At 69.1% G+C, this 113,402-nt stretch carries 102 protein-coding genes (2 of these 102 running past the window's edge); 48 read left to right on the top strand and 54 right to left on the bottom strand.

Annotated elements, in window-relative coordinates; genetic code table 11:
- Window positions 1–1,231, top strand: the 3' portion of a protein-coding gene (locus NXI30_17575; GenBank protein ID MCR9096037.1) for a hypothetical protein. It extends 143 nt beyond the left edge of the window; the window shows 1,231 of its 1,374 coding nt (coding positions 144–1,374); its start codon lies beyond the left edge, outside the window; it ends in the stop codon at window positions 1,229–1,231.
- A gap of 7 nt (window positions 1,232–1,238) precedes the next feature.
- On the opposite strand, the gene NXI30_17570 is transcribed toward NXI30_17575, so the two are convergent.
- Entirely contained in the window at window positions 1,239–2,096 is an 858-nt protein-coding gene (locus tag NXI30_17570) for an SDR family NAD(P)-dependent oxidoreductase (protein MCR9096036.1), read from the bottom strand.
- A 121-nt stretch (window positions 2,097–2,217) separates the two neighbouring features.
- Here NXI30_17570 and NXI30_17565 point away from each other — a divergent pair, with 121 nt between their 5' ends.
- On the top strand, window positions 2,218–3,006 hold the full coding sequence (locus NXI30_17565; protein MCR9096035.1) for an SDR family oxidoreductase: 789 nt from the start codon (window positions 2,218–2,220) through the stop codon (window positions 3,004–3,006).
- A 17-nt stretch (window positions 3,007–3,023) separates the two neighbouring features.
- Here the strand turns inward: NXI30_17565 and NXI30_17560 are convergent, their stop codons facing one another.
- A complete protein-coding gene (locus NXI30_17560; GenBank protein ID MCR9096034.1) occupies window positions 3,024–4,397 on the bottom strand; it encodes a phosphotransferase in 1,374 nt (457 codons plus the stop codon).
- A 305-nt stretch (window positions 4,398–4,702) separates the two neighbouring features.
- Here NXI30_17560 and NXI30_17555 point away from each other — a divergent pair, with 305 nt between their 5' ends.
- On the top strand, window positions 4,703–5,203 hold the full coding sequence (locus NXI30_17555) for a hypothetical protein (GenBank protein ID MCR9096033.1): 501 nt from the start codon (window positions 4,703–4,705) through the stop codon (window positions 5,201–5,203).
- Between the two features lie 88 nt (window positions 5,204–5,291).
- Here the strand turns inward: NXI30_17555 and NXI30_17550 are convergent, their stop codons facing one another.
- From NXI30_17550 to NXI30_17540, 3 genes are all read right to left on the bottom strand, one after another.
- Window positions 5,292–7,061 (bottom strand): FMN-binding glutamate synthase family protein, encoded by a 1,770-nt coding sequence (locus NXI30_17550; GenBank protein ID MCR9096032.1) that lies wholly within the window; start codon window positions 7,059–7,061, stop codon window positions 5,292–5,294.
- Window positions 7,062–7,369: 308 nt separating this feature from the next.
- Window positions 7,370–8,230, bottom strand: a complete 861-nt coding sequence (locus NXI30_17545; GenBank protein ID MCR9096031.1) for an LLM class F420-dependent oxidoreductase — start codon at window positions 8,228–8,230, stop codon at window positions 7,370–7,372.
- A 28-nt stretch (window positions 8,231–8,258) separates the two neighbouring features.
- On the bottom strand, window positions 8,259–9,290 hold the full coding sequence (locus NXI30_17540) for an LLM class F420-dependent oxidoreductase (protein ID MCR9096030.1): 1,032 nt from the start codon (window positions 9,288–9,290) through the stop codon (window positions 8,259–8,261).
- 171 nt (window positions 9,291–9,461) lie between these two features.
- On the opposite strand from NXI30_17540, the gene NXI30_17535 reads away from it, so the two are divergent.
- Both NXI30_17535 and NXI30_17530 read left to right on the top strand, forming a co-directional pair.
- Window positions 9,462–10,232 carry a hypothetical protein gene (locus NXI30_17535; GenBank protein ID MCR9096029.1) on the top strand — a complete coding sequence of 257 codons (771 nt, stop codon included), beginning with the start codon at window positions 9,462–9,464 and terminating at the stop codon, window positions 10,230–10,232.
- Between the two features lie 48 nt (window positions 10,233–10,280).
- Window positions 10,281–10,847 carry a nuclear transport factor 2 family protein gene (locus tag NXI30_17530; GenBank protein ID MCR9096028.1) on the top strand — a complete coding sequence of 189 codons (567 nt, stop codon included), beginning with the start codon at window positions 10,281–10,283 and terminating at the stop codon, window positions 10,845–10,847.
- A gap of 7 nt (window positions 10,848–10,854) precedes the next feature.
- Here NXI30_17530 and NXI30_17525 read toward each other — a convergent pair whose 3' ends face one another.
- Entirely contained in the window at window positions 10,855–11,490 is a 636-nt protein-coding gene (locus tag NXI30_17525; GenBank protein MCR9096027.1) for a hypothetical protein, read from the bottom strand.
- Between the two features lie 140 nt (window positions 11,491–11,630).
- On the opposite strand from NXI30_17525, the gene NXI30_17520 reads away from it, so the two are divergent.
- The 10 genes from NXI30_17520 (at window position 11,631) to NXI30_17475 (ending at window position 18,238) form a co-directional block, all read left to right on the top strand.
- Window positions 11,631–12,737: an exo-alpha-sialidase gene (locus NXI30_17520; GenBank protein MCR9096026.1), complete on the top strand. Its 1,107-nt coding sequence runs from the start codon at window positions 11,631–11,633 to the stop codon at window positions 12,735–12,737.
- A gap of 113 nt (window positions 12,738–12,850) precedes the next feature.
- Window positions 12,851–13,804, top strand: coding sequence for an SDR family NAD(P)-dependent oxidoreductase (locus NXI30_17515; GenBank protein ID MCR9096025.1), 954 nt, complete (start codon window positions 12,851–12,853; stop codon window positions 13,802–13,804).
- Window positions 13,805–13,848: 44 nt separating this feature from the next.
- Window positions 13,849–14,118, top strand: a complete 270-nt coding sequence (locus NXI30_17510; protein ID MCR9096024.1) for a hypothetical protein — start codon at window positions 13,849–13,851, stop codon at window positions 14,116–14,118.
- A 27-nt stretch (window positions 14,119–14,145) separates the two neighbouring features.
- Window positions 14,146–14,241, top strand: coding sequence for a VOC family protein (locus NXI30_17505; protein ID MCR9096023.1), 96 nt, complete (start codon window positions 14,146–14,148; stop codon window positions 14,239–14,241).
- A 404-nt stretch (window positions 14,242–14,645) separates the two neighbouring features.
- Window positions 14,646–14,864 (top strand): Rdx family protein, encoded by a 219-nt coding sequence (locus NXI30_17500; protein ID MCR9096022.1) that lies wholly within the window; start codon window positions 14,646–14,648, stop codon window positions 14,862–14,864.
- Window positions 14,865–14,987: 123 nt separating this feature from the next.
- Window positions 14,988–15,668, top strand: coding sequence for a DUF4336 domain-containing protein (locus tag NXI30_17495; GenBank protein ID MCR9096021.1), 681 nt, complete (start codon window positions 14,988–14,990; stop codon window positions 15,666–15,668).
- 99 nt (window positions 15,669–15,767) lie between these two features.
- Window positions 15,768–16,145: a GFA family protein gene (locus tag NXI30_17490; protein ID MCR9096020.1), complete on the top strand. Its 378-nt coding sequence runs from the start codon at window positions 15,768–15,770 to the stop codon at window positions 16,143–16,145.
- 4 nt (window positions 16,146–16,149) lie between these two features.
- Window positions 16,150–16,815, top strand: coding sequence for a methyltransferase domain-containing protein (locus NXI30_17485; protein ID MCR9096019.1), 666 nt, complete (start codon window positions 16,150–16,152; stop codon window positions 16,813–16,815).
- A 47-nt stretch (window positions 16,816–16,862) separates the two neighbouring features.
- Window positions 16,863–17,480: a glutathione S-transferase family protein gene (locus tag NXI30_17480; protein MCR9096018.1), complete on the top strand. Its 618-nt coding sequence runs from the start codon at window positions 16,863–16,865 to the stop codon at window positions 17,478–17,480.
- Window positions 17,481–17,524: 44 nt separating this feature from the next.
- Entirely contained in the window at window positions 17,525–18,238 is a 714-nt protein-coding gene (locus tag NXI30_17475; GenBank protein MCR9096017.1) for a DUF4349 domain-containing protein, read from the top strand.
- Here NXI30_17475 and NXI30_17470 read toward each other — a convergent pair.
- A complete protein-coding gene (locus NXI30_17470; GenBank protein MCR9096016.1) occupies window positions 18,235–18,759 on the bottom strand; it encodes a YkgJ family cysteine cluster protein in 525 nt (174 codons plus the stop codon). The two genes, NXI30_17475 and NXI30_17470, sit on opposite strands and share 4 nt — an antisense overlap.
- Window positions 18,756–20,546 (bottom strand): alpha/beta hydrolase, encoded by a 1,791-nt coding sequence (locus NXI30_17465; GenBank protein MCR9096015.1) that lies wholly within the window; start codon window positions 20,544–20,546, stop codon window positions 18,756–18,758. The genes NXI30_17470 and NXI30_17465 overlap by 4 nt, the downstream gene beginning before the upstream one ends.
- A gap of 152 nt (window positions 20,547–20,698) precedes the next feature.
- On the opposite strand from NXI30_17465, the gene NXI30_17460 reads away from it, so the two are divergent.
- Complete coding sequence (locus NXI30_17460; protein ID MCR9096014.1) at window positions 20,699–21,268, top strand: MarR family winged helix-turn-helix transcriptional regulator; 570 nt, start codon at window positions 20,699–20,701, stop codon at window positions 21,266–21,268.
- Window positions 21,269–21,394: 126 nt separating this feature from the next.
- Here the strand turns inward: NXI30_17460 and gpmI are convergent, their stop codons facing one another.
- Entirely contained in the window at window positions 21,395–23,074 is a 1,680-nt protein-coding gene (gene gpmI, locus NXI30_17455) for a 2,3-bisphosphoglycerate-independent phosphoglycerate mutase (protein MCR9096013.1), read from the bottom strand.
- 83 nt (window positions 23,075–23,157) lie between these two features.
- Between gpmI and NXI30_17450 the strand changes: the two genes are divergently transcribed.
- Window positions 23,158–24,981 carry a M48 family metalloprotease gene (locus NXI30_17450; GenBank protein MCR9096012.1) on the top strand — a complete coding sequence of 608 codons (1,824 nt, stop codon included), beginning with the start codon at window positions 23,158–23,160 and terminating at the stop codon, window positions 24,979–24,981.
- Between the two features lie 38 nt (window positions 24,982–25,019).
- Here NXI30_17450 and NXI30_17445 read toward each other — a convergent pair whose 3' ends face one another.
- Both NXI30_17445 and NXI30_17440 read right to left on the bottom strand, forming a co-directional pair.
- Window positions 25,020–26,588, bottom strand: coding sequence for a cyclic nucleotide-binding domain-containing protein (locus NXI30_17445; GenBank protein MCR9096011.1), 1,569 nt, complete (start codon window positions 26,586–26,588; stop codon window positions 25,020–25,022).
- A gap of 421 nt (window positions 26,589–27,009) precedes the next feature.
- Window positions 27,010–27,594 (bottom strand): histidine phosphatase family protein, encoded by a 585-nt coding sequence (locus NXI30_17440; GenBank protein ID MCR9096010.1) that lies wholly within the window; start codon window positions 27,592–27,594, stop codon window positions 27,010–27,012.
- Window positions 27,595–27,686: 92 nt separating this feature from the next.
- Between NXI30_17440 and NXI30_17435 the strand changes: the two genes are divergently transcribed.
- The gene (locus tag NXI30_17435; protein ID MCR9096009.1) at window positions 27,687–28,163 is read left to right on the top strand and encodes a DUF2914 domain-containing protein; all 477 of its coding nucleotides are present in this window, start codon (window positions 27,687–27,689) and stop codon (window positions 28,161–28,163) included.
- 24 nt (window positions 28,164–28,187) lie between these two features.
- Here the strand turns inward: NXI30_17435 and NXI30_17430 are convergent, their stop codons facing one another.
- Window positions 28,188–28,868, bottom strand: a complete 681-nt coding sequence (locus NXI30_17430; GenBank protein MCR9096008.1) for a TetR/AcrR family transcriptional regulator — start codon at window positions 28,866–28,868, stop codon at window positions 28,188–28,190.
- A 177-nt stretch (window positions 28,869–29,045) separates the two neighbouring features.
- Here NXI30_17430 and NXI30_17425 point away from each other — a divergent pair, with 177 nt between their 5' ends.
- Window positions 29,046–29,915, top strand: a complete 870-nt coding sequence (locus tag NXI30_17425) for a thioesterase family protein (protein MCR9096007.1) — start codon at window positions 29,046–29,048, stop codon at window positions 29,913–29,915.
- 33 nt (window positions 29,916–29,948) lie between these two features.
- Here NXI30_17425 and valS read toward each other — a convergent pair whose 3' ends face one another.
- Window positions 29,949–32,672: a valine--tRNA ligase gene (gene valS, locus NXI30_17420; protein ID MCR9096006.1), complete on the bottom strand. Its 2,724-nt coding sequence runs from the start codon at window positions 32,670–32,672 to the stop codon at window positions 29,949–29,951.
- Window positions 32,673–32,911: 239 nt separating this feature from the next.
- On the opposite strand from valS, the gene NXI30_17415 reads away from it, so the two are divergent.
- The 4 genes from NXI30_17415 (at window position 32,912) to NXI30_17400 (ending at window position 36,975) form a co-directional block, all read left to right on the top strand.
- Window positions 32,912–34,078, top strand: coding sequence for a GGDEF domain-containing protein (locus NXI30_17415; protein ID MCR9096005.1), 1,167 nt, complete (start codon window positions 32,912–32,914; stop codon window positions 34,076–34,078).
- Between the two features lie 176 nt (window positions 34,079–34,254).
- A complete protein-coding gene (gene rpsN, locus NXI30_17410; GenBank protein MCR9096004.1) occupies window positions 34,255–34,560 on the top strand; it encodes a 30S ribosomal protein S14 in 306 nt (101 codons plus the stop codon).
- Between the two features lie 13 nt (window positions 34,561–34,573).
- Window positions 34,574–34,822 carry a type B 50S ribosomal protein L31 gene (locus tag NXI30_17405; GenBank protein MCR9096003.1) on the top strand — a complete coding sequence of 83 codons (249 nt, stop codon included), beginning with the start codon at window positions 34,574–34,576 and terminating at the stop codon, window positions 34,820–34,822.
- A 125-nt stretch (window positions 34,823–34,947) separates the two neighbouring features.
- Complete coding sequence (locus tag NXI30_17400) at window positions 34,948–36,975, top strand: DUF3604 domain-containing protein (GenBank protein ID MCR9096002.1); 2,028 nt, start codon at window positions 34,948–34,950, stop codon at window positions 36,973–36,975.
- A gap of 10 nt (window positions 36,976–36,985) precedes the next feature.
- Here the strand turns inward: NXI30_17400 and rpmB are convergent, their stop codons facing one another.
- From rpmB to NXI30_17375, 5 genes are all read right to left on the bottom strand, one after another.
- Window positions 36,986–37,273 carry a 50S ribosomal protein L28 gene (rpmB, locus tag NXI30_17395; protein ID MCR9096001.1) on the bottom strand — a complete coding sequence of 96 codons (288 nt, stop codon included), beginning with the start codon at window positions 37,271–37,273 and terminating at the stop codon, window positions 36,986–36,988.
- 232 nt (window positions 37,274–37,505) lie between these two features.
- A complete protein-coding gene (locus NXI30_17390; GenBank protein ID MCR9096000.1) occupies window positions 37,506–38,333 on the bottom strand; it encodes a PspA/IM30 family protein in 828 nt (275 codons plus the stop codon).
- 69 nt (window positions 38,334–38,402) lie between these two features.
- The gene (locus NXI30_17385) at window positions 38,403–39,809 is read right to left on the bottom strand and encodes a sigma-54 dependent transcriptional regulator (GenBank protein ID MCR9095999.1); all 1,407 of its coding nucleotides are present in this window, start codon (window positions 39,807–39,809) and stop codon (window positions 38,403–38,405) included.
- The gene (locus NXI30_17380; GenBank protein ID MCR9095998.1) at window positions 39,809–41,038 is read right to left on the bottom strand and encodes a HAMP domain-containing histidine kinase; all 1,230 of its coding nucleotides are present in this window, start codon (window positions 41,036–41,038) and stop codon (window positions 39,809–39,811) included. Before NXI30_17380 ends, NXI30_17385 begins: the two co-directional genes overlap by 1 nt.
- Window positions 41,035–42,309 carry a HAMP domain-containing histidine kinase gene (locus NXI30_17375; GenBank protein ID MCR9095997.1) on the bottom strand — a complete coding sequence of 425 codons (1,275 nt, stop codon included), beginning with the start codon at window positions 42,307–42,309 and terminating at the stop codon, window positions 41,035–41,037. The genes NXI30_17380 and NXI30_17375 overlap by 4 nt, the downstream gene beginning before the upstream one ends.
- 368 nt (window positions 42,310–42,677) lie before the next feature.
- Between NXI30_17375 and NXI30_17370 the strand changes: the two genes are divergently transcribed.
- Window positions 42,678–42,968 carry an antibiotic biosynthesis monooxygenase gene (locus NXI30_17370; GenBank protein MCR9095996.1) on the top strand — a complete coding sequence of 97 codons (291 nt, stop codon included), beginning with the start codon at window positions 42,678–42,680 and terminating at the stop codon, window positions 42,966–42,968.
- Window positions 42,969–42,978: 10 nt separating this feature from the next.
- Window positions 42,979–44,034, top strand: a complete 1,056-nt coding sequence (locus tag NXI30_17365; GenBank protein ID MCR9095995.1) for a DUF2889 domain-containing protein — start codon at window positions 42,979–42,981, stop codon at window positions 44,032–44,034.
- A 15-nt stretch (window positions 44,035–44,049) separates the two neighbouring features.
- On the opposite strand, the gene NXI30_17360 is transcribed toward NXI30_17365, so the two are convergent.
- The 5 genes from NXI30_17360 to NXI30_17340 all read right to left on the bottom strand — a co-directional run bounded on the left by NXI30_17360 (window position 44,050) and on the right by NXI30_17340 (window position 50,529).
- Window positions 44,050–44,688: a class I SAM-dependent methyltransferase gene (locus NXI30_17360; GenBank protein ID MCR9095994.1), complete on the bottom strand. Its 639-nt coding sequence runs from the start codon at window positions 44,686–44,688 to the stop codon at window positions 44,050–44,052.
- 40 nt (window positions 44,689–44,728) lie between these two features.
- Window positions 44,729–45,043: a hypothetical protein gene (locus NXI30_17355; GenBank protein ID MCR9095993.1), complete on the bottom strand. Its 315-nt coding sequence runs from the start codon at window positions 45,041–45,043 to the stop codon at window positions 44,729–44,731.
- 43 nt (window positions 45,044–45,086) lie between these two features.
- Window positions 45,087–47,552: an efflux RND transporter permease subunit gene (locus NXI30_17350; protein ID MCR9095992.1), complete on the bottom strand. Its 2,466-nt coding sequence runs from the start codon at window positions 47,550–47,552 to the stop codon at window positions 45,087–45,089.
- 181 nt (window positions 47,553–47,733) lie between these two features.
- Window positions 47,734–48,816, bottom strand: a complete 1,083-nt coding sequence (locus NXI30_17345; GenBank protein ID MCR9095991.1) for a PilT/PilU family type 4a pilus ATPase — start codon at window positions 48,814–48,816, stop codon at window positions 47,734–47,736.
- 51 nt (window positions 48,817–48,867) lie between these two features.
- Complete coding sequence (locus NXI30_17340; protein ID MCR9095990.1) at window positions 48,868–50,529, bottom strand: PilT/PilU family type 4a pilus ATPase; 1,662 nt, start codon at window positions 50,527–50,529, stop codon at window positions 48,868–48,870.
- 236 nt (window positions 50,530–50,765) lie between these two features.
- On the opposite strand from NXI30_17340, the gene yhbY reads away from it, so the two are divergent.
- The 4 genes from yhbY to NXI30_17320 all read left to right on the top strand — a co-directional run bounded on the left by yhbY (window position 50,766) and on the right by NXI30_17320 (window position 54,648).
- The gene (yhbY, locus tag NXI30_17335; protein MCR9095989.1) at window positions 50,766–51,089 is read left to right on the top strand and encodes a ribosome assembly RNA-binding protein YhbY; all 324 of its coding nucleotides are present in this window, start codon (window positions 50,766–50,768) and stop codon (window positions 51,087–51,089) included.
- Between the two features lie 61 nt (window positions 51,090–51,150).
- Window positions 51,151–51,543, top strand: coding sequence for a hypothetical protein (locus NXI30_17330; GenBank protein MCR9095988.1), 393 nt, complete (start codon window positions 51,151–51,153; stop codon window positions 51,541–51,543).
- 131 nt (window positions 51,544–51,674) lie between these two features.
- Complete coding sequence (locus tag NXI30_17325) at window positions 51,675–53,729, top strand: TonB-dependent receptor (protein MCR9095987.1); 2,055 nt, start codon at window positions 51,675–51,677, stop codon at window positions 53,727–53,729.
- Between the two features lie 64 nt (window positions 53,730–53,793).
- The gene (locus NXI30_17320; protein MCR9095986.1) at window positions 53,794–54,648 is read left to right on the top strand and encodes an alpha/beta hydrolase; all 855 of its coding nucleotides are present in this window, start codon (window positions 53,794–53,796) and stop codon (window positions 54,646–54,648) included.
- Between the two features lie 45 nt (window positions 54,649–54,693).
- Here NXI30_17320 and NXI30_17315 read toward each other — a convergent pair whose 3' ends face one another.
- Window positions 54,694–55,395: a hypothetical protein gene (locus NXI30_17315; GenBank protein ID MCR9095985.1), complete on the bottom strand. Its 702-nt coding sequence runs from the start codon at window positions 55,393–55,395 to the stop codon at window positions 54,694–54,696.
- Window positions 55,396–55,514: 119 nt separating this feature from the next.
- Between NXI30_17315 and hspQ the strand changes: the two genes are divergently transcribed.
- Entirely contained in the window at window positions 55,515–55,838 is a 324-nt protein-coding gene (gene hspQ / locus NXI30_17310; protein MCR9095984.1) for a heat shock protein HspQ, read from the top strand.
- A 112-nt stretch (window positions 55,839–55,950) separates the two neighbouring features.
- Window positions 55,951–57,330 carry a Si-specific NAD(P)(+) transhydrogenase gene (sthA, locus tag NXI30_17305; GenBank protein ID MCR9095983.1) on the top strand — a complete coding sequence of 460 codons (1,380 nt, stop codon included), beginning with the start codon at window positions 55,951–55,953 and terminating at the stop codon, window positions 57,328–57,330.
- A gap of 10 nt (window positions 57,331–57,340) precedes the next feature.
- On the opposite strand, the gene NXI30_17300 is transcribed toward sthA, so the two are convergent.
- The 6 genes from NXI30_17300 to gatC form a co-directional block, all read right to left on the bottom strand.
- Window positions 57,341–58,276, bottom strand: a complete 936-nt coding sequence (locus NXI30_17300; GenBank protein ID MCR9095982.1) for a branched-chain amino acid transaminase — start codon at window positions 58,274–58,276, stop codon at window positions 57,341–57,343.
- A 112-nt stretch (window positions 58,277–58,388) separates the two neighbouring features.
- A complete protein-coding gene (locus NXI30_17295) occupies window positions 58,389–60,302 on the bottom strand; it encodes a response regulator (GenBank protein ID MCR9095981.1) in 1,914 nt (637 codons plus the stop codon).
- Between the two features lie 199 nt (window positions 60,303–60,501).
- On the bottom strand, window positions 60,502–63,633 hold the full coding sequence (locus NXI30_17290; GenBank protein MCR9095980.1) for a DUF748 domain-containing protein: 3,132 nt from the start codon (window positions 63,631–63,633) through the stop codon (window positions 60,502–60,504).
- A gap of 123 nt (window positions 63,634–63,756) precedes the next feature.
- The gene (gene gatB / locus NXI30_17285) at window positions 63,757–65,277 is read right to left on the bottom strand and encodes an Asp-tRNA(Asn)/Glu-tRNA(Gln) amidotransferase subunit GatB (GenBank protein ID MCR9095979.1); all 1,521 of its coding nucleotides are present in this window, start codon (window positions 65,275–65,277) and stop codon (window positions 63,757–63,759) included.
- 4 nt (window positions 65,278–65,281) lie between these two features.
- Complete coding sequence (gene gatA / locus NXI30_17280; GenBank protein ID MCR9095978.1) at window positions 65,282–66,775, bottom strand: Asp-tRNA(Asn)/Glu-tRNA(Gln) amidotransferase subunit GatA; 1,494 nt, start codon at window positions 66,773–66,775, stop codon at window positions 65,282–65,284.
- A gap of 4 nt (window positions 66,776–66,779) precedes the next feature.
- On the bottom strand, window positions 66,780–67,079 hold the full coding sequence (gene gatC / locus NXI30_17275; GenBank protein ID MCR9095977.1) for an Asp-tRNA(Asn)/Glu-tRNA(Gln) amidotransferase subunit GatC: 300 nt from the start codon (window positions 67,077–67,079) through the stop codon (window positions 66,780–66,782).
- Between the two features lie 86 nt (window positions 67,080–67,165).
- On the opposite strand from gatC, the gene NXI30_17270 reads away from it, so the two are divergent.
- Window positions 67,166–68,755 carry a DEAD/DEAH box helicase gene (locus NXI30_17270; protein MCR9095976.1) on the top strand — a complete coding sequence of 530 codons (1,590 nt, stop codon included), beginning with the start codon at window positions 67,166–67,168 and terminating at the stop codon, window positions 68,753–68,755.
- Window positions 68,756–68,804: 49 nt separating this feature from the next.
- On the top strand, window positions 68,805–70,136 hold the full coding sequence (locus NXI30_17265) for a glutathione S-transferase C-terminal domain-containing protein (protein MCR9095975.1): 1,332 nt from the start codon (window positions 68,805–68,807) through the stop codon (window positions 70,134–70,136).
- A gap of 52 nt (window positions 70,137–70,188) precedes the next feature.
- Here the strand turns inward: NXI30_17265 and NXI30_17260 are convergent, their stop codons facing one another.
- Window positions 70,189–71,085 carry a hypothetical protein gene (locus tag NXI30_17260; protein ID MCR9095974.1) on the bottom strand — a complete coding sequence of 299 codons (897 nt, stop codon included), beginning with the start codon at window positions 71,083–71,085 and terminating at the stop codon, window positions 70,189–70,191.
- Between the two features lie 92 nt (window positions 71,086–71,177).
- Window positions 71,178–72,062: an ATP-dependent sacrificial sulfur transferase LarE gene (larE, locus tag NXI30_17255; GenBank protein ID MCR9095973.1), complete on the bottom strand. Its 885-nt coding sequence runs from the start codon at window positions 72,060–72,062 to the stop codon at window positions 71,178–71,180.
- A gap of 172 nt (window positions 72,063–72,234) precedes the next feature.
- Between larE and NXI30_17250 the strand changes: the two genes are divergently transcribed.
- Genes NXI30_17250 through NXI30_17240 form a run of 3 tightly spaced genes read left to right on the top strand, consistent with a single transcriptional unit; the run spans window position 72,235 to window position 74,454 of the window.
- Complete coding sequence (locus tag NXI30_17250) at window positions 72,235–73,362, top strand: D-alanine--D-alanine ligase (protein MCR9095972.1); 1,128 nt, start codon at window positions 72,235–72,237, stop codon at window positions 73,360–73,362.
- A 2-nt stretch (window positions 73,363–73,364) separates the two neighbouring features.
- Window positions 73,365–73,796, top strand: a complete 432-nt coding sequence (locus NXI30_17245; protein MCR9095971.1) for a VOC family protein — start codon at window positions 73,365–73,367, stop codon at window positions 73,794–73,796.
- Entirely contained in the window at window positions 73,789–74,454 is a 666-nt protein-coding gene (locus NXI30_17240) for a class II aldolase/adducin family protein (GenBank protein MCR9095970.1), read from the top strand. Before NXI30_17245 ends, NXI30_17240 begins: the two co-directional genes overlap by 8 nt.
- 25 nt (window positions 74,455–74,479) lie before the next feature.
- Here the strand turns inward: NXI30_17240 and NXI30_17235 are convergent, their stop codons facing one another.
- The 3 genes from NXI30_17235 to NXI30_17225 are packed head-to-tail and all read right to left on the bottom strand — an operon-like array spanning window position 74,480 to window position 78,560.
- Window positions 74,480–75,406: a TIGR01777 family oxidoreductase gene (locus NXI30_17235; protein MCR9095969.1), complete on the bottom strand. Its 927-nt coding sequence runs from the start codon at window positions 75,404–75,406 to the stop codon at window positions 74,480–74,482.
- A 21-nt stretch (window positions 75,407–75,427) separates the two neighbouring features.
- On the bottom strand, window positions 75,428–76,201 hold the full coding sequence (locus NXI30_17230) for a crotonase/enoyl-CoA hydratase family protein (protein ID MCR9095968.1): 774 nt from the start codon (window positions 76,199–76,201) through the stop codon (window positions 75,428–75,430).
- Between the two features lie 31 nt (window positions 76,202–76,232).
- Window positions 76,233–78,560, bottom strand: a complete 2,328-nt coding sequence (locus NXI30_17225; GenBank protein MCR9095967.1) for a UvrD-helicase domain-containing protein — start codon at window positions 78,558–78,560, stop codon at window positions 76,233–76,235.
- Between the two features lie 225 nt (window positions 78,561–78,785).
- Here NXI30_17225 and NXI30_17220 point away from each other — a divergent pair, with 225 nt between their 5' ends.
- Entirely contained in the window at window positions 78,786–80,027 is a 1,242-nt protein-coding gene (locus tag NXI30_17220) for a VCBS repeat-containing protein (protein ID MCR9095966.1), read from the top strand.
- Here NXI30_17220 and nagZ read toward each other — a convergent pair whose 3' ends face one another.
- The 5 genes from nagZ to glmU form a co-directional block, all read right to left on the bottom strand.
- The gene (gene nagZ, locus NXI30_17215; protein ID MCR9095965.1) at window positions 80,028–81,104 is read right to left on the bottom strand and encodes a beta-N-acetylhexosaminidase; all 1,077 of its coding nucleotides are present in this window, start codon (window positions 81,102–81,104) and stop codon (window positions 80,028–80,030) included.
- Window positions 81,105–81,107: 3 nt separating this feature from the next.
- Window positions 81,108–82,481, bottom strand: a complete 1,374-nt coding sequence (locus tag NXI30_17210; GenBank protein MCR9095964.1) for an FAD-binding protein — start codon at window positions 82,479–82,481, stop codon at window positions 81,108–81,110.
- Window positions 82,478–82,819, bottom strand: coding sequence for a c-type cytochrome (locus NXI30_17205; protein MCR9095963.1), 342 nt, complete (start codon window positions 82,817–82,819; stop codon window positions 82,478–82,480). Before NXI30_17205 ends, NXI30_17210 begins: the two co-directional genes overlap by 4 nt.
- A 39-nt stretch (window positions 82,820–82,858) precedes the next feature.
- A complete protein-coding gene (gene glmS / locus NXI30_17200) occupies window positions 82,859–84,694 on the bottom strand; it encodes a glutamine--fructose-6-phosphate transaminase (isomerizing) (protein MCR9095962.1) in 1,836 nt (611 codons plus the stop codon).
- Between the two features lie 224 nt (window positions 84,695–84,918).
- Window positions 84,919–86,427: a bifunctional UDP-N-acetylglucosamine diphosphorylase/glucosamine-1-phosphate N-acetyltransferase GlmU gene (glmU, locus tag NXI30_17195; protein ID MCR9095961.1), complete on the bottom strand. Its 1,509-nt coding sequence runs from the start codon at window positions 86,425–86,427 to the stop codon at window positions 84,919–84,921.
- 441 nt (window positions 86,428–86,868) lie between these two features.
- Here glmU and hflX point away from each other — a divergent pair, with 441 nt between their 5' ends.
- From hflX to NXI30_17180, 3 genes are all read left to right on the top strand, one after another.
- Window positions 86,869–88,608, top strand: a complete 1,740-nt coding sequence (hflX, locus tag NXI30_17190) for a GTPase HflX (protein MCR9095960.1) — start codon at window positions 86,869–86,871, stop codon at window positions 88,606–88,608.
- Between the two features lie 57 nt (window positions 88,609–88,665).
- Window positions 88,666–89,676: a ketoacyl-ACP synthase III gene (locus NXI30_17185; GenBank protein MCR9095959.1), complete on the top strand. Its 1,011-nt coding sequence runs from the start codon at window positions 88,666–88,668 to the stop codon at window positions 89,674–89,676.
- A 370-nt stretch (window positions 89,677–90,046) separates the two neighbouring features.
- Window positions 90,047–90,469 carry a phasin family protein gene (locus NXI30_17180; GenBank protein MCR9095958.1) on the top strand — a complete coding sequence of 141 codons (423 nt, stop codon included), beginning with the start codon at window positions 90,047–90,049 and terminating at the stop codon, window positions 90,467–90,469.
- Between the two features lie 233 nt (window positions 90,470–90,702).
- Here the strand turns inward: NXI30_17180 and NXI30_17175 are convergent, their stop codons facing one another.
- Window positions 90,703–91,743 (bottom strand): PstS family phosphate ABC transporter substrate-binding protein, encoded by a 1,041-nt coding sequence (locus NXI30_17175; protein ID MCR9095957.1) that lies wholly within the window; start codon window positions 91,741–91,743, stop codon window positions 90,703–90,705.
- Between the two features lie 342 nt (window positions 91,744–92,085).
- Here NXI30_17175 and phoU point away from each other — a divergent pair, with 342 nt between their 5' ends.
- Window positions 92,086–92,766 carry a phosphate signaling complex protein PhoU gene (gene phoU / locus NXI30_17170; protein ID MCR9095956.1) on the top strand — a complete coding sequence of 227 codons (681 nt, stop codon included), beginning with the start codon at window positions 92,086–92,088 and terminating at the stop codon, window positions 92,764–92,766.
- 49 nt (window positions 92,767–92,815) lie between these two features.
- On the opposite strand, the gene NXI30_17165 is transcribed toward phoU, so the two are convergent.
- The gene (locus NXI30_17165) at window positions 92,816–93,253 is read right to left on the bottom strand and encodes a hypothetical protein (protein ID MCR9095955.1); all 438 of its coding nucleotides are present in this window, start codon (window positions 93,251–93,253) and stop codon (window positions 92,816–92,818) included.
- A 73-nt stretch (window positions 93,254–93,326) separates the two neighbouring features.
- On the bottom strand, window positions 93,327–94,169 hold the full coding sequence (locus NXI30_17160) for an N-acetylmuramic acid 6-phosphate etherase (GenBank protein MCR9095954.1): 843 nt from the start codon (window positions 94,167–94,169) through the stop codon (window positions 93,327–93,329).
- Between the two features lie 97 nt (window positions 94,170–94,266).
- Here NXI30_17160 and NXI30_17155 point away from each other — a divergent pair, with 97 nt between their 5' ends.
- The gene (locus NXI30_17155) at window positions 94,267–96,684 is read left to right on the top strand and encodes a Smr/MutS family protein (GenBank protein ID MCR9095953.1); all 2,418 of its coding nucleotides are present in this window, start codon (window positions 94,267–94,269) and stop codon (window positions 96,682–96,684) included.
- A gap of 32 nt (window positions 96,685–96,716) precedes the next feature.
- Entirely contained in the window at window positions 96,717–97,064 is a 348-nt protein-coding gene (locus tag NXI30_17150; GenBank protein ID MCR9095952.1) for a hypothetical protein, read from the top strand.
- A gap of 16 nt (window positions 97,065–97,080) precedes the next feature.
- Here the strand turns inward: NXI30_17150 and NXI30_17145 are convergent, their stop codons facing one another.
- Together NXI30_17145 and NXI30_17140 are read right to left on the bottom strand one after the other, a co-directional pair.
- A complete protein-coding gene (locus NXI30_17145; GenBank protein MCR9095951.1) occupies window positions 97,081–98,496 on the bottom strand; it encodes an FAD-dependent oxidoreductase in 1,416 nt (471 codons plus the stop codon).
- Window positions 98,493–99,197: a haloacid dehalogenase-like hydrolase gene (locus tag NXI30_17140; GenBank protein ID MCR9095950.1), complete on the bottom strand. Its 705-nt coding sequence runs from the start codon at window positions 99,195–99,197 to the stop codon at window positions 98,493–98,495. The genes NXI30_17145 and NXI30_17140 overlap by 4 nt, the downstream gene beginning before the upstream one ends.
- 246 nt (window positions 99,198–99,443) lie before the next feature.
- Here NXI30_17140 and NXI30_17135 point away from each other — a divergent pair, with 246 nt between their 5' ends.
- Window positions 99,444–100,421 carry a homocysteine S-methyltransferase family protein gene (locus NXI30_17135; GenBank protein MCR9095949.1) on the top strand — a complete coding sequence of 326 codons (978 nt, stop codon included), beginning with the start codon at window positions 99,444–99,446 and terminating at the stop codon, window positions 100,419–100,421.
- A 321-nt stretch (window positions 100,422–100,742) separates the two neighbouring features.
- Here the strand turns inward: NXI30_17135 and NXI30_17130 are convergent, their stop codons facing one another.
- The 5 genes from NXI30_17130 to NXI30_17110 form a co-directional block, all read right to left on the bottom strand.
- The gene (locus NXI30_17130) at window positions 100,743–101,267 is read right to left on the bottom strand and encodes a GNAT family N-acetyltransferase (GenBank protein MCR9095948.1); all 525 of its coding nucleotides are present in this window, start codon (window positions 101,265–101,267) and stop codon (window positions 100,743–100,745) included.
- Entirely contained in the window at window positions 101,264–102,670 is a 1,407-nt protein-coding gene (locus NXI30_17125) for a Mur ligase family protein (protein MCR9095947.1), read from the bottom strand. Before NXI30_17125 ends, NXI30_17130 begins: the two co-directional genes overlap by 4 nt.
- 119 nt (window positions 102,671–102,789) lie before the next feature.
- Window positions 102,790–103,116 (bottom strand): hypothetical protein, encoded by a 327-nt coding sequence (locus NXI30_17120; protein ID MCR9095946.1) that lies wholly within the window; start codon window positions 103,114–103,116, stop codon window positions 102,790–102,792.
- Between the two features lie 29 nt (window positions 103,117–103,145).
- Window positions 103,146–104,099: an NRDE family protein gene (locus NXI30_17115; protein MCR9095945.1), complete on the bottom strand. Its 954-nt coding sequence runs from the start codon at window positions 104,097–104,099 to the stop codon at window positions 103,146–103,148.
- A gap of 404 nt (window positions 104,100–104,503) precedes the next feature.
- Window positions 104,504–105,430 carry a hypothetical protein gene (locus NXI30_17110; protein ID MCR9095944.1) on the bottom strand — a complete coding sequence of 309 codons (927 nt, stop codon included), beginning with the start codon at window positions 105,428–105,430 and terminating at the stop codon, window positions 104,504–104,506.
- A gap of 608 nt (window positions 105,431–106,038) precedes the next feature.
- On the opposite strand from NXI30_17110, the gene NXI30_17105 reads away from it, so the two are divergent.
- A complete protein-coding gene (locus NXI30_17105) occupies window positions 106,039–107,547 on the top strand; it encodes a YifB family Mg chelatase-like AAA ATPase (protein MCR9095943.1) in 1,509 nt (502 codons plus the stop codon).
- Window positions 107,548–107,774: 227 nt separating this feature from the next.
- Window positions 107,775–108,017, top strand: a complete 243-nt coding sequence (locus tag NXI30_17100) for a hypothetical protein (GenBank protein MCR9095942.1) — start codon at window positions 107,775–107,777, stop codon at window positions 108,015–108,017.
- Between the two features lie 214 nt (window positions 108,018–108,231).
- Here the strand turns inward: NXI30_17100 and NXI30_17095 are convergent, their stop codons facing one another.
- Window positions 108,232–108,666 (bottom strand): transcriptional repressor, encoded by a 435-nt coding sequence (locus tag NXI30_17095; protein MCR9095941.1) that lies wholly within the window; start codon window positions 108,664–108,666, stop codon window positions 108,232–108,234.
- Window positions 108,667–108,940: 274 nt separating this feature from the next.
- Complete coding sequence (locus NXI30_17090; protein ID MCR9095940.1) at window positions 108,941–109,300, bottom strand: tetratricopeptide repeat protein; 360 nt, start codon at window positions 109,298–109,300, stop codon at window positions 108,941–108,943.
- A gap of 212 nt (window positions 109,301–109,512) precedes the next feature.
- On the opposite strand from NXI30_17090, the gene NXI30_17085 reads away from it, so the two are divergent.
- The gene (locus NXI30_17085) at window positions 109,513–110,520 is read left to right on the top strand and encodes an NAD-dependent epimerase (protein ID MCR9095939.1); all 1,008 of its coding nucleotides are present in this window, start codon (window positions 109,513–109,515) and stop codon (window positions 110,518–110,520) included.
- On the opposite strand, the gene mtnA is transcribed toward NXI30_17085, so the two are convergent.
- Together mtnA and NXI30_17075 are read right to left on the bottom strand one after the other, a co-directional pair.
- Window positions 110,508–111,653: an S-methyl-5-thioribose-1-phosphate isomerase gene (gene mtnA, locus NXI30_17080; protein MCR9095938.1), complete on the bottom strand. Its 1,146-nt coding sequence runs from the start codon at window positions 111,651–111,653 to the stop codon at window positions 110,508–110,510. The two genes, NXI30_17085 and mtnA, sit on opposite strands and share 13 nt — an antisense overlap.
- A 22-nt stretch (window positions 111,654–111,675) precedes the next feature.
- Window positions 111,676–112,224 (bottom strand): adenine phosphoribosyltransferase, encoded by a 549-nt coding sequence (locus NXI30_17075; protein ID MCR9095937.1) that lies wholly within the window; start codon window positions 112,222–112,224, stop codon window positions 111,676–111,678.
- Window positions 112,225–112,529: 305 nt separating this feature from the next.
- Here NXI30_17075 and NXI30_17070 point away from each other — a divergent pair, with 305 nt between their 5' ends.
- Window positions 112,530–113,402: the 5' portion of a mannose-1-phosphate guanylyltransferase/mannose-6-phosphate isomerase gene (locus tag NXI30_17070; GenBank protein MCR9095936.1), read on the top strand. The gene runs 546 nt beyond the window's last position; the window shows 873 of its 1,419 coding nt (coding positions 1–873); its start codon is at window positions 112,530–112,532; its stop codon lies off the right edge, out of view.

The following is a 113,402-nucleotide window of genomic DNA, read 5'->3' as shown; positions in this document are numbered from 1 at the left end:
CGCGACGCGGCTGATGACGCGATCGGCAAGCGCGAGCGAGGCGATCCGAGCCGACCTCCGCGCCCTCGCCCGGAGCGAGAGCATCGTCGGTTGCGGAACGAGCCTGCAGTCGGCCGAAGCGCTCCGGACCGTCGCCAGGATCCGCGACGCACACGGGCTCTCCGGCCCGGGCATCCAGCAGACCGAGCTCCTGCTGATGCGCTCCGCCTGGAAGAAGAGTCTCGTCGACGCGGGCATCGCGACACCGACCGTCGCGATCCTCGATTCGCCGCAGGAGCTCGACCGCTTCCTCGGCGTCCACCCCTCCGCGCTCCTCAAGCCCGCCACCGGAAGCCGCGGGCCCGCCGGCGTCGCCCGTGTGCGCATCGGCGATCCCCGCAACCGCGAGCTCTTCGACGAAGCCCGGCTCGTCTCCGACTCCGACCTGGTCCGCGCGGAAGCCTTCGTTGCCGGCGAAGCACATTCGGTCGACGGCTTCGTCCACGCGGGTCGCTTCCGGCTCCTCCACCTGGGTCGCGCGTTCTCCGTTCGGAACCTGCGCGGCACGCTCCCGACCGGAACCGCCTGGGGCTCGCCCGGTCGGGGTCGACGGGCGGACGAGGATCCGCGCTGGGCCGTCAGCGAGGCGCTGGGCCAGCGCGTCGCCGAATCGCTCGGTCTCGACGCGAGCTTCCTCCATCTCGAAGTGCTCGATGACGGGGAAGTCGACCACGTGATCGACGTCCGACCCCACCCGGGCCGCGCGATCGAGCGCGCCCTCGCCTTCACGGGGATCGACACGGGCGGGATCACGCTCGACCTCACCCTCGACGAAACCCCTACGCTCGAGCTCGAGCCCGGCGCGGTCACTCGGGGCTTCGCTCAGCGCTTCTTCTATGCCGCCACCCAGGGACGGCTCGAACCGCCGAGCCCGACGACGTACGCGGACGGGACGCGAGGCGACGGCGAGCGCGGAGCGGGCTGGCGCGCGGTGCCCCTCGCCGGGGACGGGACGCGCCTCGAGTGGGACCGGAAGATCGGCGACCGGGTCGAGCGACCGCGTTCCGCCGAGGATCGGATCGCCCGCGCCATCGTCGAGGCCGACGACCGGAACGCGGCCTGGATGCGGGCCAACGAGCTCGATCCGGAGGCCGTCTTCCGCGTGGTCGAGGAGCGACCGGAGCCGGTGACGACGACTCCGCCGCCTCTCTGGCCGATGATGCCGGATCCGGGGCCGACTCCCGACGGCTGAGAGAGGCTCAGGAAAGCTTCGTGATCTCCTCGAGACCTTCGACGCTCGCGTAGGGGTTGGTCGGGTTGCGGTCCGCCGCGATGTCCTCGTAGCGGACCTTCAGTCCCTGCTTCGTGATGTCGTGGGTGAAGATCCAGAACTTGTCCTGCTTCATCGCCTCGACGATGTCCCCCGCGACCTGCGCCGGCGTGATCCCCATCTCGGTGATCGCTTCGCGGAGCGGCGCCATCGTCGCCGTCTGTGCCGCGGTCATCTCGGCGCCGTCGTCCCGGTTGCGCTCGGAGTGGAAGATCCCGGTGTTCACGAGATTCGGACAGAGACAGTGGACGGAGACGCCGGTCCCCTCGAGCTCGCGATAGAGGGACTCCGAGAGTCCGACGACCGCGTGCTTGGTCGCCGTGTACATGCCGAGCACGGCGCTCGAGACGTGACCCGCTTCGCTCGCCGTGTTGATGATGTGCCCCTCGCCGGCTTCCTTCATGATCGGACCGAAGGTCGTCACGCCGTAGGCCACGCCGAGGACGTTCACGTCGACGATCCACTTCCAGTCCTCGGGTGTCGTCTCGAGCATCGGTCCACCCGGCGCGACCCCCGCGTTGTTGAAGACCACGTGGACCGCGCCGTAGTGTTCGAGGGTCCGGTCCGCCAGATCCTGCACCGACTGCGGATCGCGCACGTCGCAGATCACGCCGAGGACGTCGCCACCGGCCTCTGAGAGACGGGCGACCTCGCGATCGAGGCTTCCCTTCTCGACATCGGCCATCACGACCTTCATCCCCTCTTCGACGAAGCGCTCGGTCACACCGAGCCCGATCCCGCTCGCCGCGCCGGTCACGACCGCGACCTTGCCCTGGAAATCCTGCATCGTTCTCTCCTTCGTCTCCGGCGCTCGCCTGCGCGGGGTCGACCAGTCTAGCCAGGGAACCCGGATCGCGGGCCCGGCGATCGGGCCCGGCGCACCCCGTTCGAGGGGCTAGACTGGCCGCATGTCCATCCTCGACCGCTTTCGAATCGACGACAAAGTTGCCCTCGTGACCGGCGCCGGTCGCGGCATCGGCCGCGCCACCGCCCTCGCCCTCGCCGAGAACGGCGCCGACGTGGCCCTCGCCGCCCGGAGCGAAGACCAGCTCGAAGCGGTCGCCGAGGAAGTCCGCAAGCTCGGCCGGAAGGCGCTGGTCGTCCCGACCAACGCCGCGAAGACCGAGAACCTCGAAGCCTTCGCCCTGAGAGCGGTGGACGAGTTCGGTCGGATCGACATCGTGATCAACAACGTGGGCGGTTCGATGCCGAAGGACTTCATGTCGACTTCGGAGAAGGATTTCGAAGGCGCGTTCCACTTCAACGTGACGACCGCGTTCGCGCTGACGAAGGCGGCGGTCCCGCACATGCAGGAGCGCGGCGGATCGATCGTGAACATCTCGTCGTCGATCGGCCAGATGACCGGCAAGGGCTTCACCGCCTACGGCACGGCGAAGGGCGCGATGACCCACTTCACGAAGCTCCTCGCCGAGGATCTCGCGCCGAAGATCCGGGTGAACGCGATCGCCGTAGGCTCGACGGCGACCTCGGCGCTCGAGACCGTGCTGACCAACGACGCGGTCCACAACGCGATGGTCGAAGCGACGCCCCTCAAGCGACTCGGCGAGCCCGAGGACATGGCGCTCGGCGCGCTCTACCTGGCGTCCCCGGCGAGCGCCTTCGTGACCGGCTCCGTCCTGTCGATCCACGGCGGCATCACGAGCGCGAACCTCGACCTCGGGATGGCAGGGCTCTAGCGGCTCGGAAGAGATCGCTACCGAAGCGGCGGCAACTTCGCGTCCTGCTGCTCCCGGAGCACCGGGTGCAGAAGTGACTCCTCCCGCGCGAGCCGGCGATGGAAGAACCGCATGAACTCGGCGTCCCGCTCGGGCCCGGACTCGAGGACGAGCGCCTCGAGGTCGGCGTCCGCCTCCTGCCAGGTCGACGGTCGACGGCCGAGCAGCTCGGCCGCGTCGTCGAGGTCGTCGGACTCGAGGGCCGCGCCGTAGCGATCCGAGCGGTCGAGATAGACCGCACTGCGTTGCATCCGGTCCCGCTCGTAGGCGGCCTCCCCGTCGTCGCCGGCCGCCTCCGGATCGAGGAGGTCGATCAGCTGCCCGATCGCGGCGCTCCTCCGTGACGGCCGCTCGTCGGGGAGGGACGGCGGGTCGAGCTCGGTCCCGGTCATGTCCGCCATCACTTCGAGCCCGCAGCGCCCGTAGCAGACGTACCACCCGAGATACTGGACGTAGTTGGCGCTCGGAACCGGATTCGTGACCTGGTGGGCGACCGACAACGGATTGAGGAGGGCGAAGCGGACCGTGTGGAAGTCGACGACGCGCAGGTCGACTTCGCGTCCGCTGAGCTCGCCGTAGCGGCGCATCACGTCGCCGAGCGGCGTCACGAAGGGCTCCGTCAGGTCGCGGGTCCGGAAGCCGGCGAGGTCCGCGGCGTAGTCGCCGATGTAGCCCAGCTCGAAGTCGAGCAGCCCCGTGAGCCCCGCGTCGTCGAACATGAACTGACCCGAGTCGCAAACGAGGAACGACAGCGCGTCGCGATCCCTCGGCACGTTTCGTTTGCACCAGGCGAGCTGGAACTCGATCATCGGATCCGGGGCCGTCTTCCCCGCGCGATAGCTCCGCTCGAAGCCCAGCGTCTCCCCCATGCAGCTCGTCTCGCCGTCCGCCGGCCGGCGATATCCGATCGCCTCGAACTCCTCGATCGGAATCGCGTGGATCTTCGCGAGGGCGCCGAGGTATTCATCGAGGACCTTCGCGCGATGGACCTCGTCGTTGGCGCGGTCGAGACTGATGCGACCCGGGATCTTCTCGAGCAGCAAGCCCGGCGGGTCCTCGCAGACGCCGTAGGAATGCGGCACGGGAACTCCGTGGCGCTCGAACACGTCGATGACGGCGCCTTCCCGGACGAGGGGCTTCGTGCTCGTATGGAACTCGCCGCGCGCGCCGCGCCAATAGAGGGGAAGGATCTCGCCGTCCTTCTCGAGCTCGAAGAAGCAGGCGGGGCGCCATCGCGGCTGGGATTCCCACGCGACGACCCGGCCTCCGAGTCGTTTCTCGGCCCAGGCGAAAGCGCGCTCCCAAGCCTCCGGCAGGGCCCTGCGTCGTTCTTCGTCGAGTTCCACTCTCATCGTGCGCCTCCGCCTGGAAAGGAAGGTCGGTCGTACGAAGACGTCCAGCTTCGTCGCCGACACAGGCAGGCGTTCGGCAGCGAAGCGCAATCGATGCGCAGCTCCGCGTCGCCCACACGCAGCAAGCGTAGTCGGCCGAAGCACTCGGGGCGATCGGACACGGAAGACGAGTGGAGGGCTCAAGGCAACAGGTCGGAATTCCGACGCGATGAGGAACGGTCGGCCAGCCAGCCCTGCATTCCGCAGCGTCCGTCGATCGCAAAGCCCCCTCCGGACTCGCACCGGAGCTCGCACGGAGACACTCCATGGGTACCGCCGTCTGGATCGAGAAAGCGCATTTCCGCATGAGCGCCGCCGGTGAGCGCGCCGGCATCGCGGCCGTCAAGGCCGCCTTCCCCAACGAGCAGGCCTTCCTCTCGCGGGGCATCAACGAACGCCCCGCGGCCTACCGCGACTTCTCCGCGGCCACGACCTTCGCCGGCATGGTCCGTGCCCTGACCGGCCTCGGCGAGCACCTCGTCGTCCAGGAGATGCCGGAAGGCGGCGTCTCCGGCTGCGGCCGCGAGGGCATGATGGACGAGCTGCCCGCTCGCGCGATCGCCCGCTTCTTCGACCCGCTCGCGCCCTACGTCGAGCCGGGCAGCTACCTCGAGTTCGAGTCCGACCACGGCGGGATGTGGACCCGCTTCGAGTTCAACGACGGCAAGCTGCGCGTCGTCGAGCGCGAGCTGGGCGCCGACGAGATGGGCGACTGGGGCGTGATCGAGCACGACCGGACGGAGCTGCTGCTCGACCCGCTGCTCTAGCGGGCACTCCCGGAGAACGAAGACGCCGGCGGTCGCTAAAGCGACTCGCCGGCGTCTTCGTTTCCGGTCTCCGACGTCGAGGCCTGGCCTAGTGGGCAGACGCGCCGTTGCCCGCCGCCGCGTGGTCCTCGACGTGGGCAAAGGTCTCCGCTGAGCTCGCCTCCCAGGCCCGCGCGAAGCTGGCCGGAAGGTCGTCCTGGAGGAGTGCGCCCGGCTCCAGGAACTCCATGATCTCGCCGTAGTGGTGGGACTCGGTCTCCGAGATGCGCCGCATGATGTGCCAGGGGCGAAGCTCGTCGGGATCGGAGATCCCCGCCGCACCCATCAGATGGACCGCGGCTTCGATCGTCTCCTCGTGGTAACGCGCGACGCGCTTGTACTTCTCCTTGACGACGAGCCCCTTGGTCAGGGACTTCTTCGTCGTCGCGATTCCGACCGGGCACTCGTTGCTGTTGCACTTGCGCGCCTGGATGCAGCCCATCGACATCATCATGGCGCGTGCCGAATAACAGAGGTCGGCGCCGAGAGCGAGGAGCCGGACGATCCCGAAGCCGCTGGCGACCTTGCCGGTGGCGATGATCTTCACCTGGTCCCGCAGCCCGATCCCGACGAGCGCGTTGTGCACGAAGGTGAGTCCTTCGACCAGGGGACAGCCGAGGCGGTTCGAGAACTCGAAGGGCGCGGCGCCCGTACCGCCTTCACCGCCGTCGACGGTGATGAAATCGGGCACCATCCCGGTCTCGAGCATCGCGCGACAGACGGCCAGGAACTCCCGCCGCTTCCCCACACAGATCTTGAACCCGACGGGCTTGCCGCCGGAGAGCTCCCGCAAACGGGTCACGAAGGCCAGCATCTCCTTCGGCGTGGAGAACGCCGAATGACCGGGCGGGGAGATCACGTCCTTGTCCATGCCTACGCCGCGGATCTCGGCGACCTCCGGCGTGATCTTCGCCGCCGGAAGGATGCCGCCGTGGCCGGGCTTGGCGCCCTGGGAGACCTTGATCTCGATCATCTTGACTTCGTCGCGCTGGGCGTTCACAACGAATTTGTCCGAGTCGAAGCCTCCGTCCTCGTTCCTACAACCAAAATAGCCGGTCCCGATCTGCCAGATCAGATCGCCGCCCTGGAGATGGTGGGGGCTGATGGAGCCCTCGCCCGTATTGTGCGCGAAGCCGCCTTCGAGGGCGCCCCGGTTCAGCGATTGGATCGCGTTGGCGGAGAGCGAGCCGAAGCTCATGGCCGAGATGTTGAAGATCGAGGCGGAGTAGGGCTTGTCGCAGCGGCCCTGCCCGATCACGACCCGCGGTTCGATCTCCTTCGGGTGGACCGGCACCATCGAGTGGTTGATCCACTCGTAGCCGGGCTCGTAGACGTCGAGCTGCGTACCGAAGGGCAGCGTGTCGAGGGCGCCCTTCGAACGCTGATAGATGATCGAGCGTTCTTCGCGGTTGAAGGGTTTCCCCTCGTGGTCGTTCTCGACGAAGTACTGCTGGATCTCGGGTCGGATGCCCTCGAACAGGTATCGAGCGTGACCGATCACGGGGAAGTTGCGTCGGATCGCCCGCTTCGTCTGGACCATGTCCACCACGCCCAGCGTCACGATCGGTGCGACCAGGGCGAAGCCGTACCAGGCGGAGGGCCAGAAGTAGCCCAGGCTGGCGATGCCACCGATCGAGATCGCGGCGGTCGACACGAAGATCGTCCGCGCCGACACGTCGCCGGAGGAGATGCCCCAGAGCGAGAGGACCGAGAGCGGCCCGACGATCAGAAAGGCGAAGAAGGCCGGCGGCCACTGCAGGCCCAGCAAGGCGAGCGCGGCCAACACGCTCACGTTCAACGTAATCAGGATTGCGCCCATACCGAGAAATGACCTCCGGGTTCGACGACTCATCGGCTGATCTGCCGACCAACCGATAGCGAACCCTTGAAGATCCAGCGTTCCCCGGACCCCGGGCTGGATCCTTACCCCGTTTCAGGCACGAAACGGCCGGTCAGCAGATCGACACGGAGCCTTCAGCGCAAGCCGCGCCCCCAGAAGGGGCACAGCGAGAGGCGCACAGCGCCGACGCGGCGAAGCCGCGCGAAACCGAGCCTTCAGCGCAAGCCGCGCCCCCAGAAGGGGCGCGGCGAGAGGCGCACAGCGCCGACGCGGCGAAGCCGCGCGCCTCAGAAGACCTTCGCCTGGTCCTCGAGGAACGAAACGATGCCGTCGACCGCGTCGCCGCCGCTGGCGCTCATGTCGCCGAAGCCGCGCATCACGACCAGCCGGTCGACGCCGAGATCCTCGTACCGCTTCGCCGTGTCGGCATCGACGGGCCCCGGCGGCGTGATGCTGATCTCGAGACGCCCGAGGCCCTCGCGGCGCTCCGTCGACTTCGCCGCGTCCTCGAGTCTCTTGAGCGCCGCCGCGGTGGCGTCGAGATCCTGGAAGAAGCCGTACCAGCCGTCGCCCTGGGCGACCGCGCGCCGGAGCGCCGGCGGGGACATGCCACCGACGTGGATCGGCGGGTGCGGATCCTGGACGGGGCGCGGATTCGACTGGATGCCCGAGAACTGCGTGAACTGCCCGTCGAAGGAGGGCTTCTCCGAGGTCCAGAGCTCCCGGATCACCTCGATGTGTTCGGTCATGCGCGCGCCGCGCTCCTCGTAGGGAATCCCGAGGGTCTCGAACTCGCGCGGGACGTAGCCGACGCCCACGCCGAACAGGAGTCGCCCCTTCGAGAGCACGTCGATCCCGGCGAGCTCTTTCGCGAGCACGACGGGATTGCGCTGGGGCAGGAGGATGATGCCCGAGCCGAGCTTGATCCGTTCGGTCTTCGCGGCAGCGAAGGCGAGACTCGCGACCGTGTCGACGAAGTTCGTCTCCGGCGGGACCGGTGACGGCGGCTCGTGGGGATCGACGAGGACCACGTGCTCGCCGGTCCAGATCGATTCGTATCCGAGCTGCTCGGCGGTCACGACCACGCGCTCGATCGCGTCGGGCTCGTGGAGCGCCCCGTGATTGAATCCGAAATACCCAAAGTCCATCGTGTTTCTCCGTTCGTGCTCGGCCGTACTAGGCGCCCATCAGGACGTCGGCGATCTCCTTGAGGTGCTCGGGATCCCGCGCGTGCAGGAGCATCGTCCTCACGCGGCTCTCCTTCCACGCCTGGAGGCGATCCCGGATCCGCTCGACGGGCCCGATCAGCATGACCTCGTCGATGAACCCGTTGGGCACGGCGGCGATCGCCTCGGCACGACGGCCCTCGAGGAAGTTGTTCTGGATCGCCTCCGCTTCGTCCGGGTAGCCCATGCGCGCCATGAGCTCCTTGTGGAAGTTGCGATCCTTCGCGCCCATGCCGCCGACGTAGAAGCCGATTCCGGGACGAGCGGCGTCGTAGGCCGCCTCGAGGTCGTCGGTCACGTTGACCGAGACGCCCTGCACGACGTCGAAGTCGTCGGGCGCGCCCTCGAGCGAGTCGGCGTAGACCTCCTCGCGATAGGGCGAGTACCAGAGCGGCATCCACCCGTCGCAGACCTCCGCCGCCAGCGCGACGTTCTTCGGCCCCTCGGCGCCCAGGTAGATCGGCATGTCCGCGCGGAGCGGATGCGTGATCGGCTTGAGCGGCTTCCCCAGTCCCCAGGAGCCCTCTCCCGTGTAGGGGAGCGGGTAGTGCGGGCCGGAGTTGGACACCGGCGCCTCGCGCCGCATCACCTGCCGGATGATGTCGATGTACTCGCGGGTCCGCGAGATCGGCTTGGAGAAGGGCTGCCCGTACCATCCTTCGACGACCTGCGGACCGGACACGCCGAGCCCGAGGATCATGCGCCCCTTCGACAGATGATCGAGGGTGAGCGCGTGCATCGCCGTCGACGCGGGCGTGCGGGCCGAAATCTGGCAGATGCCCGTCGCGAGATGGAGCTTCGTCGTGTGCGCGGCGAGCCAGACGAGGGGCGAGAACGCATCCGAGCCCCAGGCCTCCGCGCTCCAGGCAGAATGGAAGCCGAGCTCCTCGGCGGCCTGTCCGATCTCCACGAAGTTGGGATGGGGCTGGGCTTGCCAGTATCCGAACTGCACGCCGTATCGAAGAGAGTTGCTCGCGCTCACGTGGAGACTCCTGTCCAGGGTTGCCGCGTCCGGCGAGGGGAACTCATCCGAGGCCGACGCGAAACGTCGAGCATAGCCTCGCGAGATCGCCGCAGGGAACCGGCATTCCGCCGGCAGGAGGACGGCCACTCGGCCTCAACCCGAGGCCGTCCTCGTTCGATAAGGGATGGAATGGCGATCTTCACGGGCATCTCGGGACTCCTCTCCGTTCTCGTCGGCTGGGGCGTGACCGCGCGACTCTTCGCGCTCGCGCGACGCACGCGGGCCGTGCCGGAACGACTCCTGGCCGTCACCTTCGGCGGGCTCTTCTGCGTGGGCTACCCGCTCACCGGAGCGAGCCGCGTGCCGGCGATGGTCATGACGACCGAAGGCGCGCTGCTCTTCGCGATGGGCTCGATCGGGATCGTCGTCGGAATCGCCGCCCTCGCCCGCTTTCCCTACGTCGTCTTCCGCGCGGGCAAGCGCTGGGCCGCCGCGCTCTCCGTCGCCATCGGCTTGATGGGCGCGATCGGCGGGATCGGCGCCGCGCTCGTCGTGGCGTTCGCGCCGACACGGGAAGCGATGATCGCAGAGATCCAGCCGTGGACGCTCGCCCTGATGGCTTCCGTCGGCGCTTCCTTCTTCTGGAACGGGCTCGAGTCGGTCGGCTACTACGGCAAGATGAAGAAGCGTGCGGCGCTCGGCCTGGCGAACCCCGAGACGACCCATCGATTCCTGCTCTGGGCGATGGCCAGCTTCGCCAGCGTCGCGCTCATCGCCGCGATCATGACGATCCGGGTGACCGGCCTCCCGATCCTCGCCCCCCTCGGCGCGAGCCTGATCTCCTGCTCGAGCCTCCTGAACACCGGGTGCTGGTGGCTCGCCTTCTTCATGCCGGACGCGTACCGGCGTCGTGTCCTCGGGATCGAGCCCGAAGCGAACGCCGCTGAAGGCGAGGCGTAGACGCGTCCTCGCACGATCGCGGGGCGCCGAGGCTGCTAGCCTCGCGGCATGGACCCGCGACTCGAAGCGCTTCTCGACAAGCAGGCGATCGAAGAAGTCGTCCTCCGCTACTGCCGGGGGATCGATCGCCGCGACTTCGAGCTCGTCCGCGGCTGCTACCACGACGACGCGCGCGACCACCACGGCAGCTTCGACGGGACCGTCGACGAGTTCATCACGTGGGTCGACGGACTGACGGCGAAGTACCGCTGGACGATGCACCTGGTCGGCAACGTCCTCGTCGATCTCGGAGAGGGCGACGTGGCGGCCTGTGAGACCTACGGCGTGTCGCTCCATCGAAGCGACGACCCACGCCCCTTCATGAGCGTCGCGACCGGCTTTCGCTACGTCGACCGCTTCGAGCGCAGGGCGGACACCTGGCGGATCGCCGACAGGACGGCCATCGGCGAGTGGACGATCCCGATTCCGCAGAACGCGTGGTGGGAGATCCCGGAGGACCACCTCTCGGGTCGACGCGACGGCAGCGACGTGATCCAACGGCTGCTCGCGACGATCGCCGCGCCGCGCCAGGGAAACATCCGCGCGAACGGCCCGGATTCAGTCGGAGGCGAGTGAGCCGGATTCAGGCCGAGGCGCCGCCGCTCCGCTGGAGCTGCTCGCGCTGGACCGCGAGGGAGATGCGCTGCAGGACCTGGAGGAACTCGCCGGTATGGGGGTCCTCTTCGATCGCGCGCATCCCGTAGCGGATCCGGCCGCCGCCGAAGTCCCGCACGCTCTGGATCGAGGCGATCCCGTGACATTGTTCCTCGCCGTGGGCGATCGAGACCTCCACGGTCTGACCCAGCTCGTACTCGTTCGTGGCGAGAACGGCGAAGCCCGTCGAGGAGAGATCCTGAACCGACAGGTTCTCCTCGTCTCCGACGTTCGCTTCGAGATTCGCGCTGATCGTGCTCACGCGATAGTGCTGGCGGTTCTCGGCGGAGATCGGGTCCCCGACCGCCTCGAGCGCGAACGTGATCGACTCGTCCGACCCCTCCTCGGGAAGCGAGACCTCGGTCACGCGCGCGATCTGCTGCATGAACTCGCGCTTCCCGTTGAAGTACATGAGGACCTCCTGGTCCACTTCGAAGGCGAAGGGCTCTGCGACGAACTGGATCGAGAACTCGTCGGCGGAGGCGTCGACGACGACGGATCGGCGCAAGCGCCGCGTGTCGCAGGTCGGCTCCTGGAAGAGAACGTCGTTGCCGGTCTTGATCATGCTGGGCTCCTGGAGAGAACGAAGACGGGTCGTTCGCCGGGGTCGAAACGAAGGTTCGGGGCGTTGGATCAATTTGCCTATCGTCCGCGTATGGCCTGCACACAAGTCGCGCCGCGCGACGCGTCGACGATTTTTCGAGAATGGTGCTTTCACCGGACGGGGCGATCGGGAAGAAGCCCGACGAGCGCCGCGCGAGCCCTTCGCCCGGCGTTTCAGAACGAACGATGAAGGCGACGCCGCGCGACGACGACGACGCGATCGCCCCCGAGCACGTCTTCGGGGACGTGCGCCCCTTCGCGCAATGCCACGCGTCGACCCTGGTACGCCAGGCCTCCGGCCGCTTCCTGGTCGCCTGGTTCGCCGGTACGCGCGAGGGAACCGAAGACGTCGCCATCTGGGGCGCCGAGCGCGCGCCCGATGGCGGCTGGAGCGCGCCCCGCGTCCTCGCGAAGGTGGGCGACGTCGCGCACTGGAATCCGGTGCTCTTCGCGCTCGACGAAGAAGGGCGCGATCTCGTCCTCCACTTCAAGGTCGGCCCACGCATCCGGGAATGGGAGACGTGGTCCCAGCGATCCCGGGATGGCGGAGCGACGTGGTCCGAGCCCGCTCCCCTCGTGCCCGGAGACCGCGGCGGTCGAGGCGCAGTGCGCTGCAAGCCGATCCGACTCGCGTCGGGGGCGTGGCTCGCGGGGGCGAGCCGCGAGCGCTGGCGACGATGGGACGCGTTCTTCGATCGGAGCCCGGACGGCATCCGCGACTGGAAGGCGACGCCCGACGTTGCGATCAACCACCTTCGTTTCGGCGGCAAGGGGCTGATCCAGCCGACGCTCTGGCGATCCGAAGGCGAGCGCGTGCACGCGCTCTTCCGGAGCACCGACGGTTTCGTCCACCGCGCGGACTCGACGGACGAGGGGCGGACCTGGACCCGGCCGCGTGCCCTCGCGATCCCGAACAACAACAGCGGCATCGACGCGGCCCGCCTCCCGGACGGTCGGGTCGTCCTCGCCTGCAATCCGGTCGAAGGGAACTGGGCGGCGCGCACGCCTCTCTCGCTGCTCGTGTCGAGCGATGGCGGCGAGACCTGGCCCGCGCGGATCGACGTCGAGACCGCCCCCGGCGAGTATTCCTACCCGGCTCTGATCGCAACTCCCGAAGGCGTCGCCCTCACCTGGACCTGGAACCGGCGACGGATCGCCTTCGCGTCGTTCGCTTCGAGCGAGCTCCCGGGGGACGAACCCACGTCCTGAGCGCCCCGAGCCTCGATCGAACGAAGTCCCTATTCTCGGCACTCTCCGCGGGTCCGACCTCCCGCCTCTCCGAAACCCCTTTCGTCTCCACGACGACCCCGAGGAGCCCCTCCATGGCCAACGCCTTCAACGCCGACACCACCGCCGAAGAAGCCTCCGCTGGCATCGACCTCTCCGGCCAGACCGTCGTGCTGACGGGCGGCTCCGCAGGCCTCGGCGTCGAAGCCGCGCGTGTCCTCGCCCTCCGCGGCGCGCGCATCGTCTCCGTCGTCCGGGACGAAGCCAAGGGCAAGGCCGCCGCCGAGAGCATCCGCGAGCGCGTCCCCGGCGCCGACATCGAGCTCGCGCTTCTCGACCTCTTCGACCTCGACTCCGTGCGTCGCGGCGCCGACGACATCGCCGCGCGGTTCCCGAAGATCGATCGCCTGATCAACAACGCGGGCGTGATGATGTGCCCGCTCGGGCGGACGAAGGAAGGCCTCGACACGCAGCTCGGTACGAACCATCTGGGGCACTTCGTACTGACCGCGCATCTCATCGAGAACGTGATCGCAGGCAGCCCCGCCCGGATCGTGAACCTCTCGAGCGGCGGCCACCGGATGTCCCCGCTCCGCTTCGACGACCCCTTCTTCGAGCGCGACGCGTACGACAAGTTCAAAGCCTACGGCCAGGCCAAGACGGCCAACGTGCTCTTCAGCGTCGGGCTCGACAAGCGCTACAAGGATCGCGGCGTCCGAAGCTACGCCGTCCATCCCGGCGCGATCCACACCGAGCTCGCGCGCCACATGGACCGCGACGACGTGAAGTCGCTCATGGAGATGCGTCCCCAGAGCGAGCCCATGAAGTTCAAGACGATCGAAGCCGGTGCCGCCACGACGGTCTGGGCCGCCACGAGTCCGGAACTCGCCGACCAGGGCGGGGTCTACTGCGAGGACTGCGGCGTCGCGCCGACCATCGACACCCCCGGCGAGTCCCTGGGCGTCTGTGGCTACGCGCTGGACGAGGAAGCCGCGGATCGACTGTGGCAGCTCAGCGAGGAGTGGTCGGGCGAGAAGTTCCCGGTCTGAGCCCGACGGCTCCCTCGCGCGGGCGAGCCGATCGGGAGGAATTCATGAAACGCCTGCTCGCGACCGCACTCGGCACTTTGCTGCTCCTCTCGTCCGGTGCGGGCGGTTGCGCCTTCGCCGAGCACCGCCGCTACCGCGAGGCCGACGCGGACTACCGGGAATGCCTCGAGGAGAATCCGAGGAGCCCGGAGACGTGCGAGCCGCTCCGCGCGGCCCGGGACAGGGAATACGAGCGCTACGAGCGGACCGCCGAGCGCGCCTGGGGCTGTGAACGAACACCCGAGGGCTGCGACCCGCCGCCCCCGCCGCGCTGATCCGGACGGCCACGAGGAGAAATCGGCATGCACTTCCGGCTCGACTCGCTGCGCATCTTCACACGAGACTGGGAGCGCGCCCTCGCCTTCTACTCGGAGACGCTCGGGATGCCGGTCCAGTAAGCGAACGCCGAGGCGGCCTGGGGCGAGCTCGATACCGGCGCCGCGTGTCTCGCGATCGAAGGCCTGGCCCCCGACGATCCGGAGGCCGACGGACTGATCGGTCGTTTCATCGGCGTTTCGCTCCGGGTCGACGACATCGAGACGACCTTCGAGACCCTCGTCTCCCGCGGCGTCGTCTTCCGCGAGCCCCCGACGAAGCAGCCCTGGGGCGGCACCCTCGCGCACTTCGAAGATCTCGACGGCAACGTGCTGACGCTGGTCGCCGACTAGACATTACCTTCGCCTGCGGGCGCTCGGCGAGTAGACCTTCGCCTGCGGACGCTCGGCGAGCGGCCAGACCCGATCTCGAAGGTCGATCCGACGATGGAGTACCCTCGAAGCCGGAATCGACGGAGGCCTCGAACGTGAAGATCTCGATCACCTACTGCGGACGTTGAAACTATCTCCCCCGGGCCTCCAGTCTGGCGGCCGAGATCGAGCGGGAGACCGGCGTCGTGGCGGAGCTGATCCGCGGCGACGGCGGAATCTTCGACGTGAGCGTCGATGGCGAGTTGGTGTTCTCGAAGCACACTGCGGGTCGCTATCCCGAGACCAGCGAGATCCTCGCGGCGCTGAGGTCGTGAACGCGCGCTCGGACCACGCCCCCTGCCTCGGATCGCGGCACCCCGCGTGAACGGCACGGGGCTGGGATACGCTCGAAGCGTTCGATCGCCGGCCCGTCGCGATGGAACGAGCCAGGAGGTCCCATGCGCCAGCTCGATGCGGACTTGTGGGTGACCGAGACGCCGCTCCGTTTCCTCGGACTCGAGGTCGGGTCACGGATGACGGTCGTACGGCTGCCGAACGGGGACCTGCTCCTCCATTCCCCCATTCGCTACGACGAGACGCTTCGCCGGGAGCTCGACGCGCTCGGTCGCGTCGCGATTCTCGTCGCGCCGAACAAGCTCCACCACCTCTTCCTGGACGACTGGATCGAGGCCTTCCCGGAGGCCACGCTCTTCGTCGCGCCCGGTCTCGAAGCGAAGCGAAAGGACTTGAAGCCGACCGGCGTCCTCGGCGATGCGCCGGAGCCCTCGTGGTCCGACGTGCTGGACCAGGTCGCCCTCGAGGGCTTCTCCTTCGCGAACGAGGTCGTGTTCTTCCATCGGCCGAGCCAGACGCTCCTCCTGACCGACATCGCGTTCAACGTCGGCCCCGAAGGCGCACCGCTCACGCGCCTCTTCTTCAAGATGAACGGCGTCTACGACCGGCTCTCGCCGACGCTCCTCGAGAAGATCCTGATCCGCGATCGTGGCGCCTTCCGCAAGGGGCTCGAGCGGATCCTCGCCTGGCCCTTCGAGCGCGTGATCGTCTGCCACGGCGCGGTCAAGGAGTCCGGAGGACGCGAGGAACTCACCCGGGGCTACGACTGGCTCCTCGGACGTTAGGCCGTCGAGCGGACCCGACGTTGAATCACGATTCACGCTAGGCGGGATCCGAAAATGGGGTAGTGTGGTCCGGCGTCCAGCCATTCGGGAGGAGCCGCCGTGACCGAGTCTCCGGGGCGCTGCCACTGTGGCGCCGTTCGCTTCCGGGTCGAACATCACGCGACGCACCTCGTCCGGTGCAACTGCTCGATGTGCCAGGCGAAGGGGGCGCTCCTGCTCGCCGTCGGCGAGGTCGACCATGTCGAGATCCTCGCGGGTGGGGCCGACCTCTCCTCGTACCGCTTCCACTCGAAGACCGCCGAGCATCTCTTCTGCCGCCACTGCGGCATCCACCCCTTCCATCGACCGCGAATCGACCCGAGCCGTTGGAGTGTCAACGCGCGGTGCCTCGAGGGCGGACTGCCAGACCTTCCGATCGAAGACTTCGACGGGAGGAACTGGGAAGCTGCTGCACGCGAAGAAGGTTGGGAGGGTTGACGACGTGGACACCGACCTCGAATCGATCCTCGACGAAGGCGACCTCGGCGCTCCCTACGACCGTGTCGCCGCGACCTACGACCGGGCCGTTTCCTCCCCGCGCTATCTGCGCCTCGCCTGGGGTGTGACCCGCGAAGACAACACCCGATTCATCGACGACGCCGTCGCCTCCGCGCCGACGGGATGGATCGTCGACGTGGCCGCGGGCACCTGTGTCGATGCCGCCGCCCGCCACGCGCAGGGTGCGCGCCCGACCATCGTGCTGGACCGGTCGCTCGCGATGTTGCGCCGCGCCCGGGAGCGGGTGCTCGCCTTCCGCGACGAGATCCCGTCCGGGCTCGTCTTCCTCCAGGCCGACGCCAACGCCCTCCCCTTCGTCGACGGCGGGGTCTCGACCGTGCTCTGCCAGGGCGCCTATCACGTCTTCCCGGAGACCACGTCGCTCACACGGGAGTGGGCACGGGTGCTGGCCCCGGGCGGCGACGTCTTCGTCTCCAGCCTGGTCCTCGGGCGGTGGTTCGGGGATCGGTATCTCCGGCTCCTATGCCGATCCGGAGAGATCGCTCCGCCCCGAACCGCCACCGAGTTCCGCGAACGGATCGAGCGGGAGCTGGGTCGCGACTTCGAACTCGAAGCCGTCGGCAACTTCGCTTACGCTCGCAGCCGCTGACGCGCGCCGACACCCTGGAGCCCGAGAGGCCCGCCGGGAGAGAACCGATGATCAAGCTCTACACCGCCCAGACCCCCAACGGTCGCAAGGTCTCCATCGCCCTCGAGGAGCTCGGCCTCGACTACGAGGTCGAGTGGGTGAACCTGCAGGAAGAACAGCAGTTCCGGGACGAGTTCCTCGCCATCAATCCGAACCACAAGATTCCCGCAATCGTCGACGATGGTCAGGCGATCTGGGAGAGCGGCGCGATCCTGCTCCACCTCGGCGAGAACTACGATCCGGAGGGCCGGATCCTCCCCAAGGACGAGGTCGAGCGGATGGAGGCGATCCAGTACGCCTTCTTCCAGACGGGCGGCGTGGGCCCGAACCTCGGTCGCCTGGGCGCGGCCCTGCGCAAGGAAGGCGAGAAGAACCAGGAGATGATCGAGATCTTCGGGGGCGAAATGGATCGCCTCTGCGGCGTGATCGATCGCATCCTCGCCGACGGGGAGCGCGAGTACCTGGCCGGCCAGTACACGATCGGCGACATCATGCACTTCCCCTGGCTGCGGATCGCCCAGGGACTCGGCGTGGACTGGATCGCGAACCGGAAGCGACTCGTCGACTGGCTCGACAGGATCGCGGCGCGGCCCGCGGTCGAGCGTGGGATGGCCGTTCCCGAATAGCACCGGGTCGGAACCGGCTTCACCGACGTGGTGTCTTCCGGCGCATGCGAACGCACACGCTATTCGTCCTGGGACTCCTCGCGCTGATCGGTGCGCCCGGGTGTGCGGGATCCAAAGGACTCGCCTCGCCGCCCGCTTCCGCGATGGCCTTCGACGGCGGAGATGCGACCACTCCGGGGAATCGGCGGGCCTCTGCGGAGCCCACCCTGCTGGTCAAGAGCGCTTCGCTGCACCTCGAAGTCGAGTCGGTCGAAGGAACGCGCAACCGGGCCGTCTCGATCGTCGAGAACCTCGGGGGGCGCGTGGACCGCACGTCCGCCTCCGGTGAGGAGCGCGTCGCGATCGGCCTGCGCGTGCCCGTCGACCAGCTCGAGAACGCGCTCGCGTCGCTGGCTGCCCTCGGCGAGGTCGTCTCGCGGAATGTCTCGGTCGACGACGTGAGCGATCAAGTGATCGACCTCGACGCACGGATCGCGAATCTACGTGCTCTCCGCGATCGAATGCGCCGCCTCCTCGACAGGGCGACCGAAATCAAGGACATCCTCGCGATCGAACGGGAGCTGACCCGCGTACAGTCCGAACTCGACTCGCTCACGGGACGAGTCGATCGGCTGCGTGATCATGCGGCGCTCTCTCGAATCTCGCTCACGCTGGAGCTGAAAGAGCCGAAGCGGATTCTCGGACCCGTCGGTTTCGTCGGCTACTGGACCTGGAAAGGGATCGAGAAGCTCTTCGTGATCCGACACGGCCCCGACTAATCGAGGGAACCTTCGTCGGCCTCGAAGAGCGAGCGAAGCGCTACGCGGCCCGCATCCGGTCCGCCGAAGGCTTCGTCGATCGCCTCGAGGCGAAGCTCGAAGGGACCGACGAGCCAGCAGGCTTCCTCGGCGAGCTCGACGAGCGGGGGCCCGCCGTCGAGATTGAGCGGGCAGATGTCCCGCCGCTCGTCGATCTCGCCCTCTTCCGTCTCGAAGAGGACGCGAAGGGGAAGCCCCTGTGAGCGGCACACGGACGGACGGTCGACGTAGATCCGGCACGCCCCCGCTTCGTCGAGGAACGCGCAGCCGCCCTCGGGTCCCGGCGCCCCGTCGCGCAGGAGCTCGGGATGGGCAGCGCGGATCCGTTCCGCCTCGACTGCCCGGACCGTGAGCCCGTCGAGACAGCACGCCGCGCAGCCGCGCCCGCACTGGAGCCGCTCCGCGTGGAGCCGTTCGAGCCGTTCCGCCTCGTGGTCGAGGTCCGCGTGGAGCGCGCGCAGTGCGTCGAGCGGATCGGTCACGGGCGATCCCGGTCGCGCTCGGGACGGTGCCAGGGCGCCACGCCGCGCCGCTCTCGCTCGGCGACGATCATCTCGTAGAGCGCCTTCGCCTCCTCCGGCGTGAAGTCGACGACGTTCGCGCCGATCTCGTCGGCGACGGTCTCCTGTTCGAAGACGAAGCGTCGCCAGACGACCTCCGGATAGCGCTCGAGGGGAAGCGCGTGACCGCCCATCGGCTTCGCGTCCCGGGCGCGAATGTGGAGCGCTCGCCCGCCCACGTCGCGGACGCGATGGCACGTCACACATTGTCGCGCTTCGAGGATCACCTTCCGCCCGGCGATCGGCAGATCGGCGAGCGCGTCCCTCGGATCGCCGTCGACGAGCGCGAACGACGACGTGGTCAGCGCATAGCGCCCGAAGAGCGGGAGCGACTCGGAGCGACTCGGCTCCTCCCCCGGAAAGAAGAGGAAGGCACCGAGCGGCCGCGCCATGTCGACCCGCTCGGGATGGACGTCGACCCACGTGTAGCGACGAACCGTGTGGTAGAGATCCGTGGCCCGGAAGAGATTCCGCTCCCCATCGAGCCCCACGACGACCCGCGCCGAGAGCGCGCGTATCCGGGACATGGGAAAGAAGGCCTTCTCGCCGCGGACATTGGTCAGGACCAGGAAATCGCCCGGCCCGGTCTCTTCCGGCCCCATCGCTTCGAGCAGCTTCACGAGATCGATCGAACGGTAGGTGCCGAATCGCAGGCGGAAGGGCGCACCGGGCGGTGCGGGGAACGGGCGGTTCAACACCTCCGTGAATCGATCGTCGGCGTCGTGGGTCTCGATCAGGTCCGCGAAGCGCGTGTGGAAGTCTTCGGTCGTGAATGGCGGAGGCGGATCGTTCCAGGTCTCGACGATCTGCCAGCGTTCCGGCAGGGCGCCGCTCTTCGAATCGTGGTCGAGGAATTCGAGGAGCTGCGTGGCTCCGCTGCGCGAGACGAGATCCAGGATCGTGGCGGTGTCCCGACCGTCGATCAGGAAGCGTTGTACGGGCCCGCGCCCGACACGCTTCGACTGCTCCATGAACGCCTGCGCTTCCGCGGTCCGTCCGGGTAGGTCGCGGCCGGCGGTGAGGAGCAGGATCGGAGGGCGATCCCGATCGAGCCAGGAGGCGGGCTGGGCTTCCGCCCGGTCACGGAGCGAAGGGAACGCCGCGGCGATCGCGGCTTCTTCCTCGGCGAGACGCTCGGGACGCGGTCCGAGATCGAGGACCCCGGAGAAGGAGACGACGCCGGCGATCGCGTCCGGCGAGACACCCTCGGCCTCGAGATGCCGCGGATCGAGCGCGACCAGCAACGCCGTCTGGGCACCGGACGTATGCCCCACGAGGAAGACCCGCTCCGGGTCGAGGCCCTCTTCGCGCACCCGCGTGAGCAGATGCGCGACGGCTTTCGCGACGTCCCGCGCGGGCCCCGGATGGCGAGCGCGCGACCCGCTTCGATGGCGCACGACGAAGACCGCGTGTCCGCCGCGAATCACGCCCTTGACGAAGCCCGAGAGCAGGAGCCGGTCGGGGATGCGCTCACTCCAACGATGGCTCTGGACGAAGACGACGACGGCGCCGCCGGGCCGGGTCGGCGGGTAGTAGTCGTAGGTCCGGTCGCGATCCGCCGGCGCGTCCGGGTCCTCCGGGGCGTAGTGGACGCCGAGATCCGGCTGCGGCGCGGCGGTCGAGATCGTGGGCGTGGTGAAGCCGCTAGAGAAGAAAAAACCTAACGCTGCGATCGCGATCACATCGACGCGAATCCGACGAACCGTCACGAGTGACTCTCCACGCGTTTCGACGGGCAGATCCGTAGAGATTCCCCGATCCGAAAGGAAACCGTAGAAGTTTCGTGACATTGCTTCGATGGCCGTACTTTAGGATTGATCTTGGACGAAACCGGTTCGACCCTTCGAACGTATCAAAGGGCATGACGACACAAATCCACACCCCTCTGAACGAGAGCATCGCAACCATGAACCCAAACGGACAGCAGCCGCCGGGAGGCGGCATGAACCTGGCCGCCCGCCCCACGCCGGTGGCCGCGGCTGGCCCTTCGGCGCAGGACCGCCTCGACGCTGTGGCACCGCCGGATCGGGCCATGCTCGATGCGATGGTTCACATGAGCCTTCGACTGAGGCTCCGCGGCATCAACCTCGAGGTCACCACCGGCCTCTTCGGCCGTGAGCTCGACCTGCTCGCCCTGCTCACCTCGAGCGGCCCGACGAGCGTGAAGAGTCTGGTCGCCGATCTCGGACTGCCGAGAAGCACGATGACCGCGATCGTCGATCGACTCCAGGATCGCGGGCTCGTCAATCGGCATCCGAACCCGCAGGACCGCCGCTCGGTCGTCCTCGAAGCGACGCCCGCCGCCTTCGAAGCGCTCCAGCGCTACCAGGCCGGCCTGCTCAACGTCGTCGAGCACACGAAGAAGGCGCTCACCACCGAAGAGCAGGCGGAGTTCACCCGGCTTCTCACGAAGATGAGCGACTCGTTCTAGTCTGTTGCCTGCGGGCGCTCGGCAACGGGGTCGTCCGCGCCAACTTCTCAGCTCGACTCGTGGCGTGCGCATCCGCCTACGCGGAGCGCGCGCGAGCCGACGCCGCGGTCGCGGCTCCCTGACTCGTCAGTCGCTGGCGAGGAGGGAGGGGTCGTAGTCTTCCGGGGCTTCGAGGCCCATGAGGTCGAGGACGGTGGCGGCGAGGTTGGCGAGCCCGGGCTTCGCGGTCGTCATCCTGCGCGCGTCGAGCGTGACGGTCTTGCCCGGCGTATGGACGTGGAGCGGAACCGGGTTCAGGGTGTGGCTGGTCTTGACCTTCGCGTTGCCGTCGGCATCCGTGGCGGGCTCGCCGGTCTTCTTGTCGAGCTCGAACATGCAGTCGGCGTTGCCATGATCCGCAGTCACGACCAGCGCGCCACCGAGAGACTCGATCACCGGGAGAAGTCGCGCGATCTGCAGGTCCACCGCTTCGACCGCCTGGATCGCGGCCGCGTGGTGTCCCGTATGACCGACCATGTCGCCGTTCGCGTAGTTGACGCGGGCGTGTCGGTAGCGTCCGGTCCGGAGCTCTTCGATCAGACGGTCCGTGATCTCCGCGGCCTTCATCCACGGTCGTTCCTCGAAAGGAAGGACGTCGGAGGGGATCTCGACGTAGGTCTCGACGGCCTCGTCGAAGGCCCCGCTCCGGTTGCCGTTCCAGAAGTAGGTGACGTGGCCGAACTTCTGCGTTTCGCTGATCGCGAGCTGCGGGAGTCCGGCGCGGGCGATGTACTCGCCCATGGTCCGGTCGATCGCCGGCGGCGCGACCAGATAGCGACTCGGGAGATCGAGATCACCGTCGTACTGCATCATGCCGGCGTAGAGCACGTCCGGTCGCGGGCCGCGGTCGAAGCCGGGGAAGTCGTCGTCCTCGAAGGCCTGGCTGATCTCGATCGCCCGATCGCCGCGGAAGTTGAAGAAGACGACCGCAGCCCCGTCCTCGATCCGACCGACCGGGGCGCCGTCGCCTTCGACGATCACGAACTGCGGGAGCATCTGGTCGCCGATGCCTGCGGACTCCTCGCGGAAGGTCTCGACCGCGGCGCGACAGGTCGCGAACCCCCGTCCTTCTCCTCGGACGTGGGTCTTCCAGCCCCGCTCGACCATCGCCCAATCCGCTTCGTAGCGGTCCATCGTCGTCGTCATGCGGCCACCGCCGCTCGCGATCCGATAGTCGCGCCGCGGCTTGCCGGAGATCGTCTCGAGCAGCTCCTCGAGCGCGTCGACGTAGTCGAGGGCCGACGTCTCGGGCACGTCTCGTCCGTCGAGCAGCACGTGGAGCCGCACGCGCTCGATCTGCTCCTGATCACATCGGCGCAGGAGTGCGAACAGGTGATCGATGTGGCTGTGAACGTTGCCGTCGGAGAGCAGGCCCAGGAAATGAAGGGTCGAGCCGCGCTCGCGGACGTGGTCGGTCATCTCCTGCCAGACCCCGGCCTGATCGCCCTCGAAGAGGCTGCCGTTCTTGATCGCGTTGGCGACCAGCTTGGCGCCCTGATCGAAGACGCGACCGGCCCCGATCGCGTTGTGCCCGACCTCGCTGTTGCCCATGTCGCCGTCGGTCGGCATCCCGACGGCCTTGCCGTGGGCGACCAGCTCACCGGTCGGCGTATTCGACGCGAGCCAGTCCAGGGTCGGGGTCCGCGCGAGCCAGACGGCGTCCGACTCGTCCCGCCGTCCGTGGCCGACCCCATCCATCACGCAGACGACGACCGGCCCGTCCACACCCGCGAACCGGCGGCTCTTCTCGAGCGCCCACTCCCCCATCACATCTCTCCGTCCTGGCTACACGAACCGAAGGTCACCCGGCGGCGGGCGGGCTCTCGCCTCTCGGCCGCGGAACGAGCCGGATGATAGACTCGACCCTCGTTCCGCCCAACGATCCGAGTCCGACCTTGACCCGTCTCGCCCCTCTCCTCCTCGCGATCGCGCTGCTCGCCACCGCCTGTGCGGGAGAACGCGTGCGGCCGGATCCGGCGGACCCGCCGGTGGGCGTGGTCGTCGGGCCCTGGATGCCGAACGAACCGGAGGTCGCTTCGGAGGAGCCGGACGAACCCGTCGAGGACCCCCCGGTCGAAGAGCCCCCGACCGCGGCCGCCGCCGAGACCTCGGAGACGACGCCCCCCGGCGTGGAAGACGAGCCGAGCGAGGGACCGCCTCCGGACGGGGAAGACGAGCCGAGTGAGGGACCGCCTCCGGACGGGGAACCGGAAGAAGAACCAGACGAAGAAGAAGACGAAGACAGAGAAGAACCACCGCAACGAAAGGTCGTCCTCGACACCGAGTACGACGACGCGCGCGTCGGCGACGATCAGACCTCGGTCATCGAGGCGGAGATGGGAATCGTCGACGACGAAGAGCTCCACGCCTACGTGACGAGCATCGCCCTCCGGCTCCTGCGCCACGCCCCGAGTCGCCCCTTCGACTACGAGTTCAAGATCGTCGATCAGAGCGCGCCGAACGCGTTCGCGCTTCCCGGCGGAAAGATCTACGTCTCGCGCGGGCTGCTGGCGCTGGTCACGAGCGAGGACGAGCTCGCCGGCGTGCTGGGCCACGAGATCACCCACGCGGCCGAGCGCCACGCCGCGGCGCGTCTCGAGTACGCCAAGCGCCAGAACCCCTTCACCATGGTCTTCCTGCGCGCGGCGCGGATCGCCGCCTACGGGCGCGATCAGGAGCGCGATGCCGATCGTGGAGGGCAGATCCTCGCGGCCCGGGCGGGCTACGACCCGGCGGCGATCGCCGAGTTCCTGCGCAAACTCGATGCATCGGAGCGCTACGAAGTCGGTTGGTCGCGCCTGCCCTCGTACTACGCGACCCATCCGACCAGCCCCGAGCGCGCGGCGATCGCCCTGGATCGCGCGGGCAACATGGAGTGGACCGCGATCGAGAGCGTCGCGCGCGATGGGTCTGCCGGGTACTACGCGATGGTCGACGGGCTCGTGCTCGGCGACGACCCGGCGGGCGGCCTCTTCGACGAAGAGAACAAGTTCGTCCATCCGGAGCTGCGCTTCTCGCTCCGCTTCCCACCGGGCTGGGACACGCTCAACTCGACGCGCCAGGTCGTCGCCGTCTCGCCGCGACGGGATGCCCAGGCCGAGCTCACGGTCGTGGGCTCCACGGAAGAGCCCCTCGATGCGGTCGTCGACGCGTTCCTCGAGGCGGAGTTCGAGGGCGTCACCGTCCGTGTCCGCGAGCGGCGCGCGCTCAAGATCGGCGACCTCGACGCCATACGGATCGAGGGACGAGCGATCACGCCCGGCGGGCCGCTCTTTGCTCTGATGACCTTCATCGCCTACGAGGACCTGGTGTACCGCCTGCAAGTGCTGTCCTTCGACGCGAGCCGCTATCGCGGGCGTGCGCGGGCCTTCGCTCACAGCTTCCGCGCGCTCGACGAAGAGAGCGCCCGCTCGCTTCGCGTGACACGCCTGCGAATCGCCCGCTCGCTCGAGAACGAGACCCTGGCCGAGCTCTCCGAGCGCACGCGAAACGAGCTCGAAGTCGTCTTCACCGGCGTCCTCAACGGCATCTACGCCTCGACTCCCCTTCCGCGCCGTACGCCGATCAAGATCGGCATCGCCGAGCCCTACCTCCCGCGCGCGTCGCAGGAAGGGGAAACGAGCGAGACCGAGGTCCTGCTCGAGGACGGCAATGCGACCGAAGCGAAGCCGTAGGCGGTGGCCTTCCTGCCCCTCGCCGAATCGACGCGCCGCTAGAGCACGGGGACGTCGCGGTACTGCGTACCGGACTCCTCGGCAGCGGCGAGCGCGATCCGCCGGAGCACCCGCGAGAGGCGCGGGTTCGCGTCGAGGATCCTCCGAAAGCGCCCCTCGCCGAGGACGACGAGCCAGCACTTCCCGCGTGCGATGACGTCGCCGGCCGGGAGCCGCCCTTCGATCAGCGACAGGCCTCCGAAGACGTCGCTCAAGCCGAGGGTCGCGAGCTCCTTGTCGGGCTCGCCCGTACCCGGGCTCGCCGGCCCCACCACGGAGAGCTCTCCCGAGAGCACGACGTAGAGACCGTCCGGTGCCCGTCCCCGCTCGATCACCTTCGCTCCGTCGGCGACCTCGAGGAATCGGAACTGCTTCGCGACCGCGGCACGCTCTGCATGAGCGAACGCCGAGAAGAAGAGGTTCGTGCGGATCTGGCGATCGATCATGCGAGCACGCAGGAAGCGGAGGATGCTCTTCGCCACGCCCGGCGCATCGGCGATCAGCTGACGTACCAGGCGCCGGTCGATGGCCAGGAGCTTCGTGTCGACGAGGGCCTCGATCGTGGCGTTGCGCGGCTGCTTGGTCATCAACCCGATCTCGCCGAAGAAGGAACCCCGCTCGAGGACCGCGAGCTTCCGCCGTCGGTCCCCCTCGGCGATCGGCACGACCGCGCCCTCGACGATCACGTAGAGGCTGTTCGCCGGGTCGCCCTGGCGGAAGAGGATCTGCCCCGGCTCGAGAGACACGGCGCGGACGCGCCGGATCAGGGTGTGGAGACTCGCCGGGTCGAGGTCGCCGAAGAGCGGGATGTTCGCGAGCTCGTTGCGAAGGTTCGCTCCGCGCTCGCCGCGGGTCTCGGCCGTGCCGGCCAGCTCGTCGTCATTCGGGAGACAGATCGCCTGGGCGGCAACGACATCGCGGTTGCTGGGCAGACAGATCGCCTGCGCGGCCGCCACGTCGCGGAGGTCGTCGCTCGACGACCAGCGGTCGAGGTGGAGGTCCGGCGCGCTCTCGTCGACCGCGTCCACGAGATCGATCGGAATCTCGTTCACACCCGGGCCGGAATCGCGCGGCAACGATCGCGCGCCGGGCACGACGTCGGTCAGCACCAGGGAATCGAGGGGCTCGTCGGCGTCCTCCCCCCAGCTCGCGGGGACGCTCGTCGGACCGAGAGCCGGCCTGGCGGCAGGCACGGCCATCACCGGCTCGGCCCTCGGCAGGGCGGGCCCAGCCGGACCGGACTCGAGCGGCGGGCCTTCGAGGTAGAGCAGGTCGAGCGTCTCGAGGGTGCGGGAATCTTCGGGCGCGAGCTCGAGGATGGACTGGCAGCTCGCGATCGCGTCGAGGATGACCCCCTGATCGATCTGGAGCTCGAGTGCGCGCCGGAGCGCCTCGAGCTCTCCTCGAGGGTCCGCCTTCGCGCGGAGCAGGCGGGCACGCTTCTGCGGCCAGCAGGCCTTCGTCGGCTCCTCCCGTTCGAGGAGCACGAGCGCGTCGAGGGCGCCCTCGAGTCGCTTCTCACGCAGGTGCTCGGCGAATCGCGCTTTCAGTTGCTCGACGGAGGCCATGAACGGTCCTCGCCACGGCCGCTTCACGCGAGGCGTTCGCGCGACGCACCGGGGCAGAGGACTCCATCGGCGAGAATCGCGAGGTGACCGGTGATGCAAGTCACACGGCGTGCCTCTCCCGAAGAGCACGCGGTCGCCGAGGCGCGCTCACCCCTCCGAATCCGTCTCGGTCGGAGGGGGAGCGCGCACGATCTGTCTGCTCTCGACCCCTTCCCAGGTCCGCTCGGGCCAGCTCGTGCTAGATCAACTTCGGCGCCACGTCTTCAGTAGCGGGTCAGTCGGGAGCGCAGATCGCGATCAACGTGAGCTTCCTTCTAACACGGCGGTACCCCAAAGGTGTCGGGGAAATGCGCGTCCGTTGCCGTTTTTTTGCCGGCGCGCGCGTCGGCGACGCCGGACGGATTCGCGCGGGATTCGCCGCTCACATCATCAAGTACGCGGTTTCGTTGAGGCTCTTCACGCTGCGCACACCCGACGACGCGACCAGGAAGCGATGGCCACTCGCGAAGGCCGGCGCCAGGAACCCGGAATCGCCGAGCCCGAGCACGCGAACGGCGAACGCGTTGACGACCGAACCGTGACAGAAGACCGCGACGCGTCCACCGCGGTGCCGTGCGGCCCACTCGTCGAGAGAGGCGTTCACGCGTCCGGCAATCGAACCGAGACGCGACGCATCCCGGTACGCGTCCATCCGCGCGCGATACGACCCGGGATCGCGCTCGCGCGCGACCTCGATCGGGACGTACGCCTCGCCGGCGGGCTCGGCATCACGCAGCCGATCGTCGATCACGACCTCGAGCCCGAGCCGCGTGGCGGTCGCCTCCGCGGTCTCCCGAGCGCGCCGAGCCGGACTCGAGACGATCCGATCGAGGGCGTCGCGCGCGAGCCACTCCGCGACCTGCGCGGCCTGATTCCGGCCACGCTCGCCGAGCGGCGGATCCCCGGGTCCGACCTCGCCCACCTCGGGTATCGCCGGCTCCGCGTGGCGAACCAGAATCAGCTCCATCGCGCCACGCTAGCAGCCGCCCGAACCCGCTACCTTGGGGCTGGGTTTCAAGGCGCGACGACGGCGCGCGAATGGCGGTAAGGGAGATCGCGGTGGGACCGAAAGAAAACGAGTACGCGGCGCAGAGGCGAGTTGCATTCGTGATCTGTCTGTCGCTCGCGACGATGCTCGCCCCCGCCGCCGCCCTCCCCCAGGAGGAGATCCCCGTCGCAGAGGACGTCGACGTGATCGTGGAGCCCTCCGTCCCGAGCGCGCTCGGCCAGTTCACGACGGCGGTCGAGAACCGCGAGCCGGTCGATCAGGTCTCCTTCGTGGAGAACGACGTACGGACGATCATCTTCTTCTCGGACCTTCGGCAGCTGGACGGTCGGACCGTGACCCATCGCTGGCTCCACGGCGACGTCGTCCGCGCGGAGGTCGCCTTCGAGGTCCGCGGCCCGCGCTGGCGCGTGTGGTCGAGCAAGGATCTGCTCGAGGACTGGCTCGGGGACTGGACCGTCGAGATCGTCCTGGACGACGGTGAAGTGATCGCGGCCGAGACCTTTACCTACACCGACGCGGGCCGCTGACACGATCCGGCGCCGGGCGGCGCCTCAGCCCCCGGCACGACTCGCGGCGAGCGCCCCGGGTCGCACTCGCTCGTTCCGCTTCCGAGCCCCGTCGAGGACCAGGTCGACGCGCGCCTGGAGCGGCGCCGAAATCAGCCGCGCGCGGGCCCGCGGATCGGACTCGTCGGTCTCGATCGCTGCTTGAAGCCCTTCGACGAGGCCGCCTTCGATCGCATCCGCGAGGAGCTCGGCGAGCGCCTCGGGCGTCTGATCTGCGCGAACGTGTTCGCGTTGCTGCTCGAGGGCGAAGGCATCGCGCAAGGGGGCCACGGGGGCGGGGCGAAGGCGCGGCGCTTCCTGCCAGGCGGACCAGCGAATGCCCGGCGCGTCCGAGCTCTGCCTGGCGAGGTTCCGACAAAGGCTCCGCACGCTCGCCCGAAGTCCGCGCTCGCCCTCCCGTACCGCGGACGCTGCGCCCGTCGCCTCCGCCTCGATCTCCCCGCGCAGCCATGCCGCCGCGAGATCGGCCCGGCTCGGGAAGTGGTTGAAGAGGGTTGCGGGCGCAACCTCGCTCGCCTGCGCGATCTCGGCGAGCTTCGTCTCGCGGACGCCCTTGGCGCGGAACAATGCGACCGCGTTCGCAAGGAGCTTCGCGCGGGTGCGTTCACGCTTGGTGGAGCGGGGCGAACCGGGGATCGGATCGGTGATCTCGACGGGACCAGGCATATAAATCAATTTACTCCAATTTCAATAAAACTCCACTAACCGCAGACGGAATGAATCAGACTTTCTCTGATAATGGCGACCCACCTCGGGCGAGGGCGAGGTCTGCTAGGGTGCGCGCCGCGCGTACCCGTTCCTCCCGTGCCCGCTCACGAGGCTGCGGGATGGGCGAGGAGAGTCATGCCCACACCGATCGATGACCTGTGCGAGCGATTGAAGCTCGATCCCCTCGATCGCGACCTCTTCCTCGGCGATCCCGGCCAGGGACAGGGGCGGCTCTTCGGCGGGCTGGTCGCGGCGCAGTCGGTCATGGCGGCGATCGCGACGCTCGGGGAGCAAGATCGCGGCTCGCAGGCCGGGGGCAGTCTCCTCCACTCGATCCACGCCTATTTCCTGCGTCCCGGCAGCTATGAGCGTCCCATCCGCTTCGTGGTCGACCGGATCCGCGACGGCAGGACGTTCACGACCCGTCGGGTCGTCGCCCACCAGAACGGCGAAGCGATCTTCAACATGTCGGCGAGCTTCGCGCGGCCCGAGGACGGCATGCGCTACCAGCGGCCGGCGCCCGAGATCGACGGGCCCGACGGCCTGGCCGAGTGGACCGACGTCCGCAACAAAGCGCTCGGCCTGCCCCCGCCGAAGAGCTACGACAACCCGATCGAGGTCCGGGTCCTCGATGCGAACGAATTCCTGGAGCCGAAGCCGCGGGATCCGGTTCGGGCGGTCTGGATGCGACCGCGTGGCGTGATCCCGGACGACCCGGATCTCCACACGGCGATCCTCATCTACGCGACGGACCGGACGCTCATGGGCACGGCCATGAAGGGCGCCGGGGGCATCCCCATGAAGACCCACATCGGCGCGAGCCTCGACCACGCGGTCTGGCTCCACCATCCGTTCCGCTGGAACGACTGGATCACGTTCTCGTCGGTGTCCCCGATCGCCGAGGCGGCCCGCGCGCTCATCTTCGGCGGCATGTACGACACCGCTGGCGTCCAGGTAGCGTCGATCGCTCAGGAAGCCCTCGTCCGCGAGCGGCGGAAGAAATAGAGGCTTCCTCTGTCGCGCGGACGCGCGCGACGCCTACTTCTTCTTTTCGGGTTTCGGCGCGAAGGTGATCGCCTCGACGGCGAAGGTTCCGGCCTCGAGCGACTCGTCGGCGACGAAGCGGTGTTCGGCCACCCGCGCGGCATCGAGCACGTCGCTCGCGACCCCCTCCAGGGTCGAGAGCGTCGCCGGCGCCGCCGCGAGGGTCATCGACTCGACCTCGCGGCCCATGGACACCTCGGCGTCCGCCTTCGCCTTGTTGATCGCCGCCATTGCCGCGACCGCCGTATCGAAGCTCTTCTCGTCGGCGGGCGCTTCGATCCCGGCGAAGTCCGCCGCGCCCGGCCACGACGTGCCGTGGATGCTGCGCGCGATCGAATCGCCTTCCTCTGCGAAGTCGTCGGCGAAGGACCAGCTCCAGACCTCTTCCGTGATGTAGGGAAGCGTCGGCGCGAAGAGGCGCAGGAGCGTCGAAAGGCCGAGCCTGAGCGAGGCGATGGCGGATCCGCTCGCCTCCGCCTCGTCCCCTGTCGCCCCGTTCGCGAAGCCCCGCGCGCGCACCTTGGTGAGCTCGGCGTAGGTGTCGGTGAAGTGCGTCCAGAAGAAGCTCTCGATCTCCTGGAGCGCGTGGGCGTACTGGTAGGCCTCGAAGTTCGCCGTCGCGGATTCGACCAGCGCCTTCAGCTTGCCCACGAACGCGCGATCGAGCTCCGACGTGATCGGACGAACCTCGCCCTCGTAGGCGAGCACGAGCTTCGCCACGTTGAAGATCTTCGTGTAGAGCTTCTTCCCGACGTTGAACTGACTCTCGTCGAAGGCCGTATCCGCCCCGAGCCGAGCCGACGCCGCCCAGTAGCGCGCGGCGTCCGCGCCGTACTTCTCGACCAACGGAAGCGGCGTCGTCACGTTGCCCTTGCTCTTCGACATCTTCTTGCGGTCGGGATCGAGGATCCAGCCGGAGATGAGCGCGTGATGCCAGGGCACGTCGTCTTCGTGGAGCATCGCCTTCGCGATCGTGTAGAACGCCCACGTTCGAATGATGTCGTGGGCCTGCGGGCGCATGTCCGCGGGGAAGAGCTTCGCGTGGCGCTCGTCGTCCTCGCCCCAATGACTGCTGATCTGCGGCGTCATCGAACTGGTGAACCACGTATCGAAGATGTCCGGGTCGCCGACGAATCCGTTCGGCTCGCCCCGCTGCCCCGCGTCGAAGCCCGGCGGCACGTCGGTCGTCGGATCGACCGGCATGACGTCGGAGTCGGCGACGATCGGGTGGTCGTAGTCGGGCTCGCCGTCGGCGTCGAGCGGATACCAGACCGGGATCGGCACGCCGAAATAGCGCTGACGCGAGAGGCACCAGTCGAGCGAAAGGTTCTCGGTCCAGTCCTTGTAGCGGGCGAACATGTGCGGCGGATGCCACTGGACCTCGTCACCCTTCGCGATGAGCGCGTCCTTCTTGTCCATCAACCGACAGAACCACTGGCGCGTCGGAAGCAGCTCGAGGGGCCGATCGCCCTTCTCGAAGAACTTCACCGCGTGCGAGATCTGCTCGGGCTCTTCCTGGAGCGGGGCCCCATTGCCCGTGGCCGAATGCGCCGGATCACGCAGCATCTCGACGATCGCGGCCTGGGCCTGCTTGATGTTCTTCCCTTCGAGCTCGGCGTAGTTCGCATTCGCGGTCGCCACGTCGAGGCTCTCGAAGGGCGCCTCGCCGAAGTCGACCTTCCGAAGGCGGCCCTGGAGTCCCACGATCTGCCGGAGCGGCAACCCCTCTTCGCGCCACCACTCGACGTCGGTCTGGTCGCCGAACGTGCAGATCATCAGGATGCCGGTCCCCTTCTCGGGGTCCGCCTTGTCGCTCGGGAAGATCGGGACCGGCGCACGGAAGATCGGCGTGATCGCGCGCTTGCCGAAATAGGGCTTGAAGCGTTCGTCATCGGGATGCGCCGTCACGGCCACGCACGCCGCGAGCAGCTCCGGTCGCGTGGTCGCGATCACGAAGCTCGCGTCTTCCCCCTCGCCGACACCCTCGATCCCGAACTCGATCTTGTGGAACGCGCCGGGGACGTCCTTGTCCTCGACCTCCGCCTGAGCCACGGCGCACTGGAAGTCGACGTCCCACATCGTGGGCGCGTCGGAGGTGTAGACCTCGCCCTTGTCCCAGAGATCGCGGAACGAACGCTGGGCCGTGCGGCGACAGTGCTCGTCGATCGTCTGGTATTCCTGGCGCCAGTCGACGGACAGACCCAGGCGGTGCCACGTCTCGCTGAAGGCGCGCTCGTCCTCGCGGATCAGGTCGTAGCAGGCCTCGATGAAGTTCGGACGCGACACGAGCCGGGCCGGCTTCTTGCGCGTCTTCGCCGACGCCTGCTCGAAGGTCATCCCTTCTTCGTAGGGCGTGTTCGGGTCGCAGCGGATGTGGAAGTAGTTCTGGACGCGTCGCTCGGTCGGCAGACCGTTGTCGTCCCAGCCCATGGGATAGAAGATGTTCATCCCCGCCATGCGCTTGTAGCGAACGACGACGTCGGTCTGGCTGTACGAGAACACGTGGCCGATGTGGAGCGAGCCCGAAGCGGTCGGCGGGGGCGTGTCGACCACGAAGGTCTCTTCGCGGGGACGCTCGGGGTCGTAGTGGTAGACCCCGCTCTCCTGCCAGGCGGCGTCCCACTTGTCCTCGACGACCTCCGCCTCGAAGTGCTTGGGCAGGCGCTTCGGGTCGATCGATCGCACCGGGCGCGGACCCGGCGACGTGGACTCACTCATGGGACTCTCTCATCTCTCTCGGGCGGGCCGCTCGTACGGCCGGGTTCCCCGGCCACGGGCCGGATCGAAGCGCGCGAGGATAGTGCAGAGCCCCCCCGAATCGCTCGTCGCGGACCGGTTTCGGGCCGGACCTACGGATCGGGTCAACGCCCGAGAAGGACCTCGGGGAAGCGCCCGGATTCGCGCGTCGGGTGACGCGCGCACTCGGGCCAACGCCGTGTTCGGCCGACATACCCGCCATGGTCTTCGGAAAGCGCAAGAAGAACGCAGGCAAGGACGCCGAGGCGAAGGGCGAGCAGCCCGTCGCCGAGTCTGCAGCCGCCGACGCGGTCGCGGCGATCCCCGCCGATCGGGCCCTCGACATGATGGCGGACCTGCTCCGGATCCTCGGCGAGCACGCGTTCGACGTCGGACCGCGCTCGGCGGAAGAGATCGAGGAGACCTTCGAGACCTGGGCGCGCCACCTCCTGATCGGCGTCCCTCCGCCGGTCCGGGACCGCGGCGACGGCGAGTCCCGCGAGGTCGGTGAGGGAAAGCGCGACCTCCCGGGTCTGCGCCGCGCGGTCAAGGAGCACCGCCTCTCCGAGGAAGAGTACGTGACCCGCTCCCTCGGCGACTTCCGGGACGCGGCCTGGTCCTTCATCTCGGGCCTGCGCCGCTCGCTCACCGTCGAGCAGAGCGCCGACCGGCGCATCGGACACCGCATGCGCCGGCTCGAGGGCGCCGTGCGCTCCGGAGAGCCCGACAAGATCAAGAACGAGGCCCAGGAGACCGTCTCGCTCCTCACGGAATTCCTGTCCGAGCGCGGTCGTCGCCACCAGGAGCAGATCCAGCAGATGGCCGCGCGGCTCGACACGCTGCGCGATGAGCTCGACAACGTCCGTAAACGGGCGGCGATCGATCCGGTCACCAAGATCTACAACCGTTCGGCCTTCGACGAGCAGATCGAGCGCGAGATCGACCTCGCGACGCTCTTCGGAACCCGTGGCTGCCTGATCATGGTCGACCTCGACCACTTCAAGTGGGTCAACGACACCCACGGCCATCCCTGCGGCGATGCCGTACTGCGAGAGGTCGCCGACGCGCTCACGCGCTGCTTCATGCGCAAGGACGACTTCGTCGCACGCTACGGCGGTGAGGAGTTCGCCATCGTGCTCCGGGACATCGACCTGCCCACCGCCCGCGACGTCGCCGAACGCGGCATGACGACGGTCCGGAATCTCGAGATCTTCCACGGCGAGATCGAGGAGCCGATCCGGGTCACCGCCTCGATGGGCATCGCGCGGCTTCGGCAGGGCGAGACCTCGTCCTCCTGGGTCGAGCGCGCGGATCGCGCCCTCTACCAGGCGAAGGACGGTGGGCGGGACCGGATCGAGGTCGATCCGATCGATCTCGACGAGGCCTGACTCCGCACGGTGCCATTCCCCCTCTCTTCGGGGTGGGTCTTCGTTGATCCCCTCGGGGCTCCGTCACGATTCGCTTGCGAATCCACGAGGATCGGGCTCCCGAACCTTGCCACGGGGGGCGCACCCCCGTACTCTCCCGCGCTCCAAAGATCCCTCCCAGGAGCCAAGACCACCACATGGCCAAGAAGTCCCAGGTCAACCGAGACAACAAGCGTCACGCGCTGATCGCGAAGCATGCCGCGAAGCGCGCCGAGCTGCGCAAGATCTTGAAGGACCCCAACGCGTCCATCGACGACAAGCTCGAGGCCCAGGCGGGCTTCGCGAAGCTGCCGCGCAACTCCTGCCCGACCCGCAAGAACAACCGCTGCGCCGTGTCCGGCCGCTCGAAGGCCTACTACAACAAGTTCGGCATCTCCCGCATCGCCCTTCGCGAGCTCGCCCTCCGCGGCCAGCTCCCCGGCGTGCGCAAGAGCAGCTGGTAGAAGCGAGCGAACGATGAAGCCCGAAATCCATCCCGACTATCACAAGGTGATCTTCGTCGACTCCGCCACGGGGAACGAGTGGACCAGTCGCTCGACCGTCACGTCGAAGGAGACCCGCGAGGTCGACGGTGAAGAGGTGCCGGTGGTGCGCCTCGAGATCTCGTCCGTGTCCCACCCGTTCTGGACGGGCAAGATGCGCGAGCTCGACTCCGACGGAAAGATCGACCGCTTCCGCAAGCGCTACGGCGGCGGCAAGAAGTAGTCGGCTCGCTCAGATCGTCGCCGACGCCGACGAACCGATTCGAATCGAGGGTCCATTCCGCAGGAATGGGCCCTCGTTTTCGTTCGGGACCCGCGCCATGCTCCCTTGATCGGACGGAGGTGATCATGCGCGCGCGACTCGCCCTGCTCTTTCTCATCGCCCTCACGATCTCGTGCGCCAGCCTGATGATGATGCGGCCCACCGCCGACGATTGGTCGCCTCCCGTCGGCCCCGCCGACGGGGACACCGCGCCGCGCGCCGCCTGCGCCCATCGGGATCCCCTCCGTCAGGCCTTCTTCGGCGACCTCCACGTCCATACGAAGTTCTCGATGGACGCGCGCTCGCGCGGGATGCTCGCGTCCCCCGACGACGCGTACCGCTTCGCGCGGGGCGAAGCGATCGGCTTCGGCCCCTTCGACGAGGACGGCCGCGGGGAGCGAAGCGGCCGTCTCGCCCGCCCCCTCGACTTCGCGGCCGTCACCGACCACGCGGAGTGGATCGGCGAGGTGAACCTGTGCACGACCCCCGGCTCGTATGCCTACGACTCGGAATCCTGTCGCGGCTTCCGCGGCGAGATCGAGCTCAAGCCGCCGATCCCCGGCCTGAAGCTCGGGGGCAAGATGACCGGCGTCGTCGGCCTCCTGGGACGCCGCGGCGAGATCTGCGGGAAGGGGGATGCCGAGTGTCGCGGTTCGCTCGAGACCGCCTGGGGCGAGACCCGACGCGCGACCGAGCGTTGGAACGACACGAGCGAGGCCTGCGCCTTCACCGCGTTCCACGGCTGGGAACACAGCTACTCGGTCAACATGTCGAAGGTCCACCGGAACGTGATCTTCCGAAACGCGAGCGTGCCGGAGCTCCCGATCTCCTCGCTCGAAGCGCCCGACGCGATCGACCTCTGGGATCGGCTCGACGCGCTCTGCACGAACGCGGGCACCGGCTGCGAGGTCATCACGATCCCGCACAACGCCAACGTGTCGAATGGCCGCCTGTTCGAGACGACCTGGAAGCGCAAGGCCAGGGAGGAACAGGTGCGCCAGATGCAGGTCCGGGCGCGAATCGAGCGGCTCGTCGAGATGATGCAGATCAAGGGCGAGTCCGAGTGCGCGAACGGAATGTACGGCGTGGTCGGCGGCGAGGACGAGCTCTGCGACTTCGAGAAGGTCCGGCAGTTCGCACCGGAGCCGCCGGACGACTGCAAGGAAGGCGCGGGATGGGGCGCGCTTCGCGGAGGCGGCTGCCAGTCCCGCGTGGACTTCGCGCGCTACGCGCTGATCGAAGGCATGCGCGAACGCGAGCGAATCGGCGTGAACCCCTTCCAGTTCGGCATGATCGGCTCGACCGACGGCCACAACGCCAATCCCGGAGACACCGAGGAATACGACTGGCAGGGCTGCTGCGCGAACACGGACGCGACCGTCGAGGGGCGCATGACACAGACGCCCTGGTTCGCCGGCGCCGGCAACATCGCGCGCAATCCGGGTGGCCTCATGGGCGTCTGGGCCGACGAGAACGCCCGCGACTCGCTCTTCGATGCCATGGTGCGGCGCGAGACCTTCGCGACGAGCGGTCCGCGGATCGAGCCGCGCTTCTTCGCCGGCTGGGACCTGCCTGCGGACCTCTGCGGACGGAGCGACCTCGTCGACACGGGCTACGCGCAGGGCGTGCCGATGGGCGCGGTGCTCCCGGAAGCCGCGCAGTCCGGGGTTGCACCGACCTTCGTGGCGCACGTCGCGCGCGATGCCGGAGTCGCGGGACATCCGGGCGGACAGCTGGACCGACTCCAGATCGTGAAGGTCTGGGTCGGCGAGGACGGCCACTTCCACCAGGCCGTCCACGACGTAGCGGGGCGGCTCGCGGATTCGGCCGGGACCAGCCGCGAGGCACCCGACGTGGACCTCACTACCTGCGAGCCGAGGGGCCAGGGCTTCGATGCGCTCTGCGCGGTCTGGACGGATCCGGACTTCGACGCCACGCGAGACGCCGCCTACTACGTGCGCGCGGTCGAGAACCCGAGCTGTCGCTGGAGCTGGCAGACCTGTCTGTCGCTTCCCGAAGCGGAGCGACCGGCCGCGTGCAGTGACCCGGAGATCCCGCGCATCATTCAGGAGCGCGCCTGGACGTCGCCGATCTGGTACGAGCCGGCGACCTGATCGGACGCGACTAGCGCCCGCTCAGCTTCCGCCGGATCTTGTTCTTCAGGCGGACCGCGCCGGGCTGCAGCTTCAGGTCGTCGGTCCCGAGGAGGTAGGCGTCGAGGCCGCCCTTCTTCTGGACCGAGCGAAGCGTGCGGGTCGCGATGTTCAGCGAAACGCGCTGACCGAGGGCCTCGGACTGGAGCCGCACCTTCTGGATGTTCGGCTCGAAGCGTCGATTGGTCGCCCGCTTGGAGTGGGAGACGTTGTGTCCGTACTGGACCTTCTTGCCCGTCAATGCACAAACGCGCGCCATGATGATCTTGCTCCGGAGTTCGAGGGGGGCGATCCGCGACGGAGGATTCGCGCGGATCGGGCTCGAATGAAACTGGGACCCTCGCCCGGGCCGCAGGCCGGACACATCGGTCGCCGCGCAAGCCCTCGAAGGAGCGCAGTTTTTAGCGAGAGGCCGCCGCGGGGTCAACCGCGACGGCCTCCTGTAGCGCTCGATCCCCGAGGGGCTCGAGCTCGGCGCCTGCGAGCGCGACTCAGCTCGCCGCGGGGACCGGCGTCGCCGGTGCCTCGCTCTTCGACACGACCGAGGCCGGGATCGAAGGCGGCGGGAGCAGCTCCTTCTTGAGGCTCTCGAGCTCGGACCGGGCCGACTCGCGCCGGGCCTCGTCCCGGAAGCCGCGGAGCTGGACCCGGAACGCATCCCCGTCCTCGCCGAGCTCCTTGTTGACCTCGCCCTGCAGGACCATCCGCGAGATGTGCTCCCGCACGTTCTCGAGGGCGTCCATCTCGGCGTCGACCGAGAGCCCCTCGATCGCGGCCTGCAGCCGCCGGCGCGCCCGGGCGTTCGCGAGGGTGGCGAGCATCCGCCCCTTCTCCCGGACGAGGGCCCGGATCTCCTCGCGGAACCGCACGAGGTTGGTCTTGGCCTCCTCGGCCTGGACCCGCACCTGTTCGAGCTCCTGCTCGGCGCGCTCGAGCTCTTCGAAGAGCGCCTGCTTGTGGGCGATCAGCGAGAGCGACGTCTCCTCCTGACCGCGACGGACCGCCCGACGCACGTCGTCGTGGAGCCGCGCGATCTCCGCGCGACGATCCGCGATCTCGCTCTCGAGCTTGTTTCGCATGTAGAGGATGCCCGCGACCGCGTCCTTGAGCTCGCGGTACTGGCGGACCCGCTCGGCGATCGCCTGCTCGTAGACGACCTCGGGCTTCTCCTGCTCCTTCTCCCGGACCCAGGATCCGAAGATCCCGCGGAAGAGGCTGCGCATGCGCGCGAACATTCCCGGCTTGCCGTTCTCCATCTCGTCCTCCTCGCCGGTCCACCCGGCTTCGTTGATTCGTTGATTTCGTCCATCGTTCGACACATTATTGTGTCTATTGATACACACTCTGCGAGTCGAGGGATTCCGCGCTCGCTCGATCCGGCCCCTGGCCTAGCGGCGCTTGCGGAACTCGTCGGCCTTCAGGCCGAGCTCCCGGATCTTCTGCTGAAGGCTCTGCCGGACCATGCCGATCGCGTTCGCGGTCCGGCTGACGTTGCCCTCGTGCTCCCGCAGCGCCTCGGAGAGGTATCGCCGCTCGAAGCGTTCGACGGTCTGCTTCTTCGCTTCGGAGAAGGGGATGTCGAGGTCCGGCGATTCACTCGCAACCTCGTCGAGCTCGCCGTCCGAAGAGAAGCCCAGAGAGAGATCGGCCTCCGAGATCTCCGGTCCGGCGGCCAGGACCGCCGCCCGCTCCAGGACGTTGCGGAGCTCACGGACGTTGCCCGGCCATTCGTGGCGCGAGAGGCGGGCCAGCGCCTCTTCGGAGAGCGCCTTCTTGTCGCGATCCAGACGCTCGGCGACCTGCCCCAGGAAACGATCCGAGAGCGCGGCCAGGTCCTCGATCCGCTCGCGGAGAGGCGGCAGCTCGATCTCGACGACCTTCAGCCGGTAGTAGAGGTCCTCCCGGAAGGCGCCTTCCCGCGCGAGCTCCTCGAGGTCGCGGTGGGTCGCGGAGACGACCCGGACGTCGACCTCGATCGTCTCGGTCGAACCGACGCGTTCGAGCTTCCGCTCTTCGAGGACGCGCAGGACCTTGGCCTGGGTCTCGGGTGCCATGTCGCCGATCTCGTCGAGGAAGATCGTCCCGCCGTCGGCGGCTTCGAAGCGCCCGATGCGGCGGGCGTCGGCGCCGGTGAACGCGCCCTTCTCGTGTCCGAAGAGCTCGCTCTCGACGAGCTCCCTGTTGATCGCGGCGCAGTTCACGGCGACGAAGGGCTGCCCCCTTCGGCGGCTCGATTCGTGGAGCGCCTGTGCGACGAGCTCCTTGCCCGTCCCGCTCTCGCCCCGGATCAGGACGGAGAGATCGGTCTCGGCGACTTTCTTGATCGTCTCGAAGACACGCCGCATCGGCGTCCCGGAGCCGATCAGCTGATCGAATCCGAACTCCCGCTCGAGGCGTTCGCGCAGCTGGCGATTCTCGCGCTCGAGTCGGTGGCGTTCGAGAGAGCGCGCGACCACCACGCGAAGCTCGTCGTTGTCGAAGGGCTTGGGCACGTAGTCGTCGGCGCCGGACTTCATCGCCTCGACGGCGATCTTCTCGCTTCCGTGGGCGGTGATCATCACGACCGCCGTCTCGGGACGCTCCTCCTTGGCGACGCGAAGGACGTCCATCCCCGAGGCGCCGCGCCCGAGGGCGAGATCGGTGATCACGAGGTCGAAGGCGTGATCGCGCAGGAGCGAGGTCGCGACCTCGCCGTCCGCTGCGAGCTCGACCTCGTGGCCCTCCCGCTTCAGGAGCCCCTTGAGCGCCAGCCGGATCGCGTGTTCGTCTTCGACGACGAGGATCTTCTCCGCCATCACGCCCCCCCTTCGCTCGCGCGTCGCCCGCGCGGAAAGGTCAGAACGAACTCCGTGCCTTCGCCGGGTGCCGAGTCGAGCTCGATCGATCCGCCGTGGACGTCGACGATCTTGCGACAGAGCGCGAGGCCGAGTCCGGTCCCGTTCTCGCGGGACGTGTAGAAGGGATCGAACATCCGCTCGCGGGTCTCGTCGTCGATCCCGCGTGCGTTGTCGGCGATCCGGAGCCAGACCTCGGTCCCGGCGAGGTTCTCGCCCATCGACACCCGCACTTCCGGCCTCGGCACGCCGCCCTCCTCGAGTGCATCGATCGCGTTCGTCACGAGATTGATCACGACCCGTCGCAGCTGCTCCGCGTCGCCCTCCATGCCACCCGCGGCATCGAACTGCCGAACGATCTCGATCCCACTTCGCGCGGCGCGATCCCGGAAGGTCTCGAGGGCCGACTCGAGCACGTCCTCCATCACGACGTCGGCGACCCGCGTCTCCTCTTCGCGCGCGAAGCGGAGCAGATGCGAGATCGATCGCTCGACCCGCTCGAGCTCCGCGACCGCGACCCGCGCGTATTCCTCCTGATCGACGTCGCCGGCGTCCTCGCCCATCTGCTGGACGAGGCTCTTGGCGGCGGTGATCGGGTTGCGGATCTCGTGGGCGATCGAGGCGGAGAGTTTCTCGAGGGATCGGTGATGCTCCCCTTCGAGCTCCCGGCGCTCGGAGGAGACGTTCGTGCGGACCCGTCGGTCGACCTCTTCCTGGAGGAAGCGCGCGTGCAGCTGGGGCTCGTAGAAGGCCCGGAAGGCCCGGCGTCCGAGCTTCAGGCTGAAGTAGATCAGCGCGACGACGCCGGCGGGGAAGAGGAAGAGCAGCAACGGGACCGTGATCAGTCCCGCCCGCGCCAGCTCCCGCGAGAGCGCGACCTTCTCGTCGGCGCGACGGCGGGCATCGCGATAGGCCCGTTCGTCCTCGGTGAGGAGCGTCTCGTCCATCTCGGCGAGCGTATCGCCGGCCTCGTCGCGAAGCTCACGCGGGTGGCCGACGCGGCCGTCCAGGCGCAGTCGCGAAGACGATCCGCCCTCGCGACGCGGCCCGCGGCGCTTCCGCTTTCCGCGACGCGAACGTTTCACGGGCTTCTCCATCTCCATCGCCCCCTCCTCGTCGGTCAGGGGCGGCGAGAAGCCCCAGTCGAAACCCCTCGCCGGCGTTCGTCTCGTCGCGTGTGTCCAGCTCATCGTTCGTTCTCCGCGCGCGCGTTCGGGGGTGAAGTCGGGCTCGGCTCCTTCGGGAAGGAGAGCACGAACTCGCTTCCCTGCCGCGGGTCGGAGAGCAGCTCGATGCTCCCGCCGTGGGCCTCGACGGTCTTGCGGGAGAGCGCGAGGCCGAGCCCCGTGCCCGTCTCCTTGGTCGTGAAGAAGGGGCTCCAGATCCGCGCGCGCTCGTCGGCGGGAATCCCCGGACCGTTGTCGATCACGCGCAGCCACACTTCGTCCCCGGCGAGGTTCTCGCCGCCGAGGAGCTCCACCGTCGGACGCTGCGTCCCGCTCTCGGCGAGGGCATCGATCGCGTTCGCCACCAGGTTCTCCACCACCCGCCGAAGCTTCTCGGCGTCCCCGCGCATCTCGCCTTCGACGTCGAAGTCGACGGCGAGCGAAACACCCTGGGCCGCCGCGCGGTCGCGCAGCCCGACGACCGCGGCGCGGGCCACCTCGGAGAGGGCCATCGGGGCGAAGCGGGGTTCCTCGTCCCGCGCGTAACGCAGCAGATGCGAGATCGAGCGCTCGACGCGATCGAGCTCGGAGAGGGCGAGGCCTGCGTATTCGAGGTTCTCGTCCGAAGCCGGGTCCTCGCCCATCTGTTGGACGAGGCTCTTGGCGGCGGTGATCGGGTTGCGGATCTCGTGGGCGATCGACGCGGAGAGATCCTCCATCGAGCGTCGGCTGCGCGTCTCGACCTGCCGGCGCTCGCGCCGGACCTTCGTTCGCGAGCGCGCGCCGACTTCCTGCTCGACCCAGCGATCGCGCACGCGCGGTGCCGCGAGGGCCCAGAAGTAGTGGCAGAAGAGGCCGATGCCCCAGGCGAGGGCGACGATCAGAACGACCCGGAAGCTCCGGGTCGTGACCATCAGGAGACCGAGGGTCGCGGCGTAGGACACGGCGTGGGTCACGAAGCCCATGCGCTGGTTCGCGCGCCGCCGCGCGCGCTTCACGGCGCGGGCGTGCTCGCGTTCCTCCGGCGTGACCTCGCGCTCGGTTCGCTCCCGCGCGCGGTGCCGCTTCTCGTCGCGACGCCTTCGCCGTTCGGATTCGCGCCAGGCCCGGCGGGCCGCCTTCTCGGCCTTGCGCTCGGCGCGGGCGGCCTGGTCGGCGAGTCGCGCCGCGCGGCGATGGGCCTTTCGTTCGTGGTGGCTGCGCCGACGGGACCGGCCGCGCTCGTCGGCCGGCGCGTCCGCATCGGAGCCGCGGAGATCGCCCCGCTCGCCCTTCCGCTCTCGTCCGTCTCCCACCGCGTCGCCTCCCGGGCCCGCGAATTCCCCGTCCCAGCCGCATTCGCGCAGACGATCGAGGGGTCGGGTTCGTGCCGTGCCTTGCATGCGCTCCTGTAGAGCAAGGCCCGTGCCCACTTCGGTCGAAGCTCTCGCCGCCCCTGGTGCCGCGAGAGCCCGACGCGACCGGCGAAGTGCAGCAAGCGTACTGCAGTCCGGCGGGTGACAGTGCAGTCGATTGGCTGCACTCCGGGTCGCGAACCGACCTGGGTCGGGCGTTCCGCACCCCTCGGGGCATCGACGCCGCCCGCGACCGGGACGCGCCGCTATGATGCGCGACCGATTTCCGGGTGCCCCACACCCAACGGCGCAACGCTAGAGGAGCCTCGATGGTCACGATCGGCATGAACTACTTCGTCATCCCCGGCAAGGAGCAGGTCTTCGAAGATGCCTGCGCGAAGGTCGTCGAGACGATGAGCGGCATCGACGGACACGACTCGTCCTCGATCTTCAAGGAAGTGGGCGACGGCGAGCCGACCTACCTGATCGTGTCGAACTGGCAGAACGAGCAGGCCTTCAAGGACTTCATCGCGAGCGAAGCCTTCAAGAAGGTCACCAACTGGGGTGCGCTCAACATCCTCCGCGGCCGACCGACGCACACGACCTACCAACACGGCTGAGATCCCGGCCGTGGCTCCCGCTCCCGTCCTGGGCCTGCCGCTTCACACGCGCTCGCTCACCGTCTCGCTTCGCAAGACCGCGGACGACCGCTGGCTCGCCCGCGGCGACGTGATCGATCTGCGCAAGAACGGCTTCGTCCCCACGAGCTACGACATCCAGCCGGCGGGCGTGATCCACTCGATGAGCATCGAGCTGGACCTAGACCCCGAATCGCTTCGCATGGAGGCGATCCGCGTCGAGCAGCCCTTCGTCGCCGTCGAGCCCTCGGAGGCCACCGGCGGCGAGTGCTGCCGCGATCCCGCGCCGAGACTCTACGAGCTCGCCGGCGAATGTCTCGACGACGCGTTCCCGGCGAAGCTCTCGGCGAAGTTCGGCGGCCCGCTCGGCTGCAGCCACCTGCTCACGCTCTTCCAGCTGATGGCCTCCGCGATTCCGCACGCCGCCGCGATCGAGCACGCGCGCGCGGGGCGCGAGGGGACGCGCCATGCCGTCGGCGATCGCTTCTTCCGTCGGGCGGTCTTCGTCGACGGCCTGCGTCGCGAGGACGAACGGATCGACGTGGCGGTCGGGTTGACGGACTCGATGACCCGGCCGTGGTCGGCGGACAGCCACTCGCTCGAGCGCGTCGAGCGCTTCCACGAGGTGAAGATCGCGGCGACCGTCGACCGCAAGCGCTTCGCGTTCGGCGAGTTCGAGGTGCTCGAGCGGATCCGGGACGCCGATTCCCTCGAAGACGTCGAATGGCGGGACGAGACCGGGACCTTCTCGTCCTTCGTCGGCTCCCCCGTCCTGCCCGGCCTCGCCAAACGGATCTTCGACCTGACCAACGAGACGACCGCGCTCTGCGCCATCCGGGACGCGCTCCTCATGTTCGCCCCGGGCTTCATCCAGATCATCGCGGCCCAGATGGACCTCTTCTTCGAAGAGCGGGCCCGCGCTCGCGAAGAGGGCATCGAGCCCGACGTCGCGCGCCTCGGCGGCAACCCCGGCGCCTGTTACATGTGGCGCGAAGGGGGACCGATCGAGAAGGCCACGTTCACGATGAACGATCGCGCACGAGGCTGACGACGAGCGACCGCTTCAATCGCGTTCGAAGACGAGCAGCTTGTTGTTCGCCGGCATCTCCCTCGTCTCGACGAGCGTGAGCCCCGCCGCGTTCGCGAGCTCCACCACGCGCTCGACGTCACGCACGCCCCAGCGCGCGTCGCGATCCTGGAGACTCGCGTCGAACGACGCGTTGCTCTCGGACGTGTGCGCGCCTCCGACCTTGAAGGGGCCGTAGAGCAGGAGCCGGCCGCCGGTCGCGAGCGCGCGCCCGGCGCCTTCGAAGAGGCCGAGTGCGACCTCCCAGGGCGCGATGTGGATCATGTTCGCGTTGAAGATCGCGTCGATGGGACCGACGGCCTCGGCCCAGTCCGGCCGACTCGCGTCGAGCCGCCGCGGCGGCTCGACGTTCGTCGTGCCGCGCTCGGCGATCCAGGCTTCGATCGTCCCGAGACTCTCGGGATCCCCGTCCGTCGGCAGCCAGGTGAGTCCCGGCATCCGCTCCGCGAAGAAGACGGCGTGCTGCCCGGTTCCGCTCGCGATCTCGAGGACGCGCGCCGACGGCGGTAGCCAGCGCGCGAGCTCCTCGAGGATCGGCTCGCGGTTGCGATGGGTGGCGGGGGCGTCGCGAAGCACGTGGCCCGGATCGGGGGCCGGAGGATCCGGTCTCGTCATCGGGCTCCTCGGATCACGCGACGCCGCGCGCCGGGCGGGCTCAGTTCTGGTTCTGGTCCGGACCCCAGGCGCCGTCGCCTTCGTTCCAGGCGCCCTGCTGCGGCAGCTGCCGCGAGTTCTCCCAGGTCTCGTTCGCGTCGGACTGACCGATCTGGCCGCTCGCGCACGAGAGGAAGGGATACTTGATCTGGACGAGCCGCGGGCACTCGCCTTCGCCCGCGGGCTCGATCGGCTCGGAGAGCTCGATGCCATCGAGGGCAGAGGCGCCGGTCGCGACGAGCGCGAACGCGACGGTGAAGAGGAAGGTTCGGAGAGCAGCAGCGTGATTCAGCATCGGCAGGGTCCTTCGTTCCAACCCTCACCCCCGTCGACAGTCTCGCACGCCCTGCCCTGCCTTCTCAACCGGTCTCGCGCGCGATCTCCTGCTCGTCGTCCTCCCCGAAGGCATCCGCCCTGCTCGCGTCCGCCGATCGTTTCCGCGATCCGACCTTTCGATGGGTGAGCACGAGCAGCGCCGGCGTGACCGTCACGTCGAGAACGAAGGCGAGCGTGATCGCGTAGGCCGTCGTGAGCCCCAGATAGCCCAGGTTCGCCATCGAGGAGAGCCCGAGGGTCGCGAAGCCCGCCGCGAGAACGACCGACGTGAAGAGCAGCGCCCGGCCCGTCGACTCCATCGTGAGCTCGACCGCGCGCTCCGGGTCGCCGGTCTGCTCGAAGTGGCGACGGAAGCCGCTGATGAAATGGATGCTGTCGTCGACGGCGAGGCCGATGGCGATGCACGCGCCGAGGATCGTGAACAGGTCGAGCTCGATTCCGACGACGACCATGAGGGCGAGGGACGAGAGGATCGGTACGAGGTTCGGGACCATGCTCACGAGTCCCGCTCGCAGGCTCCCGATCAGGATGATCATCATCGGCGTGATCAGGAGCAGCGCGAGGGAGTAGCTCTGGATCATGCTCTCGGAGCTGGCGGAAGCGGTCCGCGCGATCAGCGCGACCGCCCCCGTGATCGTGACCTCCGCGTCGTCACCCACCGCGTCGACGACCCGGTCGCGGATCCGGTCGATGAAGCGCTGCTTCTCGACGCCGTCCTCCCAGCCGGTCAGCACGCTGATGCGCGCCTGGCTGAACTGGCGATCGACGATCTTCTCGAGATCGTCGGAGCCGCTCTGCTCGAAGAGCAGGAGCTCCTGGGCGATCAGCCGCTCGTCGTCGGGAATCCGGTAGTGGGCGGGATCCCCTCGGTTGAGCGCCTGATTCGTCTCCTTCAGGATCTGGAGCATCGACCAGGTCCGCGTGACCTTTTCCCCTTCGGCCTCGAGCTCGGCGACGAGCGCGTCGAGTCGGCCGATGCCTTCGAGAACGGAGAGCTCGTGGAGCCCCTCCGGCCGCCCGGAGTCGATCACGATCTCGAGGGATTGCATCCCGCCCATCCGCTCGTCCGTGTAGAACGTGCCCTCCTTCAGCCAGTGGCCATCCGGGAAATAGTCCATCGGGTTCGCGGAGTAGTCGAGGCGCGGCAGGAGGGCGATCGAGGCGACCGCCAGCACGGCCGCGGCCGCGGTCAGCTTCTTCGGGTGGCGCACGGAGAGGCGGCCGCACGCCGTCAGGAAGAACGAGCCGCCTTCGAGCCCGCCGCGATTGCGCTTCGCGGAGAGCGGCAGCAGCGAGAGGATCGCCGGCACGAAGACGAGGGTATAGATCGCCACGACAGCGACGCCGATCGCCCCCGAGATCCCCAGCTGGTACGCCGTCTCGAGATCCGCCGCCACGAAGGAGACGAGCCCGGCGATCGTCGTCGCCGCGGTCATCAGGATGGGGAGCCCGACGTGGCGAAGGGCCTGCTCGAGGGCTTCCTGTCGATCGCCCGTCCGTCCGAGCGCGCGGAAGAAGATCGTCAGCAGATGGACCACGTAGCCGACGCCGACCGCGAGCATGAAGGACGGCAGGATCTGGGTCGGGATGCTGATCGGGAAGCCGAGGAGCTGGACGATCCCGAGGGTCGAGACCAGGGAGAGGATCACGACGGTCGAGGAGAGCAGAAGCGGGGAAAGGCGCCGGAAGAGCGCGACGATCATGACGCCCACCAGGAGCAGCGCGCCCCCGAAGATCTTCGGCACGTCCTGCGCCATCGACCGCGTGAGGCCATAGGCGACCAGCGGCTGACCGGTCAGGTGGATCGTGTAGTCGTCGCGGCGGAAGCGATCGACGACCTCGATCACGCCGCGGCTGTACGCCGAGTGCTCGACCGCGGAGAGGTTGTCGCGCAGGACGTCCGGCGGCGTGTCGTCGAATCCGCCGAGCTCGTCCGCCTCGGACTCTTCCGACGAGTAGGCGTAGGAACGCACCTGCAACGCGGTCACGCTGCCATCCGCGGAGATCACGTTGTCGATGTAGCTCTCGGTCGAGAGCGCGCGGGCACGCACCGCCTCGACCGCCGCCCGATCCTCGGGCCAGCTCTGCAGGAGGTCGTCGACGACGAGGGTGTCCCCTTCCGCGTAGATCGAGCGGATGTTGACGAGGCTCGAGACGTCGTAGACGTAGGGCACCTCTTCTTCGAGGGCCTCGTGGAGATCTCGCAGCCATTCGAGGAAGGCGAGGTCGAAGACCTCGGGCGGCTCGACCACGACGAAGATGACCTGGTCGCGACCGAACTGATCTCGGAACGCGTTGTACGCGATCTTCTCGGGATCCCCGTCGCGCAAGTAGTCGTCGGTGGAGGTCTCGACCTCCATCAACGGGATGCGCGTCGCCAGCCCGGCGGTCGCGACGAGCACGAGCAGGATCGCGACCCAGCGGTAGCGCACCACCACGCGCGACCACGTGCCGAACGCCTCCTCGATCTTTCCCCGAACTCCAACCACGAGCGGCGCACCTCGTGTCTCGCGTCCAAGCGAGCACCATCGAGGTGTAGCAGGCTGGCGCGACGGATGCGTCGCGGCGTTAGTCGAGGCCCCGGACGGACTGCGGGGATCGACATCCATTGGGGCGAAACGAATGCGACACGCTGTCGCGGCTCGAGCTCGGAGCGCGTCGCCTCCGGGGTCAGCCGGGAAGCGGCTCCTCGCCTTCGGCCTGGAGGAGCGGCTCGAAGCGCGCCTTGTCCGTCGCCTTCATGTAGGCGTCGTAGGCGCTGACCGTCCCATCTTTCGCATAAGCGAAGAGCACGTCGTCCATGAGCTGCATGCCCTGGCTCTTCCCGGCCTGGATGATCTGGCTGAGCATCGGCGTATTGCCGTCGCGAATCACGTTCGGCAGGCCGGAGGCCTTGAGCAGGATCTCGTTCGCGGCGACGCGGCCGCCCTCCTTCTTCGGGAGGAGCAGCTGCGAGACGACCGCGGCGAGGGACTCGGAGAGCGAGATCCGGACCATGTTCTGCTCTTCCGCGGGGAAGGCATCGATGATCCGGTCGATCGTCTTGGCGGCGTTGTTCGTGTGGAGCGTCCCGAAGACGAGCATGCCCATCTCGGCGGCGGTGATCGCCAGGTTGATCGTCTCCATCTCCCGCATCTCGCCGACGAGGATCACGTCCGCGTCCTGACGGATCGCGCTCTTGAGCGCGGGGCCGAAGCCCTGGGTGTGGAGACCGACCTCGCGATGGGAGAAGAGCGCGTTGCGGTTCTCGTGGACGAACTCGACCGGGTCCTCGATCGTGACGATGTGTTTCGAGTAGGTCTTGTTGATCTTGTCGATGATCGCCGCGAGGGTCGTCGACTTGCCGGAGCCGGTCGGGCCGGTCACGAGGACGAGCCCTTCCTTCAGATCGGCGAGATTGCAGATCGCCTCGGGCATGTTCAGGGTCTCGAGGGAGAGGATCTCCTCGGGAATGATCCGGAACACGCAGGCGGCGCCCGTCTGCTGGACGAAGTAGTTGGCGCGGAAGCGGGCGACCCCCTCGAGGCTGAACGCGAAATCGAGATCGTTCGTCGTCTCGTACTCGTCCCAGGCTCGCGTCGTCGCGATCTCGTGCATCATCGCGCGCAGGGCCTCGTTCGAGAGGACGTCGTGTCCCGGGATGATCTGGATCTTGCCCTTCGCTCGGAAGCGCGGCGGCTGACCGGCGACCAGATGGAGGTCGGAGCCGTCGTTCTCCTTCATGTGGACGAGCAGCGAGTCGATGGCGGCCAAATTCGTTCCTTTCCACCTGGCCTGCGCGGAGCGGACAGGCCGGGGCGCGTGCTAGGCGCCGGCGGTGATCAGCTTCTTCTCTTCGGCGAGGTCCAGGGCGGTCTCCCGCGTGATCTTGCCTTCGACGACCAGCTCGTTGAGGGACTGCTCGAGCAGATACATGCCGTGAGCCTTCCCCGTCTGCATCGACGAGCGGATCTGCGTCGTCTTCTCGTCGCGGATCAGATTCCCGATCGCCCGATTGATGACGAGCAGCTCGAGGGCCGGAATCCGATCGTTCCCTTCCGCGTTCGGTACGAGTCGCTGGGAGACGACGGCGCGGAGCGACTCCGAGAGCATGGCACGCACCTGATCCTGCTCGTTCGAGGGAAAGGCGCCGATCATCCGGTTCACCGTCCGCACCGCGTTCGCCGTATGCAGCGTCGCGAGCACGAAGTGACCGGTCTCCGCTGCGGTCATCGCGAGGGAGATCGTCTCGAGATCGCGCAGCTCGCCGATCACGATGATGTCCGGGTCTTCGCGAAGCGCGCCGCGCAACGCGCGGGAGAAGCTGGCCGTGTGGTGACCCGCGTGACGCTGGTTCACCAGGCAGTTCTTCGACGGGTGGATGATCTCGATCGGGTCCTCGACGGTGAGGATGTGATCTTCCCGCGTCTCGTTGATGTGGTTCACGAGGGCCGCCATCGTCGCGGACTTGCCGCAGCCCGCGGGCCCCGTGATCAACACCATGCCCTGGTGGAAATCGGTGTACTTCTTGAGCTCCTCGGGCAGGCCGAGGGACTCGAGGGTCGGGGGCTCGTCCGGGATGATGCGGAAGACCGCGTCGAGGCCGCGCTGCTGCCGATAGGCGTTGGCGCGGAAGCGTCCGACGCCGGGCAGGTCGAAGCAGAAGTCGATCTCGCCCTGGTCACGGAGCACCTTCCGCTGGGCCTCGTCGAGGGAGGACACGACGACCCGTTCGACGAACTCGCCGTCGACGTTCTCTTCGGTCACCTGGAGCTGGCCGGCGATCCGGTGCTTGAGCGGGCCGTAGGCGTGGAAGTGGACGTCGGACGCCTTCTGGTCGACGCCGAGCTTGAGCATCGCTTCGAGCTTCTGCCGGTCGGCCTCCCCGGGATTCGGGATCGGCAGCTCGAGGCTGATCGGTCCGTCTTCGCCGGCCGCCGGAGCCGCCGGGGGCACAGGCGCGGCCTGCGGCGGCGGTGCGGTGGCCTGGGGCGGCGGCGCGACGGGCGAAGCCGGCGCGGCGGCGGGGGGAGCCTCCGCTGCGGGCGACGAGGCCACGGGTTCGGACGGCGCCGGGCGGGCAGCCTCGGGCGGCGCTTCGTGGAGCGCCGCGACGTCGGCCCCCTGCATGGGCGAGGCCCCCTGCGCTGCGTGCATCGCCGCTTCGTTCACGTCGGGAGCGGCAGGCGGCGGCGCGGGCGCCGTTTCCACCACCGGCGCCGGCGCTTCGCGGGCAGGCGGCGGCGTGGGCGCGGCATCGGCGCCGGCCTTCTTGGCGCGGTGCTTCTCGACGAGGTCCTTCTGGACCTTCTGGAGCTGCGCGATCTGATCGCGATCGAGGAGCCCCATCTGCAGGAAGACCTGCGCCAGTCGCGGGTTGCCAGAGGAGACGCTCTCGGTCATCGCTCGCTTGACCTCGTCCTGGGTCAGCATCTTGAGCTGGATCGCGAGTCGCCCCACCAGGGGTATCGGCTTGTTGGTGGCCATCGCTCGGGTTCATCGGCATCTCAGGGGAGTCTCCTGAGAGGTGGGACGTCGGCGACGCCCCTCGGCAGTCCGCCGCTCCCGCCGCCTGCGGCGGCGGACTCGTCGCCTGTCGGCGACTCCACGCCTACGGCGCGACTCGCGGCCTCCCGGCCGCTCCCCCCGCGGGATTAGGCTACTGTGCGCGACCCTTCTCATTCGGCGCCCCCAAGAATCCGCCCGCCGCCTGGAGCCCCACCGTGTCCGCCAACGAATCCCGGCCCGCCCCGAGCCTGACCGGCGCCCAGCGCCGCCACCTCCGCGGCCTTGCCCACGCGATCAAGCCGATCGTCTTCGTCGGCGAAGGCGGCCTCTCGGACGCCGTCGTGGGTGCCCTCGACGAGGCCCTCGATCAGCACGAGCTGGTGAAGGTCCGCCTGCGCCAGCCGCCGGACAAGAAGGCCGCGGCCCAGGAGCTCGCCGACCGGAGCCACTCGGCGCTCTGCGGCGTCGTCGGACACACGGTCGTCCTCTACCGGCCGAATCCGGAAGAGCCGCGGATCGAGCTGCCGAAGAAGGGCTGAGCTGGGGGCGCTTCCTCTGGAGTGGCCGGGCGCACGTGCGCTCTGCTACTCACTGGCCGCCATGCGAAGGATGCAGACCTCCTCGAGCCGTCTCCACGTCGCTACCGGTACGCCCCTCCAGCGGGTTGCGGCGCTTCTCGGTCTGCTCGCCCTCGGCTTTCTCGTCGGTCACGTCCATCCCGCCCACGTCTCCGAATCCGGGAGCCTCGACGCCTCCAACACCCCCGTCGTCTCGGACGACCATGCGCATCACGAGCATTCGGTCCATGTCTCGGTCGACAACGCTCCCTGCGTCGGGTGCCGCTCCTCCGAAGAGAAGTCGACACCCGCAACGGACGGCGGACGGCTCGTTCCCACGGACCTCGTCGCCCTGGCGCTGCCGGAACGCAGCGCCGGCGCCGCTCGCGCCCCCTTCTCCGGCCTTCCTGCCACACGAGCGCCTCCGATCGGCTGAGCCCATCCGATCGAAACCCGACGCGCACTCGCTTCGAGTCGCCGCGTCCGCTCGTATTCGCGATGTCCGACACATTCTTGTGTCGAGCGTCCACGGCGGCGTCCCATGACGTCCGCCACGAAGGAAGACCGATGTCCCCTCGTTCCCGTACGCACTGCCGCGCGTGCCTCGCGCTCGCCGGCCTCCTGACCCTCGCGTCCTCCGCCTTCGCCGAAGACGGTGAACCGGCGCACGCCCACGACCACGAACACGACGAACACGGCGTCACCGAGACGATCGTCGTGACCGCCTCGCCCCTCGAGCACGACCGCGACGAACTCTCCGTCCCCGTCGACCGGATCGAGCGGGACGAGCTCCTCCTCAACCTGGGCTCTACGCTCGGCGAAACCCTGAACCAGATCCCCGGCATCACGTCCACCGGCTTCTCTGCCGGCGCGAGCCGACCGGTCGTCCGCGGCCAGGACGCCTACCGCACGGAGGTCCTCGAGGACGGACTCCGGACCCAGGACGTGTCCCGGGAGAGCCCGGACCACGCCGTCCCGACCAATCCCCTCGTCGCCGAGCGCGTCGAGATCGTCCGCGGCCCCGGCACGCTCCGCTACGGCGGCAGCGCGTCCGCGGGTGTCGTGAACGTCATCACCAACCGCGTCCCGAACGGCGGCGGCGAGGACGGCCTGGACGCCGAGATCTTCGGCGGGATCGGCCTCGTCGCGAACGAACGCGACCTCGCCGCGACGGTCGACGGAACCTCGGGGAACTGGTCCTTCCACCTCGACGGCCTGATGCGCCAGTCGAACGACTACTCGATCCCGAACGACGATCGCCCGCGCATCCAGTCGAGCACCCACACCGACCAGTGGATGGGCTCCGGCGGCGTGGCCTACGCGAACGAGGTCGGTCGCGTCGGCGTGTCCTACACCCGGATCGAGAACGAATACGGCATCCCCGAAGAGGACGAGGCGGTCGACATCGACATGCACGCCGACCGCTTCCGCTTCGAGGGTGATCTCTTCGCGCCGATCGCGGGCGTGAAGGAGATCCGGCTCCGCGGCGTCTACACCGACTACGAGCACGACGAGATCGCCGGCGGCGCGATCGGTCAGACCTATCGCAACGAAGAGTTCGACGGTCGACTCGAAGTCCTCCACGAGCCGATCGCCGGCTTCCACGGCGCCTTCGGTATCCACGGACAGCACCGCGATTTCCGCGGCGAGGGCGAAGCCGCCGAATTCCTCTCCCCCGCCGACCGTCGAACCGTCGCGTTCTACCTCTTCGAAGAGCGGCTGTTGACCGAGGATCTGAGCCTCGAAGCGGGCTTCCGCTACGAGAACACCCGGGTGCAGGGCGTCGACGCAGGTGACATCAACCGGGACCAGAGCTTCAACGCCGTCTCCGGCTCGCTCGGCCTCGTGAAGACCCCGACCGACTGGCTGACGATCGGCATGAACGGCTCGGTGAGCCAGCGCGCGCCGGAGATCGCGGAGCTCCTCGCTCGGGGTGCTCACGAGGCGACCGCCACCTTCGAGATCGGTGACGAGGACCTCGATCTCGAGACCTCCTATACCGGCGACTTCCGGATCGAGGCGACCCACGAACGAGGACGGATCGAATGGTCGAGCTTCGTGACCCACTACGAGGACTTCATCTTCGCCGCGCGGACGGGAAATCTGGTCGACGAAGACGGGCTGCCGGGCGGTGATCTCGCCGAGCTCTTCTACACGGACCGCGACGCGCTCTTCTACGGCTTCGAGGTCCAGGGCGATCTCGACCTCGTCACCCTCGAGGACTGCGGCACCTTCGCCCTCGACGCGCAGTTCGACTACGTGCGCGCCCGCTTCGACGGGAACGGCGTGAGCGGCGGCAGCAACAACGCGCCGCGGATCACGCCGATCCGCTGGGGCGGCGGCGTCTCGATCCGCGGCGACCGGACGAACGCCCGGGTCGGGTTCCTCCGGACCGAGGCGCAGGACGAGGTCGGGGACTTCGAGACCAACACGAAGAACTTCACCTACCTGAACGCGTCGCTGTCGCACGAGATCGAGATCGTGGACGCGATCCCGATCGAGTTCTCGATCGTCGCGCGCAACCTGACGGACGTGCGCGGCCGCAACCACGTGGCCTTCAACAAGGACGAGGTGATCCTCCCGGGTCGGAACATCCGATTCGGGGTGCGCGCCCGGTTCTAGACCGACGGATCGCGGCCCCGGGCGAGCTGGCCCGGGGCCGCGTTCTCCGTGGTAGGCTGGCGCGATGGAACCGACCTCCCATCGCGTCACCGGAAGCCACGACAACGCCCTCCACGTGCTCGAATGGAGCACCGAGGGCGTGCCGATGGTCCTGCTGCACGGCCACGGAAACGAGGCCCATCTCTGGGACGACTTCGTCCCGGCGGTCGCCGAGCACTATCGCGTGCTCGCCGTCGACCAGCGGGGCCACGGCGACTCCGACTGGGACGCCGAGGGTCGCTACCACCCGGAAGACATGGCCGACGACCTCGAGCGGATCCTCGACCACTTCGGGATCGACCGCTTCGTACTGATCGGCTTCTCGATGGGTGGCCGGGTCTCGACCGTCTTCGCGGGCCGTCACCCCGAACGCCTGGCGGGCCTCGTTCTCGTCGATATAGGCCCCGAGCTCGACGCCCGCGGAACCTCGCGGATCGGCCAGGAGATGTCGGAGCAGCGCGCCCCGGTCTTCACGAGCGTCGAAGAGTATGCGCGCATGCTCTCGCTCAACTATCCCGCCGGCCAGCCCGCCGCCCTCCAGCGCATGGCGAAGTACGCGCTCAAGCAGAGGGACGACGATCTCTTCGAGCTCAAGATGGATCCGAAGCTCCGCGGCGATCGCCCGAACGACGAGTCGGCGAAGAAGGCCGAGGAGGCCTTCATCCAGCAGCAGTGGGACGCCCTCGCGAAGGTGCCCTGCCCGACCCTCGTGGTCCGCGGCGCCGCCTCCGACATCCTGGCACCCGACACGGCGGACAAGATGGTCGACGACGTGCTCCAGAACGGGAAGCTCGAAGTCGTTCCCCAGGCGGCCCACTCCGTCGCGACGGACAACCCCGAAGGGTTCGAGCGCGCGGTCTGCGGATTCGTGCTGGGCTAGGCCGCGAAGCGCGAGCGCCCCTCCGCCCCGCGACCGCGCCTCCGCCTAACGTCCGCGCCGCCCCGTACTCCCGGAGGCACAGGGGCCGCAGAGGGCGGTCTCCGTCAGCCCCCCCGCGGCCATGCCGAGGAAGGCGCTCTCGCCTGCGCGGAGATCGAGGCCGCAACGACCGCAGGCCAGGTCCCGATTGAGGACGAGGGGCTGCCAGCCGAGGACGTCCGGGAAGAGCTGCGAAGCGGGCGGAATCGGCGGGGCTTCTTCGGCCTCCGGCTCGGCGGGCGCCTCCGGCGGAGCGACGCGCCCGGCGTCGTCCGCCTCCGCTGCTTCGTCACGCCGGAACTCTGCCTCTACGTCCGCGTCGCCGTCGCGCTGGCGGCGCGCGCGGGACCGGCGACGCTGCTGCCGCCACACGCGGTCGCGGACGCCCTCGGCTTCCGCCGCCAGATCGTCCATCAGGTCGCCGACGTCGTCCTGGATCGAGTCGGCCACGGTGAAGACCTCTTCGAGGACGTTGCGGACCAGGTTCGAAGCGGGGACCCGGACCTCTTCGGCGAAGCGTCGGATGTCGTCGGCGAGCTGCTCGGAGATCCGCGTGTGCAGGACCTTTTCCTTACGCTCGCGGCGCTGGCTTCGCGGGCCTTCCCGGCCCTCGCGCTCTCGGCGTCGGCTGCGCCCACCGTCGCGGCCCCGCCGCCGGGCGCCACCGCCGCAGGATCCATGTCGTCGGTCGTGATTGTCGTTCGTCATGGCTCACAACGTGATCCATTGTGATCCAGATGCCAGTGCCATTCTTTTCTGGCACCGCCAAACCCCGCTATCTTGCACGAGAGCACGACCCGAGGGGCCCCTCGGTGAGCGAGGCGACCATGAGCGACCACGACTTCGACGCGCGCTTCGGCCCCGGCCAGGTCGTTCGGCACCTCCGCTTCGACTACCGCGGCGTGATCGTCGACGTCGACCCGGTCTTCTCCGGGACCGACGAGTGGTACGAGCAGGTGGCCCGCTCGCGTCCTCCGAAGGACAAGCCCTGGTATCACGTCCTCGTGGATGGCGCGGAGCACGCGACCTACGTCGCGGAGCGCCACCTCGAAGCGGACCCGTCCCCCGCCCCGATCCGCCACCCGCTCCTCGAGCACTTCTTCGACCGCTTCGAGGACGGCACCTACGGGAAAGACCGGAGCCTCAACTAGGGCCGGTTCCCGCTTTTCTCCCGAGTTCGTAAAGCCCCACACGGGCCATTCCGATGGGATCGGAAAGGCCGGGGAGGATACTCGCCCCCGACCTCGTCTGGGGGACAAGTCCATGCGCTACGACCTGCTCGTGATCGGAGCGGGGCCCGCCGGTTGGTCGGCGGCGCTCCAGGGATCGAAGCTCGGCCTGAACGTCGCCGTCGTCGAGAAGGGGCTGATGCTCGGCGGCGCCTGCGTCCGGACGGGCACGCTGCCCTCGAAGGCGCTGCGGCACACCGTCCTCGAGCTCGTGAACAGCCGGCGTGCCGCGACCCTCGGCGTCCACGCCACCCAGCTCCGCCCGCTCGCGATCCAGGACCTGCGGGGTCCGCGCGACCAGCTGATCGCCCACCATCAGCAGACGATCCGCTCCTTCTTCGATCGCAACCGGATCCGGGTCTTCACGGGTTCGGCCTCGTTCGTCGCTCCCGATCGTGTCCGCGTCGCCGACCGACACGGCGAGGAGATCATCGAAGCCGAGACGATCATCATCGCGACCGGCAGCCGACCCCGGCGTCCCGACTCGATTCCGATCGACGACCGCGTGATCGTCGACAGCGATTCGCTCCTCGAGCTCGACACGATCCCGAAGAGCCTCGCCGTGCTCGGCAGCGGCGTGATCGGATGCGAGTACGCGACGATCTTCGCCGCCCTCGGCACGAAGGTCACGGTCGTGGACCGACGCGAACGCATCCTGCGCTTCCTCGACCCCGACATCCTCGATGCGCTCTGTCACTCGATGCGCAGTCGCGGCATCCGACTGATGCAATCGGAGAACGTCAGCGGCGTCCGGATCGAGACCCAGAAGCACGAGCACGAAGGCATCGTCTACCTCGAGAGCGGCCGGACGATCCGCGCGGAGCGCGTGCTGGTCGCTGCGGGGCGCGAGTCGAACGTCGAATCTCTCGACCTCGCCAAGATCGGCGTCCAGGTCGGGGAGACGGGCCTGATCAAGGTCAGCGACTCGTACGAGACGTCCTGCGAGAACGTCTACGCGATCGGCGACGTGATCGGCTTCCCGGCGCTCGCGTCGACGAGCATGCACCAGGGCCGGCTCGCCGTCCTTCACGCCAGCGGACAGCCCATTCCCCCGGAAGCCGTGCTTCCGATGGCGATCTTCACGATCCCGGAGATCTCCTCGGTCGGCCTGACGGAAGAGCAGTGCCGCGACCAGGGCCTTCCCTACGAGGTCGGCGTGGCCCGCACGCAGGAGACGCCGCGGGGCCAGATCGTGCGCGACGAAGGCATGCTCAAGTTGATCTTCCGACGAGACACCAAGCAGATCCTCGGTGTCCACATGATCGGGGTCGCGGCCAGCGAGCTGATCCACATCGGCATGATGCTCGTGCACACCGGCGCGACCGTGGACCACATCCTGAGCGCGGTCTTCAACTACCCGACGCTCTCCGAGTCCTACCGGATCGCCGCCCTCGACGGCGTGAATCGGCTCTAGCCGGAGCGCTCTACAGGAACGCCCGCCAGTGGTCGTAGCGGGCGTCCTTGCCCGTCACGATGTCGAAGAACGCCGTCTGGAGCTCTTCGGTGATCGGGCCACGCTTGCCTTCGCCGATCGTGCGGTGGTCGACCTCGCGGATCGGCGTGACCTCGGCGGCGGTCCCGGTCAGGAAGATCTCGTCCGCCACGTAGAGATCGTCGCGGGTGATGGGCGACTCCTCGATCGCGTAGCCGCAGGCCTTCGCGACGTGGAGCATCGAGTCGCGGGTGATTCCGTCGAGGACGCTGTAGAGCGGAGGCGTGCGGATCTTCCCGTTGCGGACGACGAAGATGTTCTCGCCCGTGCACTCGGAGACGAGGCCCTGGGTGTCGAGCATGATCGCTTCGTCGAACCCGTCGAGCAGCGCCTCGCGCTTCGCGAGGATCGAGTTGACGTAGTCTCCGCAGGTCTTGCCGTTGGTCATCTTCGCGTTCACGTGATGACGCGAGAAGGTCGAGATCTTCGCGCGGATCCCGTTCGCCATGCCCTCGTCGCCGAGATAGGCGCCCCAGGCCCAGGCGATCACCGCCACGCGCACGGGGTTCGTCCCCGGGTGGAGGCCCATGGCGCCGTCGCCGATGAACGCGAGGGGCCGGATGTAGCCCTCGGCGAGATCGTTCCGTCGGAGCGACTCGAGGGTCACGGCCTCGAGCTCGGTCCGGGAGAACGGGATCTCCATCAGGTTGATCTTCGCCGAGTCGTAGAGGCGCTTGATGTGCTCGGAGAGCCGGAACACCGCGGAACGACCGTCGGCCCCCGCATAGCAGCGGATGCCTTCGAAGACTCCGAGCCCGTAGTGGAGCGTGTGGGTCAGGACGTGGATGTTGGCCTCGTCCCAGGCGACCCACTCGCCGTCGAGCCAGATCTCCTTGCCGGTCACACCGGCCGCCGCGTTCTCTCCCATGAGAGCATTCCTCTTCTGCTTCTTCTTCGTCGTCGCACCGGCCGCGCCGGCACGCTCGGAATTGCGACGAGGGACGACCGGAGCGGGGCTCGACCCGGATCGCCCCGGCGCGTCAGCGCTTGAAGAGCTTCTTGAGTCGGCCCAGGCCCGGAGCCTGGTCCTTGCCGCGACGCATGTTCATGATTCGCAGCTCGCGCATCGCTTCGACACACTGCGGTTTGATCTGCACGGCGCGCGAGAACATCCTCTTCGCGGCGACCGCCTTGCCCATGGCCTTGTAGAGCCGGCCGAGCAAGAGGTAGGGCTTCTCCCGATCCTTCGCCAGCTTGACGCCCTCTCGGCAGTGTTCGAGGGCCTCGCCGAGCATCACGTCGTTGTCGGGGTGGCAGAGATAGAGAGCCCAGCCGTAGTGGGAGCGGTACTCGCCCTCGCTCGGGAAGTTCTGCATGGCCCGACCGAAGCAGAGCAACGCCCCCTCGTAGTCGCGGTCGGCGAGGAGCGCTTCGCCCTTCTGGAACTCGGTCTCCGCCGCGAGGGCCCGCCGGCCCTCGTCCTCGACCGCGTCCTCACGAGCGCCCCGCGCGAGCACCTTCGCGTAGTCGGCGCGTCCCTCTTCGGTCGAGAGGGCCACGTGGGCCTCCGCGATCCGCTCGTGGACCTGGGCCGCCAGCTGCCGGACGCTGCTGCTCGCGCCGTGGTAGCGATCGGGGTGGGTCTTGCGGGAGAGGCTCGCGAACGCGATCCGGATCTCCTCGTCATCCGCGGTCGTCGGCACGTCGAGAACACCGTAGTGATCCTTGCCGCGCATGCGGTTCGCGAGTCGCGCGAGCTCGGCCCGGGCTTCTTCGTCGGCCTGCGACAGCGAGGGCGACGCCACCCGCGCGGCTCGTTCGGCGAAGGCCCGCGCGTCCCCCGCGTCGCCCTGCTGCCCGTCGACGGCGAGCGCCTCGATCGTGATCAGCCCGAACACGAAGCGCCGGACCCACTCGGGCGTTTCGAGGAGCTGGCCGAGCGTGAGCGTCGAGTCCAGACCCGAGATCCACTCGCGCTCCTGCGGCGAGGGATGGGCGTCCTCGACACCGGCCTCTCCGCCCGGATTGGGGACGAGGAACGCGCTCGCGTGGGCCGCGAGCCAGCGATCGATCTGCTTGAGCGGGAACTTCCGCCGGATGCCCTCGACGACGAGGCGCGCAGGGTGACCTTCGATTCCGATGCTCGAGCCCCGCTGGACGTGGGCCCGCGGACGAACGACGTAGCGACCGTCGCGCCAGCCGAAGAGCTCGAAGAACTTCTCGAGTCCGTGCGCGCGAAGCGCCTCGACGAGCGCCTCCTCTTCGAGCACGTCCATCGCGACGAGGATCTCGCCCTGCATCCCTTCGCCGGCTCGCATGCGCTTCACCGACTCGTTCAGCAGGACTTCGTCGACGATGCCCTCGCGCACGAGGAAGTTGCCGAAGCATTCCGAGAGCAGATTGGACTTGACCGAGACCGGCCAGCCGTCCTTGAACTCGACGGCCTTCTTCTTCTTTCCGTGTTCGAGGACGAGCACGCCGTCGTGCCGCTCCTTGCGGAGCGCGTGGATCAGCTCGGGCACGGGGAGCTCCCGCAGGCAGCCGGACTCCGGCACGACGGAGACCTCGGACCGCGCCGATGGCCCCGGCTTCAGGTGCTCGGCGATCCGCGCGACGAGGCGGTCCCCGGCCAGCGGTGCGGCCTCGACGCCGATCGCACCGAGGGCGCTCGCACGCTGCGCGATGTCGTCGGTCACGTCCCCGTCCGAGAGCATGAGCACCGGCGTCGACCGGCAGGCCTCGAGGGTCCGCATCTCCGCGAGAATCTCGAACCCGTCCTGCCGCGGGAGGTAGGCGTCGATGACCGTGAAGTCCGGCGGCTGGGTACGAAGGATCTCGAGGCTCTGGCGACCGTCGAAGGCGCAGACGACCTCGTATCCCTCGGCTTCGAGCATCTCCGTATGGATGCGGGCGACGGTGCGGTCTTCGTGGATACACAGGACGGTGGCGGACATGGGGCGACTCCTCCCTCCCGTATCGGCGACATCTCCGAGAGGATGAAGGTGCGTTGACGTCGGGAAAGCACCCGAACCCGCTCGTGATTCGGCTCACGGGGACCGGTCGGCGCGCCGCGTGCGCCGGACCGGAAGGCACGCAGCGGAGAAGGATCGTTGCCGCCTGGTTGCGTGAAGGCTGCGCAGGGAACGCGTCCGCTCAGTCGGCGCCGAGCACCCGGTCGAGAGCCTCGCCGACCTGCTTGCCGATCCCGCGTGTGATCGTGTCGAGGCCGGTTCCCTGGAAGAGGAGCTTCGGGACGGCGGCGAGGGTCTCGGCGGTCATCTCGATCTCCGGCTCCGCGAGTGTATTGGTCACCTTCGCCAGCTGGATCCGGATCGGCTCGCGGTCCGGCACGTCCGCCCCCGCCAGCCCACCCAGGGTCGAGACGAGGTCGCCCTTCAGCAGGACCTCGCCCGTCATGTCGATCGAGAGATCGGCGAGGCGCATCGGACCGGTCAGACGCGCTTCGTAGCCCGGATACGCGAGCCGGAGGGTCTCGGCCTGGACACGCCCTTCGCCGATCCGGAACACGCCTTCGATGATCTCGAAGCGTTCCGTGAAGTAGTCGTCGACGGAGCGGCCACCGCGGAAGGGGCGGGTCAGCCGGGCGGCGCCTCCCACGAACGGAATCTGGTCGAGGATCGTACGGAGGAGCGACACGCCGCGGAGGCGACCCCCCTCGCGTTCGCCGACGCTGAAACGGACGTCCCCGGCGAGATCCCCCGTCACGCCGTCCGGATGATCGAGGCGCCCGGTGACGTCTCCATCGAATTGGAGCGGGCCGTAGACGGTGTCCCTTGCCGACGTGAGGTTCGAGAGCACGTCGTTCGCCTCGACTTCTCCCACGGTCCGGATCGCGAGATCGAAGCGCCCCTCGCGCAGGGGGTCCTCGATCGCGCCCTTGATCCCGATCACCGCCGGACCGAGCTTCGCCTTGAGCCCCTCCGTTCGGATCCGCGTCTCCTCACCGACGATCGTGCCACGCAGCTGGATCCGCCCGGCATCGGGCACGGTCAGGGCGATCCCGCGCAGCGCCAGCTTGCCGCCGAATCGGCGCGGCTCGCCGTCGATCAGCTCGACCGCGAGACCGTCCAGGGCAACCTTCCCTCGCGCCGACCACGGCGCCAGTACCGGCAGGATCGACTCCCACCCCTCGAGATCGAAGTCGGTCGTCGTGACGGACACCGTCGTCGTGTCGCCGACGGCGCCCTGAACGAGCAGCTCGTCGATGTCCCGGAGTGCGACCGTCGCCTCGAAGACGATCTCTCCCGTCTCCTCGGGAACGAAGCGCGCGGTCGCCAACGCGCGCATGTTCTCCGGCTTCGCGAAGGTCTCGCCGTAGCGAAGCTGCGTCGCGGTCAGGTCGAGCTCGGCGCGACCGCGAGGACGCGAGAGGGGCTCCTTGATCTTGAGCGAGGCGAGGAAGGGACCTTCGAGGGCGGCGTCTCCGCTCGCGATCACGCCGCGATCGACGCCGAGGTCGAAGGAGAGGAACTCCGGCGCGGTCGCGTCGCCGACCAGCCGACCCTTGCCGGTCGCGAGCCCCTCGAGCCGGAGCGCAGGATCCGACAGGAAGGGCCGGACGATCGCCAGGTCGAAGGACTCGAGATCGGCGTGGACGTCGACGACGCCGGCGGTGGTGGACGTGCCTTCGATCCGCAGCCCGCTCCCATCGTCCAGGGCGAGCGCCGCGACGAGATCGATCGGGCCCTCACCTTCGATCCCAGCGGTGAGATCGAAGCGCCCGGCGACGTCGACGGGATCGCGTACGACGCGCGCGTCGGCGAGGGCGAGCTTCACGGCGATTCGTTCGATCCGGCCCCCGGCGGTTCGGGCGAGATCCGCGTCGCCCGTCAGTCGGCCTTCGACCTTGGTGCCTTCCGGAATCCAGGGGGCGAGCGGTGCGAGGTCCACGTTGCCGAGAACCAGCTTCGCGTCGACGGCGCCCTCGAGCGTCGCCGTCCCCTCGGCGTCGATCCGTCCGCCCTGCTGCGCGAGGGCGAGTGCGATGTCGAAGCGGAAGGGATCGTTCTTCTCGAGCCCCGCGAATCCGAGGCCCAGGTCGAGCGCGCCGCGGAGATCGACCGACGCGTCCGCGTAGCGCGCATCGGGAATCCGCAGATCGGTCTCGAGCTTCGTGACCTCGCCCCCGGTCGCGACCGCCACCACGACGCGGCCCGTCGCGCGTCCTTCGATCCCCATCTCGTCGCCCGCCAGGGCGGCGAAGGGCACGAGATCGAGGGCATCGAGGACGACCACGGAATCGAGCGCGCCGTCGAGCGTGACCCGGCCGTCGAGATCGGCGCTCCCCCGCGAACCGAGATCGAGGGTCGCGTCGAAGGCGATCGGTCGGTCGAGCTCCTGCGACGCAACGAGATCGAGGCGCCCTTCGAGGTCGAGGCCGAAGGTCGAAACGTCCATCCCTTCGATGCGAAGGTCGGTGTCGAAGTGGGACACGACGTCGGACGCGCCCTCGACCGAGATCCGCCCCGACGCGAGACCGGCGAGGGTCGCTTCGGTGACGTAGGGCTGGAGTGTGTCGAGCCGGAGGGCGTCGAGCTCGATCGCGAGATCGAAGAGCCCGGCGAGGGAGACCTCGCCCTCGATCGCGAGCGCCCCGGCAGGGGCTCCGTTGGCGGCGACGCGGCTCTCGAGATCGATGGAGAGAGGTCGTTCGAGATCTTCGCCCGTCGCTTCGAGGGCGAAGCCTTCGAGCTGCCAGTCGAGGGGGCGCGGCAGCGTGCGGTCGCGCAGGACGATCCGGGCCTCCTCCACGACGACCCGGCGAAGCGCGAGCTCGAGCCCCCCGTCTTCTTCGGCCCCCCCGTCGCCTTCCGGTGACGGCGCTTCCGAGGGCGTCCCCGCCGACGGCGGCGCTCCGGGCGAAGGATCCCCGGGCGGAACCGGGAGGATCAGTCCTTCCGGCGTGCGCGTGACGACCAGCTCCAGACCGCGAAAGACGAGGCTCTCGACCTCGACCTTCCGTTCGAGCAGCGTCATCGCCGAGATCCGCAGCTCGATCGCGCGGGCCGAGAGCCGCGCGTCCGCGGGATCGGCGATCGGCGTCTCCAGGACTGGCGACTCGAGGGTCAACCGGAGCGGAACGATTCCCGCGTCGAGCCGGCTCCACTCGACGGGCGTCCCGAGGGCCTCCGCCGCGGCCGCGTGCAGGGCGGTCCGGAACTCGTCGCTGTTCACCAGGCGCGGCAGCGCGACGGCGAGCCCCCCCACCACGAGGAGCACGACCGCGATGATCGCGGCGAAGAGCTTGAGTACGACTCTGGCCAACGCACCTCCGACACCCTTCCGTTCGGGCCCCGACCGACGGAGAAGCGTAGCCCTGATGAGAGACGACCTCCGCGAGCGCCCGCAGCGGCCAGCCCGGCGAGCGCCCGCAGCCGGCGGATGAGTTCAGCCGCGGATCTTCTCCGCGAGTGCCTTCCGGACCTGCCCGGGTTCCGCCTTGCCCTGGCTGGCCTTCATGACCTGCCCCATCAGGAAGTTGAGCGGCTTGTCGTCCCCGTCGCGGACCTGTTGGACGACGTCCGGATTCGCCGCGATCACCTCGTCGACGAAGCCCTCGATCGCCCCGGCGTCCGAAACCGCTTCGAGCCCCCGCTCGACCATCATGGCCTCCGGGTCACCGCCGTCCGCCACGAGATCCGGGAAGAGCTGGGCGGCGCTCTTCTGCGTCAGCCGACCCTCTTCCACCAGCGCGATCAGCTTGCCGAGGATCGCCGGCGAAAGCGCCAGATCCTCGATCTCGCACTCGCGCTCCTTGAGCTCGCGGAGCACGTCGCGCGTGATCCAGTTCGCCGCCGCCTTCGGTGCACCGCAGCCCTTCGCGGTCTCCTCGAAGAAGTCGGCGAGCGTCCGGCTGGCGGTCAGGACACCGGCGTCATAAGCCGACAGCGCGTACTCGGCCTCGAAGCGCTCGCGCTTCTCTTCCGGCAGCTCCGGGAGCGCTTCACGGACGGCCTCGATCTTCGCGGGATCGATCCGGAGCGGAATCAGATCCGGATCGGGGAAGTACCGGTAGTCGTCCGAGTTCTCCTTCAGACGCTGGACGTGGGTGCGCCGACGCTCCGGGTCGTAGCCCATCGTCGCCTGGACCACCTCGCCGCCGTCGAGGGTCAGCTCGAGCTGCCGGATCGCCTCGGCCTCGATCGCATCCTCGACGTGGGTGAAGGAGTTCAGGTTCTTGATCTCGGTCCGGGTCCCGAACTCGGCGCCCTTCTCGCGAATCGACACGTTCGCGTCGCAGCGAAACTGGCCCTTCTCCATGTCGGCGTCCGAGACGCCGATGTATCGGAGGATCGAGCGCAGCGCGCGGAGATAGGCGCTCGCTTCCTGCGGCGAGCGCAGGTCCGGTTCGGACACGATCTCGAGGAGCGGGACACCCGCGCGGTTCAGGTCGATGCACGAATCCGCGGAGCCGGCGATCGCGACGTCGTGGATCGACTTGCCCGCGTCTTCCTCGATGTGGGCGCGGGTGATGCCGATCCGCTTGCGTGCGAGCTCGGGGGCCGCGCCCTTCTTCTTTCCCTTGCCCTTTCCGCTCGCGCGCGCGTTCGCGGCGCCCTCGGGCTCGACCTCGATGTCGAGCCAACCCACGGAGACCACGGGCTCCTCGAACTGGGAGATCTGGTAGCCCTTCGGCAGGTCGGGATAGAAGTAGTTCTTGCGCGCGAAGATCGACTGCTCGTTCACCGTCGCATGGATCGCGAGGCCGAGCCGGATCGCCAGCTCGACGACCCGTTCGTTCAGGACGGGCAGGACGCCGGGAAGCGCGAGATCGATCGGATGGACCGAGTGGTTCGGGGCCTCTCCGTAGCGGACCGGGGCCGGGCTGAAGAGCTTCGATTCGGTCTTGAGGTGGGTGTGGACCTCGAGGCCGATCACCATTTCGTAGTCGTCGGGGAGGATGGACATGGTGTCAAGGAGCCTTCCGCCCGATGGAGTCCTCCGGCGGGCGCAGCGCGTGGTGGTCGGTCCGCCGTTCGAAGGCGTCTCCGACCCGGAGGATCGTCGCCTCGTCGAGGGGCTTGCCGATCAGCTGAAGTCCGACCGGCATCCCCTCCGAGAGCCCGCACGGCATCGAGAGCCCCGGCAGTCCCGCCAGGTTGACCGACGTCGTATAGACGTCCGACAGGTACATCGAAAGCGGATCGTCGCTCTTCTCGCCGAGGCCGAAGGCCGTCTCGGGCATGGTCGGCGTCACGATCAGATCGCAGGACGCGAAGGCGCGATCGAAGTCGCGGCGGATCAGCGTCCGCACGCGCTGGGCCTTGCCGTAGTAGGCGTCGTAGTAGCCGGCCGAGAGGACGTAGGTCCCGAGCAGGATCCGACGCTTCACCTCGGGACCGAATCCCTCGGAGCGCGAGCGCATGTAGAGATCCTGCAGATCCGCGGGCCGATCCGCGCGTCGTCCGTACCGGACGCCGTCGAAGCGCGCGAGGTTGCTCGAGGCTTCCGCGGTCGCGATCACGTAGTAGGTCGCGATCGCGTGCTCCGTATGCGGAAGCGAGACCGGCACGGTCTTGGCACCCGCGCCCTCGAGCTCGCCGATCGCCTCGCGCACGCGCGCGAGGACGCCGGGGTCGACGCCTTCTTCGACGAAGTACTCCTCCGGTAGCCCGATCGTGAGCCCGGCGACCTCGCCGTCCAGGGCGTCGGTCCACTTCGGGACCTCCTCGGGAACCGAGGTGGAATCCTTCGCATCGTGTCCCGCGATCACTTCGAGGGTCGCCGCGCAGTCGGCGACGCTCCGTCCGAAGGGGCCGATCTGGTCGAGGGACGAGGCGAAGGCCACGAGTCCCCAGCGCGAGACCCGTCCGTAGGTCGGCTTGAGGCCGACGACGCCGCAGCACCCGGCGGGCTGCCGGATCGAGCCCCCCGTGTCCGAGCCGAGGGCGACGGGAACGAGCCCGGCCGCGACCGCTGCGGCCGATCCGCCGGAGCTGCCGCCGCAGGCCTTCGACGGATCCCAGGGGTTGTGGGCCTCGCCGTAGATCGTGTTCTCGGTCGACGAGCCCATCGCGAACTCGTCCATGTTCGCGCGGCCGACGATGATCGCCCCGGCGTCCCGGAGCTTCTCGGTCACCGTCGCGTCGTAGGGCGAGACGAAGTTCTCGAGGATCCGCGAGGCACAGGTCGCCGGCTCACCCGCCTGCACGATGTTGTCCTTCAGCAGGATCGGCACGCCGTCGAGGGTCGAGCGCGCTCCGCCCTCGGCGATCCGCGCCGTGGCGGCCTCCGCCTCGGCGCGCGCCGCTTCCGGTCGGGTCGACACGACGGCCGAGAGCGCACGGGTCGCCTCGATCCGCGCGAGGCTGGCGTCGACCAGCGCCGACGCCGACACGTCACCGCCGTCGAGGGCCGCGCGCTGCTCCGCGAGGCCCTTCGCGAGGAGATCCTCTGCCTGGCCCATCCGCCTACCCCTCCTCCTCGAGGACCTTCGGGACGAGGAAGGCAGTGCCCTGGGCGGCCGGGGCGTTCGAGACGGCGAGCTCCGGATCGAAAGGATCGGCGGGGTAATCTGGCCTCATCGGCGTCGCCAGCTCGAACCCGTGGGCGGTTGGCTCCACTCCATCGGTGTCGAGGGCATCCAGGGACTTCACGTGGCCGAGGATCTGCTCGAGGTCCCGCGCCATCGCCTGCGCCTCCTCGTCGGAGAGGGCGAGGCGGGCCAGCTGTGCCACGTAGGCGACGTCTTCGGGGCCGATGGTCGACATCCGGGCGACGTTAGCACGGCCTGCGGGGACGAAGGGGGGCTCCCGATTGCGCCGCCCCCCGGCGAAGGGTACGGTGCCGGCCGCATATGACTGAAACACAAGAACTTTCTGAGCTATTCGCCGACGTCGCCGAGGACATCCAGCGCTCGATCAAGGATCTCGGCTGGCACACCCCGACCCCGGTCCAGGCCGCCGCGATTCCCAAGATGCGAGAGGGCGGAGACCTGATCGTCCAGGCCATGACCGGCTCCGGCAAGACCGGCGCCTTCGGGATCCCGTTGGTCGAGGCGATCGACACGGCGAGCACCGACACCCAGGCGATCGTCCTTCTTCCCACCCGCGAGCTGGCCAACCAGGTCGCCGTCGAGCTCGACCAGCTCGGCCAGTACCGGGGCGTCCGGACCCTCCCCATCTACGGGGGTGTCGCCTATGGCCCCCAGCTCGAGGGCCTCGAGAAGGGCGCGCACATCATCGTCGGGACGCCCGGCCGGATCCTCGATCATCTGAAGAACGATCGAATGGATCTCAGCAGGACCAAGGTCCTCGTCCTCGACGAGGCCGACGAGATGCTCTCCCTCGGATTCTGGCCGGACATGAAGGAGGTCGCGAGCTTCCTCCCGAAGAAGCGCCAGTCGCATCTCTTCTCGGCGACGATGCCCGAGAAGGTGCGATCGCTGTCGCGATTCTTCCTGACGGACCCCGAAGACGTCACGATCGAAGTCGACGGCGGATCGCCCCAGAAGATCGAGCACTTCTATTACATGTGCCCGGCCTCCGAGAAGGAGGCCGCGCTCGCCCGGATCCTGCAGTACGAGAACCCCGACAGCGCGATCATCTTCTGCAACACCAAGGCCGACGTCCGCTTCATCACGGCCTACCTCCAGAAGCGCGGCTTCAACATCGACCAGATCTCCGGTGATCTCCCGCAGTCGGCGCGCGAGAAGGCGATCGCGAAGATCAAGAAGGGCAAGCTCCGCTTCCTGGTCGCGACCGACGTCGCCGCCCGCGGCATCGACATCAGCGATCTCGCCTACGTCGTGAACTACACGACCTCGGACTCGCCCGAGGTCTACGTCCACCGAACGGGCCGAACCGGCCGCGCCGGCAAGAGCGGCGTGGCGATCTCCCTCATCTCCGGCCTCGACATCGGCAACTTCAAGTTCATGCAGACCGTGAACGGGACGACCATCAAGGAGAAGAAGCTCCCGACCGAGCGCGCGGTCGCGCGACGCCTCGAGAAGCGGAAGAGCGAAGAGGCCGAGGAAGCCGAACGCAAGGAGCAGGAAGGCGAGCTCGACGCTCTTCGTGAGCGGGCCGACGAGGACCTCGCGGCGATCCCGGCGGAGGACGCGGAAGCGCGCGTCGGCCGCATGAAGGTCTTCGTCGACGATCTGGCGGGAAGCGACGAAGGCCGGGCCGAGCTCGCTCGCTTCGCGGCGGCCTACCTGGTCGCGCGCCCGGCCAAGGCCGAGCCGGAAGCGGTTGCGGCGGCGGACGACGACCTCGACGTTCCGACCGTCGAGGATCGCGAGACCGAACGCGCCCGCGAAGACGCGGAGCGGGGCGACGACGGCGAAGGACGGGGTCGCCGTCGACCGCGGAGCGGTCGCGGGCGGGGTCGACGCGGCGGAAACGGCGGCGGCGGGTCGCGCGACGGCGAGCGGCGACGACGTTAGGCCGGGCACGCGTTTCGTCGCGTCGAAGCTGCTCGATCGGAGAGGCTCGATGTACCGCCTCTACAGCTGGGAGCACAGCTACTTCTCCGGCAAGGTCCGCGCCTACCTGCGACTCAAGGAGCGAATGGGTGCCCTCGGGCCGGGCTTCGAGGACATCCTCGCGACCCCGGAACTGATCGCGGGACGCCTGAACCCGCGCTCCGGGAGCGGCGCGGTCCCGCAGATGGAGACGCCGGACGGGACCTGGGTCCAGGACTCGAGCGAGATCATCGACGTCTGCGAAGCGGCGCACCCCGGGTTCGCGGTCATCCCCGACGCGTCCCGGCCGAAGCAGCGCCTCGCGAGCTACCTGATCGAGTTCCTCGCGGACGAGTGGATCGTCGTCCCCGCCTTCTGGCAGCGCTGGTACTTCAGCGAGGACGGCCGCGAGCCGAACCACCGCGCCTTCAACGAGCAGCAATGGGGCGCCGTGATGGCGCCGGACGCCGACGGTCCCGAGCGACGGCAGGCCGGCGCGGGCTTCTTCGAGGCCGCGTTCGGGATTTCGCACTCGCGCCAGGACCCCGCCGGCGTCTACGCGGGCCTCGTCCACCTCGGCTGCGACGAGCGAACCGAACACGCCTGGCAGGCCAGCCAGCACCGCGTGCTGCAGGCCCTCGAGGTCCACTTCGGGCAGCACGACTACGTCCTCGGCGGTCGGCCGAGCCTCGGGGACTTCGGGCTACTCGGTCCGCTCTACGCCCATCTCTATCGGGACGCGATCCCCGGACTCGCCCTGCGCACCTTCTTCCCCCTCGTCGCGGAGTGGGTCGAACGGACCAACGGCGAAGGCGCGCTCAACGCCCGGCAGTTCGGGCAGACGCTCTACGGGCTCGACGACGATGGCGAGCTCGTTCCGCGCCTCGCGACCTCCGACGGGGCCGAGTGGCTGGACGACGACGCGGTCCCCGAGACCCTCGAGGCCCTCCTCGACGTCTTCTTCACCGAGATGTGGCCGGTGCTCCGCGAGGCGATCGAGCGGCTCCGCGCCTTCGTCGCGAGCGACGCCCACTCGCCCGGCGGCGAGCTCCCGGGCAAGACGTTCACGGCGACGCCCGGCTTCGTCGAATTGCAGACCGGCGACGGGCCACTGACCCAGGCCTTCGAGATCGACGGCGTCGCGAGTCGGCGCATGGTCGTGCCGTACCAGATCTGGATGCTCGGTCGGATCGCGGAGGCGATGGCGCCCTGCCTGGCCGATGCTGCAGCGTTCGGCGAGCTCACGCGCTGGCTGGCGCGATTCGAGGGCGGCCGGGAGATCCTCGATCTCGACGCCCGGCTCGCAGGCGCGCGCGTCGAAAAGCGCGACGCGCGTCTCTACTCGGTTCGTCGAGAAGCCTGAGCGCTCGCGACGTAGCCTGCTTCGCGGCGCGACCCCAGCGTTCGGCCGGCGCTCAGCCGCCCTCGCCCGGTCGCAGGTCGAGGGCCTCCCCGCCGCGCCGGAAGCTGAGTCGCCCCTCGACGGGATCGACGGTCACGCGCCCTTCCGGGGCCCCGTCCTCGGCGGGCTCCGGCTCACCGGCCTCGAGCTGGAGCTCGCTCTCCCCGAACTGGATCCGTCGCTCGGAGCGCGAGACGACGACCGTGGCGAGTCGACCCGCCGCATCCGCGAGGACCAGGGACTGCTCGCCCGCGACCGGTCGCTTCTCGCACCAATCGAGCGCTCCGTCGAGATCGCCGAAGCGTTGGAGGCATTCCTGGACCAGCAGGAGCGAGGTCGGATCCCCGTCTCGTCCCTCCGGCCCCCAGAGCAGCGGCCCCGCGACGACGGCGAGCCCCGCTTCGTTCACGCCCGCGACGGAAGACACCAGCCAGGGCAGTCCGACCTCGACCGACGCGAACCCGACGGCCGGTCGACTCGATCGGATCACCCAGTCCGACTCCGCGCCGCACGCCCCGGGAAGACTGCGCTCGAGGGTCCAGCGCTTGTCCGACGAGCCGGCCTCGAAGGCCCGCGCCGCCACCGTCGCGCGCCTCGACAGGAGGCCACCCGCTTCGCCCCCCGCCCGCACGCGGAGGTGCATCTCCACGACCGAATCGAGAGGCAGGTCCGCGCTCTTCGCGACCCCCTCGACCCGCTCGGCGAGGTGCGCGAAGTGGCGGAAGAACTCGCGGCCCGAACCCACGCCGCGGACCGGACCGACGGCGAGGGCGCGCAGATTCGGCAGGCGCGAACGCCGGCGCGGAAGACCGAGACGAGCCGCCTCCGCGCGGATCGCATCGCGCGCCGCCGTGCCCTGCGCGAGCCCCATGTCGCGGGGATGACCGGCGCAGTCGAGAGTGATCAACATGGTGGGGGGAATCCGTGAGTCGGCTTGAAGAGGGAAGGAAGGACGGTCGCCGCGAGGACCCGAAGGCCTTGGGGGAACGGGCGCGCCCCGGATCAGCGGATCGGGTCGCGGGCGATCTGCAGGACCTCGTTCAGGGAACCGGTCCGGTAGCCCTCGAGGTCGAGAGAGACGTAGCGAAAGCCGAGGGGCTTGATCGCGGCGACGATCCGCGCCGTCATCTCCGGATCGAGGGCGCGCGGCAGCTCGGCGGGATCGACCTCGATCCGCGCCAGCTCGCCGTGATGGCGCAGCCGCACCTGCTCGAACCCGAGCGCGCGCAGCGCTTCCTCGCCCTGCTCGACCTGGCCGAGACGCTCGACCGTGACCTCGGTTCCGTAGGGCAGCCTCGAGGAGAGGCACGCGGAGGCGGGCAGGTCCGCCGTCGGCAACCCCACCGCGCGGGAGAGGTCACGAATCTCCTGCTTCGAGAGCTCGACGTCGAGGAAGGGAGAGAGGACGGCGTGCTCGTCGGCGGCGCGGTGGCCCGGCCGGAAGTCGCCGGTGTCGTCGGTGTTCACGCCGTAGGACACGTGGTCGAATCCGAGCTCGCCGAGCAGGCGGTCCATCGTCTCGAAGAGCTCGGACTTGCAGTGGTAACAGCGATCGGTCGCGTTCGCGCGATAGGCCGCGCTCTCCATCTCGTGGGTCTCGATGAAGCGGTGGGGAAGGCCGAAGCGTTCGACGATCTCCTCCGCCATCTCGCGATGGCTCGCCGGATAGGAGGGCGAGACGGCGGTCACGGCGAGGGCGTCGTCGCCGAGGGCGCGATGGGCCGCCCAGGCGAGATAGCTCGAATCGACGCCTCCCGAGAAGGCGACCATCACGCGGCCGGCCTGGCGCAGCCGCGCGAAGAGGGCGTCCTCCTTCGCGCGCAGGGCGGCGGGGACCTCAGCGGGGCCAGGAGAAGAGGCGGAGGCTGCATCGGCGGGGGCGGTCACGCGGCGAGGTTACGAGGCGACCCGAGGCATTTCAACTCGATCGGCGGCTCGAGGGCGCTGCCGGCGCACCCCGCCGGGCATCCTGCGAAGCGGCGCCGTATCCTCCCCGCATCGAACTCTCGCAGGGGCCACGGTGCCCGAGGGAGTGGACGGAGTCATGGACGGGGGGAACATGGAAAAGCTGCGCGTGGGGCTCCTCTTCGGAGGTCGCTCGGTCGAGCACGACGTCTCGATCGTATCGGCGGCCTCGATCCTCGGTGCGCTCGACCGGGACCGCTACGACGTGTCGTTGATCGGCGTCGATCCAGAGGGTGGCTGGCACCTGATCGATGCCGATGCCCTCGAGGCGCTGCCGGACGCGAGTCTCTCGGACGCCCTCGCCCAGCCCGACGTCTTTCTGCCCGCCACGGCGGGGGCGAGCGAGCTGCAGGCCGCGAACGCCGGGCCGGCGCCGGGGCCCGCGGGTCGTGTCGACGTCGTCTTCCCGATCATCCACGGACGCGGCGGCGAGGACGGCGCGCTCCAGGGCCTGCTCGAGATGGCCGAGCTCCCCTACGTCGGCTCCGGCGTGCTCAGCTCCGCCGCGCAGATGGACAAGGACGTGGCCAAGCGATTGCTCGCCCACGCCGGTCTGCCGGTCACGCCGTGGATCACCTTCTCGCCCGCAGAGCTCGACCGCGAAGGGCTCCCCGCCGCGGCGGAGCGCGTCGAGACCGAGCTCGGTCTGCCGGTCTACGTGAAGCCCGCGAACTCGGGCTCCTCGGTCGGCATCTCCCGCGCCGACGACACCGCGAGCCTCGTCGCCGCGATCGATCTGGCGCGGCGCTACGACCGCAAGGTCGTCGTCGAAGCGAACGTGGACGGGCGGGAGGTCGAGGTCGCGGTCCTCGGCAACGATCATCCCGAGGCGAGCGTCGTCGGCGAGATTCGCGCGACCCAGGCCTTCTACGACTACGACGCGAAGTATCGGGACGACGCGACGGAGCTGATCATTCCCGCGAATCTCGAGCCCGAGCTCGCAGGCTCGATCCGCGCGACCGCGATCGAGGCCTACCGTGCGCTCGGTGCGGAAGGGATGGCACGCGTCGACTTCCTCGTCGATCGCGAGACCCACCAGATCTACGTGAACGAGCTGAACAGCCTGCCGGGCTTCACCAGCGTGTCGATGTATCCGAAGCTGTGGGAAGCGACCGGCCTGCCCTACACGGAGCTTCTCGACCGCCTGATCGAGCTCGCCCTCGAACGACACGATCACCGGTCGAAGCTCGAAACCCACGCTCCGCCTCCTCTGGAACGTTAGGCGTGGTCGCGTCGACCTCCCCGATCCGGCCGAGCGGACTCGATCACGTCGTCCTCCGGGTCGCCGACCTCGAGCGATCGGTCGCCTTCTACGGCGAGATCCTCGGCTGCCCGGTCGAGCGGCGCCTCGACGAGCTCGGGCTCGTCCAGCTCCGGGCGGGGAGTGCGCTGATCGATCTCGTCGGGCTCGACACGCGCCTCGGCCGCGCCGGTGGAGGGCCGGTCGCACCGGACGGCCGCAACGTCGACCACTTCGCGCTGACCCTCGACACCTTCGACGAAGCCGCGATCCGGGCCCACCTCGAAGCCCACGACGTCGAGGCCGGAGACACGGGCGAGCGGTACGGGGCGACGGGCTTCGGACCCTCCATCTACATCCGCGATCCCGACGGGAACGTCGTCGAGCTCAAGGCGCGCGGAGAGAGCGATGGCTGATCCCGCCCTCGAAGCCACGCTCCGCGACGTGCTCGAGACGCTGCAGGAGATGGACCGCGCGAGCCTTACCGAAGGCACCGCCGGCAACGTCTCCGCGCGCACCGACGACGGCCGCGTCGTCCTCTCGCCGACCGCCCTCCCCTATGCGGGCATGACCGCGAACGATCTCGTCGTGACCGATCTCGACGGGGGCGTGCTGCAGGGCGATCGCGCGCCGACCACCGAGATCGACCTCCATCTCGCCTGCCTGCGTCGCCACGCGGACATCCGCTCCGTCGTCCATACCCACGCGGTCCACGCTTCGATGTTCGCCGTGGCCGGCCAGACGATCCCGTGCGTGCTCGAGGAGTTCGAGTACTACGTGGGCGGCGACGTCCTGGTGGCGCCCTATCAGCGGACCGGGACCGCGGCCCTGGGCGAGGCCGCGGCGGAGCGACTCGACGACCGGGCCGCCGTGCTCCTCGCGAACCATGGTCTCGTGGTCGTCGGCGCGAGCGCCGCCGAAGCGCTCCAGTTGACGAAGCTCGTCGAGCGCGCCGCGCGGATCGTCTGGGGCGCGCGGGCCCTGGGCGAACCGATCCCGCTCCCGACGGCGATCCGGGAAGAGTTCGCGGCGTCCTATCTCGACCGCCGGCGCAAGGCGACCGTGCGCGACTGAGACCGCGCCCGGGCGCGCGCTTCGGCTAGCCGAGCTCGGCCTCGAGGGCGCTCTCGAGCGTCGGGTACCGGAACGCGAAGCCCATCTCTTCGAGCCTCGCCGGCACCACCCGCTTGCTGTCGAGCAGCTCGCTGGCGACCTCGCCGAGCGCCGTCCGGATCGCGAAAGCGGGGACGGGCAGGAACGTCGGCCGACCGAGCACCTTTCCGAGAGACCGGGTGAGCTCCTCGTTTCGCACGGACTCCGGGGCGACGGCGTTGATCGCGCCTTCGATCGGCTCGTCGATCGCCCGCTCGATCACCCGCACGAGATCGTCGGCGTGGATCCAGGGGAAGAATTGACGACCGCTCCCGAGCCGACCGCCGACCCCCATCGCGAAGGGCCGGTACATCAAGGCGAGCGCCCCACCTTCCTTCGAGAGGACGACGCCGATCCGGATCTTGACGACGCGCAGCCCGAGGGCCGTCGCCGCGTCCGCCGCCGCCTCCCAGTCCCGACAGACCTTCGCAAGGAAGCCGTCGCCGGCCGGCGTCGATTCGTCGAGCGGCGAATCACCTCCGTCCGCGTAGATCCCGACTGCGGAGGCGCAGACGAGGGTCTTCGGTCGGTCCGCCTCGGCGCGCTCGGCGATTCGCTCGACGAGGCGCCGCGTCGACTCGATCCGGCTGGCGCGGACCCGCGCCAGCCGGGCACGGCTCGGCAGACCGCCGAAGATCGGCTCGCCCGCGAGATGGACGATCGTGTCGACGCCGTCGAGGGCGGTCGTGCCGGGATCGAGTCCGTCCCAGGTCCGCGCTTCGATTCCTGCGGCCGGTGCGCTCCCGGACCGCGAGAGCGAGCGGACCCACGCGAAGCGATCCCGCAGGCCGGGCAGCAACAGGCCGCCGATCAGACCGGTCGCCCCGGTGATCAGCACGCCGCCCGCCCGCTTCTCCGTCGTCGATTCGCCCAAGACGTTTCCTCCGCGGGGAGCCTAGCCGCTGAAGCTGCCGTGGCGCCCCGCGCCCTTCGCGAAGCGCGTGGCACCCTCGCGGGTCTCGCCCGATCGGATCACTTCGAGGCCGAGCTTCGTCTCCGCGAGCAGCGCCGAATCCAGATCGAGGCTCCACTGGGTGATCGCGGACATCCGGTCGTTGCGCATGCACCTCTGTGGGAACGCGGCGATCTCGCGCCCCAGCGCTTTCGCCGCCTCGAGCGCCCCTCCCGGCTCGACGAGCCGGTTCACGAGGCCCATCGTCTTCGCCTCGTCGCCCGAGACGCCGCGACCGGTCAGGATCAGGTCCATCGCATGGCTCTGACCGATCAGGCGGGGCAGCCGGATCGTGCCCCCGTCCACGAGCGGCACGCCCCAGCGGCGACAATAGACGCCGAAGACCGCGTCCCGCGCGGCGACGCGCAGGTCACACCAGACCGCGAGCTCGAGTCCCCCCGCGACGGCGAAGCCCTCGACCGCCGCGATCACCGGCTTGCCGAGGAGCATCCGCGACGGTCCCATCGGCCCGTCGCCGTCCTCCATCACCTTGTTCGCGTTCGATCCCCCGCCGCTCGCCTCCTTCAGGTCGGCGCCGGCGCAGAAGCAGCCGTCCTCCCCGTTCAGGATCGCGACTTCGAGCGCGTCGTCCTCGTCGAACTTCCGGAACGCGTCCGCGAGGGCCGCGGCCGTTTCGCGATCGACGCAGTTACGGACCTCGGGCCGTGTGATCGTGACGACGAAGAGACCGCCGTCCACTTCGGTTCGGACCTTCATGACGGACCTCCGTCTGTGGGGGACCCTGCGATCAGGCGAGTTCGAGGTTGGCGTACTTGACCATCACGGTCTTCACGCCGGCGCGCTCGAACTTGATCCGCAGCTTCTGGTTCAGATCGCTGCCGAGCACCGCGAGGACTTCGCCGCGCCCGAACACCGGATGGCGGACCTGGGTCCCGATCGCGACGCCTTCCCCCTCGCCCGGCTCGTCCTGGGCATAGGAGTAGTCGTATCCGCTCGACGAGCGCGATTCGCTCGAGTCCGTGTAGCGGGATCGCGCGCCGCGGTTCGCCGTGCCGAGCGTCTCGATCAGCTCGTCCGGAATTTCCTGCAGAAATCGACTCGGCGACTGGTAGGAGCGATCGCCGTAACGGAAGCGCTCCGCTGCGCAGGTCAGGAAGAGATGGTCCATCGCGCGGGTCATCGCCACGTAGCAGAGTCTCCGCTCCTCCTCGAGCCCGGCCTCGTCTCGACTCGAGGACGCGTGCGGAAAGATCCGCTCCTCCATCCCGACCAGGAACACGATCGGAAACTCGAGGCCTTTCGCCGAGTGGACGGTCATCATCGAGACCCGGTCTTCCCGGTCCTCGTAGTTGTCGAGGTCCGAGATGAGCGCCACCTGGTCGAGGTAGAGCTCGAGCTCACTCCGTTCCTCGTCGGCGAGCTCGTCCTCGTTCACGGCGTGGAAGTCCCGCGCCGACGAAAGGAGCTCGCGAAGGTTGTCGAGTCGCGCCTCGGCTTCGGGCGTGTCTTCCTTCTCGAGGGCGCGGATGTAGCCGGTCGCGTCCATCACGCGGGCGATCATGTCCTCGAGCGGGAGGCCCTCCAGGGTTCCGCCGATCGCGAGACCGCCTTCCGGGGACGAGCGGAAGTTGTCGAGCATGTCGAGGAAGGCGGCGACCTTGCCGCTCGTGCGCCCGATCAGCTGCCCCTCGACCGCCTCGCGCATCGCCTCCATCAGCGGGAGGCCGCGCGTGACCGCGTGCGCCTCGATCTTCTCCCAGCTCGCCTTGCCGATCCCGCGGGCCGGCACGTTGTAGATCCGCCGGAGCGCCGCGTCGTCGCGCGGATTCACGAGCAGCCGGAGATAGGAGAGGATGTCCTTGATCTCCTTGCGTTCGTAGAAGCGCTGGCCGCCCACGATCGTGTAGGGGATGTCGTACTTGAGGAGCTCTTCTTCGAAGGAGCGCGACTGGGCGTTGGTCCGGTAGAGGATCGCGATGTGGCCGAAGGGGACGTCCTCGGCGCGATTCGCGGCGAGGATGTTCTTGACCACGAACTGCGCCTCTTCCCGGTCGTCCTCGGCCTCGTAGAAGCGGATCGGCGAGCCGCCTTCCTGCTCGGTGAAGAGGTCCTTGTCCTTGCGGTCGTAGTTGTTCTGGATGACCGCGGAGGCGCCGGACAGGATCGGCTGGGTCGAGCGGTAGTTCTGCTCGAGCTTGATCACCGTCGCGTCGGGATAGTCCTGCTCGAAGTCGAGGATGTTCCGGATGTCCGCGCCGCGCCACGCGTAGATCGACTGGTCGGGGTCGCCGACGACGCACAGGTTCCGATGGCCCGCGGCGAGCTGACCGATCAGGCCGTACTGCACGCCGTTCGTATCCTGGTACTCGTCGACGAGGATGTAGCTGTACTTATCACGGTAGTAGTCGAGGACACGGGGGTGCTTGCGGAAGAGCTCCGCGGTCAGGAGCAGCAGATCCCCGAAGTCGAGGGCCTCGGCATCGCCGAGCTTGCGCTGATACTTCGCGTAGAGCCCGGCGATCATCTCCTCGTCGAGATCCTTGGCACGCTCCGCGGCGGCAGGCGGGAGCAGGCCGGCATTCTTCCACTGGTCGATCTGCCAGCGAATGCGCCGCGGATCGTGAACCTTCGGGTCGAGGCCGTCGGCCTTGAGCACTTCCTTGATCACGCCGAGGGTGTCCGCGTCGTCGTAGATCACGAAGCCGCGGCTGCGCGCGAGATGGCCAATGTCACGCCGGAGGATCCGAACGCCGATCGAGTGGAACGTCCCGATCGAGATGTCGCCCATCGCCGGACCGAGGAGCTTCTCGACGCGCTCCTTCATCTCGCCGGCGGCCTTGTTCGTGAACGTGACGGCCAGGATCTGCTCGGCCGGAATCCCGCAGACGCCGACCAGGTAGGCGATCCGGTTCGTGAGGACGCGGGTCTTGCCGGAGCCGGCCCCGGCCAGGACGAGGAGCGGGCCTTCGGTCGTCTCGACCGCCTTGCGCTGGGCCGGATTCAGGCCGGCGAAGATCTGCTCCGTCAGGTCGCCCGGCGTCGCGGAAGGATGCGGTTCGGGCTCGGCGGGGCCGTCGAAGAGTTCGTCGAGATCGGCGTCGAAGTCGGAGTTCACGCGCTGTCCGAGGGTGTCGGGCCGAGAGTTCGGCCAGGAGGGGGCGAGCGGCGTTGGGGGGACGCGATCGCGTGGACGGGGTCCGGGGAATCTACTCGACGTGCCGAGGCGTGGCGAGCGTGCGCGGCCCCGGACCACGCCCGCGGGTACCCGTGCGACCGCGCGTCCTCCTGTAAAGGCTTCCGCTCGCTACGATGAACGGGTCCGGTCACGCTCGAGGTGCTCATGCTGTTGTCCCCCCGTCCCGGTTCGACGCCTCCGATCCTCTTCGCGTCCATCCTTCTCTGTCTCACCGCGCTTCCCGCCTCGGCCCAGTTCGCCTTCGCACCGCCAGTCTCGCTCGCCACCGGGCTCAACCCCTCCCAGGTCGCCGCCGCCGACTGGACGGGCGACGACGACCTCGACCTGATCGTCGTGAACCGCGCTTCCGACGACGCGAACGTCTTCGCCGGTGACGGCGCCGGCGGCTTCACGCTGATCGAGACCTTCGCCGTCGGAAACTTTCCGCAGGGCGTGATCGCGGCGGACCTGGACGGCCTCGGCGGAATCGACCTCGTCACGACGAGCGTTCCGTTCAATACGGGAAACGTCTCCGCCTGGCTCGGCAACGGCGACGGGACGTTCCAGACTCCAGTGATCGGCGTGACCGACGACGGTCCGCGCAGCGTCCAGGCGGTCGACTTCGACGGCGACCTCGCCCTCGACCTCGTCACGCCGAACGCACAGCGCGGCAACATCTCGGTCTTTCTGGGCGAGGGGGACGGCACGTTCGGCCCGGAGATCCGCACGCCGATCGGGTCCGCGGCCGCGTTCCCGACCGATCTCGCGGTCGCCGACTTCGACGGCGATCTCCTGCTCGACGTGATCACGAGCAACGCGCAGAGCGCGGACAATTCGCTCGGCCTGGTCCTGGGCGACGGAGACGGCACCTTCGGTCCGCCGACGGCGATTCCCACGACCTGCACTCGTCCGGAGTCCGTCGTCGCAGGCTTCTTCGACGCCGACGCGAACGTCGACGTGGCGGTCGCCTGCTTCCAGTCGGACGAGATCGCGGTCCTGCTCGGCAATGGCAACGGGACCTTCGCCGCGCCCGTTCGCTACGGGATCGGCCCCGGGGCCGGCGACAATCCGTATTGGATCCTCGCGGAGGACATGGACGGCGACGGCGAGCTCGACCTCGTGACGGCGAACAACGGAAGCTTCAGCGTCTATCCCGGAGTCGGCGACGGCACCTTCGGAGCGCCGACCGTCGTGCCCTCCGTCAGCAGCTTCTTCGGCGCCGTGGCCGCGGACTTCAACGAGGATGGGCGCCCCGACCTCGCGCTCGCGGACTTCGGGGGAGACTTCTTGAGGGTCTACCTCGGCCAGGCGCCGACGCCGGTTCCGGGTCTCGGCCTCGGCGGCGCCGCGATCGGGGCGCTCCTCGCCGCGGGCTTCGCGGGGCTGCGCATGGTCCGCCGGCGCTAGTCAGGCGCGTTCGGTCGGGTCCGACGTCACGTCGGTCGGGCGCCCGGCGACGAAGGTCTCCGCCAGGGCCAGATGCTCGGCGTAGGGAGGAGCGGATCGCGTCGCCGCCCGTCCGCCACCGAAGCACTCCTTGAAGGCCTGCATCCGACGAAGCGGCGCTTCGAGGAGCGCGTCGGGCGCCGACTCCAGATGGGCCAGGACCTCGTCCCGGAGATCGGCCTTCGAGCAGACCAGGATCGAGTCGACCCCCGCCTCGAGAACGCCGATCGAGCACGCATGGGAAGACCAGTGATCCGCCATCGCGCGCATCTCGATGTCATCGCTGAAGACGAGGCCATCGTAGGCGAGCTCGCCGCGCAGGATCTGCATGACGTCCCCGGAGAGCGTGGCCGGGCGTTTTTCGTCGAGGCGCGGGAAGAGCACATGAGCGGTCATGATGCTCGCGACCCCCGCCTCGACCGCCGCCCGGAACGGCGGCAGCTCGATCTCGCGCAGGCGCGCCAGATCCAGGTCGAGCTTCGGGAGGGCGAGATGGCTGTCGAGATCGGTATCCCCGTGGCCGGGGAAATGCTTCGCGCAGGCCGCGACGCCTTCGTCCTGCAGCGCCTCGATGAACGCGGTCGCGTGGGCGGAGACGATCTCGGGCGTCCCCCCGAAGCTCCGGTCTCCGATCACCGGATTGTCCGGGTTGCTGTCGACGTCGACCACGGGCGCGAAGTCGAGATCGAAGCCGCAGTCCCGGAGCTCCATCGCGAGGGCACGGGCGAAGCGCGCGGTGTCCTCGGGCGTGCGCTGCCCCAGGGCGCGCATCGGTGGCCACTCCGTCCAGGGCGCGCGCAGGCGCTGGACCCGGCCGCCTTCCTGGTCGAGGGCGACGACGAGCGGGGCCTCGCTCGGCGCGAGCGCGTGGAGCTCGGCGACGACCCGACGCACCTGCTCCGGATCGCGGACGTTCCGCTTGAAGAGGATCACGCCACCGACGCGACCCGTTCGAACGAGTGCAGCGAGATCGTCGGGAACCTCGTGGCCGGGATAGCCGACGAAGAGGAGCTGGCCGGGATGGGCGGCGGCCGACACGGGCTAGCTCGCGTCCGCGGTCACGAGCGTCCGCTCGAGCCACGGGTTCAGCATGCGGCCGCGGGGATCGAGCGCTCGGCGCACCCGCTGGAAATCGTCCCATCTCGGGTAGCGCTCGCGCAGCGCGTCGGCATCGAGGCCATGCATCTTTCCCCAGTGCGGACGTCCCTCGTAGCGGACGAGGATCGGCTCGATCAGATCGAAGGCCGGGCGCTGATCTTCGTCGGCGAACTGATGAACCGAGATCGTGCAGCCGGCGCGACCTTCGAACATGCTGAGCCAGACGTCGTCTTCCTTCACGTACCGGACCTCGATCGGGAACACGAGTGGGAGGTTCGTCCGATCGATCGCGTCCAGGATCTCACGCACGCAATCGACACCGACCTCCGCCGGCACCATGTACTCCATCTCCCGAAAGCGCGTGAAGCGCGCGTGGGCGCGCACGAGATGGGCCGGACCGGAGCGCACGTCGGCGGCCCCCTCGCCGAGCGCCTCCCAGACCACCTGGCGATAGACCGCCGGGTCGCCGCCGACGGCCTGCCAGGCCGCACGCAGCTGCTCGACGGCGGTCGGGTCCTCGTGGAGGTCGATCTCCGTCGAATCCGTCGCGTCCGTCGTCATCACCAGCGAGAGCCCGGACCGGGGCATCGGCATGAACTCCATGTGCATGTGATCCGCGGCGAGGCGCTCAGCGTTCGCCAGCACCTCTTCGACGGGCGCCGTCCAGGTCCGCTCCTCGACGTTCATCGGCACCGTGTTCGACATCCGAACGCGGGAAGTCACCCCGAGCGCGCCGACCGAGCAGCGCGCCGCGTGAAAGACCTCGGCCTCCCGCTCTCGATCGCAGGTCAGGACGTCCCCCGATGGCGTCACGAGCGTCAACGCCTCGACGTACGAAGACATCGAGCCGAACGCGGGTCCCGTTCCGTGGGTCGACGTCGCGAGGGCACCGGCGAGGGCCTGGTCGTCGATGTCCGGCTGGACGGTCAGGAGCTGGTCGTGCCGAGCCAGCTCCGGTCCGAGGGCGTGCAGACGCGTCCCCGCCCAGATGTCGGCGCGGCGGCCCGCGGCGTCCGCCGCGATCACACCGCGCATCCGATCGAGGGAGACGAGGGTCCCGTCGGTCGCCGCGACCGGCGTGAAGGAATGGCCCGAACCCACCGGGCGGATCGGGCCGGCGCCGCGCCGCAGGATCGACGCGAGCTCGTCCTCGTCCCGGGGCGCGAGACGCGCCGCCGGCCGGCACGCGTGATCCCCGGCCCAGTTGCGCCAGGCGAGGCGGCGCTCCGGCGTCGGCGCGGCACAACCGGGAATCGAAACGAGCGCCATCGCCGCGAGACCGTCCCGGATCAGCTCCCGTCGCGTGCAGTTCTTCACGGCGTCGGAACCTCGATCTCCGACCCCGTCACCATCAGCGCGATCGCCGCGCGGAGCTCCGACTCGCTGCACCAGGCGCAGCTGCCGAGCGGCGGCATGTTCCCGTGTCCAGCGATCACGCGCTCGAGCAGGACCTCGAAGTCCCGGGTCTCGCGCGCGTTCCAATCTCCGGGTACCCCCGCGGCGGGCACCCCGGACAGGCCGCTGGCGTGACAATGAGCGCAGGCGAGAGCGAAGGCCTCGGCGCCGCCCTCGGCGCCCTGCGACTCGAGGGTCGGCGCGCAGCCGATCAGGCCCGCGGAGAAGACGGCCGCGACGAACGCGAACGAACGGTGCATCGATCCCTCCCGCCGCTCCCGGCGAGCGACGGAGAGAGACTATTCGACCGTCACGCTCTTCGCGAGGTTCCGCGGCTGGTCGACGTCGGTGCCCTTCAGCGTCGCGATGTGATAGGCGAGCAGCTGGAGGGGGACGACGGCGAGGATCGAGGTCAGATAGTCGCCGAGATCGTCGATGTAGAAGACGTCGTTCGCCTTCTCGGCGATCTCTTCGTCGCCGGTCGAGGCGAGGGCGATCACCTGACCGTCCCGGGCGCGGACCTGCTCGAGGTTCGAGACCAGCTTGTCGTGGAGCTCGCCCTTCGTGGCGATGCAGACCACGGGCATGTTCTCGTCGATCAGTGCGATCGGACCGTGCTTCATCTCGCCGGCGGCATAGCCCTCGGCGTGGATGTAGCTGATCTCCTTGAGCTTGAGCGCGCCTTCCATGGCGATCGGGAACATGATTCCGCGGCCCAGGAAGAGGAAGTCCTGCGCCTTGAAATACTTGCGCGCGACGCCGAGGATCTCCTGGTCGAGCTCGAGTACGCCCTCGACCATGCGCGGCAGGCGCATCGCGTCGTGGAGCTTCTCGCGGATCTCGTCGTCCGAGAGGAGCTGGCGGACGATCCCGAGCTTGAGCGCGACCAGGTAGAGCGCGATCGCCTGGGTCACGAAGGCCTTCGTCGAGGCGACGCCGATCTCGGGACCCGCCTGCGTGTAGAGCACGTCGTCGCTCGCCCGCGCGATCGTCGACTCGCGGACGTTGCAGATCGCGAGGATCCGCGCGCCCTGCCCCTTCGCCTCTTCGAGGGCGGCGAGGGTGTCCGCCGTCTCGCCGGACTGGGATACGGGGATCACGAGACGACGCGAGCCGACGATCGGCTTGCGGTATCGGAACTCGCTCGCGAGATCGACCTCGCAGGGGATCCCGGCGATCTGCTCGATCATGTACTTGCCGAGGAGCGACGCGTAGTACGAGGTCCCGCAGGCGACGAGGGTCACGCCCTGGCAGTCGTCGAGCCACGCCTTGTCGAATTCGATCCCGTCGAGGTCGACGCCCTGCTCCGCCTCGTTCACGCGGGTCCCGATCGTGTCGGTGATCGCGCGGGGCTGCTCGAAGATCTCCTTCTGCATGAAGTGGTCGTAGCCGCCCTTCTCGGCGGAGACCGGGTCCCACTGCACGACGCTGAACTCGCGATCGATCGGCCGGCCTTCGATGTCGCAGACCTGGATCCCCTCTTCCGTCAGGACGGCGAAGTCGCCGTCGTGGAGGGAGAGGAGATCGCGCGTGTACGGCAGGACGGCGGGGATGTCACTGGCGAGGAAGGCCTGCTTGTCGCTCTGACCCACGATGATCGGCGAGCCCCCGTTCTTGGCCGTCACGACCGTGTCGGGGGCCGCGTCGCAGATCGCCGCGAGGGCGTAGGAGCCTTCGAGGTCGTGGCACGATTCCCGGACCGCGGTCAGCAGGTCCTGGCCGTCCCGCACCCGCTCGTCGATCAGGTGGGCGATCAGCTCGGTGTCCGTGTCGGATTGGATCTCGGCCCCGCGACGCTCGAGCGCCGCGCGCAGCTCGCGGTAGTTCTCGATGATGCCGTTGTGGACGATGACGACGCCGCCGGCGCGATGGGGGTGGGCGTTCCGCTCGGAGGGCTTGCCGTGGGTCGCCCAGCGGGTGTGGCCGATTCCGCAATGACCCTGGAGCGGCTTCTCGCGCAGAGTGCCCTCGAGGTTGATCAGCTTGCCCTTCGCGCGGCGGACCTCGATCGACCCGCCTTCGAGGATGGCGACACCGGCCGAGTCGTAGCCCCGGTATTCGAGTCGCCGAAGACCATCGACGAGAACGTCGACGGCCGCATGTTCACGGCCCACATATCCAACAATCCCACACATTTGAGCTTGCTCCCGGCCGCGCCTTCTGACGCCACTCTGCGTTGGAAATGCTCGACGTGCGGGAGCACGCCTCCGCTTTCCGCCTTGACTGGCGTCAGAAATCGCAGCCTGCGTTTCTTGAGTTGGTTCCCGGCCGCGCCTTCTGCTTCTGACGCCACTCTGCGTTGGAAATGCTCGACGTGTGGCGCCAGAAATCGCGGCCTGCGTTTCTGGCGTTCGGTTTTCTACTTGCGGCGCTTCGCGCCGGGCTGCTTCTTCGAGGCTTTCTTTTTCGTGGCCTTCTTGGCTGCCTTCTTTCTTGCAGCCTTCTTCTTCGCCGCGGCCTTCTTCTTTCGGGTCGGACGCTTCTTCGGGACGGACTTCGGAGCAGATGCCGCTGACGGGGCGTCGGTTCCGGCTTCGGCGGAGGTCGAGGAACGAGGCCGGGCGCGGCCTTCCTTGCGGGCGACCCAGCCCTCGATGTTGCGCTGCTTCGTGCGCGCCAAGGCGAGAGCGTCCTCCGGGACGTCCTTCGTGACCGTGGACCCGGCAGCGACGAAGCCGTGGGGCTCGATCGTGACGGGCGAGACGAGGTTGGCGTTGCAGCCGATGAAGGCCTGGTCGCCGATCGTGCTCCGGGTCTTCTTGTAGCCGTCGTAGTTCACGACGATCGCGCCGCAGCTGAAGTTCACGCCGGCGCCGACGTCGGCGTCGCCGATGTAGCCCAGGTGGGCGGCCTTGCTACCGGGACCCAGCGTGGAGTTCTTGATCTCGACGTAGTTGCCGATCTTCACGCCCTCGCCGAGGCGGCTGCCGGGGCGCAGATGGGCCGACGGGCCGATCGTGACGTCGTTCCCGAGGCGGCTCTCCTCGATCACGCAGCCGGCCTTCACGTGGCAGCCTTCGCCGAGAGAAGAGTCGCCGGTGATCACGACGCCGGGCTCGATGATCGAGTCGCGACCGATCGTGACGTCCGCGTCGATGTAGACCGTGTCCGGGTCGATGAAGGTCACGCCCTCGGCCATGTGCTCGCGGGCGATGCGCCGGCGCATGTAGGCGGTCGCGTCGGCGAGCTCGACGCGGTTGTTGATGCCCATGCACTCGTCGGGGTCGGGAGTCTCGACCGCCTCGACGCGCAGACCGCGCGAGACGGCGAAGCCGACGATGTCGGTGATGTAGAGCTCGCCCTGGGCGTTGTTCGGGCGAAGCGCGGCGAGCCCGTCGCGGAGGAGATCCGCGGAGAAGAGATAGACGCCGGTGTTGCGCTCCTCGAGCTCGAGCTCTTCCGGCGTGGCGTCCTGGGCCTCGATGATCCGGGAGACACGACCCTGCTCGTCCCGGGCCACGCGACCGGGAATGTTTCGGGTGCGCGCGGTCAGGACCGCGAGATCCGCGCCGCGCTCGCGCTTCGTCTTCGCCATCTGCTCGAGGGTCTCGGGAGAGAGGAGCGGGGTGTCGCCGTAGAGGACGAGCACGTCGCCCCCGACCTCGCCGAGGGTCGGCATCGCGACCCGCACCGCGTGCCCGGTCCCGTTCTGCTCCTCCTGGAGGACGAATTCGGCCTCGCCTTCGAAGCGCTCCTTCACCTCGTCGGCATCGCGGCCGACGACCACGATCAGGCGAGCGGGATCGAGGCGGCGCGCGTTGCGGAGCACGTGGCCGAGCATCGGAACACCACAGAGCTCGTGGAGCACCTTCGCGCGGCGGGACTTCATGCGCGTACCCTGACCCGCGGCCAGGACGATCACCGACACCTCGCTCAACTCGCTGATCCTCCGTCCGGGCGCCCGACCCGCCCTCGCACGCGAATCCGGCCCGCCCGGGTGAGTGTCCTTCCCGCGTCGTTAGGAGGCGGGAAAACACGCCGTCTGCATCGGCCCGCCGACTGGCGGACTCAAGCGCGCAACCTACCCGCAACATTGGAGAATCCGGCCTGCAGGACGGAGACCGCCAGCGGCCGGGTCAGGCACGCGGAGGGCACCGAGGGTATGGCGGATCCCCGCACCGGTCGCGTCGCCGACTCCCCACGCCCCCGGAACGTCTTGGGACGGACACCCTTCGGGGCACGACCGTGCCGTCCACGACCCATGGATTGGACTCGCGAGCCTGTTCCGTCCAGCGCCGCTTCCCTACCCTCGGTGGGTGTCATCCGCCGCGCGCCGAGGCGGTGACCGTCCCTCGCAGTCTGCCGCGAGATGCCAGCGCCCTCCGCCAGCGACCTCGTCCACCACGCGCGTCGCAGGAGCCCTCCCATCCAGGTCCACGGAAACACGACCGGCCTCAAGGCCAGCCAGGTCAAGGCCCTCGAACGTCTCGGACGCCGCCGCCTCTCGGACGATCTCCTCGTCACCAATGAACTCGCTCGCGAGCTGACCGAGCTCTCGAGCGACGTGCGTCGCCAGGTCGGGGTCCTGCTCGACCGCTCCGGATCCGTCCAGCACGTGATGATCGGCAGCGGCTCGGGCATCGAGCTCCCCGACTGGGGCCGCCTGCGTGCCGGCCGCGGACGCCTCCGGGGCCTGCGGCTCGTCCACACGCACCTCGCCGGCGAAGGGCTGACCCGCGACGACGAGACCGACCTCGCCCTCCTCCGGCTCGACGCGGTCGTTTCGATCGAAGTCCGGGACGACGGCCTCCCCGGGCTCGCCCACGCCGCGTCCCTCGCGCCAGCGAACGACGACGGCCGCTCGGTCGAGAAGCTCGACCCGGTCCATCCGGCCAACTTCGACTTCGAGTTCAGCACCTGGATCCGCGACCTCGAGAACGAACTCTCGCGCGCGACCGAAGGCCAGGAAGTCGCGGAAGGCGAACGTGCGATCCTCGTTTCCGTCACCGCCGGCCGTGACCGCGAGACCCTCGAGATGCACGTGGACGAGCTCCGGGAGCTCGCCCGCGCCGCGGGGGTCCACGTCGTCGACGTCGTGACCCAGTCGCGTCCCAAGGTCGATCCGCGCACGGTGATCGGCGCCGGCAAGCTCTCGGACCTCGTGATCCGATGCTTCCAGAGCGACATCGACCTCGTCATCTTCGACCAGGACATGACGCCGGCCCAGGCGCGCAACCTCTCCGAACGGATGGAGCTGCGCGTCATCGACCGGACCCAGCTCATCCTCGACATCTTCGCCCAGCGCGCGTCCACGGGAGACGGCAAGCTCCAGGTCGAGCTCGCTCAGCTCCGCTACCGCATGCCTCGCCTCGCCCAACGCGCGGATCTCTCGCTCTCTCGCCTCGCGGGCGGGATCGGCGGCCGCGGCCCCGGCGAGACGAAGCTCGAGAGCGACCGTCGCCGCGTCCGCGACCGGATCACCCGCCTCGAACGCGAAGCGAAACGGCTCACGAAGCAACGTGAGGGACGGCGCCGCAAGCGCGGCCGCCGCGGCGTGCCCGTCCTCTCGATCGTCGGCTACACCAACGCGGGCAAGAGCACGCTCCTGCGCGCGCTCACCCAGAGCGACGTCCACGTCGAGGACAAGATGTTCGCGACCCTCGACCCGGTCTCGCGACGGCTTCGCTTCCCGCGTGAGCGCGAGGTGATCATCACGGACACCGTGGGCTTCATCCGCGACCTGCCCGAGGACCTCGTCGCCGCGTTCCACGCGACCCTCGAGGAGCTTCGCGACGCGAGCCTGCTGCTCCACGTCGTCGATGCCGCGAGTCCGGACATCGATCGACGGATTCGCGCCGTCCGCGACGTGCTCGGCGAGCTCGGCTTCGACCAGAAGCCGGAGCTGCTCGTGTTCAACCAGATCGACCGGCTGGACGAGGCCGAGGCCCAGGCCCTCGCGCGTCGCTACCAGGCGATCCCGATCTCCGCGCTCACGGGCGTTGGCCTGCGCGAACTCCTGACCGAAGCGGAAGAGATCCTCTGGGACGACGAGGATCGCGTCCCCGGAGAAGAAGACCGCTTCGTCGACCTCGCCGCGTCCGGACGTTAGGCCGGACGCCACCCCGCCGGCGCTGCCAGGCCGGCCGACTTCTGGAGGAAATCCCACATGCCGCTTCGCTCCCGAATCGCGGGCACCGGGATGAGCGTGGGCAACCGCGTCGTCACGAACGCCGACCTGACCCAGTGGATGGACACGACCGAGGAGTGGATCGAGCAGCGGACGGGCATCAAGGAGCGCCGCTGGATCGACGAGACCCAGCGCCCTTCGACCCTCGCCGCGGGCGCGGCCCACCAGGCCCTCGAGCAGGCCGGCCTCGAGGTCGCGGACATCGACTGCATCCTGCTGGCGACGCTCTCGGGCGAGCACGACTTCCCCGGAACCTCCTTCTTCCTTCACGAAGAGATCGACGCGGGCGACATCCCCTGCATCGACCTCCGTGCCCAGTGCTGCGGCTTCCTCTACGCGCTCCAGATGGGCGACGCCCTGATTCGGACGGGTGCCCACCGCCGCGTGCTCGTCGTGGGAGCCGAAGTCCACTCGACCGGGCTCGACGTCTCGACCGAGGGGCGGGACGTCACGGTGATCTTCGGGGACGGCGCGGGCGCAACGCTCCTCGAGGCGGTCGACGGCGAGGACGACGGGCCCGGCGTGCTCGAGGTGCGCTGCCACGCGCAGGGCAAGCATGCGCGCCGGCTCTGGACCGAGGGACCGAGCTCCGCGCGCTATCCGGTTCGGATCGACGAGCAGATGCTCGCGGAAAAGAAGCACTTCCCGCACATGGAGGGGCGCTTCGTCTTCAAGCACGCGGTGACCCGGATGCCCGAGGTGCTGCTCGAGACCCTCGGCGCAGCGAGCCTCAAGCTCGACGACGTCGACCTCTTCCTCTTCCATCAGGCGAACCTGCGGATCAATGAGGCGGTGGCCCAGCGGCTCGAGATTCCCGAGGAGAAGGTCCGCAACAACATCCAGCGCCTCGGCAACTGCTCCGCCGGCGCGCTCCCGATCCTGCTCGCCGAGGCCTCCCGGGACGGGACCCTGCAGCCGGGCCAGCTCGTCTCGCTGACGGCGTTCGGCTCGGGCTTCACCTGGGCGAGCGCGGTCCTGCGCTGGGGCTGAGGCCCGCCCGGGGTCGGCCCGAAGCCGACCGGACCGCCGCCCGAGCGCGTCGTCCAGAGCGGATCTCGACTCAGTGCGTCAAAACGCGCCGAGGGCGGCACAGGTGCAACGAATTGCTGCTCTGCGTCGCCGCTATCTAGTTGTTTCGAAAGTTTTTTCTTCTTTTTCCGAGATTCCTGGTTGACCCTATGACGCAGCGTGTCTAGGATCCGCCGCGTCGCAGGGAAAGACGCGTCGCGTCAACCCCGACAGGCAACATCAGGCACCCCAACCTTCCGCCACATCTCCCCGGCGCCGTTCGTGCTCCGGGAACCCGCATCCCCGGGTCGACGCGGAATCCGACTGACAGGACAGGAAAGAGGACGAAGCCATGGCCACGACGAAGACCCGCACGAAGAAGACCACCCGCTCCGCGAGAAACGCCGACTGGAGTTGGGAAGACTTCCGCCCCGACTGGGCGAGCGAAGGCATCGACAAGATCACGACCGAGCTCGAGAAGTGGACCGACGAGCTGCAGACCCGCAGCGAGAAGTTCCGCACCCAGAGCCAGAAGCGGATCGAGAAGAACGTCAAGCAGGTCCAGAAGGAGCTGCGCAAGGTTCCGGCGATCAAGCGGGCGGAAGAGCTCCGCGACGAGCTGACCGAGCGCGTCGAGAAGAACGTCGACGCCGGTGTCGACCAGATCTACACGAGCCTCAAGCTCGCGCGTCTCGACGAGCTGAAGAAGCTCGAGCGCAAGATCGCGCAGCTCAACAAGAAGCTCCGCACCCTCGAGAAGCAGCAGGCGGCCTGATCCCAGCAGGCCCGCGCGCCGCACAGTGAGTCCGACCCGGTCATACGGGCGGACATCACCCCCGCCGCGGCGCCCGCCGCGCTTCTCGTCACTCCGGCTTCGTCGTAGGAATTCGTTCCTCCGGAGCCGCGAGCGAACAAAAAGGCCCGAGTCGCATCACGCGACTCGGGCCTTCTTGGTTTCCCTGATGCGTTTCAGGGGAATCCGGGCGACGTGCCCGAAGGAGTGAGCCACTAGAGCTCGAGCGGGGCGAGCGCAGCGGCGCTCTGCTTCACCTCGCCGCGAGCGCCGTCCGGAAGCGGGATGAGCCCCTTGTCCGCGAGGTAGCCCTCCTCACCCGAGGCGTTGTCGCTCGTGAACTCGCTCACGAACTCCTGAAGGCCGGGCACCTTCCCGACGTGCGCCTTCTTCAGATAGAAGTAGAGCGAGCGGGAGATCGCGTACTGGCCGTCGGCGATGTTCTCGAACGTGGGCTCCGCCCCGTCGACGATCGAGCCCTGGATCTTGTCCTCGTTCTGATCGAGGAACGAGAAGCCGAAGATGCCGAGCGCCGTCGGGTTCGCTTCGAGCTTCTGGATGATCAGGTTGTCGTTCTCGCCGGCCTCGATGTAGGCGCCGTCCTCGCGAATCGAGTGGGCGACGCGCTTGAACTCCTTCTTGTTCTCCTTCCGGAGCGCCTTCAGCATCGGGATCTTCTTCGCGCCGCCCTCCATGGCGACCTCGACGAAGGCGTCCCGCGTCCCGGACGTCGGCGGCGGGCCGAGGACCTCGATGCGCCGGTTCGGCAGCGACGGATCGACGTCACTCCAGTTCTTGTGGGGGTTCGGAACGAGCTTCCCGTCGACCGGGACCTGCTTCGCGAGGGCGAGGAAGACCTGCTTCAGCGTGAGCTCGATCCGATCGGCCTTCTTGGAGTTCGCGAGGACGATGCCGTCGAAGCCGATCTGGACCTCGACGATCTCGGCAACGCCGTTGCTCGCGCAGAGGTCGACCTCGCTCGACTTGATGCGGCGGGAGGCATTCGTGATGTCGGGTGTGCGGTCGCCGACGCCCTGGCAGAAGAGCTTCAGTCCGCCGCCGGAGCCGGTGCTCTCGACGACCGGCGTCTTGAACGAGGTGCTGCGGCCGAAGCGCTCCGCGACGGTCGTCGAGAACGGGAAGACGGTCGAAGAGCCCACGATGTGGATCTGCTCGCGCGCCGCCGCGCCCTGGGTGAAGACAAGGGCCAGGGAGAGGCCGAGCATCGCCGTGAGGGCCATGCGCTGAATCGTCATCGTTCGATTCCTTCGTATTGCAGCCGTGTTCGGCCCGGAAGGGTCCGACCGGCTCAGGGTGGGCATTCGGGCTCGCGCCTCGAATGGGATCGAGGAGACAGTCCTCGAACGCCCGCGAATCTACGCGTCGGGTATGCGCGCACCTTGAAGGAACGGTGACAGTTCCGTGACGATGCCCCGATCGGCCACGGATCGAGCCCGATCGCCGCAAGTTGCCGAAATCAGGGAAGAAACTCTATGCTGGCGAGGCCGGAAGGCCCGCCCGCGCGTTCACATCGCGGGAGAACGGCTGGAATCCGCCCCCCATGACGCCCGCGGGACGACTCTCGCGCCAGGAGGAACATGTCGCAGCGCGCCAACAAACGGGTCGACCGCGACATGGGAAGCCTGCGGGAGACCGTGCTGCAGATGGCTCGACTCTCGGAGGCGATCCTCGACAAGAGCCTCCAGGCGATCTGGGAGCGGGACTCGGCCCTTGCCCTCGAAGTGAAGGACGACGACCTCGCGATCGACCGCCTCGACGTCGAAATCGACGACACGGTCCTCCGGATCCTGGCCCTCGACGCGCCGGTCGCCAGCGACCTTCGCCTGGTCGTCGCGGTCAAATCCGTCGCGACGGACCTCGAGCGCGTCGGGGACATCGCGCGGAACATCGCGAGCTGCGCCCGGCGCCTCTCCGACGTCCCTCCCATCGAGCTCCCGCCCCAGCTGCACAGCCTCGCGGACGACAGCCGGGCCGCGCTGCGCAACGCCGTCCAGGCCCTCGCGGATCTCGACGCCGATGCGGCGCGCAGGGTCCTCGAAGACGACGACAAGATCGACGACAAGGAAGACGAACTGATTCGCGCGTCGATCGACCGCCTCGAGGACGATCCCGACGAGTCCCGTCAGCAGATCGACATGATCTTCATCGCCCAGCACCTCGAGCGGATCGGCGATCACGCCACCAACATCGCCGAAGAAGTCGTGCTCGCCACCGAGGCGACCAACCTGAAGCACTCGGACAAGCTCGGAGAGCGTTGAGCCCGCGAAGGGTAAGCCGAGCGCCCGCAGGCGACGGATCAGGCGGTGCCTAGTCCTGCGCGTCGAGCCGCGCGAGCGCCGCGGCGAGCTCGTCGAGGACGCGCTGTTCTTCGGCGGTGATCCCGGCGCGCGCATCGATCGAGGCCCCGTCGTCGAAGGGGCGCTCGTCCATCTTCGCGATGCGACGTGCTTCGTCGAGGAGCTTGCGTTCCGTCTTGCGCGCCGCGCGCGCCGCGCTCTCGGAGAGCGTCGGCGCGAGCAGCGCCCGCCAGGCTTCGAGCGCCTCGGTCGGCGGACTCTCGTGCAGCCAGCGACGGAGCGTCGTCCGCGCGAACTCGCCGTGCTGCTCGACGCCGATCGCCTTCGCGGCTTCGAGCACGCCCTGCCGCTCCGCTTCGGTCACCGAGCCGTCCGCCCAGGCGACCTCCACCAGGGGCGCGAGTGCCAGGGCGGCGAGGCGTTCGATCTCTTCCTGACGGGTCGGCACGGTCGTCCTCCTGCCGAGACGAGGACCCGGCACCGTCCGCAGAGCATAACCGGCGCGGGGCGCGGAAGGGGAGTCAGTCGCCCCGCAGGCGACGACGCTCCGTCTCGATCATCTGGAGCGCGGCCTCGACCGATCCCTCGGTCGTGCGGAGCAGATCCCGCGCCTGGTCACGATCGACGTCGCCGAGCTCCATGACGATGCGGACGGCGCGGCCACGAAGCTTGCTCGAGACCGGCGTCACGTGCGTCATGTGGTGGCCGCGAACGCGGCCGAGTCGGACCATGACCGCGGTCGAGAGCGCGGTCAGGATCATCTTCTGGGCGAGCCCGCCCTTCATGCGCGTCGAGCCCGTCACCACCTCGGGACCGACGTTGGGCGCGATCGCGATCTCGACGGACTCCGCGAGGGGCGAATCGGGATCACAGGTGATCGCGACGGTCCGCGCGCCGAGCTTGTTCGCCGCCTCGACGGCGCCCAGGACGAAGGGCGTCGTGCCGCTCGCCGAGAGACCGACGATCACGTCGCCGAGCGTCACCCCGCGTTCCTCGAGTTCGAGCGCCCCCGCTTCCGGATCGTCTTCCGCGCCCTCGACCGCGCTGCGCAGCGCGCGGTCTCCGCCGGCGAGGATCCCCTGCACCGAGCGCGGCGGAAGCCCGTAGGTCGGCGGGATCTCCGACGCGTCGAGCACACCGATCCGGCCGCTCGTCCCGGCCCCGACGTTGAACCAACGCCCGCCGCCGCCCATCGCGGTCGCGAGCACGTCCGCGGCTTCGGCGACGCGCGGCAACACCTCGGCCACCGCCGCGTGGGCGACGCCGTCTTCGGCATGGATCAGCTTGAGCATCTCGAGGGTCGGCATCTCGTCGAGGGCAGCGGAGCCCTGGAGAGAGGCCTCGGTCGGTCGTCGATCGGCCATCCCTGTTCGTTTCGGCCGCCCGTAGGGGAACTGAAGAAGGGGAACTGGAGGCGCGGGACCGGGCGACGTCCCGACAGGAAACGTAGACTCTCGCGCCATGCCCTTCGAAGTCGCGGAATCCACCCTCGAGAGCCTCGAATGGGCACGGATCACCGACGCGCTGCGCATCGCCTGCCGCACGCCGATCGGTGCTCGCGTCGTCGCGGAAACTTCCACGCGGAACCTCTTCGAAGACACGGAGGAAGGCGCCCGGGCGCGACTCGACGAGACGAGCGAGGCCCGGGCGCTGCTCGACGACGACGACCCGCCGCCCCTCGGCGGCTGCGTCGACGTGCGGCCCGCGGTCGCCCGCGCCGAGAAGGGAGGCGTCCTCGAGCCCGCGGAGCTCGCCGACGTGCGCCGCACCCTCGAGGCACTGCACGCGACGCTGCGTTTCTTCGATCGTCGCCGCGAGACCGCGCCCACGCTCTTCGAAATCGCGATCCAGATCGGCGAAGCGCCGGGACTCGAGGCACAGATCGGTCGCTGTCTCGACGCGAGCGGCGAGGTGCGGGACACGGCGAGCCCCACCCTCGCGGACGCACGGCGCGACGTGCACAAGCTCGGGGCCGAGCTGCAGACGCGAATCGAGCGCAGCCTCCAGCACGAGGACATCAAGCCGCATCTCTCCGACGCCTACTACACGGTCCGCAACGGGCGCTTCGTCCTCCCGGTGAAGAGCGACTCGAAGGGGCACGTCCGCGGGATCGTCCACGATGCCTCCCGTTCGGGGACGACGCTCTTCGTCGAACCCGACGGGATGGTCGAGCTCAACAACAAACACCGGCAGGCGGAGCTCACGGTCGAACGCGAGATCCTCCGCGTGATGCGCGAGCTGTCGGCGGCGGTCGCCCGGGAAGCGGAGTCGATCCGCGGCAGCCTCGAACGGCTCGGCCAGCTCGATCTGGCGATCGCGCGCGCGACCCTCTCGCGCGACATGGACGCGGTCCTCCCCGACGTCGGAACCGAAGGCATTTTCGAGCTGCCCGGCCTACGCCATCCCCTCATCCCGGCGAACGAGTGCGTCGCGAACGACCTCCGCGTCGGCAGCGACTTCAGGGTGCTCATCCTCTCGGGCCCGAACGCGGGGGGCAAGACCGTCGCCCTCAAGTCGATCGCCCTCGCCGCGCTCATGGTCCGGGCCGGGCTGCACGTGCCCGCCGATCCGGGTGCACGGGTCGATCTCGTCGACTGCGTACTGGCCGACATCGGCGATCACCAGGACATCAACGAGAGCCTCTCGACCTTCTCGGCGGCGATGGCGAACCTCGCCGGAATCCTCCGCGCCGCGGGTCCCGACACGCTCGTGTGTCTCGACGAAGTCGGCGTCGGCACCGACCCCTCCGAAGGCGCCGCCATCGCGCAGTCGACCCTCGAGGCGCTCGCCGACGACGGTGCGCGGGTCATCACGACGACCCACTACAACCTGCTGAAGGAGATGGCCGAGGTCGACGACCGCTTCGAGAACGCGAGCGTCGAGTTCGATCCCGAGACGTTGGCACCGACCTACCGCGTGCGGATCGGAGCACCCGGCGCATCGTCCGCGACGACCGTGGCCGCACGCATGGGCATGCCGCAGGGCGTGCTCGACCGCGCCGCCGCCCTCCTCGACCGCGAGGATCGGCGCCTCGACCGCATGCTCGCGGAGCTCGCCGCGAGTCGCGCGCTTCTCGAGAGCGAGCAGGCCGCGGCGGCGACGCTGCGCGCCGAGAGTGAGCAGGCGCGCGAGGAGTACCGGTCGAAGCTCTCGCGCCTCCAGGAGCGTCGCGACAAGCTCTTCGGCGAGATGCGCGGCGAGCTCGACGCGTCGTTCAAGGAGGCCCACGGCGAGGTCTCCCGGATCATCGCGGAGCTCCAGCGCGCCCCCTCCTCCCGCCGCGCCGCCGACGCGAAAGCGAAGCTCGAAACCCTGCGCGACGAGACCGAGCGCGTGCAGAAGGCGAAGGGCTTCGAGGCCCGGAAGGCCCCGGTGGAGACCGCCTTCGCGCCCGTCGACTGGCCGAAGGCGCGGGTGGGCGACCCGGTCCGCACCCCCGGCGGCGGCGAGGGCATGCTGGTCGCGCTGCCCGACCGGAAGGGCCGGGTCTCCGTCCGCGTGTCGGGGCGCAAGGTCGTCCTCGGGCGCGACCAGCTGACGAGCACGGCCGCGGGGGGAGCCCCCGAAGCGCCCCCGAAGACCCGGGAGCGGGAGCCGCGCGCCGAGCCGCTCCCGCCGGCGCGGATCGGGGGGATCGTCGAGGTGGACCTCCGCGGCCTGCGCGTCGAGGAGGCCCTCGAGCGGCTCGACGTGGCCCTCGACCTGGCGGCCGCCGAAGGACGGGACGAGATGCGCGTGATCCACGGGATCGGGACCGGGGCACTCAAACGCGCCGTGCGGGAGCACCTCCCGCGCTCCCACTACGTCGTCGAGACCGCCGAAGCGGCCCGCGACGAGGGCGGAGCGGGCGCGACCCGCGCCGTCCTGCTGAAGGACTAGTGTCCTGTGGAAGACGCAGGGACGAGGTTCCGATGAGCGATGAAGAAGACGACGAACGACGCGAGGACGACGACGAATTCCCGTCCCTCGACGGGCTGATCGGGACCTTCCTGAGCGAGCCCGCCCTGCTGCCCGTCGTGGTCGTCGTGCTCGGCAGCGGCGGGGCCTTCGGAGCCGCCGTCCTGATCCTGACGGGCGTGGACCGCAATCCGTTCGCGGCGGCCGCCCTGGTCCTGATCGCGGGCCTGACCGTCGACATCAGCCTGCGCGCCCGCAAGGAGCCCCAGTTCCGGAACCTCGCGCTCCTGATCGGCCTCGTGTGGGCCGCCTCCGTCGTGCTGGCGACCGTCGCCTTCGTGACCGGGATCGCCGGGGCCTGATCCGCCTGCGACGCCGCTAGACGAGCGGGTCGTCGCCTTCGCGAGCGAGATCCGAGAGCAGGGCCTCGGCCGCACGCTGGCCCGCGCGGGTCGCGGACTCGAAGGTCGGGCCGACGAGGTAGTCACCGGCGTAGTAGACGCGTCGGCCGAGACTGCGCCGATCGCGCTGGACCCGGTCGAAATTCGCCAGCTCGCGGTAGTGGCCGACGCCGAAGAAGGCCTGGTTCGCGCGACCGACGTGGGTCGTCCGGACCCGCTCTCCGATTCCAGGCATCGCGAGCTCGAGAGAACTGAGGAGGTTCTTCGCGACCACGTCGCTCGCCGTCTCGCGCCAGCGCGCCGCGAAGGCGTCGCGGGCGCGGATCACGAGCTGGCTGCGACCCTCTGGTGCGCGGCCGCCGCTCTGCCCCGGCTCGACCACGATCGACGCGATCGCCGAGTCCTCCCGGCGCGGGAGGCGGATCTCCTGGGGCAGCCCCGAGTGGACTCCCTCGAGTGCGACCGCCAGGGTCACGACCGGGCGCTCTTCCACGGCGGCGAAGAAGTCACGCTCCGCCGGGGTGAGCAGCGGCCCGGCGATCCGCGCCGCCTCGCTCGCGCCGACGGCGATCACGGTCGCGTCGAAGCCCGACTCCGCGCGCGGCCCGTCGGCGTCGAGCAGCTCGAGCCGATAGCCGCCGGCGGCGAGCTCGTCGACGCGCTGGACCTGGGTCGCGCGATCGATCTCGAGCCCCTCGGCGGCGGCCTGGGCGAGCTCGATCAGCGGGCGACGTGGGAGACCGGGAGGCGCGGGACGGCGACCTCCGATGCCCTGGCCCGCCGCATGCTGGAGGAGCGCCACGCGGGAGAGCTCGTCGACGGAATCGCCGTAGACGCTCTGGACCTCCGGCGCGAGCCAGAACTCGAGGGCGCCTCGACCGAAGTAGAGCGACACGTGATCGGCGAGACTCCGATAGTCGAGGTCCGCCGCCCGCTCGGGATGGGTCGCATCGAGCAGCGGCGCGTACCGAGCCATCAGCCGACCCCAACGCAGCAGCTTGGGCCGTTCCCAGATCCGCGGTCCCGGGATCCGCGCCACGCCACGCAGCTGCAACCCGTCGACGGGCCGCGCCTCGCCGGCGCGAAGCAGGGCGGTCTGCACCGGGCGAAGCGGCGTGAGCAGATCTCCGACGCCACGATCCGAGAGATCCCGGGCGAAGCGCGCGAGGGCTTCGTCGCGACCGCCGAGGACCGGCCAGCTGCCGTCCATCCAGTGACCGGCGCACCACTCGCCGCGCGCGCGCCCGCCGACCGCCGTACGGGCCTCGAAGACCTCGACGCGATGCCCCGCCGCGCGAAGCGTCGTCGCCGCGCGAAGACCCGCGAAGCCGGCGCCGAGCACGGCGATCCGCTGGCCGGCGGCCGCCTCGCCCGTCCGCGCCCCGTCGCTCATTCGCTGCCACCCTCACGGGCGGCGCGACGCTCGCGTAGGTGCGCGATCACGTCGTGCAGCGTCTCGAACGCGACGAAGGGATGGTCCGCTTCCTCGAGCGCCGGCGCGAGGGTGTCCTTCGCGTAGGCGAGGTCGGCCTCGAGGGCGCCGCACAGGTCGGAGACGCGGCCGTTCCCGATGTGCACGCAGAAGGCACCGGGATTCGCGGCGCGATAGGTCGAGATCAGCCCGCGCTTGCAGCTGCCGGTCCCGCAGCCGCAGGCCTCGTTCGGTCGTCCCGGCGAGAGCCGCCAGGTCTGGCCTTCGTAGCGGAGGTGATTGGCGTTGAACTCGAAGGACACGCCGTTGATCTCCTGGAGCCGCTCGAGGTTCCAGTCGAAGCCGTCGGAGAGGATCCGGAAGGGAACTTCCTCGGCCTCGCACCACGCCAGCATGTCTTCGGCGCCCGGGTCGAGATCGATCGTTTCGAGGAATTCGTAGAGCTGCTTCTCCGGGAGCTCGAGTCCGTCGAGCAGCGCCATCACGTAGGTCCACGCGGTGAACTCACCGTCGGCGAAGCGCTCCCAGAGATTGGCGCGGCGCTCGGGCAGGAGCTGCTGGGCGAGGGTCGACCCCACGTCCTGGACCGAGAAGGTCCCGTCGAAGTCGCAGAAGATCGCGAGCGGTCGATCCGCGGGAAGGCTGTGCGTGTCCTGGGTCAAGATCTCACCGGATGGCTGGGTGGATGGATGGGAGCGCGTGGAGCGTGGGCGGACGGCAGGCGCGGCCGGGCCGCGCGGGGCGTCGAATCGCGAATCCGGGATCCCCCGGATCCGGCGCGTGTGCGCGATTTCCGGGGTCCTCGCGTCGGCTGGGTGGGTAGCGCATCCTCGCCCGGGCGGGAACGAAAACCCGGTCGCAACGGGTTCCCACGGGAACGCGGGCGCGGGGCGCGGAGGACCAGAAGGGTGCGAGCCCAGTCGGATCGGGCAGATGGGACGACCCTTGCCGGTCGCGATCCCGGCCGGACGCGAAGGCGTGCGGAAGCGCTGGCGGCGCGTCTCTCCGGCGACGGCCCGCCGCTGCTCCTCGATGGAGCGACGGGAACCGAGCTCGAGCGCGCCGGGATCCCGACCGGGCTCCCGCTCTGGTCGACCCATGCTCTGCTCGAGGCCCCCGACTCGGTCGCGGCGATCCACCGCGCGCATCTCCGGGCCGGCGCCGAAATCGTCACGGCGAACACGTTCCGTACCCAGGCGCGCACCCTGGACCGCGCCGGCCTTCCCGCGGAGAGCGACCGCGCGCTCACCGGGCTCGCGGTCGAGCTCGTCCGTCGCGCCGTGCTGGATGCCGGCGTCGCCGGACCGCGCTGGGTCGCAGGCTCGCTTCCGCCACTCGAGGACTGCTATGCGCCCGAGCGCGTTCCCGCCCGCGACGAGCTCGACCGCGAACATCGCCGCCAGGTCGACCTGTTAGGCGAGGCGGGCGTCGATCTCGTGTTGATCGAGACGATGAACAGCGCGCTGGAGGCGGAATGCGCCGCCCGGGCGGCCGCGGCGAGCGGCCTCCCCTTCGTGGTCTCGTTCGTCTCCTGGGCGCCGGGTCGTCTGCTCTCGGGCGACGATCTCGCGCGCGCAGCAAGGACGGTCCTGGACACCGGCGCAGCCGCCGTCGGCGTGAACTGCGTGCCCCCCTCGACGCTGCCCGCCTCCCTCGAATGCCTCGGGGCCCTCGATGCGCCGCTCCTCGTCTCGCCCAATCTCGGCGAGCCCGACGAGGAGACCGGATTCTCGCGGAGCGAGGCCCTCTCGCCCGACGCCTTCGCGGCCCGCCTGGCGCCCTGGCCCGCGCGGCCGACGCTGCGCATCCTCGGCGGCTGCTGCGGGACGACACCGGACCACGTCGCTGCCCTCGCTCGGCGCCGACGGGCGACACCGACCGACTGACGCCCGCCGTCACCCCCCGACGACAATTTGTGTCAGCCGCCCGGCCGCCCTGCCTGCTCGGATCCTTCGCGTTGCCGGCGTCCTTCTCGGAAGCGAAGGGCCCGCATCGCGCGGGACGCCTCAGCATCACTTGGGGCATAACCCCACACTTGGCACGCCCATTGCTGTAGAGAACCGCGGAAATCATGGGGCGCTTCTGAGGAGCGGGCCCCCATTCCCGCGCCCGGGCTGGCTACCCCTCCCTTCGCACAATTCGTGCGAGGAGCCGGTCCGGGCGCTCTTTCGTTCGCCCCCCGGAAACGGCACCCGCTGGCCCTACGCCTACGCCGTCCCGTCGAGCCGACGCCGCATCATCACGCGTCGCTCCGGGTCGAGCCCCGCAGCCGCCTCTTCCGTCGCCGCATCGCGGAGCGATTCGGTCCACTCGCTCCTCGGGATCGCCTCGAATCCCGCGCGGGCATAGAAGGGCGCGTTCCAGGCGACGTCCCGAAACGTCGACAGCGTGATCGAGGCGAAGCCCTTCGCCCGGGCCCAGGCGCAGGCGGCGTCGACGAGTCCCCGTCCGATCCCGCGCCGACCGAACTCGGGCAGCACGTCGACCTCTTCGAGGTGCGCTTCGTCGCCGTGCTCTTCGAGGAGGACGAAGCCGGCGACCGTCTCGCCCACCCGCGCGACCAGCAGCCGCCCTTCGAGGCGCGCGCGATCGAGGGTATCGAGGTCCGTGACCTCGTCCGCTCCGCCCGGCGGCAGATCCTCCGGCGAGAAGCGGGCCGCCGCGCGCGCCTCGATCCCGGGACAACACGCGACCTCTTCCGCTCGCGCGGGACCGACCTCGAAGGCGCTCATCGACGCGGGGCGTCGCCCTGGGCGGGTACGCCCCCGAGCACGCGCCGGGCGATCCCGGCGAGATAGACCGAGCCCGTGGCCACCAGCATGCGCCCGGGCTCCAGCTGCGCGCGGGCCACGCGGACCGCCTCCTCGGGGTCCTCGATGGGGAGCGGTTCGACCGCGCCCCAGCCGAGTCCGCGTCGCTCCGCCAGCTCGTCGATCCGCTTCGCCAGCCAGTCCGCCGGCAGCGAGCGCGCGGGCTCCGCCCGGGTCGTCACGACCCGTCCGCGTCCGGGTGCTTCGAGGAGCGGCGCGAGCACGTTCTCGAGCTCCTTGTCTCCGGAGACCGAGAGCACGAGGTCGAAGCCGCCGGGGGCGAGCGCTTCGAGGGTCTTCGCCAGATCCGCTGCGGAGCGCGCGGTGTGCGAGCTGTCGACGATCACGAGTGGATCCGCGGCGAGGCGTTCGACCCGTCCGGGCAGCGCGCAGCCGGCGAGTCCCGTTCGGCAGGCGCGCACGACCGCTTCGTCCGGATGGGCGCCGAGCGCGCGCACGCAGGCGATCGCCAGCGCCGCGTTCGTTCGCGCTGCTTCGCCCGGCGTCGCGAGGCCGCAGGAGACGCGGAAGCCATCGACGGCATCGAGCCGCAGCGCCTCGTCCGGCTCGGTCCCGGCTCCGATCCGATAGTCGTCGCCGAAGGTGCGGAGCTGCGTGCCGACCTGGCTCGCGCGGGTGAGCACGACGCTCATCGCCTCGTCGCGGAGCGGACCGACGATCGCCGGGATGCCGGTCTTGAGGATCCCGGCCTTCTCACCGGCGATCAGCGCCTCGGTCTCCCCGAGCTTGTCCGTGTGCTCGAGCTCGATGCTCGTGATGCAGCAGACGTCGGGGGTGACGGCGTTGGTCGAGTCGAGCCGCCCGCCGAGTCCGACCTCGAGCAGGACCCGATCCACGCCGGCCTCGGCGAAGAGCAGGAGGGCGACGGCGGTGGTCGCGTCGAAGAAGCTCGGACGGGTCGCCTCCGGACCTTCGCGAAGCGACTCGACGACCGGGCGGATCCGCTCCACGGCGGCGGCGAGCGTCGCCCCGTCGATCGGGCGACCGTCGACGCGGAAGCGTTCGACCCAGCTGACGAGATGCGGGGACGTGAAGGTCCCGACGTGTTCACCGAGCGCCAGCAGGAGCGACTCCGCGAAGAGGCAGGTCGACCCCTTTCCCTTCGAGCCCGCGACGTGGATGATCGAGAGCGAAGCGTCCGGACGGCCGAGCGCGTCGAGGAGCGCCTCGATCGGACGCAGGTCGAGCCGGCGATACGCGTAATCGGTCGACCGCTCGCGATTGATCAGGCCCTCGAGATACGCCGCGGCGTCGTCGACGGTCCGAATCGGGTCTTGATCCATGTCCGGGGGGGTCGGAAGCATGCTTTCCGCTCGATCTGGAAACACGAGAAGGCGGCCAGCTCCCTGACCGCCTTCTCTCGAACGATATCCGTTCGTCGCTCGCGCGCACCGGGCCGGAACGACCCTCGCGGGCGCCGCGACTACTGGAGCATGTACTTCTGTCGCTCGCGGTAGGCCTTGAGCGCCGAGCTCGTCGACTCGACCGACGGGTAGAAGTACTTCACGGCGTGGCCGCACTCCTGGCACACGCGATAACAGAACTTGAAGCCCTCGACCTCGCGCACCGAGCCGACGTCCATCTTGTTGGCGTCGGTGCAGCAGCTCGACGGTCGCGTCGGCGACACGATCTTGCGCGGGTAGTCGTTCTTGGGGGCGTCCGAATCCGAATACTCGATGATGTTCTTCGTCAGGCGGTGGGACCGCTCCTCGGAACTCTTCTTTCGGATGTTGCTACCGATTCGTCTCAACGGTTCTTCCTCGCATCGTAAGGGCCTGCCTAGCCCCCGAGCCTCACGCCCAGGTCCTTCAGCAGTACCGATCGATTCTCGAAGGGCCGCACACACGGCGGCCCGTCAGTCGTCCAGAGACGACTCGATCCCTCGTCTTCGGAGAGCTCCAGCAGGAGCGAGCTCCTCGTTCCGTAGCGATCGGGCCGGGGCGCATCGTGGGCGCCCTTGGCCTCTGGAATGTGAACGCAGGTCGCTTCGAAGGGGCTGTCGATCCCTTCACCGCCGACGTGCTCACGGCAGATCCGGGCCAGTCCATCGAAGAGATCGAAGGACGGCTCCGTCACCATCTTCTCTACGCGCGATCGGATGCGCGTCAGCTTGAGGGCGCGGGGCTCTCGCGCCGACTCGCCGAGCGAATCGACGACGCTCTCGAGCCCTTCGAAGCCCGGGTACGACTCGCTCGCCGCCAGGTCGCCTCGATCGTCCTGCCCGTCGAGCAGGAAGGTCCGTCCGAGCCGCTCCGCGATGGCCTCGTCCTCGACGTTCCCGACGATGTGCGGACCGGCTTCGAGTTCGAGGACCTCCGCGCGATCGCGATAGACGACCAGGAAAGCGTCGCGGCCATCCGCCACCAGCAGCTGGAAGGGGTTGTACGCGGCAGTCTCGAGGGCCGCGGCCTTGCGGGCGGTGTCCGCGGCGCTCTCCGACTCGAGCGCCATCATGACGACGTCGCCGCGGCTCTCGAGCTCACTCGCCGACTTGTTCTCGATCGCGCTCCCGGGCAGCGGCCGAAGATTCGTGAGACCCGCGAAGACACCACGCTGACTGAGACCGACCCAGGTTCCGCCCGCCTCGAGGTCGAGGGGAGAGAGGATCGGACCGGTGGCCGAAGTGCGGATCGCGAAGTCCTCCGCCGGCCGTGCCAGGAACTCGTCCCGGTTCGCGGCGACCACGAGGGGTCGACCGTCGAAGCAGCGATGGAGGACGATCAGCGTGCACATACTTCGGCGCTGGCTCCTTCGCTGGTTGCGTGCCCCGTCGCTCGCCGGCGGACGATCGGGTCGGCTCGCTTTGCACACGCGGAGCGGGAACGCTCAGGTCGCGACGAACGACCGGTTCGAGCAGCGCGGTGGGGGCGGGCCGGCGCGATTGCGGTGCAGCCGGGGTGTGACGACGGGGTCACGATCCGAGAAGTCGGCTTCACGGGGGGATTCCCCGGAACCAAGGGCGCGGAGACTAGCAGCGATTTCCCGCAGGCGCAAGGGAATTCGCTAAAGAAATCAGATAGATATGGGCACTCCGACCGGTTTCGCATGAGCGTTGCCCGCCTGCGTCCCACCGATTGCGCCCAAACGAAACGCCGTTGCAGTCGCTTCACAGAGCGCTTCACGGAGTCGGAATCGGGTCAGGGCGAGAACGCGTCGACACGCGCCAGTCGCGCCATCAGCGCGAGCAGCCCCTCGTACGCCACCGCCCCGACCGGCTCGAATGCGCTGGGTTCCGGCAACACCAGGGCGTCCTCGACGGCCCGGCCCCTCCGCACCCGCGTCTGCCCCTCGTCCACCAGCGAGAGGACCCGCCCGTAGCCAGCCGAGAGGAACGCGCCTTGAACGCCCTCGGGCGTGGACCAGCCGCCCTCTTCGGGAAACGCTCCACCGTGCCCCAGCCGAGCTGCGGTCCGCCAGAAGAGGTCGCGGAACACCGGGTGGGAACGGAGGTCGCGGGCGATCCGGGTGGACGTGCCGACTCGGGGCTCGAGGACGAGGACCGCGCGGATGGACTCGAGCTGCCCGTCCGCCCGGAGCGACTCGACCAGCGCCGCCCCCGACGTGCGGACCGCCTCCCGGTCCGAACCGGCAACGGGCGCGGGCGGCGCCACGACGGCGACCGCGAGGCCGACCGAATACCGCGAGGGCTGGCGAGAGAGGGCTCGGGCCAGCTCCAGCAACGTGGCGACCCCGGAATCGTCGGGTCCGGCCCCGTCCAGCGCGGGAGACCAGGGCGCAACGACCAGGATCCGTCCCTCGGTCGAGCCGGGGAGCCAGGCGAGCACCGGAGAGTCGCCCCCCACGCTGTCCGGCCCCGGCTCTTCGACCTCCGCCCCGGCCCAACCGAGCTCACGCTCCACGTACGCCCGCGCGCGGGCCGCGTTCTCGCTGCCCCGCGGCCGTTCGCCGAGGCCGGCGAGCGCCGCGAAGTGCGCCCGCGCCCGCCTGGCCGAGAATTTCTCGGCGCGGGCATCGATCTCCGGGTGCGGAGGAAGCCCGGAGCAGGCGGTCCCCAGGGCCAGCAGACAACATGCCAGAGCGTTCCGCAAACCCTTGTAAAACAAGCGTTTTGCCATATGCGATCGCGTTCTCGAAATCACCTGAACGAGCCCTCGACCCTCACGAGCCCTCTGGTATCGGCGTTTCGCATGCAGATTGATTGACACATTCGAGCACTCAGGGACACTTCCCTGATGTAGGCCCGCTCCTCGCGGGGCTTTTCGAAAGTCGGAGGCAGAGCTCTACCCTGAGAGCTCTGCCTCCCTTTTTTTTGGGGGCGCGTTGAGCGCCCCCTGGGCCGCGGGCGCTTTTTTCTCTGCTTGAGGCGGTGGGGCGCGTTGAGCGCCCCCTGGGCCGCGGGCGCATTCTTGCTCGGGGCTGCGTGCCCGCGATGAACGCCCCCTGCCCCTGGGCCGTGGATACTTTTTTGCTCGGGGCGGCGTGCTCGCGATGAGCGCCCCCTGGGCCGTGCACGCTTTCTTGCTCGGGGCGGCGTGCCCGGGTTGAGCGCTCGCTCGGCTGCGGGGCCGGTTGGGGTGGATCGGTCCGGCCACACCGTAGGGGCCGGATCTCCGATTTCCAACCGGGGAGGCTCCGGTTCTCGTCGGATCGGTTCCGCGGGCGGGGGCGGCGCGGCATGCTGTCGAGGCTCGTCGGTCCCAGGCGGTGCCTCATGATCCGCGTGTGGAGCGCGACCCTCGATGGACTCCGCGGGGTGCCGATCGAGGTCGAAGTGCGGCTTTCGTCCCAGCTGCCGCGGGTCGATGTCGTCGGGCTGCCGGAGGCCGCGGTCCGCGAGAGCACGTCCCGGATCCGCGGCGCGATCGCCGCCGCCGGGCTCTCCTTCCCCGACCGGCGGGTCACGGTCAACCTCGCACCGGCCGAGCTCCGCAAGCAGGGGGCCGGGCTCGATCTGCCGATCGCAATCGCGGTGCTCGGTGCGGTGGGCGATGCACTCGATGCGGAGATGCTCGGAGGACGAGGATTCGTCGGCGAGCTCGCTCTCGACGGACGACTGCGTGGCACGCGCGGCGTGCTCGCGGCGGTGCTCGCGCTGCGGGACGCGGGACTCGACGAGGTGATCGTGCCCGACGACTGCGCGGCGCGTGCCGCGCAGGCACCCGGCGTGCGCGTAATCGCCGCCGCCGATCTCCAGGCCGTCATCGAACACCTCGAGGGCCGCGGGACCTGCGCGATCGCGAAGCCGCCGGGCGTCTTCGACGACCCGATCGAGGAAGTGGTCTGTCTATCGGACGTACGGGGACAGGCGCTGCCCCGCCGCGCGCTGGAGATCGCGGCGGCCGGCGGACACGGGCTGCTCCTCACCGGACCGCCCGGCGCTGGCAAGACCCTCCTCGCGCGACGACTTCCGGGACTGCTGCCCCCGCTCGACGATCCGGAACGGCTCGAGGCGTTCTGCATCCTGGACGCATCCGGGCTGGCGCCGGAGGGCGCCCACGCCAGCGCCCGTCCGCCGTTCCGCGCCCCTCATCACGGCGCCAGCGCGGCGGGGCTGCTGGGCGGGGGCTCGCCGATCCGCGCCGGCGAGGTCTCCCTCGCCCACCACGGCGTGCTCTTCCTGGACGAGCTGCCGGAGTTCGATCGGCGCTGCCTCGAATCTCTGCGCGAAGTCATCGAGCAGGGCGTCGTTCGGATCGCCCGGGCGAGCGTGCGCTGCGAGCTTCCGGCCCGCTTCCAACTGGTGGCCGCGGCGAACCCGTGTCCGTGCGGATTCCATGGCACGCCCGACCGCGACTGCCGCTGCGACGATGCCGCCCTCGCGCGCTATCGCCGGCGACTCTCGGGTCCGCTGCTCGACCGGATCGATCTCTCGGTCCGCGTCGGCGAGGTCGCCTGGGACGCGCTCCGCGGCGGGCAGCCGAGCGAGACCAGCGCCCTCGTTCGCGAAAGAGTGCTCGAAGCGAGGCACCGGCAACGCAGACGCGGCGTGCGCTGCAATGCCGAGATCCCCGACCGTGCGCTCGACGAGCAGGTCGCCGCGGAGGCGAGCGCGCTCGATCTGCTCGGCGAGGCCGTCGAGCGGTTCGCGCTCTCGGCCCGCGGCGCACGACGCGTGATGCGGGTCGCGCGGACCATCGCCGACCTCGCCGGACACGCGACGACGAACCGCTCCGCGATCGCGGAGGCCCTGCAGCTCCGGATGCCAGGGGCACCGCCATGAGCCCGAAAACACTGGGGGTTTTCCACCCATCCAGACGCTCTTGATTATCTCCGGCATGCGATGTGCAAGATGTGCAAGAGACAAGCAGGAGCGGTTGGCAGAAGCACTGAAACGCGCCTCAGGGCCTTCTCACGAATCGACCGGCGAGTTGCCGTTCACGAGCTCAGCAACCGTGCCGATGAAGGATGCATCGGGCCCGAGAGGGGCTCGAGTCAGGAGTACGACCCATGGACCGAGAGACCACCGCACGCACGAGCGCGACCGTCATCCCGATCGAGCACCAGCTCGCGGTCCACGAGATCGAGCCCGCCGCGGACACCGGCCTCCCGTCATTGACCCTGATGGAGCTGATCGAAGCCGTCGGCGAGGTGAGCGACACCGAGGATGAGGTGGTCGCGACCGTGACCTACATGCTGCGCTCCGGGCGCGTCCAGCTCCTCGCCGACGACGACGCCGCCCTCTGCGGGTAGGCCATTCCCTGCTGCGATCCCGATCGAATCGCGCCGACTTCCGCCCGCCCTCGACGACCGTCGCCGGGGGTGCTGGCGTCGTCAGCGCGTAGTCGGAAAACAGTCGGCAACTCGTCGGCGCGTCGTCTCCGGGCGCGCGACGAGCGGCGCCTGAGAGCCCCGGCGCCCCGAACTCCCTCGGCGTCGCCTGAGGCCCCCGCTGCCCGGAATCCGCCTACGCGTTCTCCCGGCACGACGAACAATGGCCGTAGAGCTCGTGCCGGTGGCGCAGGATCTCGAAGCCGTGCTCCGTCGCGACTTCGCGCTGGCGCTCCTCGATCTCTTCGCACTCGAACTCCTGGATCTTCCCGCACTTGACGCAGACCAGGTGATCGTGGTGTTCGTGCTCGATCTCGTAGCGCGTGATCCCGTCGTCGAAGTGGCGTTCGGTCGCGAGCCCCGCCTCCACGAGGAGCTTCATCGTCCGGTACACCGTCGTGTACCCGATGTTCGAGTGCTCTTTGCGGACCGCCTGGTAGAGATCCTCGCTCGTCACGTGACGATTGGCGTCGAGGAACGTGTGCAGAATCAGCTCGCGCTGCTTCGTCTGCTTCAGGTGGTTCTTCTCGAGGTAGGTGGCAAGCGCCTCGAGCTCGACTTCGTGGGCCATGAGGGGAAGGTATCACGCTCCCGGCAACAGTCTCGGCCACGTCCCCGAAGTCGAGAAACGATCGGTCGAGCAGGCCCTCGGCACGGGACGCGAGATCGTCGTCCAAGTCCTCGGCGAGGCGCCGCACCTGGCGCAGGAGCCCCCGGCGAGGTCGAGCGCGGTCTTCGACGCCTTCTCTTCGGCCGCGCGGGCACGGCCCGAGGAAGGACGCCCCGCTTCCCTTCGACCTTCCCGACGCAGCCGGTCCCGTTCGCTGAAGCTGGGCTTCCGACCGTCATCGCTCACTACGCGTCTCCTCGACCGGGGCGCCCGGGCCCGCGTCGAGGCGGGCCAGGTTGCTGCGCGCCGCCATGTTGTCGCAATCGAGATCGATCGCCGCCTCGAAGGCGTCCCGCGCCCGGTCGCGGTCGCCCGTCGCCTGGTAGGCGAGGCCCAGGTGGTTGCGGATCTCGCTCGCCGTGGGCACGAGGACGGCGGCCTCTTCGAGCGCACGCACCGCCGCGGTCGCATCCCCTCGATCGAGCGCCTCCGTCCCGGTCACGTAGAGCCGGCCCCCGCGAAAGCTCCGGACTGCATGGCTCTCGCAGGCGAGAGCGCTCCAGACGAGCAGTCCTACGAGGAGCGAAACGGCCATGCGCCGCACGCGGTCCAACCGCCGCCCCGTCGCTTTCCGCATGAAATCCCGACGATGCACCCACGACTCCCCGACGGCGTTCGAACGCCCACTGACCGCAGGGTAGCCGAGACCACCGGGCCGGTTCAGATCCGAGACCGGAGATCCGATGGAAGTCGGCAGGGAGACGGCGTGTATCATCGGCGCGCTCGCAGGGGAGTCGACTCGATCCAATGAAGGTCCTGGTCACCGGCACGGCGGGGTTCATCGGCGCCGCGGTCGCGGAACGCCTGCTCGCGCGCGGCGACGAGGTCGTCGGCGTCGACAGCGTCAACGACTACTACGACCCCGCGCTCAAGCGCGCCCGACTGGCCCGTTTCTCGGACTCTGCCGCCTACGACCATCACGAGTTCGACCTCGCCGACGCCGGACGTACCGCGACCCTCTTCGCCGCGACGCGTCCCGAGCGCGTGATCCACCTCGCTGCCCAGGCCGGCGTCCGATACTCGATCGACCATCCGAACGCGTACGCGGACGCGAACCTGACCGGCTTCCTGAACGTGCTCGAGGGCTGCCGTTCGGCCGAGGCCGAACACCTGACCTACGCGTCGAGCAGCTCGGTCTACGGGGGCAACACGAAGACCCCGTTCTCCGAGCGCGATGCCGTCGACCATCCGGTCAGCCTGTACGCCGCGACGAAGAAGGCGAACGAGGCGATGGCCCACGCGTACGCCCACCTCTACGGGATCCCGACGACGGGCCTCCGGTTCTTCACCGTCTACGGTCCCTGGGGTCGGCCGGACATGTCGCCCTTCCTCTTCGTGAAGCGCGTCCTCGAAGGCCAGCCGATCGACGTCTTCAACCACGGCGACCACCAGCGCGACTTCACCTACGTCGACGACATCGTCGAAGGCGTCGTCCGGGTCCACGACCACCCTGCGGCCCCGGCGCCGGACTACGACCCCGGCGCGCCCCCGGCCGACCGCAGCAGCGCCCCGTGGCGGATCTTCAACATCGGTTGCGAGCGCCCTGTCCACCTCCTGGACTACATCGAAGTGATCGAACGCTGCACCGGGCGGGAAGCGATCAAGAACATGCTGCCGATGCAGCCCGGCGACGTGCACTCCACCTGCGCGGACGTCTCCGCGCTCTCGGAAGCCGTCGGCTACCGCCCGAGCGTCCCGCTCGAAGAGGGCATGGCGCGCTTCGTCGACTGGTATCGCGACTACTATTCCGTCTGAGACCGATCGTCCGAGACGGGGACGCTGAGGTCGCGCGCCTGACGCGCCGCGTTCGCCCGGAGCGTCGCGAGTCCCTCCCGGCTCGCTTCACAGATGCCGTGCTCCGTCACGAGTCGCGTGACGTAGCGGGACGGCGTCACGTCGAAGGCGGGGTTGGCGGCGGCGCTCGCCGAATCGAAGAGCGAGATCGTCCGGACCTCCCCGTCCGGACCCAGGCCGACGATCTCGCGCACCTCGTCCTCGCCCCGCTCCTCGATCGGGATCTCCGAGACCCCGTCGTGAATCGACCAATCGATCGTCGAGAAGGGAAGCGCGACGTAGAAGGGCACGTCGTGCGCGTGCGCCGCGAGGGCCTTCAGGTACGTCCCGATCTTGTTGCAGACGTCGCCGCTCGCGGTCGTGCGATCGCTCCCCACGATCACGGCGTCGACTTCCCCGCGCTGCATCAGATGGCCTCCGGCGTTGTCGACGATCACCGTATGCGGAATCGCCATCTCCCGAAGTTCGAACGCGGTCAGACTCGCGCCCTGGTTGCGCGGGCGGGTCTCGTCGACCCAGACGTGGACCGGGATCCCCGCGGCGTGCGCCTTGTAGATGGGCGCCAGGGCGGTCCCCCAGTCGACCGTCGCGAGCCAGCCCGCGTTGCAGTGGGTCAGGATCCGAAGGGGCGCGCCGTCGCGTCCCTCCGCGAGCGCTCGCAGGAGGCCGAGGCCGTGATCACCGATCGACGCGCACGCCGCGACGTCCTCCTCGCAGATCGAATCGGCTTCGTCGCGTGCGCGCGCCGCGCGGGCCGCGGGGGGGAGCGGGCGCACGCAGCCGACGACGCGCTCCACCGCCCAACGGAGATTCACGGCGGTCGGGCGCGTAGCGACGAGGGCCTCCGCAGCCGAGGAGAGCGCCGCATCCGACGGATCGGCCTCGAGCGAGAGAGAGAGTCCGTAGGCAGCGGTCGCGCCGATCAGGGGCGCGCCGCGAACGCGCATGACGCGGATCGCCTCGCAGGCGGCTTCGAGATCGCCCAGCACGCGTGTCTCGAAGCGATGCGGCAGCCGGGTCTGATCGATGATCGAAACGGCGCCGGTCACCGGGTCGCGACGAATCGAGCGGTGGGGCTGTCCTTCGATCAACACGGCGAGGAAGACGCCCGGGCCATCATTCGCCTTCGAAGGCGCAAAGCGATCGCACGGAGCAACCGAGCTTCTCGAGCCGCGTCGTCCCGCCGAGATCCGGCAGGTCGACCACGAACGCGCATTCGATGACGATCGCCCCCGCTTCCCGGAGCAGCTCGACCGCCGCCTCCGCGGTCCCGCCGGTCGCGATCAGGTCGTCGACGAGGAGGATGCGCGTCCCGGGCGTGAAGGCGTCGACGTGCATCTCGATCCGGTCGGTGCCGTACTCGAGCTCGAAGTCGCGGCCGATCGTTTCTCCGGGAAGCTTGCCGGGCTTTCGAAGCGGGAGGAAGCCCACGCCCAGCCGCGCCGCGAGGGGCGCTCCGAACACGAAGCCTCGCGCTTCGATCCCCGCGACGAGCTGCGCCGGCTCGGACGCCTCGGCCCAGGGCGCCGCGAGGGCGTCGATCGAGGCGGCCAGACCTTGCGGATCCCCGACCAGGGTCGTGATGTCCCGGAACTGGATTCCGGGCTTCGGATGATCGGGGATGGTCCGGATGTACCGGCGGAGATCGGCAGGGGCGGTCGACACGGCGGGCAGGATAGCGGAGCACCTCGAGGGAGTGAGTGGAGCGGCACCCGGGAGATCCCGGAGCGCTCACGGCGAACAGGGGCGTCTCGGTTCCCTCACCGACCCGTCACGGCCGGCGAGACGGAGATCGCGAACCGCAGGCTGCGGCGGCGCATCATACCGGTACCCTGTCGGCCCCCTCCGGTGCTCGCGGATCCGGGCGATCTCAAGAATCCCGTCCAGAGCGCCGATCCAGCGGAGAGTCGCAGCGCGCCGGCAGACGGGCGAGTCCGTGCCTCGCGACCGACATCCCCGTGGAGATCACGATGACCGTGCATGGTGTGTTGCTTTCTGGCGGCTCGGGAACCCGGCTCTGGCCGCTTTCTCGCGCCGCATTCCCGAAGCAGCTCCTGCCCCTGATCGGCGAGGAATCGCTCCTGCAGGCCACCGCGCTCCGCAGCGCCGCCATCCCCGGCGTCGACGGCCTGATGGTGGTGTGCAACGAGGAGCACCGCTTCACCGTCGGCGAGCAGATGCAACAGGCGGGCCACCGCCCGGGCGCGATCGTCCTCGAACCCGCGCCCCGCAACACCGCCCCCGCCGTCGCCCTCGCCGCCCTCCAGTCCCAGGTGCTCTCCGGGGAATCGGACAGCGTGATCGTCGTCCTGCCTTCCGACCACCTCATCCGCGACCAGGCGGCCTTCGCGGCCGCCGGCGAACGAGCGATCGAGCTCGCGCGCACGGGCCATCTCGTCACCTTCGGCATCGTCCCGACCGCCCCGGAGACCGGATACGGCTACATCGAGCGCGGCGCCGAAGCCGAAGGCGGTGCCTACGAAGTCGCGCGCTTCGTCGAGAAGCCCGATGCCGCGAGGGCCCGTGAATTCCTCGACGCCGGAACCTACACCTGGAACAGCGGCATGTTCGCGTTCCGGAGCGACGTCTTCCTCGACGAGCTCGCCAAGCACCGCCCGGCGATCCACGAAGCCTGCCTTCGCGCCTTCGAAGCGCGCTACTCCGATCTCGACTTCACGCGCGTCGACGAAGAGGCCTTCCTCGACTGCCCGTCCGAATCGATCGACTACGCCGTGATGGAGCTGACGGATCGCGCGGTCATGGTTCCCCTCGACGCCGGTTGGAACGACATCGGGTCCTGGAGCGCCGTCATGAGCGAGGGAGACGCAGACGCGGCGGGCAAC

The sequence above is a fragment of the bacterium genome (genome assembly GCA_024742285.1).
GTDB lineage: Bacteria > Myxococcota_A > UBA9160 > UBA9160 > UBA4427 > UBA4427.
Note: the sequence above shows the minus strand (reverse complement) of the source record. Positions and strands in the feature narration are given on the sequence as shown.

What these genes read in the sequence shown, in the direction of transcription:
- NXI30_17430 (MCR9096008.1), bottom strand. Translation starts at nt 28,868, where the DNA reads ATGCCTGGTCCCGTCGAGATCACCGATCCGATCCCCGGTTCGCCCCGC.
- NXI30_17370 (MCR9095996.1), top strand. Translation starts at nt 42,678, where the DNA reads ATGGTCACGATCGGCATGAACTACTTCGTCATCCCCGGCAAGGAGCAG.
- NXI30_17320 (MCR9095986.1), top strand. Translation starts at nt 53,794, where the DNA reads ATGGAACCGACCTCCCATCGCGTCACCGGAAGCCACGACAACGCCCTC.
- NXI30_17385 (MCR9095999.1), bottom strand. Translation starts at nt 39,809, where the DNA reads ATGGCGGAGAAGATCCTCGTCGTCGAAGACGAACACGCGATCCGGCTG.
- NXI30_17495 (MCR9096021.1), top strand. Translation starts at nt 14,988, where the DNA reads ATGCGCCAGCTCGATGCGGACTTGTGGGTGACCGAGACGCCGCTCCGT.
- NXI30_17445 (MCR9096011.1), bottom strand. Translation starts at nt 26,588, where the DNA reads ATGGCCTCCGTCGAGCAACTGAAAGCGCGATTCGCCGAGCACCTGCGT.
- NXI30_17550 (MCR9096032.1), bottom strand. Translation starts at nt 7,061, where the DNA reads ATGGGCGCAATCCTGATTACGTTGAACGTGAGCGTGTTGGCCGCGCTC.
- gatC (MCR9095977.1), bottom strand. Translation starts at nt 67,079, where the DNA reads ATGTCGACCATCGGCCCCGAAGACGTCGCCTACGTGGCACAGCTGGCC.
- NXI30_17340 (MCR9095990.1), bottom strand. Translation starts at nt 50,529, where the DNA reads ATGGCCACCAACAAGCCGATACCCCTGGTGGGGCGACTCGCGATCCAG.
- NXI30_17270 (MCR9095976.1), top strand. Translation starts at nt 67,166, where the DNA reads ATGACTGAAACACAAGAACTTTCTGAGCTATTCGCCGACGTCGCCGAG.
- NXI30_17090 (MCR9095940.1), bottom strand. Translation starts at nt 109,300, where the DNA reads ATGGCCGTTTCGCTCCTCGTAGGACTGCTCGTCTGGAGCGCTCTCGCC.
- NXI30_17295 (MCR9095981.1), bottom strand. Translation starts at nt 60,302, where the DNA reads ATGTCCGCCACCGTCCTGTGTATCCACGAAGACCGCACCGTCGCCCGC.
- NXI30_17460 (MCR9096014.1), top strand. Translation starts at nt 20,699, where the DNA reads ATGACGACACAAATCCACACCCCTCTGAACGAGAGCATCGCAACCATG.
- NXI30_17315 (MCR9095985.1), bottom strand. Translation starts at nt 55,395, where the DNA reads ATGACGAACGACAATCACGACCGACGACATGGATCCTGCGGCGGTGGC.
- NXI30_17570 (MCR9096036.1), bottom strand. Translation starts at nt 2,096, where the DNA reads ATGCAGGATTTCCAGGGCAAGGTCGCGGTCGTGACCGGCGCGGCGAGC.
- NXI30_17130 (MCR9095948.1), bottom strand. Translation starts at nt 101,267, where the DNA reads ATGAGCGCCTTCGAGGTCGGTCCCGCGCGAGCGGAAGAGGTCGCGTGT.
- NXI30_17300 (MCR9095982.1), bottom strand. Translation starts at nt 58,276, where the DNA reads ATGGGAGAGAACGCGGCGGCCGGTGTGACCGGCAAGGAGATCTGGCTC.
- valS (MCR9096006.1), bottom strand. Translation starts at nt 32,672, where the DNA reads ATGAGTGAGTCCACGTCGCCGGGTCCGCGCCCGGTGCGATCGATCGAC.
- NXI30_17230 (MCR9095968.1), bottom strand. Translation starts at nt 76,201, where the DNA reads ATGAAGGTCCGAACCGAAGTGGACGGCGGTCTCTTCGTCGTCACGATC.
- NXI30_17530 (MCR9096028.1), top strand. Translation starts at nt 10,281, where the DNA reads ATGGACCCGCGACTCGAAGCGCTTCTCGACAAGCAGGCGATCGAAGAA.
- gpmI (MCR9096013.1), bottom strand. Translation starts at nt 23,074, where the DNA reads ATGGGGGAGTGGGCGCTCGAGAAGAGCCGCCGGTTCGCGGGTGTGGAC.
- NXI30_17265 (MCR9095975.1), top strand. Translation starts at nt 68,805, where the DNA reads ATGTACCGCCTCTACAGCTGGGAGCACAGCTACTTCTCCGGCAAGGTC.
- gatA (MCR9095978.1), bottom strand. Translation starts at nt 66,775, where the DNA reads ATGGGCCAGGCAGAGGATCTCCTCGCGAAGGGCCTCGCGGAGCAGCGC.
- NXI30_17560 (MCR9096034.1), bottom strand. Translation starts at nt 4,397, where the DNA reads ATGAGAGTGGAACTCGACGAAGAACGACGCAGGGCCCTGCCGGAGGCT.
- NXI30_17105 (MCR9095943.1), top strand. Translation starts at nt 106,039, where the DNA reads ATGATCCGCGTGTGGAGCGCGACCCTCGATGGACTCCGCGGGGTGCCG.
- NXI30_17475 (MCR9096017.1), top strand. Translation starts at nt 17,525, where the DNA reads ATGCGAACGCACACGCTATTCGTCCTGGGACTCCTCGCGCTGATCGGT.
- NXI30_17205 (MCR9095963.1), bottom strand. Translation starts at nt 82,819, where the DNA reads ATGCACCGTTCGTTCGCGTTCGTCGCGGCCGTCTTCTCCGCGGGCCTG.
- NXI30_17085 (MCR9095939.1), top strand. Translation starts at nt 109,513, where the DNA reads ATGAAGGTCCTGGTCACCGGCACGGCGGGGTTCATCGGCGCCGCGGTC.
- NXI30_17565 (MCR9096035.1), top strand. Translation starts at nt 2,218, where the DNA reads ATGTCCATCCTCGACCGCTTTCGAATCGACGACAAAGTTGCCCTCGTG.
- NXI30_17325 (MCR9095987.1), top strand. Translation starts at nt 51,675, where the DNA reads ATGTCCCCTCGTTCCCGTACGCACTGCCGCGCGTGCCTCGCGCTCGCC.
- NXI30_17400 (MCR9096002.1), top strand. Translation starts at nt 34,948, where the DNA reads ATGCGCGCGCGACTCGCCCTGCTCTTTCTCATCGCCCTCACGATCTCG.
- NXI30_17220 (MCR9095966.1), top strand. Translation starts at nt 78,786, where the DNA reads ATGCTGTTGTCCCCCCGTCCCGGTTCGACGCCTCCGATCCTCTTCGCG.
- NXI30_17415 (MCR9096005.1), top strand. Translation starts at nt 32,912, where the DNA reads ATGGTCTTCGGAAAGCGCAAGAAGAACGCAGGCAAGGACGCCGAGGCG.
- rpmB (MCR9096001.1), bottom strand. Translation starts at nt 37,273, where the DNA reads ATGGCGCGCGTTTGTGCATTGACGGGCAAGAAGGTCCAGTACGGACAC.
- phoU (MCR9095956.1), top strand. Translation starts at nt 92,086, where the DNA reads ATGTCGCAGCGCGCCAACAAACGGGTCGACCGCGACATGGGAAGCCTG.
- NXI30_17440 (MCR9096010.1), bottom strand. Translation starts at nt 27,594, where the DNA reads ATGGAGCTGATTCTGGTTCGCCACGCGGAGCCGGCGATACCCGAGGTG.
- NXI30_17240 (MCR9095970.1), top strand. Translation starts at nt 73,789, where the DNA reads ATGGCTGATCCCGCCCTCGAAGCCACGCTCCGCGACGTGCTCGAGACG.
- sthA (MCR9095983.1), top strand. Translation starts at nt 55,951, where the DNA reads ATGCGCTACGACCTGCTCGTGATCGGAGCGGGGCCCGCCGGTTGGTCG.
- NXI30_17115 (MCR9095945.1), bottom strand. Translation starts at nt 104,099, where the DNA reads ATGTGCACGCTGATCGTCCTCCATCGCTGCTTCGACGGTCGACCCCTC.
- hflX (MCR9095960.1), top strand. Translation starts at nt 86,869, where the DNA reads ATGCCAGCGCCCTCCGCCAGCGACCTCGTCCACCACGCGCGTCGCAGG.
- NXI30_17515 (MCR9096025.1), top strand. Translation starts at nt 12,851, where the DNA reads ATGGCCAACGCCTTCAACGCCGACACCACCGCCGAAGAAGCCTCCGCT.
- NXI30_17505 (MCR9096023.1), top strand. Translation starts at nt 14,146, where the DNA reads ATGCACTTCCGGCTCGACTCGCTGCGCATCTTCACACGAGACTGGGAG.
- NXI30_17425 (MCR9096007.1), top strand. Translation starts at nt 29,046, where the DNA reads ATGCCCACACCGATCGATGACCTGTGCGAGCGATTGAAGCTCGATCCC.
- NXI30_17535 (MCR9096029.1), top strand. Translation starts at nt 9,462, where the DNA reads ATGGCGATCTTCACGGGCATCTCGGGACTCCTCTCCGTTCTCGTCGGC.
- NXI30_17180 (MCR9095958.1), top strand. Translation starts at nt 90,047, where the DNA reads ATGGCCACGACGAAGACCCGCACGAAGAAGACCACCCGCTCCGCGAGA.
- NXI30_17510 (MCR9096024.1), top strand. Translation starts at nt 13,849, where the DNA reads ATGAAACGCCTGCTCGCGACCGCACTCGGCACTTTGCTGCTCCTCTCG.
- NXI30_17100 (MCR9095942.1), top strand. Translation starts at nt 107,775, where the DNA reads ATGGACCGAGAGACCACCGCACGCACGAGCGCGACCGTCATCCCGATC.
- NXI30_17125 (MCR9095947.1), bottom strand. Translation starts at nt 102,670, where the DNA reads ATGCTTCCGACCCCCCCGGACATGGATCAAGACCCGATTCGGACCGTC.
- NXI30_17175 (MCR9095957.1), bottom strand. Translation starts at nt 91,743, where the DNA reads ATGACGATTCAGCGCATGGCCCTCACGGCGATGCTCGGCCTCTCCCTG.
- NXI30_17555 (MCR9096033.1), top strand. Translation starts at nt 4,703, where the DNA reads ATGGGTACCGCCGTCTGGATCGAGAAAGCGCATTTCCGCATGAGCGCC.
- glmS (MCR9095962.1), bottom strand. Translation starts at nt 84,694, where the DNA reads ATGTGTGGGATTGTTGGATATGTGGGCCGTGAACATGCGGCCGTCGAC.
- NXI30_17155 (MCR9095953.1), top strand. Translation starts at nt 94,267, where the DNA reads ATGCCCTTCGAAGTCGCGGAATCCACCCTCGAGAGCCTCGAATGGGCA.
- NXI30_17260 (MCR9095974.1), bottom strand. Translation starts at nt 71,085, where the DNA reads ATGTTGATCACTCTCGACTGCGCCGGTCATCCCCGCGACATGGGGCTC.
- NXI30_17525 (MCR9096027.1), bottom strand. Translation starts at nt 11,490, where the DNA reads ATGATCAAGACCGGCAACGACGTTCTCTTCCAGGAGCCGACCTGCGAC.
- NXI30_17360 (MCR9095994.1), bottom strand. Translation starts at nt 44,688, where the DNA reads ATGACGAGACCGGATCCTCCGGCCCCCGATCCGGGCCACGTGCTTCGC.
- NXI30_17150 (MCR9095952.1), top strand. Translation starts at nt 96,717, where the DNA reads ATGAGCGATGAAGAAGACGACGAACGACGCGAGGACGACGACGAATTC.
- NXI30_17185 (MCR9095959.1), top strand. Translation starts at nt 88,666, where the DNA reads ATGCCGCTTCGCTCCCGAATCGCGGGCACCGGGATGAGCGTGGGCAAC.
- NXI30_17545 (MCR9096031.1), bottom strand. Translation starts at nt 8,230, where the DNA reads ATGGACTTTGGGTATTTCGGATTCAATCACGGGGCGCTCCACGAGCCC.
- NXI30_17095 (MCR9095941.1), bottom strand. Translation starts at nt 108,666, where the DNA reads ATGGCCCACGAAGTCGAGCTCGAGGCGCTTGCCACCTACCTCGAGAAG.
- hspQ (MCR9095984.1), top strand. Translation starts at nt 55,515, where the DNA reads ATGAGCGACCACGACTTCGACGCGCGCTTCGGCCCCGGCCAGGTCGTT.
- NXI30_17480 (MCR9096018.1), top strand. Translation starts at nt 16,863, where the DNA reads ATGATCAAGCTCTACACCGCCCAGACCCCCAACGGTCGCAAGGTCTCC.
- NXI30_17145 (MCR9095951.1), bottom strand. Translation starts at nt 98,496, where the DNA reads ATGAGCGACGGGGCGCGGACGGGCGAGGCGGCCGCCGGCCAGCGGATC.
- NXI30_17405 (MCR9096003.1), top strand. Translation starts at nt 34,574, where the DNA reads ATGAAGCCCGAAATCCATCCCGACTATCACAAGGTGATCTTCGTCGAC.
- NXI30_17160 (MCR9095954.1), bottom strand. Translation starts at nt 94,169, where the DNA reads ATGGCCGATCGACGACCGACCGAGGCCTCTCTCCAGGGCTCCGCTGCC.
- NXI30_17450 (MCR9096012.1), top strand. Translation starts at nt 23,158, where the DNA reads ATGATAGACTCGACCCTCGTTCCGCCCAACGATCCGAGTCCGACCTTG.
- gatB (MCR9095979.1), bottom strand. Translation starts at nt 65,277, where the DNA reads ATGTCCATCCTCCCCGACGACTACGAAATGGTGATCGGCCTCGAGGTC.
- rpsN (MCR9096004.1), top strand. Translation starts at nt 34,255, where the DNA reads ATGGCCAAGAAGTCCCAGGTCAACCGAGACAACAAGCGTCACGCGCTG.
- NXI30_17520 (MCR9096026.1), top strand. Translation starts at nt 11,631, where the DNA reads ATGGTGCTTTCACCGGACGGGGCGATCGGGAAGAAGCCCGACGAGCGC.
- NXI30_17380 (MCR9095998.1), bottom strand. Translation starts at nt 41,038, where the DNA reads ATGAGCTGGACACACGCGACGAGACGAACGCCGGCGAGGGGTTTCGAC.
- NXI30_17330 (MCR9095988.1), top strand. Translation starts at nt 51,151, where the DNA reads ATGCGAAGGATGCAGACCTCCTCGAGCCGTCTCCACGTCGCTACCGGT.
- NXI30_17250 (MCR9095972.1), top strand. Translation starts at nt 72,235, where the DNA reads ATGGAAAAGCTGCGCGTGGGGCTCCTCTTCGGAGGTCGCTCGGTCGAG.